This window comes from Amycolatopsis sp. MtRt-6, from assembly GCF_017308975.1.
In the GTDB taxonomy this organism is placed as follows: Bacteria; Actinomycetota; Actinomycetes; order Mycobacteriales; family Pseudonocardiaceae; genus Amycolatopsis.
On the sequence record NZ_JADWPD010000001.1, the window covers coordinates 511,857 to 623,216 of the forward strand.

General features: G+C 69.9%; 106 protein-coding genes and 1 tRNA gene (2 of these 107 running past the window's edge). 63 read left to right on the forward strand and 44 right to left on the reverse strand.

Features of this window, described 5'->3' with window-relative positions:
- Positions 1-780 carry the 5' portion of an ATP-binding protein gene (locus tag I4Q55_RS02560; RefSeq protein ID WP_003058004.1) on the reverse strand. 411 nt of this gene lie to the left of the window's left edge, so 780 of the gene's 1,191 nt are visible here — the first part of the coding sequence; the start codon lies at positions 778-780; its stop codon lies beyond the left edge, outside the window.
- 288 nt (positions 781-1,068) lie between these two features.
- The gene (locus I4Q55_RS02565) at positions 1,069-1,806 is read right to left on the reverse strand and encodes a MerR family transcriptional regulator (RefSeq protein ID WP_206784350.1); all 738 of its coding nucleotides are present in this window, start codon (positions 1,804-1,806) and stop codon (positions 1,069-1,071) included.
- Between the two features lie 171 nt (positions 1,807-1,977).
- Here I4Q55_RS02565 and I4Q55_RS02570 point away from each other — a divergent pair, with 171 nt between their 5' ends.
- Positions 1,978-2,523, forward strand: coding sequence for a DoxX family protein (locus tag I4Q55_RS02570; RefSeq protein ID WP_206784351.1), 546 nt, complete (start codon positions 1,978-1,980; stop codon positions 2,521-2,523).
- Positions 2,524-2,575: 52 nt separating this feature from the next.
- Here I4Q55_RS02570 and I4Q55_RS02575 read toward each other — a convergent pair whose 3' ends face one another.
- The gene (locus tag I4Q55_RS02575) at positions 2,576-3,865 is read right to left on the reverse strand and encodes an acetyl-CoA C-acetyltransferase (protein ID WP_206784352.1); all 1,290 of its coding nucleotides are present in this window, start codon (positions 3,863-3,865) and stop codon (positions 2,576-2,578) included.
- A gap of 93 nt (positions 3,866-3,958) precedes the next feature.
- Here I4Q55_RS02575 and I4Q55_RS02580 point away from each other — a divergent pair, with 93 nt between their 5' ends.
- Together I4Q55_RS02580 and I4Q55_RS02585 are read left to right on the forward strand one after the other, a co-directional pair.
- Positions 3,959-5,293 carry a 3-oxoacyl-ACP reductase gene (locus I4Q55_RS02580; protein ID WP_206784353.1) on the forward strand — a complete coding sequence of 445 codons (1,335 nt, stop codon included), beginning with the start codon at positions 3,959-3,961 and terminating at the stop codon, positions 5,291-5,293.
- Position 5,294: 1 nt separating this feature from the next.
- The gene (locus tag I4Q55_RS02585) at positions 5,295-6,134 is read left to right on the forward strand and encodes a MaoC/PaaZ C-terminal domain-containing protein (RefSeq protein ID WP_206784354.1); all 840 of its coding nucleotides are present in this window, start codon (positions 5,295-5,297) and stop codon (positions 6,132-6,134) included.
- Here I4Q55_RS02585 and I4Q55_RS02590 read toward each other — a convergent pair.
- The gene (locus I4Q55_RS02590) at positions 6,126-6,782 is read right to left on the reverse strand and encodes a TetR/AcrR family transcriptional regulator (RefSeq protein WP_043787198.1); all 657 of its coding nucleotides are present in this window, start codon (positions 6,780-6,782) and stop codon (positions 6,126-6,128) included. The genes I4Q55_RS02585 and I4Q55_RS02590 overlap by 9 nt on opposite strands.
- A 126-nt stretch (positions 6,783-6,908) precedes the next feature.
- Here I4Q55_RS02590 and I4Q55_RS02595 point away from each other — a divergent pair, with 126 nt between their 5' ends.
- The 3 genes from I4Q55_RS02595 (at position 6,909) to I4Q55_RS50075 (ending at position 9,182) form a co-directional block, all read left to right on the forward strand.
- Positions 6,909-7,571: an SCP2 sterol-binding domain-containing protein gene (locus tag I4Q55_RS02595; RefSeq protein WP_206784355.1), complete on the forward strand. Its 663-nt coding sequence runs from the start codon at positions 6,909-6,911 to the stop codon at positions 7,569-7,571.
- Between the two features lie 67 nt (positions 7,572-7,638).
- On the forward strand, positions 7,639-8,190 hold the full coding sequence (locus I4Q55_RS02600) for an SCP2 sterol-binding domain-containing protein (RefSeq protein ID WP_206784548.1): 552 nt from the start codon (positions 7,639-7,641) through the stop codon (positions 8,188-8,190).
- A 53-nt stretch (positions 8,191-8,243) separates the two neighbouring features.
- Positions 8,244-9,182, forward strand: a complete 939-nt coding sequence (locus I4Q55_RS50075; protein WP_206784356.1) for a YDG/SRA domain-containing protein — start codon at positions 8,244-8,246, stop codon at positions 9,180-9,182.
- Here the strand turns inward: I4Q55_RS50075 and I4Q55_RS02610 are convergent.
- The gene (locus I4Q55_RS02610) at positions 9,179-9,664 is read right to left on the reverse strand and encodes an FxsA family protein (protein WP_206784357.1); all 486 of its coding nucleotides are present in this window, start codon (positions 9,662-9,664) and stop codon (positions 9,179-9,181) included. The two genes, I4Q55_RS50075 and I4Q55_RS02610, sit on opposite strands and share 4 nt — an antisense overlap.
- 68 nt (positions 9,665-9,732) lie before the next feature.
- Here I4Q55_RS02610 and I4Q55_RS02615 point away from each other — a divergent pair, with 68 nt between their 5' ends.
- Positions 9,733-11,022: a pentapeptide repeat-containing protein gene (locus I4Q55_RS02615; protein ID WP_206784358.1), complete on the forward strand. Its 1,290-nt coding sequence runs from the start codon at positions 9,733-9,735 to the stop codon at positions 11,020-11,022.
- Here the strand turns inward: I4Q55_RS02615 and I4Q55_RS02620 are convergent, their stop codons facing one another.
- From I4Q55_RS02620 to I4Q55_RS02630, 3 genes are read right to left on the reverse strand one after another with little or no spacing between them, the layout of a single operon-like run.
- A complete protein-coding gene (locus I4Q55_RS02620) occupies positions 11,023-11,607 on the reverse strand; it encodes a hypothetical protein (RefSeq protein ID WP_206784359.1) in 585 nt (194 codons plus the stop codon).
- 45 nt (positions 11,608-11,652) lie between these two features.
- Positions 11,653-13,599, reverse strand: a complete 1,947-nt coding sequence (locus I4Q55_RS02625) for an ABC transporter ATP-binding protein (RefSeq protein WP_206784549.1) — start codon at positions 13,597-13,599, stop codon at positions 11,653-11,655.
- 20 nt (positions 13,600-13,619) lie between these two features.
- Positions 13,620-14,210 carry a TetR/AcrR family transcriptional regulator gene (locus I4Q55_RS02630; protein WP_206784550.1) on the reverse strand — a complete coding sequence of 197 codons (591 nt, stop codon included), beginning with the start codon at positions 14,208-14,210 and terminating at the stop codon, positions 13,620-13,622.
- A gap of 167 nt (positions 14,211-14,377) precedes the next feature.
- Here I4Q55_RS02630 and I4Q55_RS02635 point away from each other — a divergent pair, with 167 nt between their 5' ends.
- The 5 genes from I4Q55_RS02635 (at position 14,378) to I4Q55_RS02655 (ending at position 16,825) form a co-directional block, all read left to right on the forward strand.
- A complete protein-coding gene (locus I4Q55_RS02635; protein WP_206784360.1) occupies positions 14,378-15,361 on the forward strand; it encodes a LuxR C-terminal-related transcriptional regulator in 984 nt (327 codons plus the stop codon).
- A 107-nt stretch (positions 15,362-15,468) separates the two neighbouring features.
- A complete protein-coding gene (locus tag I4Q55_RS02640) occupies positions 15,469-15,831 on the forward strand; it encodes a hypothetical protein (protein WP_206784361.1) in 363 nt (120 codons plus the stop codon).
- Positions 15,832-15,843: 12 nt separating this feature from the next.
- A complete protein-coding gene (locus tag I4Q55_RS02645) occupies positions 15,844-16,230 on the forward strand; it encodes a hypothetical protein (protein WP_206784362.1) in 387 nt (128 codons plus the stop codon).
- Positions 16,231-16,244: 14 nt separating this feature from the next.
- A complete protein-coding gene (locus I4Q55_RS02650; protein ID WP_206784363.1) occupies positions 16,245-16,445 on the forward strand; it encodes a hypothetical protein in 201 nt (66 codons plus the stop codon).
- Positions 16,442-16,825: a hypothetical protein gene (locus tag I4Q55_RS02655; RefSeq protein WP_206784364.1), complete on the forward strand. Its 384-nt coding sequence runs from the start codon at positions 16,442-16,444 to the stop codon at positions 16,823-16,825. The genes I4Q55_RS02650 and I4Q55_RS02655 overlap by 4 nt, the downstream gene beginning before the upstream one ends.
- A 34-nt stretch (positions 16,826-16,859) precedes the next feature.
- Here I4Q55_RS02655 and I4Q55_RS02660 read toward each other — a convergent pair whose 3' ends face one another.
- From I4Q55_RS02660 to pdhA, 3 genes are read right to left on the reverse strand one after another with little or no spacing between them, the layout of a single operon-like run.
- Positions 16,860-18,164 carry a dihydrolipoamide acetyltransferase family protein gene (locus I4Q55_RS02660; protein WP_206784365.1) on the reverse strand — a complete coding sequence of 435 codons (1,305 nt, stop codon included), beginning with the start codon at positions 18,162-18,164 and terminating at the stop codon, positions 16,860-16,862.
- 16 nt (positions 18,165-18,180) lie between these two features.
- Positions 18,181-19,173: an alpha-ketoacid dehydrogenase subunit beta gene (locus I4Q55_RS02665; protein WP_206784366.1), complete on the reverse strand. Its 993-nt coding sequence runs from the start codon at positions 19,171-19,173 to the stop codon at positions 18,181-18,183.
- On the reverse strand, positions 19,173-20,378 hold the full coding sequence (gene pdhA, locus I4Q55_RS02670) for a pyruvate dehydrogenase (acetyl-transferring) E1 component subunit alpha (protein WP_206784367.1): 1,206 nt from the start codon (positions 20,376-20,378) through the stop codon (positions 19,173-19,175). Before pdhA ends, I4Q55_RS02665 begins: the two co-directional genes overlap by 1 nt.
- A gap of 423 nt (positions 20,379-20,801) precedes the next feature.
- On the opposite strand from pdhA, the gene I4Q55_RS02675 reads away from it, so the two are divergent.
- Complete coding sequence (locus I4Q55_RS02675; RefSeq protein WP_206784368.1) at positions 20,802-22,220, forward strand: M20/M25/M40 family metallo-hydrolase; 1,419 nt, start codon at positions 20,802-20,804, stop codon at positions 22,218-22,220.
- 34 nt (positions 22,221-22,254) lie between these two features.
- On the opposite strand, the gene I4Q55_RS02680 is transcribed toward I4Q55_RS02675, so the two are convergent.
- Genes I4Q55_RS02680 through I4Q55_RS02690 form a run of 3 tightly spaced genes read right to left on the reverse strand, consistent with a single transcriptional unit; the run spans position 22,255 to position 25,711 of the window.
- Positions 22,255-23,097 (reverse strand): transglutaminase family protein, encoded by an 843-nt coding sequence (locus I4Q55_RS02680; protein WP_206784369.1) that lies wholly within the window; start codon positions 23,095-23,097, stop codon positions 22,255-22,257.
- Positions 23,094-24,041: an alpha-E domain-containing protein gene (locus I4Q55_RS02685; RefSeq protein ID WP_206784370.1), complete on the reverse strand. Its 948-nt coding sequence runs from the start codon at positions 24,039-24,041 to the stop codon at positions 23,094-23,096. The genes I4Q55_RS02680 and I4Q55_RS02685 overlap by 4 nt, the downstream gene beginning before the upstream one ends.
- An 11-nt stretch (positions 24,042-24,052) precedes the next feature.
- Complete coding sequence (locus tag I4Q55_RS02690) at positions 24,053-25,711, reverse strand: circularly permuted type 2 ATP-grasp protein (RefSeq protein WP_206784371.1); 1,659 nt, start codon at positions 25,709-25,711, stop codon at positions 24,053-24,055.
- Between the two features lie 138 nt (positions 25,712-25,849).
- On the opposite strand from I4Q55_RS02690, the gene I4Q55_RS02695 reads away from it, so the two are divergent.
- The 5 genes from I4Q55_RS02695 (at position 25,850) to I4Q55_RS02715 (ending at position 31,679) form a co-directional block, all read left to right on the forward strand.
- The gene (locus tag I4Q55_RS02695; RefSeq protein WP_206784372.1) at positions 25,850-26,779 is read left to right on the forward strand and encodes an ABC transporter substrate-binding protein; all 930 of its coding nucleotides are present in this window, start codon (positions 25,850-25,852) and stop codon (positions 26,777-26,779) included.
- A gap of 15 nt (positions 26,780-26,794) precedes the next feature.
- Positions 26,795-27,727, forward strand: coding sequence for an amino acid ABC transporter permease (locus I4Q55_RS02700; RefSeq protein ID WP_206784373.1), 933 nt, complete (start codon positions 26,795-26,797; stop codon positions 27,725-27,727).
- Complete coding sequence (locus I4Q55_RS02705; RefSeq protein ID WP_242545120.1) at positions 27,724-28,521, forward strand: amino acid ABC transporter ATP-binding protein; 798 nt, start codon at positions 27,724-27,726, stop codon at positions 28,519-28,521. Before I4Q55_RS02700 ends, I4Q55_RS02705 begins: the two co-directional genes overlap by 4 nt.
- Before the next feature lie 79 nt (positions 28,522-28,600).
- A complete protein-coding gene (locus I4Q55_RS02710) occupies positions 28,601-30,904 on the forward strand; it encodes an oxidoreductase (protein ID WP_206784374.1) in 2,304 nt (767 codons plus the stop codon).
- 304 nt (positions 30,905-31,208) lie between these two features.
- Positions 31,209-31,679, forward strand: a complete 471-nt coding sequence (locus I4Q55_RS02715) for an SRPBCC family protein (RefSeq protein ID WP_242545121.1) — start codon at positions 31,209-31,211, stop codon at positions 31,677-31,679.
- Here the strand turns inward: I4Q55_RS02715 and I4Q55_RS02720 are convergent.
- Positions 31,669-32,244: a hypothetical protein gene (locus tag I4Q55_RS02720; RefSeq protein ID WP_206784376.1), complete on the reverse strand. Its 576-nt coding sequence runs from the start codon at positions 32,242-32,244 to the stop codon at positions 31,669-31,671. The two genes, I4Q55_RS02715 and I4Q55_RS02720, sit on opposite strands and share 11 nt — an antisense overlap.
- Before the next feature lie 153 nt (positions 32,245-32,397).
- On the opposite strand from I4Q55_RS02720, the gene I4Q55_RS02725 reads away from it, so the two are divergent.
- The 3 genes from I4Q55_RS02725 to I4Q55_RS02735 all read left to right on the forward strand — a co-directional run bounded on the left by I4Q55_RS02725 (position 32,398) and on the right by I4Q55_RS02735 (position 36,902).
- Positions 32,398-34,218, forward strand: a complete 1,821-nt coding sequence (locus I4Q55_RS02725; RefSeq protein WP_206784552.1) for an NHL domain-containing thioredoxin family protein — start codon at positions 32,398-32,400, stop codon at positions 34,216-34,218.
- A 1-nt stretch (position 34,219) separates the two neighbouring features.
- Positions 34,220-34,552 (forward strand): co-chaperone GroES, encoded by a 333-nt coding sequence (locus I4Q55_RS02730; protein ID WP_013230909.1) that lies wholly within the window; start codon positions 34,220-34,222, stop codon positions 34,550-34,552.
- Between the two features lie 325 nt (positions 34,553-34,877).
- Entirely contained in the window at positions 34,878-36,902 is a 2,025-nt protein-coding gene (locus tag I4Q55_RS02735) for a VanW family protein (protein ID WP_206784377.1), read from the forward strand.
- Between the two features lie 4 nt (positions 36,903-36,906).
- Here I4Q55_RS02735 and I4Q55_RS02740 read toward each other — a convergent pair whose 3' ends face one another.
- Both I4Q55_RS02740 and I4Q55_RS02745 read right to left on the reverse strand, forming a co-directional pair.
- Positions 36,907-37,614, reverse strand: coding sequence for a leucine-rich repeat domain-containing protein (locus I4Q55_RS02740; RefSeq protein WP_206784378.1), 708 nt, complete (start codon positions 37,612-37,614; stop codon positions 36,907-36,909).
- Positions 37,611-38,450 (reverse strand): helix-turn-helix transcriptional regulator, encoded by an 840-nt coding sequence (locus I4Q55_RS02745; RefSeq protein WP_206784379.1) that lies wholly within the window; start codon positions 38,448-38,450, stop codon positions 37,611-37,613. Before I4Q55_RS02745 ends, I4Q55_RS02740 begins: the two co-directional genes overlap by 4 nt.
- A 168-nt stretch (positions 38,451-38,618) precedes the next feature.
- Between I4Q55_RS02745 and I4Q55_RS02750 the strand changes: the two genes are divergently transcribed.
- On the forward strand, positions 38,619-40,028 hold the full coding sequence (locus I4Q55_RS02750) for an MFS transporter (protein WP_206784380.1): 1,410 nt from the start codon (positions 38,619-38,621) through the stop codon (positions 40,026-40,028).
- A 63-nt stretch (positions 40,029-40,091) separates the two neighbouring features.
- Here the strand turns inward: I4Q55_RS02750 and I4Q55_RS02755 are convergent, their stop codons facing one another.
- From I4Q55_RS02755 to mug, 4 genes are all read right to left on the reverse strand, one after another.
- On the reverse strand, positions 40,092-40,367 hold the full coding sequence (locus I4Q55_RS02755; protein WP_206784381.1) for a GlsB/YeaQ/YmgE family stress response membrane protein: 276 nt from the start codon (positions 40,365-40,367) through the stop codon (positions 40,092-40,094).
- 139 nt (positions 40,368-40,506) lie between these two features.
- Complete coding sequence (locus I4Q55_RS02760) at positions 40,507-42,342, reverse strand: acyl-CoA dehydrogenase (protein WP_206784382.1); 1,836 nt, start codon at positions 42,340-42,342, stop codon at positions 40,507-40,509.
- A gap of 159 nt (positions 42,343-42,501) precedes the next feature.
- Positions 42,502-43,287: a response regulator transcription factor gene (locus I4Q55_RS02765; protein WP_206784383.1), complete on the reverse strand. Its 786-nt coding sequence runs from the start codon at positions 43,285-43,287 to the stop codon at positions 42,502-42,504.
- A gap of 265 nt (positions 43,288-43,552) precedes the next feature.
- Positions 43,553-44,113 (reverse strand): G/U mismatch-specific DNA glycosylase, encoded by a 561-nt coding sequence (gene mug, locus I4Q55_RS02770; protein WP_206784384.1) that lies wholly within the window; start codon positions 44,111-44,113, stop codon positions 43,553-43,555.
- Between the two features lie 27 nt (positions 44,114-44,140).
- On the opposite strand from mug, the gene I4Q55_RS02775 reads away from it, so the two are divergent.
- Both I4Q55_RS02775 and I4Q55_RS02780 read left to right on the forward strand, forming a co-directional pair.
- The gene (locus I4Q55_RS02775; RefSeq protein ID WP_206784385.1) at positions 44,141-44,644 is read left to right on the forward strand and encodes a bifunctional 2-polyprenyl-6-hydroxyphenol methylase/3-demethylubiquinol 3-O-methyltransferase UbiG; all 504 of its coding nucleotides are present in this window, start codon (positions 44,141-44,143) and stop codon (positions 44,642-44,644) included.
- A 146-nt stretch (positions 44,645-44,790) separates the two neighbouring features.
- Positions 44,791-44,967, forward strand: coding sequence for a hypothetical protein (locus I4Q55_RS02780; protein WP_003058066.1), 177 nt, complete (start codon positions 44,791-44,793; stop codon positions 44,965-44,967).
- Here I4Q55_RS02780 and I4Q55_RS02785 read toward each other — a convergent pair.
- Complete coding sequence (locus I4Q55_RS02785) at positions 44,908-45,534, reverse strand: VanZ family protein (protein ID WP_206784386.1); 627 nt, start codon at positions 45,532-45,534, stop codon at positions 44,908-44,910. The two genes, I4Q55_RS02780 and I4Q55_RS02785, sit on opposite strands and share 60 nt — an antisense overlap.
- 208 nt (positions 45,535-45,742) lie before the next feature.
- Between I4Q55_RS02785 and I4Q55_RS02790 the strand changes: the two genes are divergently transcribed.
- The 3 genes from I4Q55_RS02790 (at position 45,743) to I4Q55_RS02800 (ending at position 49,449) form a co-directional block, all read left to right on the forward strand.
- The gene (locus I4Q55_RS02790) at positions 45,743-46,822 is read left to right on the forward strand and encodes a Gfo/Idh/MocA family protein (protein ID WP_206784387.1); all 1,080 of its coding nucleotides are present in this window, start codon (positions 45,743-45,745) and stop codon (positions 46,820-46,822) included.
- A gap of 38 nt (positions 46,823-46,860) precedes the next feature.
- A complete protein-coding gene (locus tag I4Q55_RS02795) occupies positions 46,861-47,640 on the forward strand; it encodes an alpha/beta fold hydrolase (protein ID WP_206784388.1) in 780 nt (259 codons plus the stop codon).
- A gap of 117 nt (positions 47,641-47,757) precedes the next feature.
- Positions 47,758-49,449 (forward strand): bifunctional UDP-sugar hydrolase/5'-nucleotidase, encoded by a 1,692-nt coding sequence (locus I4Q55_RS02800; protein ID WP_206784389.1) that lies wholly within the window; start codon positions 47,758-47,760, stop codon positions 49,447-49,449.
- 72 nt (positions 49,450-49,521) lie between these two features.
- On the opposite strand, the gene I4Q55_RS02805 is transcribed toward I4Q55_RS02800, so the two are convergent.
- Both I4Q55_RS02805 and I4Q55_RS02810 read right to left on the reverse strand, forming a co-directional pair.
- Positions 49,522-50,049, reverse strand: coding sequence for a GNAT family N-acetyltransferase (locus I4Q55_RS02805; protein WP_206784390.1), 528 nt, complete (start codon positions 50,047-50,049; stop codon positions 49,522-49,524).
- Between the two features lie 3 nt (positions 50,050-50,052).
- Positions 50,053-50,430, reverse strand: coding sequence for a nitroreductase family deazaflavin-dependent oxidoreductase (locus tag I4Q55_RS02810; RefSeq protein ID WP_206784391.1), 378 nt, complete (start codon positions 50,428-50,430; stop codon positions 50,053-50,055).
- Positions 50,431-50,536: 106 nt separating this feature from the next.
- Between I4Q55_RS02810 and I4Q55_RS02815 the strand changes: the two genes are divergently transcribed.
- Positions 50,537-51,187 (forward strand): hypothetical protein, encoded by a 651-nt coding sequence (locus tag I4Q55_RS02815; protein ID WP_206784392.1) that lies wholly within the window; start codon positions 50,537-50,539, stop codon positions 51,185-51,187.
- Here the strand turns inward: I4Q55_RS02815 and I4Q55_RS02820 are convergent.
- Positions 51,184-52,383: a cytochrome P450 gene (locus I4Q55_RS02820; RefSeq protein WP_242545122.1), complete on the reverse strand. Its 1,200-nt coding sequence runs from the start codon at positions 52,381-52,383 to the stop codon at positions 51,184-51,186. The genes I4Q55_RS02815 and I4Q55_RS02820 overlap by 4 nt on opposite strands.
- 117 nt (positions 52,384-52,500) lie before the next feature.
- Here I4Q55_RS02820 and I4Q55_RS02825 point away from each other — a divergent pair, with 117 nt between their 5' ends.
- Together I4Q55_RS02825 and I4Q55_RS02830 are read left to right on the forward strand one after the other, a co-directional pair.
- Positions 52,501-52,851, forward strand: coding sequence for a YciI family protein (locus I4Q55_RS02825; protein WP_043787244.1), 351 nt, complete (start codon positions 52,501-52,503; stop codon positions 52,849-52,851).
- Positions 52,848-54,074, forward strand: a complete 1,227-nt coding sequence (locus I4Q55_RS02830; RefSeq protein WP_206784393.1) for an RNA polymerase sigma factor — start codon at positions 52,848-52,850, stop codon at positions 54,072-54,074. Before I4Q55_RS02825 ends, I4Q55_RS02830 begins: the two co-directional genes overlap by 4 nt.
- A gap of 277 nt (positions 54,075-54,351) precedes the next feature.
- On the opposite strand, the gene I4Q55_RS02835 is transcribed toward I4Q55_RS02830, so the two are convergent.
- A complete protein-coding gene (locus I4Q55_RS02835) occupies positions 54,352-54,579 on the reverse strand; it encodes a hypothetical protein (protein ID WP_176173992.1) in 228 nt (75 codons plus the stop codon).
- A 333-nt stretch (positions 54,580-54,912) separates the two neighbouring features.
- Here I4Q55_RS02835 and I4Q55_RS02840 point away from each other — a divergent pair, with 333 nt between their 5' ends.
- Positions 54,913-55,971: a DNA adenine methylase gene (locus I4Q55_RS02840; RefSeq protein WP_206784394.1), complete on the forward strand. Its 1,059-nt coding sequence runs from the start codon at positions 54,913-54,915 to the stop codon at positions 55,969-55,971.
- Between the two features lie 75 nt (positions 55,972-56,046).
- Positions 56,047-56,814 carry a DpnII family type II restriction endonuclease gene (locus I4Q55_RS02845; protein WP_206784395.1) on the forward strand — a complete coding sequence of 256 codons (768 nt, stop codon included), beginning with the start codon at positions 56,047-56,049 and terminating at the stop codon, positions 56,812-56,814.
- Positions 56,815-56,889: 75 nt separating this feature from the next.
- On the opposite strand, the gene I4Q55_RS48945 is transcribed toward I4Q55_RS02845, so the two are convergent.
- Together I4Q55_RS48945 and I4Q55_RS02855 are read right to left on the reverse strand one after the other, a co-directional pair.
- Complete coding sequence (locus I4Q55_RS48945; protein ID WP_307793100.1) at positions 56,890-57,144, reverse strand: HAD-IA family hydrolase; 255 nt, start codon at positions 57,142-57,144, stop codon at positions 56,890-56,892.
- A 412-nt stretch (positions 57,145-57,556) separates the two neighbouring features.
- Positions 57,557-57,955: a hypothetical protein gene (locus I4Q55_RS02855; RefSeq protein ID WP_242545124.1), complete on the reverse strand. Its 399-nt coding sequence runs from the start codon at positions 57,953-57,955 to the stop codon at positions 57,557-57,559.
- 149 nt (positions 57,956-58,104) lie between these two features.
- On the opposite strand from I4Q55_RS02855, the gene I4Q55_RS02860 reads away from it, so the two are divergent.
- Positions 58,105-58,728: a site-specific integrase gene (locus I4Q55_RS02860; protein WP_242545125.1), complete on the forward strand. Its 624-nt coding sequence runs from the start codon at positions 58,105-58,107 to the stop codon at positions 58,726-58,728.
- 694 nt (positions 58,729-59,422) lie between these two features.
- On the opposite strand, the gene I4Q55_RS02865 is transcribed toward I4Q55_RS02860, so the two are convergent.
- A tRNA-Gly gene (locus I4Q55_RS02865) sits at positions 59,423-59,493 on the reverse strand.
- A 109-nt stretch (positions 59,494-59,602) separates the two neighbouring features.
- Here I4Q55_RS02865 and I4Q55_RS02870 point away from each other — a divergent pair.
- Positions 59,603-60,793, forward strand: a complete 1,191-nt coding sequence (locus tag I4Q55_RS02870; protein ID WP_206784396.1) for an oxygenase MpaB family protein — start codon at positions 59,603-59,605, stop codon at positions 60,791-60,793.
- Positions 60,794-60,815: 22 nt separating this feature from the next.
- Positions 60,816-61,397, forward strand: a complete 582-nt coding sequence (gene dcd / locus I4Q55_RS02875) for a dCTP deaminase (RefSeq protein WP_003058109.1) — start codon at positions 60,816-60,818, stop codon at positions 61,395-61,397.
- Here dcd and I4Q55_RS02880 read toward each other — a convergent pair.
- Positions 61,394-62,587 (reverse strand): NAD(P)/FAD-dependent oxidoreductase, encoded by a 1,194-nt coding sequence (locus I4Q55_RS02880; protein WP_206784397.1) that lies wholly within the window; start codon positions 62,585-62,587, stop codon positions 61,394-61,396. The two genes, dcd and I4Q55_RS02880, sit on opposite strands and share 4 nt — an antisense overlap.
- Positions 62,588-62,660: 73 nt before the next feature.
- On the opposite strand from I4Q55_RS02880, the gene I4Q55_RS02885 reads away from it, so the two are divergent.
- The 3 genes from I4Q55_RS02885 to I4Q55_RS02895 all read left to right on the forward strand — a co-directional run bounded on the left by I4Q55_RS02885 (position 62,661) and on the right by I4Q55_RS02895 (position 68,842).
- Complete coding sequence (locus I4Q55_RS02885) at positions 62,661-63,143, forward strand: MarR family transcriptional regulator (protein WP_206784398.1); 483 nt, start codon at positions 62,661-62,663, stop codon at positions 63,141-63,143.
- A gap of 106 nt (positions 63,144-63,249) precedes the next feature.
- Entirely contained in the window at positions 63,250-67,992 is a 4,743-nt protein-coding gene (locus I4Q55_RS02890) for a hypothetical protein (RefSeq protein WP_374194440.1), read from the forward strand.
- A gap of 145 nt (positions 67,993-68,137) precedes the next feature.
- A complete protein-coding gene (locus tag I4Q55_RS02895; protein WP_206784400.1) occupies positions 68,138-68,842 on the forward strand; it encodes a CAP domain-containing protein in 705 nt (234 codons plus the stop codon).
- 16 nt (positions 68,843-68,858) lie between these two features.
- Here I4Q55_RS02895 and I4Q55_RS02900 read toward each other — a convergent pair whose 3' ends face one another.
- From I4Q55_RS02900 to I4Q55_RS02910, 3 genes are all read right to left on the reverse strand, one after another.
- Positions 68,859-69,857, reverse strand: coding sequence for a cation diffusion facilitator family transporter (locus tag I4Q55_RS02900; RefSeq protein ID WP_206784401.1), 999 nt, complete (start codon positions 69,855-69,857; stop codon positions 68,859-68,861).
- Between the two features lie 17 nt (positions 69,858-69,874).
- On the reverse strand, positions 69,875-70,306 hold the full coding sequence (locus I4Q55_RS02905; RefSeq protein WP_206784402.1) for a DUF742 domain-containing protein: 432 nt from the start codon (positions 70,304-70,306) through the stop codon (positions 69,875-69,877).
- Between the two features lie 330 nt (positions 70,307-70,636).
- The gene (locus I4Q55_RS02910) at positions 70,637-72,850 is read right to left on the reverse strand and encodes a (Fe-S)-binding protein (protein WP_206784403.1); all 2,214 of its coding nucleotides are present in this window, start codon (positions 72,848-72,850) and stop codon (positions 70,637-70,639) included.
- A gap of 157 nt (positions 72,851-73,007) precedes the next feature.
- Here I4Q55_RS02910 and I4Q55_RS02915 point away from each other — a divergent pair, with 157 nt between their 5' ends.
- Together I4Q55_RS02915 and I4Q55_RS02920 are read left to right on the forward strand one after the other, a co-directional pair.
- On the forward strand, positions 73,008-73,568 hold the full coding sequence (locus tag I4Q55_RS02915) for a TetR/AcrR family transcriptional regulator (protein ID WP_206784554.1): 561 nt from the start codon (positions 73,008-73,010) through the stop codon (positions 73,566-73,568).
- A 21-nt stretch (positions 73,569-73,589) separates the two neighbouring features.
- Positions 73,590-74,027, forward strand: coding sequence for a GNAT family N-acetyltransferase (locus I4Q55_RS02920; protein WP_206784404.1), 438 nt, complete (start codon positions 73,590-73,592; stop codon positions 74,025-74,027).
- 27 nt (positions 74,028-74,054) lie between these two features.
- Here I4Q55_RS02920 and I4Q55_RS02925 read toward each other — a convergent pair whose 3' ends face one another.
- Positions 74,055-74,588 carry a YbhB/YbcL family Raf kinase inhibitor-like protein gene (locus tag I4Q55_RS02925; RefSeq protein ID WP_206784405.1) on the reverse strand — a complete coding sequence of 178 codons (534 nt, stop codon included), beginning with the start codon at positions 74,586-74,588 and terminating at the stop codon, positions 74,055-74,057.
- Between the two features lie 174 nt (positions 74,589-74,762).
- Between I4Q55_RS02925 and I4Q55_RS02930 the strand changes: the two genes are divergently transcribed.
- The 7 genes from I4Q55_RS02930 (at position 74,763) to I4Q55_RS02960 (ending at position 82,158) form a co-directional block, all read left to right on the forward strand.
- Entirely contained in the window at positions 74,763-75,533 is a 771-nt protein-coding gene (locus tag I4Q55_RS02930; RefSeq protein ID WP_206784406.1) for a DUF4097 family beta strand repeat-containing protein, read from the forward strand.
- 27 nt (positions 75,534-75,560) lie between these two features.
- Positions 75,561-75,794, forward strand: coding sequence for a hypothetical protein (locus tag I4Q55_RS02935; protein WP_206784407.1), 234 nt, complete (start codon positions 75,561-75,563; stop codon positions 75,792-75,794).
- Between the two features lie 67 nt (positions 75,795-75,861).
- Positions 75,862-77,307, forward strand: a complete 1,446-nt coding sequence (locus I4Q55_RS02940) for an alpha/beta hydrolase (RefSeq protein ID WP_206784408.1) — start codon at positions 75,862-75,864, stop codon at positions 77,305-77,307.
- Positions 77,308-77,946: 639 nt separating this feature from the next.
- The gene (gene dnaK / locus I4Q55_RS02945) at positions 77,947-79,824 is read left to right on the forward strand and encodes a molecular chaperone DnaK (protein ID WP_206784409.1); all 1,878 of its coding nucleotides are present in this window, start codon (positions 77,947-77,949) and stop codon (positions 79,822-79,824) included.
- On the forward strand, positions 79,821-80,528 hold the full coding sequence (gene grpE / locus I4Q55_RS02950) for a nucleotide exchange factor GrpE (RefSeq protein ID WP_091304891.1): 708 nt from the start codon (positions 79,821-79,823) through the stop codon (positions 80,526-80,528). The genes dnaK and grpE overlap by 4 nt, the downstream gene beginning before the upstream one ends.
- 29 nt (positions 80,529-80,557) lie before the next feature.
- Positions 80,558-81,727 carry a molecular chaperone DnaJ gene (gene dnaJ / locus I4Q55_RS02955; RefSeq protein ID WP_206784410.1) on the forward strand — a complete coding sequence of 390 codons (1,170 nt, stop codon included), beginning with the start codon at positions 80,558-80,560 and terminating at the stop codon, positions 81,725-81,727.
- A 5-nt stretch (positions 81,728-81,732) separates the two neighbouring features.
- The gene (locus tag I4Q55_RS02960; protein WP_206784555.1) at positions 81,733-82,158 is read left to right on the forward strand and encodes a heat shock protein transcriptional repressor HspR; all 426 of its coding nucleotides are present in this window, start codon (positions 81,733-81,735) and stop codon (positions 82,156-82,158) included.
- A 152-nt stretch (positions 82,159-82,310) separates the two neighbouring features.
- Here the strand turns inward: I4Q55_RS02960 and I4Q55_RS02965 are convergent, their stop codons facing one another.
- The 4 genes from I4Q55_RS02965 to I4Q55_RS02980 form a co-directional block, all read right to left on the reverse strand.
- Complete coding sequence (locus I4Q55_RS02965; RefSeq protein ID WP_206784411.1) at positions 82,311-82,838, reverse strand: DUF305 domain-containing protein; 528 nt, start codon at positions 82,836-82,838, stop codon at positions 82,311-82,313.
- A complete protein-coding gene (locus I4Q55_RS02970; RefSeq protein WP_206784412.1) occupies positions 82,838-83,584 on the reverse strand; it encodes a lytic polysaccharide monooxygenase in 747 nt (248 codons plus the stop codon). Before I4Q55_RS02970 ends, I4Q55_RS02965 begins: the two co-directional genes overlap by 1 nt.
- A 205-nt stretch (positions 83,585-83,789) precedes the next feature.
- A complete protein-coding gene (locus I4Q55_RS02975) occupies positions 83,790-84,893 on the reverse strand; it encodes a globin domain-containing protein (protein ID WP_206784413.1) in 1,104 nt (367 codons plus the stop codon).
- Between the two features lie 362 nt (positions 84,894-85,255).
- Positions 85,256-86,431 (reverse strand): globin domain-containing protein, encoded by a 1,176-nt coding sequence (locus I4Q55_RS02980; protein ID WP_206784414.1) that lies wholly within the window; start codon positions 86,429-86,431, stop codon positions 85,256-85,258.
- A 254-nt stretch (positions 86,432-86,685) separates the two neighbouring features.
- Between I4Q55_RS02980 and I4Q55_RS02985 the strand changes: the two genes are divergently transcribed.
- From I4Q55_RS02985 to I4Q55_RS03000, 4 genes are all read left to right on the forward strand, one after another.
- Positions 86,686-87,168 carry a MarR family winged helix-turn-helix transcriptional regulator gene (locus I4Q55_RS02985; RefSeq protein ID WP_206784415.1) on the forward strand — a complete coding sequence of 161 codons (483 nt, stop codon included), beginning with the start codon at positions 86,686-86,688 and terminating at the stop codon, positions 87,166-87,168.
- A 99-nt stretch (positions 87,169-87,267) separates the two neighbouring features.
- A complete protein-coding gene (locus tag I4Q55_RS02990; protein ID WP_206784416.1) occupies positions 87,268-88,455 on the forward strand; it encodes an MFS transporter in 1,188 nt (395 codons plus the stop codon).
- Positions 88,456-88,552: 97 nt separating this feature from the next.
- Positions 88,553-91,150, forward strand: a complete 2,598-nt coding sequence (clpB, locus tag I4Q55_RS02995) for an ATP-dependent chaperone ClpB (protein ID WP_206784417.1) — start codon at positions 88,553-88,555, stop codon at positions 91,148-91,150.
- Between the two features lie 162 nt (positions 91,151-91,312).
- Entirely contained in the window at positions 91,313-92,080 is a 768-nt protein-coding gene (locus tag I4Q55_RS03000; protein WP_206784418.1) for a hypothetical protein, read from the forward strand.
- Here I4Q55_RS03000 and I4Q55_RS03005 read toward each other — a convergent pair.
- On the reverse strand, positions 92,077-93,006 hold the full coding sequence (locus tag I4Q55_RS03005) for a hypothetical protein (protein ID WP_206784419.1): 930 nt from the start codon (positions 93,004-93,006) through the stop codon (positions 92,077-92,079). The genes I4Q55_RS03000 and I4Q55_RS03005 overlap by 4 nt on opposite strands.
- Positions 93,007-93,145: 139 nt before the next feature.
- Here I4Q55_RS03005 and I4Q55_RS03010 point away from each other — a divergent pair, with 139 nt between their 5' ends.
- The 6 genes from I4Q55_RS03010 to I4Q55_RS03035 all read left to right on the forward strand — a co-directional run bounded on the left by I4Q55_RS03010 (position 93,146) and on the right by I4Q55_RS03035 (position 99,229).
- Positions 93,146-93,910 carry an SDR family oxidoreductase gene (locus tag I4Q55_RS03010; protein ID WP_206784420.1) on the forward strand — a complete coding sequence of 255 codons (765 nt, stop codon included), beginning with the start codon at positions 93,146-93,148 and terminating at the stop codon, positions 93,908-93,910.
- 76 nt (positions 93,911-93,986) lie between these two features.
- Entirely contained in the window at positions 93,987-94,721 is a 735-nt protein-coding gene (locus I4Q55_RS03015; RefSeq protein ID WP_206784421.1) for an ABC transporter ATP-binding protein, read from the forward strand.
- Entirely contained in the window at positions 94,721-97,168 is a 2,448-nt protein-coding gene (locus I4Q55_RS03020; protein WP_206784422.1) for an ABC transporter permease, read from the forward strand. Before I4Q55_RS03015 ends, I4Q55_RS03020 begins: the two co-directional genes overlap by 1 nt.
- Positions 97,169-97,195: 27 nt before the next feature.
- Entirely contained in the window at positions 97,196-97,759 is a 564-nt protein-coding gene (pyrE, locus tag I4Q55_RS03025; protein WP_206784423.1) for an orotate phosphoribosyltransferase, read from the forward strand.
- Between the two features lie 409 nt (positions 97,760-98,168).
- Positions 98,169-98,564, forward strand: a complete 396-nt coding sequence (locus I4Q55_RS03030) for a DUF2784 domain-containing protein (protein WP_206784424.1) — start codon at positions 98,169-98,171, stop codon at positions 98,562-98,564.
- A gap of 14 nt (positions 98,565-98,578) precedes the next feature.
- Positions 98,579-99,229 (forward strand): RNA methyltransferase, encoded by a 651-nt coding sequence (locus tag I4Q55_RS03035; RefSeq protein WP_206784425.1) that lies wholly within the window; start codon positions 98,579-98,581, stop codon positions 99,227-99,229.
- A 1-nt stretch (position 99,230) separates the two neighbouring features.
- Here I4Q55_RS03035 and I4Q55_RS03040 read toward each other — a convergent pair whose 3' ends face one another.
- Together I4Q55_RS03040 and I4Q55_RS03045 are read right to left on the reverse strand one after the other, a co-directional pair.
- Positions 99,231-100,217, reverse strand: a complete 987-nt coding sequence (locus I4Q55_RS03040) for a cellulase family glycosylhydrolase (RefSeq protein ID WP_206784426.1) — start codon at positions 100,215-100,217, stop codon at positions 99,231-99,233.
- 96 nt (positions 100,218-100,313) lie between these two features.
- Positions 100,314-102,458 carry a molybdopterin-dependent oxidoreductase gene (locus tag I4Q55_RS03045; protein ID WP_206784427.1) on the reverse strand — a complete coding sequence of 715 codons (2,145 nt, stop codon included), beginning with the start codon at positions 102,456-102,458 and terminating at the stop codon, positions 100,314-100,316.
- Between the two features lie 51 nt (positions 102,459-102,509).
- Here I4Q55_RS03045 and I4Q55_RS03050 point away from each other — a divergent pair, with 51 nt between their 5' ends.
- Positions 102,510-103,496 (forward strand): glycoside hydrolase family 76 protein, encoded by a 987-nt coding sequence (locus tag I4Q55_RS03050; RefSeq protein WP_206784428.1) that lies wholly within the window; start codon positions 102,510-102,512, stop codon positions 103,494-103,496.
- A gap of 3 nt (positions 103,497-103,499) precedes the next feature.
- Here the strand turns inward: I4Q55_RS03050 and I4Q55_RS03055 are convergent, their stop codons facing one another.
- The 3 genes from I4Q55_RS03055 to I4Q55_RS03065 all read right to left on the reverse strand — a co-directional run bounded on the left by I4Q55_RS03055 (position 103,500) and on the right by I4Q55_RS03065 (position 107,083).
- Entirely contained in the window at positions 103,500-104,999 is a 1,500-nt protein-coding gene (locus I4Q55_RS03055; RefSeq protein ID WP_206784429.1) for a hypothetical protein, read from the reverse strand.
- Between the two features lie 110 nt (positions 105,000-105,109).
- Entirely contained in the window at positions 105,110-105,976 is an 867-nt protein-coding gene (locus I4Q55_RS03060) for a LacI family DNA-binding transcriptional regulator (RefSeq protein ID WP_206784430.1), read from the reverse strand.
- Positions 105,977-106,045: 69 nt separating this feature from the next.
- Positions 106,046-107,083, reverse strand: coding sequence for a LacI family DNA-binding transcriptional regulator (locus I4Q55_RS03065; protein ID WP_206784431.1), 1,038 nt, complete (start codon positions 107,081-107,083; stop codon positions 106,046-106,048).
- Positions 107,084-107,190: 107 nt separating this feature from the next.
- Between I4Q55_RS03065 and I4Q55_RS03070 the strand changes: the two genes are divergently transcribed.
- The 5 genes in view from I4Q55_RS03070 to I4Q55_RS03090 are tightly spaced (at most 2 nt apart) and all read left to right on the forward strand, a layout consistent with a single transcriptional unit that may run on beyond the window.
- Entirely contained in the window at positions 107,191-108,207 is a 1,017-nt protein-coding gene (locus tag I4Q55_RS03070; RefSeq protein WP_206784432.1) for a substrate-binding domain-containing protein, read from the forward strand.
- Positions 108,204-109,199, forward strand: a complete 996-nt coding sequence (locus tag I4Q55_RS03075; protein WP_206784433.1) for an ABC transporter permease — start codon at positions 108,204-108,206, stop codon at positions 109,197-109,199. Before I4Q55_RS03070 ends, I4Q55_RS03075 begins: the two co-directional genes overlap by 4 nt.
- Positions 109,196-110,005 (forward strand): ATP-binding cassette domain-containing protein, encoded by an 810-nt coding sequence (locus I4Q55_RS03080; protein WP_206784434.1) that lies wholly within the window; start codon positions 109,196-109,198, stop codon positions 110,003-110,005. Before I4Q55_RS03075 ends, I4Q55_RS03080 begins: the two co-directional genes overlap by 4 nt.
- A gap of 2 nt (positions 110,006-110,007) precedes the next feature.
- Positions 110,008-110,835, forward strand: a complete 828-nt coding sequence (locus I4Q55_RS03085; RefSeq protein WP_206784556.1) for a PfkB family carbohydrate kinase — start codon at positions 110,008-110,010, stop codon at positions 110,833-110,835.
- Positions 110,832-111,360, forward strand: partial view of a nucleoside/nucleotide kinase family protein gene (locus I4Q55_RS03090; RefSeq protein ID WP_206784435.1) — the 5' portion only. 107 nt of this gene lie beyond the right edge of the window; 529 of the gene's 636 nt are visible here — the first part of the coding sequence; it begins with the start codon at positions 110,832-110,834; the stop codon falls past the right edge of the window. Before I4Q55_RS03085 ends, I4Q55_RS03090 begins: the two co-directional genes overlap by 4 nt.

The following is a 111,360-nucleotide window of genomic DNA, read 5'->3' on the forward strand; positions in this document are numbered from 1 at the left end:
CTCGATGCCGGCGTCCTCCCGCTCGATCGGCGCCATCACGGCGAAGTCGGCGTCCTCGCGGCTGAGCCGGTCGATGCGTGCGTACCGGAACAGCCGCTCCGAGTAGGACTTCGACGCGGAAAGAACGGCGGGCACGTGCGGCAGCCCGGCCCCCACCACGACGAGCGGCGCCCCGGACTGCGAGAGTTCGTGACAGGCGGCGCACAACGCCGAGACGTCGTCCGGCTGCAGGTCCTGGATCTCGTCGATGAGCAGCGCCACGCCGGTCCCGACGTCCGCGGCCAGCTCGGCGACGTCGGTGAACAGCTCGACGAGGTCGATCTCGATGTCCCCGGAGTCGGCCCGCCCCTGCGCGGCGGGCACGTCGATGCCGGGCTGCCACCGGTCCCGCAGCTTGGCGTCCGGCTTGTTGGCCCGCAGCGCAAAGGCCTTCAGGACCCCGAGCACCTCTTCGACCCGATCCGGCGCCCGATGCCGCACGGCGAGGTCCCGGATGGCCCGGTGCAGCGCGGCGGAGAGCGGCCGCCGCAACTCGGCATCCGGCCGCGCTTCGATCTTCCCGGCCCCCCACTTGTGCCGCACGGCCATCGCCCGCAGTTCCCCGAGCAGCACGGTCTTCCCGACACCCCGCAACCCGGTGAGGACGAGACTGCGTTCGGGTCTCCCCCGCGCAACACGTTCGAGAACGACTTCGAAGGCCTTGAGCTCACGTTCCCGCCCAGCCAGCTCAGGCGGCCGTTGCCCCGCGCCCGGCGCGAAGGGGTTGCGGATGGGGTCCACTCTGCCAAGCTATCGGCGTTTCTAGGGTGAACCCGATATTCCGCCATAGACGCCTAGCGCGTGTCGCCGAGGTTCGACCGGTCGGCCCAACGATCACCGGCGGGATTCGAGGTGGGTGCCGTGGTGACCGGCACGGTCTCGCTTCGTCGACGCTCTGCGTCTGCCGCGGGAGGCGGAGGCATGGCGCCCATCGGCACGATCCGGCGCACCCTGCTCCGCCCGGATACATAGAGCCGAACAGGTCTGCAGCCCTGGTCGGCTCTACCCCCAGTGCGCCGATACGACGCATCACTGGTCGTTCAGGTTCCGTTCCGCGTAGATCTTCATCGCGTCCCGGACGAATTCCGCCGTCGCGCCCTCGAAGCCGTACCGCGAGTCGTCCACATACAACTGCCCGAGGCCCGCGAAGTACCCCGCCGACACCGACGAGACCGCCGGCCGCAGCCACGCGTGCAGCCGCCCCGTGATCGCCTGGACCTCGGCCGAACCCGGCGCCGCACCCGAAGTGAGCGCCGCGCCGAACGCCGCCGCGATGTCCCGCTGCTCCTGCTGGTGGGCCTTCCGCTCAGCGGCCGACAACGAGCTCCACCACTGGTCTCCGCGCTTGTACGCGTCAGCGCCCCAGCGGCGCGTGACCTCCTCCTCGTAGCGAGTGTGGTCGAAGCCGTCGAACACTTCTTCTGCCATCAGTCGTTCACCTCCCTTCAGTTTCCGGAGGGTCGTGCGGACCGACTCGATCTGCCGTCCGATCCGCCGCTGCTCGCCTTCGAGCAGCTCCAGGTGAGTTTCGAGCGCCGCGGCGCTGTCGCGCTGCCCGTCGAGGACCTCGGCGATCGCCGGCAGCCCGAGGCCGAGCTCGCGCAGCAGCAGGATCCGCTGCAGTCGGACGAGCGCCTGCTCGTCGTAGTAGCGGTAGCCGTTGCTGCCGATCCGGCTGGGCTCGAGCAGGCCGACCGCGCCGTAGTGGCGCAGCGTCCGGCTCGTGGTCCCCGCCGAGCGGGCGATGTCCTGGATCGACCACTCCATGCCGACGACGATAGAAGTTGACGCAGCGTCAAGGTCAACCGCTAAAGCCTTCTAACCTTCTCTAGCAAAAGTGCTATAAAGAGCCAGAAAGCCCGATGAGGATTCGAGCACGGGCCGAGCGGGCATCCACGGAGTAGGTTCGACCAGGCAGCGGCCCGTACGAGGAAGGCTATGACCGTGATACTCCGTCGAGTGGCACGTCCCCTGCTCGCCACGATCTTCGTGACGGGCGGGATCAATGCGCTGAGGCAGGCCGAGGGCCACGCCAAAGCGGCGGAACCGTTCCTCAACAACGCGTTCGACAAGTTCGGTGACGTCGTCCCCGAGCAGGTTCCGCGCGACCCGGTGACGCTCGTCCGGATCGACGCCGCGGTGAAGATCGGCGCCGGTCTCGCGCTCGCGTCCGGCAAGGCGCCGCGGCTCGCGGCGGGGCTGCTCCTCGGCAGCCTGGTGCCCACGACGCTGTCGGCGCACAGCTTCTGGGCCATCAAGGACCCGGGCGAGCGCCAGCAGCAGCAGATCCAGTTCTTCAAGAACGCGAGCCTGGCCGGCGGCCTGCTGCTCGCGGTGGCCGACACGCACGGGAAGCCGTCGGCGGCTTGGCGCGCGAAGCACGCCGCGAAGGACGTCGGCGCCGCGGCCGGCAAGCTGAGCCGCAAGGCCGAGAAGCGCGCGAACAAGCTCGCGAAGCGGGCCCAGAAGGCGCTCCCCAACTGAGCCTACGCGTAAGTGCCACCACCGGGTGGCACTTACGCGTAGGACCTACAAACTACTTCTCCAGGATCGCGGTGACGCCCTGGCCGCCGGCCGCGCAGATCGAGATCAGGCCGCGGCCGGACCCCTTCTCGTGCAGCAGCTTCGCCAGCGTCGCGACGATCCGGCCGCCGGTCGCGGCGAACGGGTGCCCGGCCGCCAGCGACGAGCCGTTGACGTTCAGCTTCGCCCGGTCGATCGCGCCGAGCGGCTCGTCCAGGTCCAGCTTCTCCTTGGCGAACGCCGGGTCCTCCCACGCCTTGAGCGTGGCCAGCACCTGCGACGCGAACGCCTCGTGGATCTCGTAGAAGTCGAAGTCCTGCAGGGAAAGCCCGGCGCGCGCGAGCATCCGCGGCACGGCGTAGGCGGGTGCCATCAGCAGGCCCTCGTCGCCGTGGACGTAGTCGACGGCCGCGGTCTGCGAGAACGTCAGGTACGCCAGGACCGGCAGCTTGTGCGCCTTGGCCCACTCGTCGGTGGCGAGCAGGACCGTCGACGCGCCGTCGGTCAGCGGCGTCGAGTTGCCCGCGGTCATCGTGCCGTTCGGGCCGCCGAAGGCCGGCTTGAGCTTGGCGAGCTTCTCCGCCGTCGAGTCCGGCCGCAGGTTCTGGTCGCGCGTGAGCTTGAGGAACGGCGTGACGAGGTCGTCGAAGAAACCGCGTTCGTAGGCGGCGGCGAGCTTCTGGTGGCTGCTCGCGGCCAGCTCGTCCTGCGCCTCGCGGGTGATCTCCCAGACCTTCGCGGTCAGCGCGGCGTGCTCGCCCATCGACAGGCCGGTGCGCGGCTCCTCGTTGCGCGGGATCGCCGGGACGATGTGCCCGGGCCGGATCTTCGCGACGAGCTTGAGGCGGTCGCCGAGCGTCTTGGCGGCGTTGAGCTGGATGAGGATCTGGCGCAGGTCCTCGTTGACGGCGAGCGGCGCGTCGCTGGTGGTGTCGACGCCGCCGGCGATCGCCGAGTCGAGCTGGCCGAGCGCGATCTTGTTGGCGACGTTGACGATCGCCTGCAGGCCGGTGCCACACGCCATCTGGACGTCGGACGCGGGTGTCGCGGGCGAGAGCCTGCTGCCCAGCACGCTCTCGCGGGCCAGGTTGAAGTCCTTCGAGTGCTTGAGCACCGCGCCGGCGGCGACCTCGCCGATCACCTCGCCCTGCAGCGAGAAGCGGCTGACCAGGCCGTCGAGCGCGGCGGTGAACATGTCCTGGTTCGACGCCTTCGCGTAGGGGCCGTTCGACCGCGCGAAGGGGATCCGGTTGCCCCCGATGATGGCGACCTTGCGGACAGCTGGTGTCTTCTTCGGCGGCATGAACTTCACCTCTCTGGTCGGCTCTTGCACACTGTAACCTACTCAGGAGTAGGTTAGACTGCGGCGTGACGCAGACGGCACGGGAGGCAACCGATGGCTGACAGGTACCAGCAGTTCACGAAAACCCCGCTGGGGAAGTTCGTGGTGCCGAAGCTCGGCCTGCCGAACCCCGCGACGCTGCGCCGGTACAAGCCCGGGCAACCCGCCCTCGAGGGTCCCGCACTCCTCGGCGCCGCGCCCGGCGGACGGCTGGAGAAAACCCTCCGCGACCAGCTGGCCGACGCCGGCATCGAGGTCATCACCACGGCCGCCGACCGGCACGCGGCGCTGGTCTTCGACGCCACCGGCGTCACCGACCCCGCGCGCCTGCGCGAGGTCTACGACTTCTTCCACCCGGTGATTCGCAGCGTCGGCCCGTCCGGCCGGGTCGTCGTCCTGGGCACCCCACCGGAGCAGGTCGAGGGCCGGGAGCGGATCGCCCAGCGTGCGCTCGAAGGGTTCATCCGTTCGGTGGGCAAGGAGCTGAAGCGCGGCGCGACCGCCCAGCTCGTGTACGTCGCCGACGGCGCGGAAGAGGCCACGGACTCGACGCTGCGCTTCCTGCTCTCGGCGAAGTCGGCCTTCGTCGACGCGCAGGTGATCCGGATCGGCACCGAGAGCAAGACGGCCACCGCGCCGGCCGACTGGGAGAAGCCCTTGGCCGGCAAGGTCGCGCTGGTCACCGGCGCGTCCCGCGGCATCGGCGCGGCGATCGCCGAGGTGCTGGCCCGCGACGGCGCGCACGTCGTCGCGCTCGACATCCCCGCCCAGGGCGGCGACCTTTCGAAGGTGGCCAACAAGGTCGGCGGGTCGTCGCTGCAGCTCGACATCACTTCGCCGAGCGCGCCCGCGAAGCTCGCGGAGTACCTGAAGGAGCGGCACGGCGGCGTCGACGTCGTCGTGCACAACGCGGGCATCACGCGCGACAAGACGCTGGGCAACATGAGCGAGAGCGCGTGGGACTCGGTGATCGCGGTGAACCTGGCCGCGCAGCTCGCGGTGAACGACAAGCTGCTCGGCGACAAGGTGCTGAACGAGAACGGCCGCATCATCGGCGTCTCGTCGATCGCGGGCATCGCCGGCAACGTCGGCCAGACGAACTACGCGACGTCGAAGGCGGGCGTGATCGGCATGGTGAACGTCGGCGCGCCGCAGCTGGCGGCGTACGGCGGCACGATCAACGCCGTCGCGCCCGGGTTCATCGAGACCAAGATGACGGCCGCGGTGCCGCTGTTCATCCGCGAAGCCGGGCGGCGGCTGTCCAGCCTCGGCCAGGGCGGGCTACCGGTCGACGTCGCCGAGACGATCGCCTGGTACGCGAACCCGGCGTCGGCCGCGGTGAACGGCAACGTGGTCCGCGTCTGCGGCCAGGCCCTGCTGGGGGCGTGACGTGGCGATCCGCGAACTCGACAGCACGCCGAGCCTGGCAACGCTGTACCCGAAGGCGCTGCTCGGCGGCGTGCTGCGCAAGCCGTCCGGTGCCGAGCTGCCCGACACCGAGCTGGTGCGCACCGGCGTCGTCGTCGACCCGGCGCACCTGGCCGCGTACAACACGGTGTGCGGCTTCCGGCTGAGCGACGAGCTGCCGGCGACGTACCCGCACATGCTGGCGTTCCCGCTGCAGATGGCGCTGATGACGGAGCCGGGATTCCCGTTCCCGCTGCTCGGCATGGTGCACGTGGCGAACCGGATCACCCAGCACCGCCCGTTGCGGGTGGGCGAGCCGCTGACGGTGCGCGTCCGGGCGGAGAACCTGCGTCCGCACGAGAAGGGCCGTCAGTTCGACGTCATCAGCGAGGCCTGGGTCGGTGATCACCTCGCTTGGTCCGACGTCAGCACGTACCTGCGGCGCGGCTCGGGCTCGGGCTCTTCGCGTCGCGAGCAGCTGGCCCCGCCGACGCCGGACGCGATCTGGCGCGTCCCGGGCGACATCGGCCGGCGCTACGCGGAGGTGTCGGGCGACCGCAACCCGATCCACCTGCACCCGCTGACGGCCCGCCTCTTCGGCTTCCCCCGCGCGATCGCGCACGGCATGTGGACGAAGGCCCACGCGCTGGCGGCGTTCGAAGGCCGGCTGCCGGAGGCGTTCACGGTGGACGTCCGGTTCAAGCAGCCGGTGCTGCTGCCGGCCAAGGCCGCGTTCACGTCCTGGGCTGTTTCGGAGGGCTGGGCCTTCGAGCTGTGGAGCGGGTCGAAGCCGAACCTGGAGGGGACGATCAGGTCACTCTGACGGCTTCCAGACCGCGCCTTCGATGAGGTCGTTGAAGCCCAGCCAGACGAGGTTCATCAGCCAGGAAGCCAGCACGCCGTCCGAGATGTCGGGGTGGTCGAGGGCCCAGTCGGCCAGCGACTCGGCCCCTCCGACGAGGGACGCGGCCAGGCCTTCGCCGGAGAATTCGGCCTGCTCCCCGACGCCCTTGCGGGTGCCGGCCGAGACGACGAGCGCGGCGACCAGTTGGATCGCGCGTGCCCGCATGTCGGTGATCTCGGCGGCGAAGGCCCCGCCGACGGTGAGGGCCTGGCGGTGCAGGACCGTCCAGGACTCGCGGTACTCGGCGACGAAGCGGTAGAAGGACCGCAGGCCGTGCCAGAGCTGCATGTCCGGTGGCAGGTCGGGCTGCACGCCGGCCTGGATGGCCTCGAGCAGGCGCGTCGCCTCGCGGCGGATGCACGCGCCGAAGAGGTCCTCTTTGGAGCCGAGGTAGGTGTAGATCATCGGCTTCGAGACGCCGGCGACGTCGGAGATCTCGTCCATCGACGCGGCGTGGTAGCCGTGGCGCGAGAAGACCTGGACGGCCGCGTCCAGGATCTGCCGCTCACGCACCGCACGCGGCAGCCGCCTGGCCCGTTCGGGCGGACGCTGATCTTCCTCTGACACGCTGGACCTCCTTGTTGCTGCCCGGAGACGGTACCGGCAGCGGACCCGTCAGGGTGATTTCGGCACGCTTGCCCGCCTACCTACTGGCAAGTAGTATTACTCTTGGGTAACTGGAGAGGGGTGACCATGGCCGAAAACGCCGGGATGACCAGCGCCGATCGGATCGCGGACCTCCGTGGAGCGGCGCTGCTCGACGCACTGGAGCGGCTCGACCCGCTGGGCCCGGAGGCCCACGCCCTCGACGTCAACGTGCTCGCCGAAGCGGTCGACCCGGCCGAGCTCCGCAAGGACGACTTCAGGCGGTTCTTGAAGGCACTGCTCACGCTGGCTTCGCGTGCTCCGGCGTTCGACCTGAGCAAGGTGGAGCCGGCCCGTTTCGCGTCCCTGGTGGCCTCGGCGTCGCGCGCACAGCTGGAGAGCGTCGTCGCGGACAGGTCGTTGAGGGAGCGCGTGCTGGACGAGATCTTCGCCCGCATGGGCGCCCACATCAGACCGGACCGAGCCCGCGACCTGCAGGCAGTGGTCCACTGGCGCCTGTCGGGAGGGACGGGAGAAGGAGGCTTCGACCGCTACGAGACGGCAATCGCCCACGGCTCGTGCACGGTCAGCCGCGAGATGCACTCCCCAGCGCGAGTGACCATCACCATCGCCCCGGCCGACTTCTTCCGGCTCATAACGCACCAGGCAACACCGGCGGTGTTGTTCGTCACGGGAAGAATCAAGGTCAAAGGTGATTTGGCCTTCGCGGCCGGCCTGATCGGTTTCTTCGACCTACCGAAGCCCGTATAGTCCGCCCGTGCCCCGAAACGCGAAATGGCGTCTCCACCGCCCCCACCGTGCCCGTGGCGGCCACGTGGTGAACGCGTTCGCGGAGAAGCTGGCCATCGATCGCCTGACGCCTCCGCAGTTCGTCCAGGTGCTGGAAACCCTGCACATGCTGGGCTCCGCGGGCGCCGGCATCGAGCTGAGCTCCCTGTCGACGGACGTCCTGGTCGACGTGGTCCGCAGGGCATCCCGCGAACAGCTGAAGGCAATTGCTTCTCATTCAGAGTTGCGCGCGGTGTTCCTGGACGAGATTTTCCGCCGAATGTCGGAGCATTTCTCGCCGGTTCGCGCACGGCACGTCGATTTCGTGGTTTCCTGGCGCTTTTCGGAAGGCTCGGGCGAGGACGGTTTCGACCGCTTCCAGACGGTGATCGAAGACGGGGTGTGCGTGTCGTCGACAGACCTGTCCCGCACCCCGGACACGACGATCACGCTGTCGGTGGACGACTTCATCCGGATGGCCACGGGCAACGCCGCGGTGGCAGCGATGTTCGTGACGGGCCGGGTGAAGGTGAAGGGCGAGTACGCGCCGGCGGTGCGCTTCTCGAGTTACTTCGACATCCCCAAGCCATCCGTGGACTAGCTGTCGCAGCCCGGTGACACCAAACTGTCGGTGCCCACCTTTAGGGTGGCTTCATGAGTAGCCCTGGTGAAGCCGAGAAGTTTCCGTTGGGGGAGATCCCCGGAGTGACCGTGGGGATGATCTTCGTGGACCGCGGTGCGCTGGCAGCTGCTGGTGTCCACCGGGAACGACAGGCCGGCATCACGGGAACGGCTGCTCGCGGCGCTGAGTCGATCGTCTTGTCCGGCGGTTATGCCGACATCGACGAGGGCGAAACCATCGTTTATACCGGGCACGGTGGTCAGAACGCTGGGAAGCAGGTGGAGAACCAGAATTTTCTGGACCGTGGTAACGCGGCGCTCAAGACCAGCATGATCAAGATGACGCCGGTCCGAGTGATTCGCGGCCGCGGCAAGACCAAGGCGCGCAACGCTCACATTCACAACCCGCCGCCGAGTGGCTACCGCTACGACGGATTGTACTTCGTTGACGACTGCTACTACGAGGAGGTGAAGGGTCTCCGACTCTGTCGTTTCAGGCTTTCCAAGGCTTCGCAGGTTGATGTGATCGCGACTCCTCTGAACACTCTCCTGGAGTCGGAGGAATGGCACAGCGACTTGCCGGCTGGGAACAAGAATCCTGGTAAACGGGCGTTCGAGGGTTCACGTGTTGTTCGTTCGGTCCAGTTGGCCAACGAGGTGAAGGCACTGCACGACCACACTTGCCAAGCGTGTGGCAACCGGCTCGAGGTGAGTGGTCGCGGGTATGCAGAGGGCGCTCATATCCGGGCGCTCAGCGGTGGGCACGACGGTCCCGACGAGCCCGACAACATGCTATGCCTGTGCCCCAATTGCCATGTCTTGTTCGACTATGGTGCGTTGATCGTGGAGAAAGACTATTCGGTCTTTCGGAACGGCCAGCTAATCGGCAAACTGCGTACGAATCCGAAGCACCCGATCCGAGACGAGCACCTGGAGTACCACCGCCAAAGGTATGCCGACCAGGTGAGCTAGCCCTCGATGACGCGCCCCTCGATCACGGTCGGCTGGTGGTCGTCGCGGCGACGCTGCTCCGACGACGACGACGGCGGCACCACCTCGCTGTCCACCACCATCACCGGCCCCCGGCGCTGATTGGCGAACCGCACCGCTCGCTTCTCCATCCGCCGCAACCACAGCCGGCGCGCCACCGCGCGTGACGGCGGCAGGATCAACAGCAACCCCAGGACGTCCGAAACGAACCCGGGCACCAGGATCAGCACCCCGCCCAGCCCGACCAGCATCCCGTCGGTGAGTTCCTTCTCCGCCGGGCGCCCCGAGCGGGCTGCGGCTGTGAACGCCCTCATGGCCTTGGCGCCCTCGCGGCGGGCCAGCCACGAGCCGATGAACGCGCCCGCCAGGAGGAGGCCCAGCGTGCCGAACACACCTACAGCCGAGCCCACCGCCCAGATTGCGGCGATCTCGGCGAAGACGTAAAGCAGGAACGCGACAGCCATACCCGGACAACGAACGACCTGTCCGTTTTGCTCCCGGGCCCCCGCGACGGCGACTAGGGTCACCCCACGTGTCCGACTGGCTCCGCTGGCTCCTGATCGCGTTTTGCCTGCTCCTCGCCTTGATCGTCGTGGGGCAGGGCCGCCGCCGGCACAAGGTCGTGCGGCGAGTTCGAAGAAAACGAGCCCGGTCCCAGCAGAAGATGGCCGTCTCCGTGCTCGGCTGGCTCGTCGTCGCCCTCGTCGTTGCCGGCGCCACCGGTGGCAGCCTGCTGTGGTTCCTCGGCTGGCCGCGCCTGCCGAGCGCCCAGGCCTTCGACGTCGGCCAGCTGCTCGACCTGCTCAAGATCGCCCTCTCCGTCGTCGCCGGGTTCGGTGGTGTGGTGCTGCTCGCCGTCAACTTCCGGAAGCAGCGGGTGGCCGAGGACGAACATGCCCTCGCCGTTCAGCGGGCCGATCGTGAAGTCGTGCAAAAGTTCAACGAACGCTTCGGCAGCGCCGCCGAGCAGCTCGCCAACGAGAGTCCCGCCGTCCGGCTCGCCGGCGTCTACGCGATGGCCGGCCTCGCCGACGACTGGGCCGACAAGCGCCAGGTCTGCGTCGACGTCCTGTGCGGCTACCTCCGCATCACGCGCGAAGGCGACGGCGAGACGGAGGTGCGCGAAGCGATCCTGCGCATGGTGCGCGACCACACCAGGGCGTCGGCGAAGATCTCGTGGTCCGCCCTCGACTTCGACTTCACCGGCGTCACCCTGGAGAACGCCGACTTCGCGCGGCTGGAGTTCCGCGGCGAGGTGCTGTTCGACGGGGCGGAGTTCGTGGGCGGGCTCGCGTCCTTCGCGGGCGCTGAATTCGGGAAGCTGCTCAGCTTCCACGGCACCCGCTTCGCCGCGGCCGAGACGACCTTCGCCGGGGCCACCTTCGCCAGGGGGAAGGCCGAATTCGTCGGCGCGGAGTTCGCCGGCGACAAGACGAACTTCGCCGACGCGCTCTTCCAGTCCTCGTCGGTGGCCTTCTTCCGCTGCCGGTTCACCGCGCCCGTGGCCGACTTCTCGCAGCTCGACTTCCTCTTCGGCCGGGTGGTGTTCGACCGCTGCGGCTTCGCGGACCTGGAGCTCGACTTCTCGAGCAGGTTCGGCTACGGAACCGAGGGCATGCTCCTGACCGCCGAGAACTGCCGGTTCGAGCGGTGCCGCCTGGAGCTGAGCCGGGTTGCCGGGCGGATCCGGTTCCTCGACTGCGTCCTCGACACCGTGACCGTCGTCGATCGGGACGACGAACAAGTCGTACTCCCGTGGCGCCGGGTGGAGCTGCGCGGCGGCACCCTGGTGCCGCCCCACCTCAGCGCGGCGAAGTCCTGATCACCGATCGCAGAACTCCGGCAGGGCGCTGTCCACCAGCTCGATGTCCTTCAGCGAGCCCACCTCGACCTCCTGCCGCACCGTGCCGGAGCGGACCGTCAGGAACAGCCGCCACGGGATGCGTGTCGCCGGCTTCGCGGGTGGGCAGCTCACGTGGAACCGGACCACGAACTTGATCTTGTGGCCGGCCGGGGCGGTGACCGGCAGCGGGATCAGCTTGGGCGGCGTGAACCAGTAGCCCTCGGTGAACCACCCGAGCGGCAGCTGCCCGGACTCCTTGACGCTCAGCCCGGCCGGCACCTCCGCCCGCACCGACTCGATCACCACGTCGGTGTCCTCGTCGTTGTCCAGGACCTGCGCGAACTGCAGGCCCGCGGCCCCGGTGCTCGAGTGGTTCTCGGTCTCCCCGGTCAGCGGCTGCCAGCCCGGTTCGCCCGGGCCCGGCTCCCACGCCAGCACGACGACCGTCGCCGCGAGGGCCACGACCACGAGTGCGGCGACCAGCAGCCGCCGCCGCGTCCAGAACCTCGGACGCAGCGGCGGCAGCACTACCGGTGGCGCAGGTTCGAACTCGAACTCCCCCATAGCCGGACCCTAGCCGCGTCGGCCCGGCCGCGGAGGCGGAATGCGCTAGCTCGGCACCTCGTCCAGGTACGCCCGTGCCTGCAGCGTGAACAGCTCGGCGTACCCCGCCTTCGCCGCCATCAGCTCCTCGTGCGTGCCGTACTCCGCGACCTTCCCGTGGTCCAGCAGCAGGATCCGCTCCGCCTGCCGCACCGTCGAGAACCGGTGCGAGATGTACAACGTGGTCCGCCCCTCGGACAACGACCGCAGCCGCGAGAACAGGTCGTGCTCGGCCTGCGCGTCCAGCGCCGACGTCGGCTCGTCGAGGATCAACAGCGGTGCCTCGCGCTGGAACGCCCTGGCCAGCGCGATCTTCTGCCACTCACCGCCGGACAGTGAGACGCCTTGGTCGAACCAGCGCCCCAACGGGCTGTCGTAACCGGACGGCAGCCGCTCGATGCGCTCGTCCGCTCCTGCCCTGCGGGCCGATTCCTCGATGTGCGGCCGGTCCTCCAGCCGCGCGAGGTCGCCGAGGCCGATGTTCTCCGCCGCCGTTCCCTGGTACGTCACGTAGTCCTGGAACATCGCGCTGATCCGCGTGCGCAGCTCGACCGGGTCGTACTCGCGGATGTCCACGCCGTCGAGCAGGATGCGGCCCGCTGTCGGGTCGTAGAGCCGGCAAAGCAGCTTGAACAGCGTCGACTTGCCCGCGCCGTTGCGGCCCACCACCGCCACCGTCTCGCCGGGCCGGATCTCGAAGCTGACGTTCTCCAGCGCCGGCTCGTCCGAACCTGGGTACGCGAACGTCACCGAGTCGAACTCGATGTGCCCGGCCACGACCGAAGGAAACGGCCGGGGCGCGGCGGGCGCGGTGATCTCCGGCTTCGTGTCCAGGAACCGGTACAGCGTGTCGAGGTACAGGTTGTTCTCGTACATCCCCGAAAACGCCGTGAACAGCCCGGACACCGACGTCTGCACGGACGTCGCCGCGGCGGTGTACAGCGCCAGGTCGCCGAGCGTGAGCCGGCCGCCGACCGCCTCCAGGGCGATGTACAGCGCGATCGCCGAGCCCGCGAGCGTGCTCAGCAACCCCCAGGCCGTCGAGCTGATGTTGCGGTTGATCGTCAGCTTCCGCTGCCGCTCGTACGAGACGACGCCCAGCCGGCGGAAGCGGTCGACGAAGTACGGGCCGAGCCCGAACAGCTTCGTCTCCTTGGCGTAGGTGTCCGTGGTGACCAGCGACGACAGGTAGTCCATCCGCCGCTTGATCGGCGACATCAGGAACGTCAGCCAGAAGGCGCGTGAGCCGTACTTGGACTGCGAGATGAACGCCGGGATCGGCGCCACCAGCGCGACCAGGGCCAGCAGCGGGCTGATCGCGACGAGCAGCGCGATCATGCTGCCGAAGGTGATCAACGTCCGCACGAGCCCCAGCGCGGAGTTCATCATCGACAGCGGCCGCGTCGGCGCCTCCTGCGCGGCTTGGCGCAGCATGTCGTAGGACGCGGACCCCTCGAAGTACGCCAGGTGCAGCTCGCTCGCGTGCGCCATGACCTGGTGGCGGATGGTCAGCGTCATGCGTTCCTGCAGCAGCGACTGCGCGATCGACGTCAGCGCGCTGCTGATCGCGGTCGCGGCGAGCACGCCGAACTGGAACAGCGCGACGTTGACGATGTCGCCGGTGGTGCCCTTGCCCTGGATCGCCGCGACGACGGCGTCGAGCAGCAGCTTCGCGACGTACGCGGTCACGGTCGGCAGGAGCCCCGAGAGCAGCGTGATCAGCGCCAGGAGGATCGTCAGGACCGGGCTGGCCTGCCATGTCAGCTTCACGACCTTCGGCAGGCCGCGGACCGTGCCCGCGATGGACGTCTTCGCGCGCTTCAGCCGGGAGCGCAGGTCCTTCGGCTGGTCGTCCTGCTTCGGTTCGGGAATGTCGACGGGCCCGGTGAGCCCGCTCTCCGGCACCGACACGGCGTGCCGGCGCCGGCCGCGCCGGGCCAGCATGAACTCCATGCCGCCCCCACCGCCCGGGATCACGGGGCCTCCACGGCGCCGTGCAGGAAGACGTCGACCACCTGGCGCGTGGTGGGCGCGTCGCTGTCCGCCGCCATCGGGCGGCCGCCGAAGAGCAGGGACAGGAACAGCGAGGCGAGCTGCTCGGGCGGCAGCCGCAGCCGGTCCTGCTCGGGCGTGAACAGCTCGGCGATCGCCCCGCGCATGGCGGCCATCGACTCGCGCCGGCTGCCCTTCCAGCTGGCGCGCCGGTCCTTGAGGCGCTGCTCGGGGTCGCGCAGCTTGTGGCGCCCGGACGCGTGCAGGGCGCCCATCAGCGCACCCATCCGCTCGAGGTGGGCGCCGAGTGCTTCGGCGGCCTCGACGAGCCGGTCTTCCAGCGGCTGGTCGAGCGGGATGTCGGCGATCGCGTCGAGGGCGTGGTCGGGCTTCAGCGCCTCGGCGGTGCAGGTGTCGAAGAGCTCTTCCTTGTCCTTGAACGCGCGGAAGATGGTGCCCTCGCCGATGCCGGCGGCACGGGCGATCTGGCTGGTCGTGACGTTGGTGCCGTGCTCCATCATGAGCGGCAGCACCGCGTGCACGATCATGGCGCGCCGGGCTTCGACGCTCATGCCCGGTGCTCGTCGCCGGGTTTCGGGTGCTGGTGTCATGCGACCAGTGTGCGGAGTGAGCACTCACTCCGTCAACCGCCCAAGCTCGGTCACGGTCCGTGAGAGGTCGTAACGGACCTGGTCATCCCCTCGACTTCAGAGCAGGCAACCGACAGAGGAGAGTGTCCGTGACACGCGGGTACCCGTTCGACGAACGCCTGGTCCGGCTCTTGCGGGACGGGCAGCGGTCGCTCTCCGCACTCGCCGTCCGCGGGCACCACGCCCTCTACGACCACCTCCGCGAGGTGGTGGCCTCGGCGATGAAGGTCGACGCCTTCTACGTGGCGCTGTTCCGCGACCCCGGGCACGTCCTCTACGCCTACCAGTACGACGGCTCGGTCTACGCCCTGCCGGGCCTGCGCGAGCTGAACCCGGACGGGCCGACGGGCTGGGTGTTCCGCAACCGCCGGTCCTACCGCTACCGCGACGACGGCGGCGCGGTGCTCGACCGCGGCATCCCGTGGGGCGACCGGGGCCGCCGGTCGGCGGACGCGCTCGTCGTGCCGATGCGCCGGACGGGGACCGACGAGGTCATCGGCGTCGTCTCCGCGCAGACCTACACCTCCGACAGCTACGGGGACGCCGAGCTGGCCGCGCTCGAATGGCTGGCCGAGGTACTGGCCCGGATGCTGTCCACCGAGGAGGAGAACCGCCGGTTCCTGGAGACGCTCGACGACGGCGAGCGGCCGGCGGTGACGCGGGTGCTCTCGCGGTCGATGGCCGACCTCGTGGTCGAGCGGGTCTCCGTCGTGCGGGCGGCGGCCGCCGAGCTGCGGGACGCGCTCGAGGCGGCCGGCCACCCCCTGCTGGAGCCCGCGCGCGAGCTGGTGCGGGAGTGCGAACGGCTCCAGGTCGACACCGCCGAAATGGAGTTCGACTCCTACCGGCAGGCCGCCGAGCGGTTCGAGTCCTTGAGCGCCCGCGAGCGCGAGGTCGCGGGCCTGCTCGCCGAGGGCCGCACGAACGACGAGATCCGGGAACGGCTGCACATCGAGCTGCCCACGGTCAAGACGCACGTCGGCAAGATCCTGCGCAAGTACGGCGTGCGGCAGCGTTCGGCCGCCGCCGCGGAAATCTCCGCCTATCTCGGCAGCGTCCGCCCGCCGGGGTGACTGATACCAAGTATGACGGCCCGGCCGGTTCTTTTTCAGACCATTTTGGACGGACTTCTTCCGTGGGCCCGGTTAAGCTTGTTCCGGGAGCGCGAGAGGGGTGCACTGTGTGGTCTTTCCTGGGTGCGTGCCTGCTGGCGTTCATGTGGCTGCTGTTTTCTTTCGGTATCGCCAAATTCGTGCTGTTGCCGCTGGTGAAGTGGCTTCTGCTGTCGGCTTTTTCCGCGTTGGAGGGTGCATCCGGTTATCAGAAAACAATTCGGCAGGGGCTCGGGTTTCCGGTCGCCGCCCTGCTGAGCCGGCAGCGGAAGGCCCGGCGTGGCGACCCGGACAGCAAATTCGACATCTTCGTCGTGGAAGTGCTCCTGAGCATCGTGGTCAGTTCGCTGGTGCAGGGACTCGGAACGACGATCTTGACGGTGTTCGCCGTCGGCGTCCTGGCGGCGATCGGGTTGTGGTGGATCGACTGAACAGGTGAGTGCGTGGTGGGTTTCGAGGTCGAACAAAGTGGCCGGCGATTGCCGTTCGAAGTGCGCGACACCAGCGGCGCCCTGGCCGCGAACGCCGGCGCCGACCTGGGTGACGTGGTCGTCGGCGCCCTGGTCCAAGCGCTCGGGCAGCCCGCGATCGCGTTGGCGCGCGCGGTGGTCCTGACGGTCAACCGGGGCTATTCCGAGATCCGGATCGAAATGCAGGGGGCCCGGCAGGACACCCGCATCAAGCTCTTCACCGTGACCGCCCAGCGGTTCAACCAGCACCTCCTGCAGCTCGACGCCGACCCGCACTGGGACCCGGAGGTGAAGCAGCTGCTGGACCAGGCGCTGCGGGACGAGCTGCGCAAGGAAATCGCCAAGCTGCGCCGGAACTGACCGGGACGGAGACCATGTCCGAACTCATCCGAAGGACCGGGAGCTCCCCGGCCGGCACCGGCAAGAGCCTCGCGTCGAAGGCGGCCGAGCTCGTCGCCGGTGCCGAGCGCAAGGCGGCCACCGCGAAACAGGAGGCGCGGGTCGCCCTGGCCATCGCCGAGCTGCGTGCCGAAGCCGAGATCGCGCAGGACCGCCGGGACCGGGGGCGCCGGTGACCGAGCACCCGCACGACCTCGAAGCGCTGGTGCGGACGCACATCGAGGAGCCGGCCGCGCGGCGGCTCCTCGAGATGCAGGCCGCGGGGCTGATCACCGAGGCGGACGGCGACGTCTTCCGCGCTTCGGCCCAGCGGTACAAGGAAGCGGCGTTCGCGCAGTACGCCGGGTTCGATCCCGACGTGCGTTCGCAGCTGGTCCAGGCCCTGCTCGCCGACTACGAGCGCGAAGTGGCCCGGCTGCTGCGGGAGATCGCCGCCCGGCAGCCCGCGGCGCCGCCGATCACGGCGACGACCGCGCCCGGCCCCGAACCGGCGCCGGGGCCGTGGCGGTTCCTGCGCGACGCCGTCCAGGGCCTGCGGCGGATCCGAAAGCAGTGAGGGCCGCCCGAAGGCGGCCCTCACCAGGGGAAACTCAGTACGTCATGGCCATCGCCGGGTCGGCCAGCAACGCGCCGACGTCGGCCAGGAACTCCGAGCCCTGCTGGCCGTCGACCACGCGGTGGTCGAAGCTCAGCGACAGCTGCAGCACCTTGCGGACCTTGATCTCGCCGTCCACCACCCACGGCTGGTCCTTGATCGCGCCGAGGCACAGGATCGCGGACTCGCCCGGGTTGATGATCGGCGTGCCGGTGTCGACGCCGAACACGCCCACGTTGGTGATCGTGATCGTGCCGTTCGCCATGTCCGCCGGGGACGTCTTGCCCTCGCGGGCCGTGTCGGTGAGCTGGGTCAGCGCGTTCGCCAGCTCCTTCAGCGACATCGAGTCGGCGTCACGGACCTTCGGCACGATCAGGCCCCGCGGGGTGGCCGCGGCGATCCCGAGGTGCACGTAGTCCTTGTAGACGATCTCCTGCGCCTGCTCGTCCCAGACCGCGTTGACGTCCGGCGTCCGCTTCGCCGCCAGGCACACGGCCTTCGCGGCGAACGTCAGCGGCGTGACCTTGACCCCGGCGAACTCCCGCGACTTCTTCAGCTTCTCGCGGAACTCCATCATCGGCGTGACGTCGATGGTCAGGAACTCCGTGACGTGCGGAGCGGTGTACGCGCTCTGCACCATCGCGGCCGCGGTCATCTTCCGGACGCCCTTGATCGGCACGCGCCGCTCGCGCGCGTTGCTGTCCACAGTGGACGTGACAACGGGAGTGCCGTTGGCGGCGCGCTCGACGTCTTCACGAGTGATGACGCCGCCGTCCGCGCTTCCGGTCAGCGCGTGCAGGTCGACGCCGAGGTCCTTGGCGAGCTTCCGCACCGGCGGCTTCGCCAGCGGGACGTACCCGCCGCGAGGAGCAGCAGGAGCGGGCGCCGGAGGAGCGGCGACCGCGGCAACCGGAGCGGGCTCCGCACCCTTGCGGGCGCGCCGCTGCGTGACCACCGTCTTGGAGCCGTAGCCGACCAGCGGCTTCATCTCCTCTTCCTCGGCCGGGGCCGAGGCGGCGGGAGCAGCGGCGGGAGCGGGAGCGGCCGCACCACCGGGGTCGACGTCGATGGTGAGGATCGGCGTGCCGACCTCCACCGTCTGCCCCGGCTCGACGTGCAGCTCCGTGACGACCCCGGCCCACGGGATCGGCAGCTCGACGGCGGCCTTCGCGGTCTCGATCTCGACCACGATCTGGTTCACCGTCACCGTGTCGCCCGGCTTCACGTGCCAGGACAGGATGTCGGCTTCGGTCAGCCCCTCCGCCGTGTCGGCCAAGGGGAATTGCTTGTACGTGGGCATTGCGCGGAAATCCCCCTTACCAGGCGAGTGAGCGGTCGACGGCGTGCAGCACCCGGTCCAGGTCGGGGAGGTAGTGCTCCTCGAGCTTGGCCGGCGGGTACGGCGTGTCGAACCCGGTCACCCGGAGGACGGGCGCTTCCAGCGAGTAGAAGCACTCCTGCTGGACGCGCGCGGCGATCTCCGACGTCAGCGACGACTCCGACGGCGCCTCCGACAGCGCGATCAGCCGTCCGGTCTTGCGCACCGACTCGAACACCGGGCCGAGGTCCAGCGGCGAGAGCGTGCGCAGGTCGATGACCTCGAGGGACTTGCCTTCGTCCTCGGCCGCGGCGGCCGCGTCGAGGGCGACCTTCACCGAAGGGCCGTACGCGACGACCGTCGCCGTCGTGCCTTCCCGGACGACCTGCGACGAGAAGCACGAAGCCGGCGTACCGGCGACGTCGATCTCCGCGCGCAGCGCACCCGAGTGGTACAGCCGCTTCGGCTCGAAGAAAAGGACCGGGTCGTCCGACTTGATCGCCTGCTGGATGCCCCAGTAGGCGTCGACGGCGTTCGAAATGGACACGACCTTGAGGCCCGGGATGTGCGCGAACAGCGACTCCGGCGACTCCGAGTGGTGCTCGACCGCGCCGATCCCGCCGCCGAACGGCACCCGGATCACGACCGGCATCTTGATCTTGCCCTGCGTCCGGTAGTGCAGCTTGGCCAGCTGCGAGGAGATCTGGTCGAAGCCGGGGAAGATGAAGCCCTCGAACTGGATCTCGCACACCGGCCGGAAGCCGCGCACGGCCAGGCCGACCGCGGTGCCGATGATGCCCGACTCCGCGAGCGGCGTGTCCAGCACGCGCTGCTCGCCGAAGTCCTTCTGCAGGCCGTCGGTGATCCGGAAGACGCCGCCGAGCTTGCCGACGTCCTCACCCATGATCAGGACCTTCGGGTCTTCTTCCATCGCGCGGCGCAGGCCGAGGTTGAGGGCCTTGCCGATGGTGAGTTTCTGGAGGTCGGTCATCAGTGCTCACCCGCCGATACGAAGCCGTCGAGGTAGGACAGGAACTCTTCGCGCTGCGCCTCCAGTAGGGGGTTGCCCTCGGCGTAGACGTTGCTGAAGATCCGGTCCGGCGGTGGCTCCGGCATGTTGAACGTGTACTCGCGCAGGTCGGCGGCGAAGGCGTCGGCGTCGGCCTGGACGCTGTCGAAGAACGCCTGGTCGGCGTAGCCGCCGCGGGCCAGGTACGCGCGGACGCGCTCGATCGGGTCCTTGAGCTTCCACTCCTCCAGCTCGTCGGAGAGCCGGTAGCGGGTGGGGTCGTCGGTCGTCGTGTGCGCGTCCATCCGGTAGGTGAACGCCTCGATCAGCACCGGGCCGTTGCCGTGGCGGCACTCGTCGAGCGCCCAGCGCGACACCGCCAGGCAGGCGAGGACGTCGTTGCCGTCGACGCGGATGCCGGGGAAGCCGTAACCGCGGGCGCGCTGGTACAGCGGCAGGCGCGACTGGCGCTCGGTCGGCTCGGAGATCGCCCACTGGTTGTTCTGGCAGAAGAACACCAGCGGCGCGTCGTAGACGGCGGCCCAGACGAATCCTTCGTGGACGTCACCCTGCGAAGTGGCGCCGTCGCCGAAATAGCAGATCGTGGCTTCGCCGTCGTCGTCGCCGACCTTGCCCTCGAACTTCTGGCCCATCGCGTAGCCGGCGGCGTTGAGCACCTGGTTGCCGATCACGATGGTGTACGGGTGGAAGCCGTGGCCCTGGTAGTCCCAGCCACTGTGGTCGGTGCACCGGAAGATGCCCAGCAGGTCCTTCATGTCGACCCCGCGCGCGTACGCGACGCCGTGCTCGCGGTAGCTGGGGAACGCCATGTCGTTGGCCTTCAGGGCGCGGCCGGAGCCGATCTGCGCGGCCTCCTGGCCGAGCAGCGGGACCCAGATGCCCAGCTGGCCCTGGCGCTGCATGGCGTTCGCTTCGCGGTCGGCCCGGCGGACCAGCACCATGTCGCGGTACAGGCCGCGGAGTGCTTCGGCGTCGATGTCGTCGACGTACTTGTCGAACTGGGGCGACGGAACCCGTTCGCCTTCGGGGGTGAGCAGCTGAGTCAGCTCAGCGCCACCTTCGCTCGTCGCTCGCAACCCGGCGATCACCTGCTCGGGGGACGGTTGGGCCGCTACCGCGGCCGGCCCGTCGCCGGGCTCCGGGTGCGTCCACTGTTCGGACGGCATGCGCAGTACTCCTCGGTGTCGGTGCCTCTGGCGGCCGCTTGTGGCGACCACAGCGACTGCACCGGCGGGGACCAGCGCGTCGGGTCCGAAGCGCTCAGTCACCGTCGGCGTTGACGGTTCACGCGGACATCCTGGCATGAAGGTCACTGCTTTGGTGAGTCACGGATACTGATTTGTTGCTGAGAAAGGGGCCCTGAACAGGGAAAACGTTAGGAAGCCCGAGCATCGGAACTACGAGGGTTGGGGATCAGCGGGGACGCTCACCAGGCGTGGTGCTCCGCGGGTGATCACTCGATCACGCCAGGCGGCGACGAGGTTGTGATGTGCCGCACTGTCGGACTCGCAGCTTTTTGGAGGTCCGGGTGGCGGAGCCCCCGGCTCGGGGCGAAGCCCCGGTTGTCACAGCGTGGCACGATGGGCCGCGTGGAGCAGAAATCCGTGCGTGAATCCGTCGTGACGTCGTGGACCAGCGACGTCATCCCGAGCCTGTCCGGGCTGGTGGCCATCCCCGCCCTGTCCCCGGCCTTCGACGCCGAGTGGGCGAAGAGCGGCCACCTCGCCGCCGCCGTCGAACACGTCCGCGCGTGGATCGCCGGGCGTGACCTGCCCGGCGCGACGCTGGAGGTCGTGCAGCTCGAAGACCGGACCCCGCTGCTGCTCGTCGACGTCCCGGCGACCCCGGGCGCGGCGGACAAGGGCACCGTCCTGATGTACGGCCACCTCGACAAGCAGCCCCCGGTCGGCGGCTGGTCCGAAGGCCTCGGCCCGTGGACCCCGGTGATCCGCGACGGCCGGCTGTACGGCCGCGGCTCGGTCGACGACGGCTACTCCGGCTACGCGGCGACAACGGCGATCGAGGCCGTGCACGCGGCCGGCGGCGAGCACGCCCGCATCGTGCTGCTGCTGGAGACCGGCGAGGAGTCCGGCAGCCCCGACCTGCCCGCCTACGTCGAGCACCTGGCCGACCGCATCGGCGACGTCTCGCTGGTGGTCTGCCTCGACGCCGGCGGCAGCGACTACGAGCGGTTGTGGCTGGTCACGAGCCTGCGCGGGATGCTGCACCTCGACGTCACCGTGCAGCTGCTGGGCTCGGCGCAGCACTCCGGCGTGGCCAGCGGCGTCGTCGCGAGCTCGTTCCGGATCCTGCGCCACCTGATCGAACGCCTCGAGGACAGCGCGACCGGCGAGCTGCTGCTCGACGAGCTCAAGGTCGACGTCCCGGCCGACCGGCTGGCGGAGCTCAAGGCCGTCTCCCAGGACTTCCCAGAGGCGCTGTCGAAGGCGTTCCCGCTGGTCGAGGGCGGCCGCGTGATCACGGAAGACGCGCTGGAGCTGATGCTCAACAACGCGTGGCGCCCAACACTGTCGGTGATCGGCGCCGACGGCTTCCCGAAGCCCGCCGACGCGGGCAACGTCCTGCGCGAGAGCACGACGTTGACGCTGAGCTTCCGCCTCCCCCCGACGGCCGACGCCGAGAATGCGCTCGAAGCCGTGAAGCGCACCCTGACCACCGACGTCCCGTACGGCGCGAAGGTCACGCTCGACTCGCCGCAGGCGGAGAACGGCTGGAACGCACCGACCGAATCGCCGTGGCTGACGACGGCCCTGCGCACGGTCAGCGACGAGGTGTTCGGCCGCCCCCACCGCGCGACCGGCATGGGCGGCTCGATCCCGTTCATGGGCCTGCTCTCGCGCAAGTACCCGCAGGCGCAGTTCCTGGTCACCGGCGCGTGCGGCGCCGACTCGAACATCCACGTGCCGGACGAGTGGCTGCACCTGGACTACGCGCAGCAGGTCACCGAGGCCGTCGCGCACATCCTGGACGCCCACGCCCGCGGCTGATCCCCTGAGCGGCGCTTTCCCGGGAAAGCGCCGCTCAGGCCAGCCGGGTCAGGTGGACCGAGACGTCCAAAGTGGACTGCCCACCCCCGGTGAAGATCCCCTTCAACGGCGCCACGTCCGCGTAGTCCCGCCCCATCGCCACCCACACGTGCCGCGGCCCGACCGGGATCGCGTTCGTCGGGTCGTACGCCCACCACCCGCCGGTCCAGACGTCGACCCACGCGTGGGACTCGCCGTCGACCACCTCGCCGAGCTTCGCGTCCGGTTTCGTGTGCAGGTACCCCGACACGTACCGCGCCGGCACGCCGATCGCGCGCAGCATCACCAGCGTCACGTGCGCGAAGTCCTGGCACACGCCTTCGCGCGCCTGCCAGGCGTCCGTCGCCGTCGAGTGGACGCCTGTGGTGCCCGGCTGGTACTTCAGCTGCTTGTTCACCCACTCGCACACCGCCAGCACCGCCTCCGCCGGGTCCAGCCCGCGGCGCAACGCACGAGCCTCGCGTGCCAGCTCGGCATCGCGGGGCGTGTAGTTGGTCGGCGTGAGGTACTCGGTGCGGTGGTCGATGACCGTTTCGGACCGCAGGTCCTTCCACGACGCCGTGCGGATCGGCTCGGCCTCGTCCGCCGTCTCGACCACCGAGGTCGCCAGCACCGTGAACTCCGTGTGCGGCGCGTGGAGGTCGAACGACGTCACGACCGTGCCCCAGTAGTCCGTGTACCGGTAGGCGCGGGTCGCCGGCGTCGTCTCGATGCGCGTCGCCACCGTCGTCTGGCGGCGGTCCGAGCGCGGGGTCAGCCGGGCCTCGTTGTACGACTGCGTCGCCGGTGTCGCGTACCGGTACCCGGTCCGGTGCGCCACCCGCAGCTGCCACGTCACAGTGAAACCTCCGCGCCGCTCCACGCCACCCACGGTGACGTGCTGAAGTACTGCAACGACACCGCTTCCCCGATGTCCTTGATCGTCGTCTGCAACCCGCCGAGCCGCCGCGGCAGGTCGGTGAGCAGGTCCGACGGCCGGAGGAACTCCAGCTCACTGCGGGCCCGGCCGAGCTGGCGCAGCGCCTCCGACTTCTCGTTGCTGCGCGAGCCGCCGCCCGGGTCGAGCCGCTGCAGGCACTCCTCGGCCTGCCGCAGCGCGTGGAACACCGAGCGCGGGAACAGCGTGTCCCGCAACAGGAACTGCACGACGCGGCCGGCGTCCAGCGCGCCCCGGTACGTCCGCAGGTAGGTGTCCTGCGCGCCGGCCGAGCGCAGCACGGTGATCCAGCCCGGCGACGACGCGCGGTCCGCGACCCGCGAGAGCAGCAGCCGCACCACCATGTCGGCGCGTTCGATCGAGCGGCCCAGCACCATGAACAGCCAGCCGTCGTCCCGCGACATCGTCGAGTCGGCGAGCCCGGCGAACATCGCGGCGCGCTCCTCCACGAACGACAGGAACGCGTGCGGCCCGGCGCGCCGGGCGTAGCGCTGCCGGTCGGGCACCGCGTTCCACGTCGCGTTCAGGCACTCCCACAGCTCGGTCGAGACGACTTCGCGGGCGCCGCGGGTGTTCTCGCGCGCCGAGTTGATCGAGCCGACGATCGACGCGGGGTTGTCCTTCGCGTACGCCACCAGCTCGGTCAGCTTCCAGACGTCGAGCGGCTCGCCGTCCGGGGTGTCGATGCCCAGGACGGCCAGGAGCTGGCGGCTCGCGTGGTCCGGGTCGACGGTGGCGTCTTCGAGCAGCTGGTGGACCGAGACGTTGAGGATCCGGGAGGTGTCGTCGGCGCGTTCGACGTACCGGCCGATCCAGTACAGCGACTCCGCGTTGCGGGCGAGCATGCGAAACCTCCCTAGCTCTGCTGTTGCTGTTGCTGCTGCTGGGACGTCGTGAGCTCGGGCCCCTGCTCGGCGGCCAGCCCGTCCACAGTGGACATCACGCCGAGCGCGGGCTGCTCCAGCTCGCGCTCGGCCGTCGACGCCCGGGACGCCAGCACCCAGGTGTCCTTCGAGCCACCGCCCTGCGACGAGTTGACGACCAGGCTGCCCTCCGGCAGCGCCACCCGCGTCAGCCCGCCGGGGAGCACGAAGATCTCCTTGCCGTCGTTGACGGCGAAGGGCCGCAGGTCGACGTGCCGCGGCGCGAGCCGGTCGTCCACCTTGGCCGGCACGGTCGACAGCTGGACCACCGGCTGCGCGATCCAGCCGCGCCGGTTCGCGCGCACCTTGCGCCGCAGCGTGTCCAGGTCCTTCTTCGACGCGTCCGGGCCGAACACGATCCCGTACCCGCCCGAGCCTTCGACCGGCTTCACGACCAGCTCGTCGAGGTGGGCCATGACGTGGTCGAACTCGTCCGGCAGCCAGCAGCGGAAGGTGTCCACATTGGGCAGCAGCGGCTTTTCGTTCAGGTAGTACTTCACCATCTCCGGCACGTAGGTGTAGACGAGCTTGTCGTCACCGACGCCGTTGCCGATCGCGTTCGCGACGACGACGTTGCCCGCGCGGGCCGCGTTCTGGATGCCGGCGACGCCGAGCACCGAGTCGGGCCGGTAGTGCACCGGATCGAGGAACTCGTCGTCGATCCGCCGGTAGATGACGTCGACCTGGCGCTCGCCCTCGGTGGTCCGCAGGTAGACGACGTTGTCACGGCAGAACATGTCGCGGCCTTCGACCAGCTCGACGCCCATCAGCCGGGCCAGCAGCGAGTGCTCGAAGTACGCCGAGTTGTGCACGCCGGGGGTGAGCACGACGACCGTCGCGTCGGCGACGTTCGCCGCGGCTGCCGCGCGCAACGCCCGGAGCAGGTGCGACGCGTAGTCGCCGACCGGTCGCACGCGGTGCTGGGCGAACAGGTCCGGGAAGACCCGGGCCATCGTGCGCCGGTTCTCCATCACGTACGACACCCCGGACGGGTTGCGGAGATTGTCCTCCAGCACCCGGAACGTCCCTTCCTCGTCGCGCACCAGGTCCACTCCGGACACGTGGATGCGCACGCCGTTCGGCGGGGTGATGCCGAACGCCTCCCGGCGGAAGTGCTCGCACGAGGTGATCAGCCGCCGCGGCAGCACGCCGTCGCGCAGGATCTGCCGGTCGCCGTAGACGTCGGCGAGGAACGCCTCGAGCGCCCGGACGCGCTGGGCGACGCCGCGCTCGAGCTTCGTCCACTCGGCGGCCTGGATCACCCGCGGCACCAGGTCCAGCGGGAACGGCCGCTCCTGCCCGGACAGCGAGAACGTGATGCCCTGGTCGACCATCGCCCGGTCGAGGGCCTGGGAGCGGGACTGCAGGTCGTGCGCGTCGAGGGCCGCGATCGACTCGTACAGCGCCCGGTACGGGCCGCGGACCGTGCCGTCGGCGGCGAACATCTCGTCGTAGGCGCCGGCGTGTGGCCGCTCCGGCGAGAGATAGCCCTCGAACCGGGCACCCGGACGGGTGATCCGGGGAGTCGCCGCCTTCCTCGCGCGTCGACCGGACGGGGGTAGCCGGGGCGGCGTGGCGTTCATGGTCGACATCCTCGCTCACCGCGTGGCCCGGACGCGACACTCGCGCGTCGCTCTAAACATCGCCGTAACTTCGCGGTGCTGTGCTTTGGTATGGATGAGTGGCAATATGCGTGCTCTCAGAACCTGAGAACTACGAGGAGTGACGACGTGGCCCGAGGAACCCAGCTCAAGGCGATCGCCCTGCTGCCTGCGTTCGCCCTGGTCGGCTTGACCGTGGCGTGCGGAGCGGGAGGGAGCGGCGCGGGCAACGTCGGCACCAGCACCTCCGCTTCGGTGGGCGCCGGATCGGGTGACGCGGTGGCCAAGGACGACGCGCTGGCCGCCATGGTGCCCGCCGACGTGAAGGCCGACGGCAAGATCGTGGTCGGCCAGGACCAGAGCTACCCGCCGAACGAGTTCGTCGACAACGGCAAGCCGGCCGGCTTCGACGTCGACCTCGGCACCGCCATCGGCCAGGTGCTCGGCGTCCAGATGGACTTCCAGAACGCCGCCTTCGACGGCATCATCCCGGGCATCGGCGCCAAGAAGTACGAGCTGGCGATGTCGTCGTTCAGCATCACCGCGGAGCGGCTGCAGACCGTCGACATGATCTCCTACTACAGCGCGGGCACCTCGCTGGCGGTGCTGAAGGGCAACCCGGACGGCCTCAAGATCGACGACCTCTGCGGCAAGAAGATCGCCGTCCAGAAGGGCACCACCCAGGTCGAGGACCTCGACAAGAAGAACGCGGCCTGCACCGGCGCCGGCAAGCCCGCCATCGACATCACGCAGCTGCAGGCCCAGACCGACGTCAACCTGGCCCTCACCGCCAAGCGCGTCCAGGGCGAGCTGGCCGACTCCCCGGTCATCGACTACGCGGTCAAGCAGACCAACGGCCAGCTCGAGTCGGTCGGCGCGCCGTACGACACGGCGCCGTACGGCATCGTGCTGCCGAAGAACAGCGGTGACTACGGCAAGGCCGTCCAGGGCGCGATCCAGAAGCTGATCGACAGCGGCGAGTACAAGAAGATCCTGGACAAGTGGGGTCTCAACGCCGCCGGCGCGGTCACCAAGTCGGAGATCAACCCGGCCTCCTGAGATAGGACGTAGTTCGTGAGCTCCAACGAAGCGCCTCCCGGCGAGGCGCCGATCGAGGCCGAGCCCATCAAGGCCGTCCCGGTGCGCCACTACGGGCGCTGGGTGGCCGGGGTGATCATCCTCTTCCTCGCGTTCATCGTGGTCCGCAGCGTGATCACGAACGACGCTCTGCAGTGGCCGGTCGTCGGGGAGTACCTCTTCGACGACCGGGTGCTGCGTGGCCTGCAGAACACCCTGATCCTGACCGTGATTTCGATGCTGATCGGGATCGTCGGCGGGATCCTGCTGGCCGTGATGCGGCTGTCGCCCAACCCGCTGACCTCGGGAGCGGCCGGCATCTACATCTGGCTGTTCCGCGGCACGCCGCTGATCACGCAGCTGGTGATCTGGAACTTCCTCGCGCTGGCCTACCCGCGCCTCGGCCTGGGTGTCCCGTTCGGGCCGGAGTTCGTCAGCTGGGACACCAACCAGCTGATCACGCAGTTCACGGCGTCGCTGCTCGGCCTCGGGCTCAACGAAGCCGCGTACATGGCGGAGATCGTGCGCGGCGGCATCCAGTCGGTCGATTCGGGCCAGCTGGAAGCGGCGAGCGCGCTGGGCATGAGCCGGACGAAGACGCTGCGGCGGATCATCCTGCCGCAGGCGATGCGGGTGATCATCCCGCCGACCGGCAACGAGACGATCTCGATGCTGAAGACGACGTCGCTGGTCGTGGCCATCGGGTACTTCGAGCTGATGGTCGCGGTGCAGACCATCTACTCGCAGAACTACAAGACGGTCCCGCTGCTCATCACGGCGGCCATCTGGTACCTGTTCATGACGTCCGTGCTGACGCTGGTCCAGATCCAGATCGAGAAGCGCTTCGCGCGGGGCACCTCGCGAGACGTGGTCCAGCGGCAGGGCTGGGCGGCGAGGATGTTCAGCCGGGGTGGAGGAAACGTCACATGACCACCGAGGTTTCCGAGCCGAAGCTGCCCGTGGTGTCCGCGCAGCGGATCTACAAGAGCTTCGGCAGCGTCGACGTCCTCAAGGGCATCAACCTCGAGGTGCACGAACGCGAGGTGCTCTGCCTGATCGGGCCGTCCGGCTCGGGCAAGTCGACGCTGCTGCGCTGCATCAACCACCTCGAGAAGATCGACGCCGGCCGGCTCTACGTCGACGGCGTGCTGGTCGGCTACAAGCAGCGCGGCGACAAGCTGCACGAGCTGCGCGAGAAAGAGGTCGCGTTCCAGCGCAAGGACATCGGCATGGTGTTCCAGCGCTTCAACCTCTTCCCGCACATGACGGCGATCGAGAACGTCATGGAGGCGCCGATCCAGGTCCGGCGCGAGCCGAAGGCCCAGGTCAGGCAGCGTGCACACGAGCTGCTGGAGCGCGTCGGCCTCGCGGACAAGGCGAAGAACTACCCGGCGCAGCTGTCCGGCGGGCAGCAGCAGCGGGTCGCGATCGCCCGGGCGCTGGCGATGCAGCCGAAGCTGATGCTGTTCGACGAGCCGACGTCGGCGCTGGACCCGGAGCTCGTCGGCGACGTCCTCGGCGTGATGAAGCAGCTCGCCAAGGACGGCATGACCATGGTCGTCGTCACGCACGAGATGCAGTTCGCGCGCGAGGTGGCGGACAAGGTCCTGTTCATGGATGGCGGCGTCGTCGTCGAGGAGGGGCCGCCCGAGCGGGTGATCGGGAGCCCGCGCGAGGAGCGGACCAAGGCGTTCCTGGCCCGGGTGCTGAACCCCAACGCCTGAGGCGTCTTGCGGCGGAAACGGTGTTCCGGCACCGTTTCCGCCGTTTTTTCGCTACCTTGATGGCGGGCGAGGGAGGGTCATGTCGACGGAAAGCGCGTTGCCGCCGCTGGACCCCTTCGCGGGCATCCCGGACCGCCGGTACGAGGTCAAGGCCTCTGAGCTGCTGAAACCCGGCAACGCGGGCCTGCTGCGCTGGCGGCGTCAGGCCACGAACGCCCCGATCGTCTACGTCGAGGACGCCTACATCACCGGGACGCTGGACCTGCGGGCCGCGGACCTGAAGTACCTGTTCCGGTTCGAGCGCTGCCGGTTCGAGCAGCCGCCGGACGTGCGTGAGGCGAACCTGCTCGGGCTCGTGTTCCGGAAGTGCTGGCTGCCCGGGCTCAAGGCCCGCAACATGCGCAGCCGCAACGACGTCCGGCTGATCCGCAGCGTGGTGCAGGTCGACGGCGACCGGCGGGAGATCGAAGAGACCACCGTCCAGCGCGGCGACGACCGCGAACGCGGCATGCCGAACGCCGCCGTCAACTTCACCGACGCGGTGATCGAGGGGTCGATGGTGCTGACCCGCACGGTCATCTCGCACCCCCACGGAAAGGCGATCCACGCCGACCGGCTGGTGCTGACCGGCGCGCTGCTGGCCTACCGGATGGTCGCGAACGGCGAAGTCCGGCTCCCCGGCCTGCGGACCGGCGGTAACGTCAACTTTTCGGGCGCGACGCTGAACAACCCGGACGGCTTCGCGCTCAACGGCAACGGCCTGCACATCGGCGGCAGCCTGCTGTGCGAGGTCGACAACTACGGGCCGGCCAGCCAGCGCAAGCGGTTCTCCGCGACCGGGATCATGTACCTGCCGAGTGCCACGGTGAACAGCGACATCTCGCTGCGCGAGGCCAAGCTGACGGTGTCCCAGCACGGCCCGATCGCCGTCGACGCGTGGAAGTCCAACGACCCGTACATCGACCCGCGGCCGGCGCTGGTCGCCGACCGGATGCGCGTCGACGGCAACGTCGAACTGTCCGACGGCCTGCAGGCGCTGGGCACGTTGCGCATGGTCAACGCCCGCATCGGCGGCTCGCTGCGGCTGGCGGGCGCCGAGATCCGCGTCGAGCGCGGCAACACGGTCCCGTACTACGACCGCGCGCTGCACCTGGACGGCACCGAGATCGGCGGTGACATCGAGGCGACGAGCCTGCGTGTGCCGACGGGCCAGCTGCGCCTGGCCGACGTCACCGTCGGTGGCAACTTCCTGGCGTGGAACTCGATGTTCCGCCACCCCGGCCGTGACGTGTTCTCGGCCCGCCGGTCGAAGATCGCGGGCAACTTCCAGCTCACCGACGCGACGATCCACGGCACGCTGCGCCTGCAGGGCGTGGACGTCGGCGGCTCGATCAACCTGGCAGGCACCAGGCTGACGGACCCGGGCCGCCGCGCGACCAGCAGTTATTCCCTCGACGTCCGCACCGGCCGCGTCGGCCGCGACCTGACGCTCCGCGACAACAACGGCCGCCCGTTCGTGGCCGAGGGCGGCGTGAACCTCGACGGCGCCCAGGTCGCCCGCCGAGTGGACCTGCGTGGTTCCCAGCTCGGTTCGCTGCCCCCGTTCGGCGTGGCCCTGGACGCGGGCGACGTCGCCTCGGACGAGTTCATCTTCACCCCGAGCAGTCCTCCGGCGGGCCGGATCGTGCTCAGGCGAGCCCACTGCGGAACCCTGAGCGATAACAAGCAGTTCTGGGCGGCGTCCGAGGGCATCGAGCTGGAGGACTTCCGCTACGACGCGTTGAAGAAGGGAATCCCCCTCGACGACGACAAGGCCTTGAACGAGCGCATCGAGCTGCTGCGCAGCGCAATGCGCGGCTACCGCCCAGGGCCGTACGACCAGCTGGCGCACATGCTGCGCGCGGCGGGAAACGAAGAGCACGCGTCGACGGTGGCGTTGCGCAAGCAGCAGTTCCGCTACGAGGCGCTGGCCAGGGGCTTCAAGTTCTTCGGCCCGGGCGTGCGGTTGTGGAGCTGGCTCCAGCGTTCGATGGTGGGGTACGGCTACCGCCCGGTCCGCGCGCTCGGCTGGCTGCTGACGTTGCTGGTCCTGGGCAGCCTGTGGTTCGGCCTGGGCCGCGACGACTGTGTCTACGACAAGTCCGGCAGGTACGTGGCGAGCGGCCCGCGGTGCGTGGTGAACCAGCAGGACACCGGACTGCAGTGGAACCCGGTGATCTACACGGCGGACCTGCTGGTCCCGATCGTGGACTTCGGCAACAAGAACCGCTGGTACATGCACGGCCCGGACAACTGGGTGGCGGCCGGCTTCACGGCGTCCGGCTGGATCTTGGCGACCACGGTCGCGGCGGGCGTGAGCCGCATGCTGCGCCGGGACAACTGAGCCGGGCCCGCCGAGGGAAGAACGCCCTGGAGCCGGCCGGCCATGCCCCTTCGTGACCGACCGCGCGGCCGACGTGAGCTACCCGCTGCCGGGACCATTGCTCCCCGGGCCCAGAGACCCCAGACCAGCCCCCACCCTCCCGGGGGGCGTCCCAAGTCCAGTCTATCGGCCCCCACCGACGAACCCGGCCGATGCGGCCTTTTCGGTCCCAGCTGTCCACATCACCCTTCCGGCATCCACAGGCCCGTTCCCTAACGCCGGTCTCTGACATACCCTCGGTATGCCCCTCAGTGTGGAGGTCCTCTTGAACGCACCGAACGCCACCGGCCGGATCGAGATCGATGCGGCTCCCGAAACCGTGTACGCACTGGTCAGTGACCCCGGCGCGCTCGCAGACGTCGCCGAAGAGTACGCCGGGCATCGGTGGGTTGGCGGTGCTTCGCAGCCCGCCGTCGGCGCGAAGTTCCGCGGCCGCAACCAGCGTGGCTTCCGGCGGTGGAGCACCCTGTCCACCATCACCGACGCCGAGCCCGGGTGCCGGTTCGGCTTCGAAGTCACCTCCTTCGCCGGGCTGCCCGTTTCCCGCTGGCAGTACGATTTCGAGCCCGTCGGCGATGGCTGCGTCGTCGTCGAAAGCATGTGGGAGCGGCGGCCGGCGTGGTTCAAGGTCGCGACGTCGACCGTCACCGGCGTTTGGGATCGCGAAGTGGCCAACACCGCCAACATCGCCGCCACCCTGGCCCGGTTGAAGCGGGCTGCCGAAGCTAGTCGATGAAGCGGGACCAGAACGGTATGTATCTGGGGCCGTCCGGTGGGGCCGTGCTGATTCCGCCCGTCGCGAACTCGCGGCGCAGGTAATCGCGCAGGTCACTGCCGTACACGATGATGTCCGTCTGGTACACCGACAGCACCGGGTAGCCCACCGTGCCCGGCAGGCCGGGCAGGTAGCGGTGCCCGCACACCGGCACCAGCTGCGGCACGTCGGCCAGGCGCCGCCGGGCCTCGCGCACCGCGTCCTCCGGGCCGACCGGGCGTGTGCCCCAGTCCGGCAGCCAGAAGCCGTTGTGCTCGACGTCGTACAGCACGCCGTCGACCGGCCATGCCAAACGTTTGCGCAGCTGCTCGGCGTTGCCGCAGCGCCAGTCGGGCCAGCGGTCGCCGATCGGGACGCCGGCGGACAGGAACGTCCGGTGGTCCGCGGCGAAGCGGAAGCCGAACCGGCGCTCGACGTCGTCGAGCTCGGTTTCGCTCAGCCCGGGACGCACGGGTTCCCGGAGGTTCTCCTGCAGGTGCCGCGCCTCCTCCGGAGTGAGGGCGCCGGCCGGTTGGACGGGGGTCATGACCCGAGCCTAAGCGGCGGCTCACCCGCACGCCCGTCCTTTTTCGACCACCCACAAGGGGTGAGTTTGTTCTCTCATCCGGCGGACCGCGGAACAGAGCGTGAGCGCGTGTAGTTCACTCATGCCGTGACTTCTCCACGACCGCAGAGCCGCGTGCGTGCCCCCGAGCTGCGCGGCGACGTCTGGCTGAACACCGGCGGCCGCCCGCTCACCCTCGCCGAGCTGCGCGGACGCATCGTCCTGCTGGACTTCTGGACCAGCGGCTGCATCAACTGCCTGCACGTGCTCGACGAGCTGCGTCCGCTCGAAGCCGAGTTCGCCGACGTGCTCGTCACCATCGGCGTCCACTCGCCGAAGTTCCTGCACGAGGGCGAGCGCGCCTCGATCGAAGCCGCGGTCCGCCGCTACGACGTGCACCACCCCGTGGTCAACGACCCGAAGATGGAGCTGTGGTCGCAGTACGCGGTCCGCGCGTGGCCGACGCTGGCCGTCGTCGACCCCGAGGGGTACGTCGTGCACGTCGCCGCGGGCGAAGGGCACGAAGAGGCGCTTCGCCGCGTCATCGCCGACCTCGTGACGAAGCACGAAGCCAAGGGGACGCTGCGCCGTGGCGGCAGCCCGTACGTGCCGGTCGAGGAGCAGCCCGCCGAGCTGCGGTTCCCGAGCAAGGCCGTCGCCACCGCCGAAGGGCGCGTCCTGGTCGCCGACACCGGGCACCACGCGATCGTCGAGTTCGCTTCGGACGGCGAGACCGTCATCCGCCGCTTCGGCAGCGGGGCCCGCGGCGGCCAGGACGGGCCGTTCGACATCGCGACCTTCGCCGAGCCGTCGGGTATCGCGCTCCTGCCGTACGACATCGCCGAGCGCGTCGGCTACCACGCCGTCGTCGCCGACACGGCCGGGCACCGGCTGCGCGGCCTGGACCTGATCACCGGCGAGGTGACGACGGTCGCCGGCACCGGCGCGCAGTGGCGCAGCGGCCCGGACTCCGGCAAGGGCACCGACGTCGACCTCACCAGCCCGTGGGACGTCGCCTGGTGGGGGCCGGCCGGCGGGATCGTCGTCGCCATGGCGGGCAACCACACGCTGAGCGTGTTCGACCCGGTCGGCGGCACGATCCGCCGCTTCGCCGGGACGACCGTCGAAGGCCTTCGCGACGGCGACGTCGGCGAAGCGTTCTTCGCGCAGACGTCCGGCCTGGCCGTCGACGGCGACAAGCTGTGGCTCGTCGACGCGGAGACGTCGGCGCTGCGCTGGATCGAGCCCGACGGCGAGTCGTTCACCGTGCACACCGCGATCGGCGTCGACCTGTTTTCCTTCGGCCACACCGACGGCCCGGCCGACAAGGCGCTGCTCCAGCACCCGCTGGGCCTCGCCGTCCTGCCCGGCGACAAGATCGCGATCGCCGACACCTACAACGGCGCGGTCCGCAGCTACGACGTCTTCACCCGCGAGGTGACCACGATCGCCACCGGGCTCGCCGAGCCGCAGGGGCTGCTGCTGCACGACGGCGAGCTGCTGGTCGTCGAGTCGGCGGGCAACCGGATCGCCCCGGCCGACTCGTCGTCCGGGCCGACGGTCGTCACCGGCGACGCGCACGCCGTGCGCCGCCCGCCGACGGTGCTCGCGCCGGGCGAGATCGACTTTTCGGTGGTGTTCACGGCACCGCCCGGCGAGAAGCTCGACGACCGCTTCGGCCCGTCGACACGGCTCGAGATCAGCGCGTCACCGCCGTCGCTGCTGGCCGACGGCGGCGGGACCGGCACGGACCTGAGCCGCAAGATCCGCCTCGCCCCGGGCGTCACCGAGGGCGTGCTGCAGATCGTCGCGCAGGCCGCGAGCTGCGACGACGGCGGCGAGCACCCGGCGTGCCGGATCACCCGGCAGGACTGGGGCGTCCCGGTGCGGATCGAGGACAGTGGAACGAGCGAATTGAGCCTGGTCATGGCCGGTGAGCCGCGGACCGGCGGGTAACATGCAGGCCGTGTCTGACGGGCCGAAACTCGAAATCCAGATGCTGCACGACCGGGTACTCGTGCGGCTGTCGCCGGAAGAGGGCGAGCGCCGCAGCAGCGGCGGCATCGTGATCCCCGCAACGGCGCAGGTCGCGCGGCGCCTCGCGTGGGGTGATGTACTGGGCGTAGGCAACAGTGTGCGAAACGTCAAGACCGGGGACCGCGTGCTCTTCAACCCGGAGGACCAGCTCGAGGTCGAGATCCAGGGCGAGGGGCACCTGGTGATGCGCGAACGCGACATCCACGCGGTGGCGACCGAGCGGACCGAGCACGGGACGGGGCTTTACCTGTAGGTCGGGGCCCGCGAAAGGCAGGCGCGTGGCAGACGAAGAGGGACGCGAGGCCGCGAAACCAGGCGAGCTCGCGCAAGAGGGGGCAATCGAGCCGACCGCCGCGGCTGCCGAGGTGCCGGCCGAGTGGGACGGCCCGGAGCAGCCCGAGGCGCCGGCCGCTGCCGCCGAAGCGCCGGCGCCCTCTGAACCAGGGCCTGCCGAGCCGGTGAGTGCTGAACCGGCGCCGGTCGAGCCAGCGCCCGCCGAGCCGGGGCCGACCGAGCCAGTGAGTGCTGAACCGGCGCCAGTCGAATCAGCGCCCGCTGAACCAGGGCCTGCCGAGCCGATGAATGCTGGGTCGGCGCCCGCCGAGTCAGCGCCTGTCGTGCCGGAGTTGCCGGTGGTGGCCGAGCCGCTCGCGGAGCCTGTCGACGTTGTGGCGCTCGGGTGGCCCACCGCCGTCGAGGCGTCGGCCGCTGCTGCCGAAGCGCCGGCCCTGGTCGGGGTGGCTGCCGAGCCTGCGACCGAAGTCGTGCCCGCGTGGCCGCCCCTTTCTTCGCCCGCTTCCGACGACGCCGCCACCGATCTCTTCGCCGATGATCTGCTCGGCGAACTCCTCGAAACCCCCGCGCCGCCGCCTGCTGCCGAGACTCCCGCTCGGAAGCTGCGCAAAGGTGTTGCGCGGGCCATGATGGCCGTCGGGCTTGCTCTTGGCCTCTTCGTCATCCTCTATGCCGTCGATCTCGTTGTCAGCGCCGGTGATGTGCCGCGGGGGGTGACCGTTGCCGGCGTCGATGTCGGGGGGCTCAGTCATGCCGAGGCGGAAGCGAAGCTGCGGAAAGAACTCGAACCGCGGCTGATCCGGCCCGTTGCCGTGCACGGCGGCGATGTTCAGGCCGAACTCGTTCCCTCGCAGTCCGGGCTCGGGCTCGACTGGCCGAACACCCTCGGGCTCGCCGGGCACCAGCCGCTCAGTCCGATCACGCGGATCATGTCCTTCTTCAGCAGCCGGGAGGTCGGGGTGGCTACGCGCACCGACCAGAACCGGCTCGGCGAGGCCGTGCGCGAGCTCGCCGAGGGCAAGCTGAACCACCCCGCCACGGAAGGCTCGGTCGGGTTCACGCCCCTGCCGGGCAGCGACGGCGGTGTCACCGCCTTCCCGATCCTGCCGCGGCAGGGCCAGCAGCTGCTCGACGTGGCCGGCGCCGTCCGCACCCTCACCGACCACTGGCTCGACCCCGGCGGGGTCAAGCTGGCCATGGCGATCACGCCCGTGCGGGCGACCGCCGCCGGGGTGCAGGCCGCCTACCGGCAGATCGTCGTGCCCGCCGTGGCGAAGCCGGTCGTCGTGCGCGGTGAAGGCAAGGACGTTCCGCTGAAGCCCGCCGCGATCGCGGCGTCCTTCCAGTTCGCCGTCGTCGAGGGCGGGGCCGTCGAGGTCCGCGTCGACCAGGGCAAGCTGCAGGCCGCCCTCAAGGACGAGCTCGCGAGCACCGAGACCGACGGCAAGGACGCGCAGATCGTCTTCACCGGCGACCAGCCGACGGTCGAGCCGTCCGAAGACGCCCGCAAGGTGGACTGGGAGAAGACCTTCCTCCCCCTGATCGACGTGCTCAAGAAGACCGACGGGCGGGAGCTCCCCGTCGTCTACAGCTCGTCGACACCCAGCGTGACCACCGACGCCGCCAGCGCGCTCGGCATCAAGGAGGTCATCGGCGAGTTCACCACCGGTGGCCTCACCGGCCCGGCCGCGACGAACAACCAGACGCTCGCCGCCCGCGTGTCCGGCACGATCGTCAAGCCCGGCGAGACGTTCAGCCTCGGCGCCCGCTCCGGCCCGCGCACCGCGGACAACGGCTACGTGCCCGCCCCGGTCGACGAGGACGGCACCGGTCCGGTCGTGGTCGGTGGCGGCGTCTCCCAGCTGGCGTCCACTCTGTACAACGCCGCTTACCTCGCCGGCCTGGCCGACGCCGGTCACCTGGAGCACGACCACTACCTCGACCGCTACCCCGCCGGCCGCGACGCCAAGGCCGTCAACGCCGACGGCAGTCCCGTCGAGCTCAAGCTGACCAACGACGCGGCGACCGGCATCGCCATCCAGGCCACGGTCTCCGGCGATTCCGTGACGGTCCGGATCTGGGGCACCCGGCACTTCCGCGTCGAGGGCCAGACCGGCGCGCAGACCCCCGGCGACCCGCCGCCCATCCAGTTCGGCTCCGGTGGGGCGGGCGCGTGCCAGCCGTCGATCGGCTCGTCCGGCTTCAGCGTCACCGACACGCGCGTGCTCTACGACCTCGCGAGCGGCACCGAGCTCCGGCGGACCTCGCACACGGCGACCTACGGTCCGCGTCCGACCGTTCTTTGTTGAGTTGTCAGCGAAGGACCATGCACCCCGCCTCCTCGAAGTCGCGCAGCCACGCCGGCTCCCGGAGCTGCTTGTTCCACCGCAGATCCAGCTTGTCCAGTTTGGACAGTCCGGCGAGCGACGCCGGCAATGTCGTCAACGAGTTCTCCCGCAGGTCCAGCTGACGCAGCTCGCTCAGCAACCCGATCGACGACGGCAGCGAAGTGAGCCGGTTGCCGCGCAAGTGCAGCTCTCGCAACGCACTCAGCGCGCCGATCGACTCGGGTAGCGCGGTCAGCTCGTTGCGGTACAGCCGCAGTTCACGCAGCAAGGCGAACCCCGAAAGGTCCGAAGGCAGCGAAGCGAGCCCGTTGTCCGTGCACCCCAGGTACCGCAGCTTTCCCAGCCGGCACCAGGCAGCCGGGAACTCGGTCAGCCGGTTGTCGCTGACGTACAGGTACTCGGTGAGCCCGGCCAGCTCGCCCAGCTCGCCCGGCAGCGACTCGAACCGGTTGTGCGCCAGGTCGAGCGTGTGCAGCGACGTCAGCGCCGAGATCCCCGGCGGCAGCGAAGAAATCCGGTTCGCCGCCAGGTTCAGCACGCGCAGCCCGGTCAGCGACCACAGCGACCCGGGAACCTCCGAGATCGAGTTCTTGTACAGGTCGAGCTGCGTGACGTTGGGTGGCAGCGAAGGCACCGACGTCAGCCCCTGGCCGCTCAGGTCCAGTGCCGTCATGACGACCGCCTGGTCAAGGGCAGCAACGCCCACGTCGACGCGTCGTCCGGAGTGGACACCTGGATCCGCAGCCCCGGTGCCTCGGAGACCGCCAGCTCGGTCAGCCGGAGGCGCATCCGGCCCGCTCGCGGGTGCTGGAACTCCCGCAACCGCGGCCGCGGTTCCGCCACCTCGTGCCGCGCCCACAACCCGGCGAATTCGGGGCTCAGCGCGGACAGCCGCCGGATGTCCTCCTCCCACGAAGGATCGCCGATGTGCCTGCCGTATTCGGCGCGCATCCGCGCGACCATGTGCGGCACCTCCTCGTCGTAGTTCAGCAGCATCCGCCGCGCGTTCGGCTCGGTCACGCAGCACCAGAGCAGGTTCTTGTGCAGGCAGGGCAGGCTGTGCCATTCCCAGAACAGCTCCGCCTGCGCCGCGTTCGACTCCAGGATGTCGAACCGGCCGTTGATCACGGTGGCGGGCAGCGGATCGAGCGCGCGCAGCACCTCGCGCACGGCGTCCGGCACCACCTCGACCGGCGACGGCAGCCGCGACGGCGTCAGCTCCGCCAGCCGGTACAGGTGCTCCCGCTCCGGGTGGTCCATCCGCAGCGTGCGCGCCACGGCGTCGAGCACCTGCGCGCTCGCGTTGATCGGCCGCCCCTGCTCCAGCCACGTGTACCAGGTGACGCCGACGCCGGCGAGCAGCGCGACCTCCTCCCGCCGCAACCCGCTCGTGCGACGGCGAACGCCGGGCGGCAGCCCGACCTCCTCCGGGCCGATCCGCGCGCGGCACGCCTTGAGGAACTGGCCGAGTTCCTCCCGGCGGCTGGTGTGGACCTGCGTTGACGTCATGCCGGACATGGTGCCCGAGGGGTACGACAATTTCCGGCCGTGTTGTCCGGGGCTGCGCCCCGAGCCGGGGGCTCCGCCACCCGGACCCCCGCAGAGTGGCAGGTGCTCGCAGTACCAGCATCGACAGGCTCTCTCCGCGCGGAACCCAAGAACCTCAAGGTCAGGACCATGACTCTGACCACCGATGCCCCGGCCACCCCGGACCGGGCTGCGCGGCCGGACAGGCGGCCGTGGTTCATGCTGGCCGTCCTGTTGCTCGGCCAGTTCATGGCGCTGCTCGACGTCACCGTCGTGAACGTCGCCATGACCGACATCCGCACCGACCTGCACGCGTCCGGCGCCGCGCTGCAGCTCGTGGTTTCCGGCTACACCGTTGGCTACGCGATGCTGCTGATCACCGGCGCCCGCCTCGGCGAGCTGTTCGGGCGGCGACGGCTGTTCGTCACCGGCGTCCTCGCCTTCACCGGCTGCTCGCTGCTGTGCGGGTTCGCGCCGGACCCCACGACGCTGATCGTCGCGCGGATCGCCCAGGGTGCCGGCTCGGCGCTGATGATGCCGCAGGTCATCAGCGTCATCCAGGCGCAGTTCAGCGGCCCCGCGCGGGCCAGGGCGCTCAGCGCGTACACCGCGGTCATCTCGGTCGCGTTCGTGTCCGGCCAGGTCTTCGGCGGCGTGCTCGTCGGCGCGGACCTCTTCGGTGCCGGCTGGCGGCCGATCTTCCTGGTCAACGTGCCGATCGGCGTGCTCGTGGCCGTGCTCGCCCTGCGTCTGGTGCCCGGCAGCGTGGCGCGAGCGGGCCGCCGCCTCGACCTCGCCGGTCTCGCGATCGCCGTGCCCGCGGTGGTGCTCGTCGTGCTGCCGCTGGTCCTCGGTCACGAAACCGGCTGGCCGGTGTGGACGTTCGTTTCACTCGCGGCGGGCGTGCTGCTGGCGGTGCTGTTCGTGGTCGTGGAACGCCGGGTCGGCGACCCGCTGGTCGACCTCCGCGTCCTCGGGATCCGCGGTGTCGCACCGGGACTGGCCGCGCTGGCCACCGGCGTGGCCGCCTACGGCGGGTTCCTGTTCTGTGTGGCGCTGCACCTGCAGGCGGGCCTCGGGGAGACGGCACTGGCGGCCGGGCTCACCATGGCGCCCGGCGGCATCGTCTTCGGCGTGTGCGGGTTCTTCTGGCACAAGCTGCCCGGACGCGTCCACGCGGCACTGACGCCGTGCGGCTACGCGGGGTCCGCGATCGCCTACGCGTTGCTCGGGTTCAGCCTGAAGGACGGCGGAAACGGCGGCGCGCTCTTCTTCGCCGCGCTCGTGCTCTTCGGCCTCTCCATGGGCCTCGCGTTCGGGTCCCTGATGGCGCACGCCCTGACGCACGTCCCGCTCGAACGCGCGGCGGACGCCAGCGGCCTGCTCACGACGACGATGCAGCTCGGCCAGGTCGTCGGCGTGGCGACGTTCGGGAGCCTGTTCCTGACGCTCGCCGGCACCTCCTCCGCCGGCGCGATCGCCACGACGCTGACCTGGGCCGCGGTCCTGCTGCTGGTGGGCACCGGGTTCGCCGTCGTGCTCGCGAGGGCCTCGCGGTAGGCACGGAAAAGCCCGGCCGGTTCACCCGAAGGTGGACCGGCCGGGCCGGGGAATCCGTGAGAGTTACCGGGTTACACCACGGCGGCCGTAGGCGCCCGCGGCGATGCTGACTCCGATCGCGGCCAGGACGACCTGGGTGAGGACTTCCAGCCAGTCGATGCCCGCCGTGTCCGCGTAGCCGAGACCACGCGCGATGGCCGTACCGATGAAGGCGGCGATGATACCGATCACGATGGTCAGCCAGATCGGGATGCCCTGCTTGCCGGGAGCGACCAGCCGGCCCAGAACGCCGATGATCAGCCCGACGATGATGGCGCTGATGATGCCGGCGACAGTCATCACTTTCTCCTCTCCATGATCGCGGGTCCGGCCACTCGGTCCCGCGAACTCGCAGACGGAATTCCCCCGCGATCCGGGCCCGAAACGCCGAAGGACCCCTTCCCGGTCAGGAAAGGGGCCCTTCGGCGGAACGCGTTGATCAGAACGCGGCTTCGTCGACCTCCATGAGGGCGTTGTCGGCGGCCTCCACGATGGCGCGGCGGGCGGTCAGCTCCGGCAGCACCTGCTTCGCGAAGAACGAGGCCACGGCGACCTTGCCCTCGTAGAACGGGACGTCCTTGGCGGACGCGCCCGCGTCGAGCTTGCCGATGGCGACCTCGGCGTGCTTGAGCAGCTGCCAGCCGATGAGCAGGTCGCCGACCGACATCAGCAGCCGGACCGTGTGCTGGCCGACCTTGTTGATGCTCTGCGGGTCCTCCTGGGACGCGGTCAGGTAGCCGATCAGCGAGCCGAGCATGCCCTGGGTGTCCTCGAGGGCCTGCTTGAGCAGCGCGCGCTCGTTCTTGAGCCGGCCGTTGCCCGCCTCGGACTCGATGAACTTGGTGATCTCCCCGGCGACGTAGGCCAGCGAAGCGCCCTTGTCGCGGACGATCTTCCGGAAGAAGAAGTCCAGCGACTGGATCGCCGTGGTGCCCTCGTACAGCGAGTCGATCTTGGCGTCGCGGATGTACTGCTCGATCGGGTAGTCCTGCAGGAAGCCGGAGCCGCCCAGGGTCTGCAGCGACTGCACGAGCTGCTCGGTGGCGCGCTCGGAGCCGACGCCCTTGACGATCGGCAGCAGCAGGTCGTTGACGCCGTGCGCGAGCTTCTGGTCGCCCTCGCCGGTCCACAGCTGGTCCTGGAAGGACGCCGTGTAGAGGTACACCGCGCGGAGGCCCTCGGCGTACGCCTTCTGGAGCATCAGCGAGCGGCGGACGTCCGGGTGGTGCGTGATGGTGACGCGCGGCGCGGTCTTGTTCAGCATGTTCGGCAGGTCGGCGCCCTGGACGCGCTCCTTGGCGTACTCGAGCGCGTTGAGGTAGCCGGTCGACAGCGTCGCGATGGCCTTCGTGCCGACCATCATCCGGGCGTACTCGATGACCTGGAACATCTGCGCGATGCCGTCGTGCACCTCGCCGAGCAGCCAGCCCTTGGCCGGGGTGCCGTGCTGGCCGAAGGTCAGCTCGCACGTCGTCGAGGCCTTGATGCCCATCTTGTGCTCGACACCGGTGACGAAGGCGCCGTTGCGCTCACCCAGCTCACCGGTCTTGGTGTCGAAGTGGAACTTCGGCACGAGGAACAGCGACAGGCCCTTGGTGCCCGGCTTGGTCTCGATACCGGGGCCCTCGGGGCGAGCGAGCACCAGGTGCATGATGTTTTCGCTCATGTCGTGCTCACCCGACGTGATGAACCGCTTCACGCCGTCGATGTGCCAGGAGCCGTCCTCCTGCTGGGTGGCCTTCGTGCGGCCCGCGCCGACGTCGGAGCCGGCGTCCGGCTCGGTCAGCACCATGGTGGCGCCCCACTGCCGGTCGATCATGATCTGGGCCCAGTGCTTCTGCTCTTCGGTGCCGTTCTTGTCCACGATCATGGCGAAGTTCGGGCCCGCCATGTACATGAACAGCGGGGCGTTCGCGCCGAGGATGAGCTCGGACGCCGCCCACTGCACGGTCGGGGGCAGGCCGAAGCCGCCGAGGTCGTTGGTCAGCCCGAGGCGCCACCACTCGCCGTCGAGGAGCTGCTTGTAGCTCTTCTTGAAGGACTCCGGGATCTTGACGCTGAACGTCTTCGGGTCGTAGACGGGCGGGTTGCGGTCGGCGTCGGCGAAGGACTCGGCGAGCGGACCGGTGGCGAGCTTGTTCAGCTCGGACAGCACACCCCGGGCGGTCTCTTCGTCGGACTCGGCGAGCACACCCTTGCCCAGGCGCTCCTGCACGCCGAGTACCTCGAAGAGGTTGAACTCCAGGTCTCGGACGTTGCTCTTGTAGTGGCCCATGTCGTCACTCCAATGTGTTCGGCTCCCCGGCCGGGCACATGTTCGCCTTACTCGCCGGTAACTTCAGGATATTACCTGTGGGTAACCAGGGCAAGCAGATCCGCACTTCCGAGTATCGGAAATCCACACGATTGTGGCCCTCTTCCTGGGCAACCAGCGTCAGCGGTGGCCCGGGATCGCCGTTGTGTCGGCCGTCACCGGAACGTATCCGTCTTCGGGCCGGGCGATGAGGATCCCGCCGCGGAAGGCGATGGTCACCGCGTGTGTCCGGTCGCGGGCGGAAAGCTTGCGCAGGATGCTCTTCACGTGCGTCCGGACGGTCTCGACGGACAGGAACAGCAGCTTCGCGATCGCGGAGTTTTCGAGCCCTTCGGCGACCAGCTGGAGCACCTGGTACTCGCGCCTGGACAGCGGCATCGCGCCGCGCGGCGACGGTGGGCTCTCGTGGGTGAGGTCGCCCTTCGGCGCGCTCGCCCGCTTCGGCCGCGCGGTGAGGGCGGCCAGCGCCGGGTCGATGTACCGGCGTTCGCTGTGCGCCCGCCGGATCGCTTCGGCGAGCCGTCGTGAATCGATCGACCGCGGGACGATGGCATGTGCGCCGGCGGCGATCGCGGCCGCGAGGTACTGCTGCGTGCGATTCGCGTCACGGATGAGGGTGACCAGGATGAGCGCCGGGTCGCCGGCGTTCAGGAGCTTGGTCAGGTGGCAGTTCGGGTCGAGGGCCGAGTCGAGCACGACGACGTCCGGCTTGACCTGCTCGCACAGCTGCAGGGCCGCGTGGTGGCTGGCGGCCTGCCCCGCCCAGTGCAGCCCCTGGCTGCGGTGGACGAGGGCGGCGAGGCCGTCGCGGAAGATCGGCACGGGGTCGACGACCGCCACGCCGAGGCTGCGCCCCCCGGGTCCGGCCGGCCCGGCGGGCCTGCGGGTGGGCTCGATGCCGTGCATCGCGGGCCTCCGTCTCTGCGCCGTCGCTCCCGGGTGCCGGACGTCTCCGGCACCGCCCGGTCCCCCTGCTTGGACCGGCCGGGAGCAACTCCTCCTGTTGGTACGAGTCGCGATTGCGCAGCTCATGACGCCAAATCCCCCTCATGGCCCAATCCGCCGGTCACAGCAAACTTTCCGTAGAAGTCGATCTTCGAGCGGTGGCTCGGCTGGTTGCGAAGGGGCCGGATGGGCTAGCCGGCGCTACTGAGGGTGGCCCGCAGTCCGTTCAACGATTTCGACAGTCGGCGGATGCGGCTCGAAGCAGGGCGAATTCCGCCGCCAGCCCGGCCGGCGTCCAGTGCGCGTTGAGCCCGCTCGGGTTCGGCAGCACCCACACCCGGGTGTCGCCGATCCGGTGGTCCTGCCGTCCGACGCGCGCCTTCGGGAAGCCGAACGCGGTGCGGTAGGCGGTGATCCCGACGACGGCCAGCCACCGCGGCCGGTGTTCGAGCACCTTCGCGGCGAGGATCTTGCCGCCCTCGCGCAGCTCGTCGCCGGTGAGCTCGTCGGCGCGGGCTGTCGTCCGGGCGACGACGTTCGTGATGCCGAGCTTGAGGTCGAGGAGTTCGTCCTGCTCGCTGGGGTCGAACAGGCGCGGCGTGAAGCCGCCCTTGTGCAGTGCGGGCCAGAACCGGTTGCCGGGGCGGGCGAAGTGCCGGCCGAGCGCGCCGGAGTAGAGGCCGGGGTTGATGCCGCAGAAGAGGACGTCGAGGCCGGGGGCGATGACGTCGGGGATGGTCGTGTTGTGGGCGGCGGCCAGCTGGTCCTTCGTGGGTCGGGTGCTCACCCGTCCAGTTTCCGGCACGCTCGACGCGTGGAGGTCACCGCGGACGGCTCGCCCGTCGATGTCTACCTGCTCCTGCCGCCGAACGCCTCGATCCTCGAGCTCGGCAGCGGCGCCGGCCGCGTCACGCACCCCTTGCTCGACCTGGGGCATGAGGTCGTCGCCGTGGATGATTCGGCGTCGATGCTCGCGCACGTCCGTGCCGAGACCGTCTGCGCCCGCATCGGGAACCTGGACCTCGGCCGCACCTTCGACGCCGTGCTGCTCGGCAGTCCCCCGACCGGAGCTGTCCACAGGTCCCCGCCGATGTGGACAGCTCCGGCTCCAGTTCGGCGATTCGGCGGTTTTGTCGGTGGCCGCCGATACGCTGGAAGCGGGGCCGGCCCCCAGGGAGGGCGGGGGGTGCTCGGGTGGGGTCGGCTGAGCCGGCGGCCCGCAGGCGGGCAGGCGACCGAGAGCCGCCGCCGAACCGATCGCGGCCTTCGCCGGCTACAGACTTCACCTGCCGCCGCCTGGACCTCGGTGAGCTGCTGACCTCGGCCGATCTCGCCTTCGACGGCTGGCTTTCCGCTGACCGGAACTGGTTTGCTGACCGCCGTCGTCGCGTGGGGTAGCGAATTCGGTACAGACCTGCGTAACCTGTGTGATCTCCCGCACAGCGCCGTACCGAGGAGGATTTCGTGCAGCTTCCGATCGTCCTCGGGCTGGTCGCGCTGGTCCTGGCCGTTGCCGCGCTCGTCGTGGTCCTGGAAGACCGGCGGGCCGCCAAGCGAGCCGCCCTGCAACGGAAAGCCCGGCTAGCGCGTCTCGGCGAGGTGGACCCGCTCGCGCCGGGCCGGCTGCACGTCGACCGGTGAACGCAGGAGAGCCAGCAGCAGCGCCCCGAACACCCAGCCGACCACGGCGCCGAAGGTGTTGTTCATGAGGTCGTCGACGTCGAAGATGCGGTAGACGTACGGCGCCGTGCCGAAGTTCGCCGTGAGCTGCGTGACCTCGATGAGCAGTGACGCCGTGAAGCCGATCAGCGCGGTGCCGGTCAGGCCGCGGCGCCAGAGGATCCGCGCGAACACCCCGAGCGGCACGAACAGCAGCACGTTGAGGCACGCCTGCTGGAACGTCTGCGTCATGAACCAGGTGCCGCCGTGCTTGAGCAGCTCCGTGTGGATGTCGGCGATCCACTGGAACGGGTGCAGCTGCACGGTCTGGGCGAGCCGGCGGGTGCCGGGGCCCGGCAGCGGCAGGAAGACGACCGCGAGCGTCATGCAGCCGTAGAGCAGCACCGCCGCCGTCGAGGCAATCCCGCGCAGCCGCAGGCCGCCGTGCCGGGCGAGCTGGGTGATCAGCTGCGGCACCAGCACCACGGACCACAGCGCGAGGAAGGCGATGAAGCCGTACTGCAGGGCGGTGACCTGTGCGTTCGTCATGCCACCGACGTTATGGATCTTGCCCGGGGTACCGCTTCGGTCGATGAGCTCGCCTTCATCGGCCACTCGGCCGACCCGCGCACGGCCGATCGGCGACCCGTGGGTGATCGAAGTCATGCCGTCGTAACCGGATGCGGCTTGCGCCGATACGGGAATGAGCACGACGCTCGGCACGTCGAAGTCTTAGCGGGTAACGAAAGGAACGCTCATGGCACCGGTCCGGGTGGGCATCGTCGGGCTCAGCGCGAACGGCGGCTGGGCCGCGACCGCGCACGTGCCCGCGCTGGCCGCGGTGGACGGCTACGAACTCCGCGCGCTCGCCGGGAGCAGCGCGGAGACGGCACGGGTGGCCGGGGAGAAGTACGGCGTGCCGCTGACCTTCGGCGACGCCGGCGAGCTCGCCCGGCACCCGGAGGTCGACCTCGTGGTGGTCGCCGTGAAGGTGCCGCAGCACCGGGCGCTGATCGAGCCCGCGCTGGCCGCGGGCAAGCAGGTGCTCAGCGAATGGCCGCTGGGCGTGAGCCTTGCCGAAACCGAGGCGCTCGCCGAAGCCGCCCGGGACCGGACGACCGCGGTCGGCCTGCAGGGGCGGTCGGCGCCGGCGTTGCGCTACCTGCGCGACCTCATCAAGGACGGCTACGTCGGCCGCGTGCTGTCGACGTCGCTGATCGCTTCGGGCGCCAACTGGGGGCCGAGCGTGCGGGCCGGCCGCGACTACCAGCTGCACCCCGCGGGCGGGGCCACGATGCTGACCATCCCGTTCGCGCACACCGTCGACGCGCTGGCGATGGTCCTCGGCGGTTTCGCCGAGCTCTCGGCGACGATGGCGACCGTCCGGCCGCGGGTGCGCGACGAGGTCACCGGCGAGTCCGTCGAGATGACCGCGCCGGACCAGATCGCCGTCACCGGCGTGCTGGCCGGGGGCGCGGTCGCGTCGCTGCACGTGCGCGGCGGGACGTCGCCGGCCACGGACTTCCACTGGGAGATCAACGGCACCGAGGGCACGCTGGTCGTCGAGGCCGCGGACCCGCTGTTCTGGATCGCGAAGCTGACGCTCCGCGGCAGCCGCACCGGCACGCTGGAGAAGCTGACCGTGCCCGCGCGGTACGAGCTGCCGCAGCTGGCCGGCCGCAGCGCCGAGCCGTCGTACAACGTCGCGCACGCCTACGCCCGGCACCTCAAGGGCGACCTGCCGGACTTCGCGCACGCCGTGGGAGTGCACCGGGTGCTCGACGCCGTCCAGCGGTCGGCGGACGGCGGCACCCGGATCGAACTGGACGCAAAGTAACTGTTACCGGCGGTCGCAGATTCCGTTACCCTCGGGTCATGGACGACGTTGTCTACGACCGCGCGGGCCGCGGCGAGCCGCTGGTGCTGATCCACGGCATCGGCCACCGCCGTCAGGCGTGGGCGCCGGTGTTTCCGCTGCTCACCGCCCATCGTGACGTCATCGCCGTCGACCTGCCCGGCTTCGGCGAGTCGCCAGAGCCGGCCGGCGGATACGGCATCGAGCCCGCGCTGGTGATGTTCAAGGAGCTCTTCACCGACCTCGGGCTCGACCGGCCGCACGTCGCCGGCAACTCGCTCGGCGGCCTGCTGTCGCTGGCGCTGGGCCAGGCCGGCCTGGTCCGCAGCGTCACGGCGTTGTCGCCGGCCGGGCTGTGGAACCGGACCCAGAAGATCTACGCGATCGCCACGCTCAAGGCCCACCGCGCGCTCGCGCAGCGCACGCCGCCGCACGTCGTGCGCCGCATCGCCGCGAGCTCGTCCGGACGCCGGGCCCTGACCGGGCTGATCGTCGGACGGCCGGAGCTGCTCACGCCGGAAGCCGTCGTCGAGGACGCCCGCGCGCTCGCCACCGCGCCCGGGTTCGAGCCCACCGCCGCCCAGTCCCGGGGCGGGTTCCGCTTCACCGGGCCGGTCACCGGCGTGCCGGTGACCATCGCCTGGGCCGAGCACGACCGGATCCTCGCCCGGCCACGCGTCGCCGACCTGCGGAAAGTCGCACCGGACGGGACCTTCCGGCTGCTGCCGGGCTGCGGGCACGTGCCGATGAACGACGACCCGGACCTGGTGGCGCGGGTGCTGCTCGACGGAAGCTGTTAGGTGACATTCCCTTCACGTCCGTCGTTTGACCCTGGTAGGTGACTGCTTCGCCAGGCAGAATCCTCCGCCGTGCGCCCGTTCGGGGACCTTGGGCGCGAATCGGAGGAAGAAACACTCATGAGGCTTTCGACCCGGCTCGCGGTGTTCGCCGCGGCCGCGCTGGCGACGACGGCGGTGACCACCGCACCCGCGTCCGCGGGCCAGCGCCCGGACCCCACGACCGACGTCCGGATCATCACGTTCAACGACTTCCACGGGAACCTCGAGCCGCCGTCCGGTTCGAGCGGCCGCGTGCGGCAGTCCGACGGGACCACTGTGGACGCCGGGGGTGCCGCGTACCTGGCGACGCACGTGAAGGCGCTCCGCTCGCAGGCGCGCAACTCGCTCGTCTTGTCCGCCGGGGACAACGTCGGCGCGTCGCCGGTGATCTCCGCGCTGTTCCACGACGAGCCGACCATCGACTTCCTCAACCAACTCGGCGTGAGCGCGTCCGTCGTCGGGAACCACGAGTTCGACGAGGGGTACCGGGAACTGCAGCGCATGCAGTCCGGCGGCTGCCACCCGACCGACGGCTGCCAGTTCGGCAAGACGTTCGAGGGTGCGGACTTCCCGTTCCTCGGGTCCAATGTGTACTTCACCAACGGCCTGCCCGCGCTGTTGCCGTTCACCGTGAAGTTCTCCGGCGGCGTGCCGGTCGGCGTCATCGGCGCCACGCTGAAGGACCTGCCGACCGTCGTCACGCCGGAAGCCATCAAGGGCCTGAAGTTCGGCGACGAGGTCGAGGCGATCAACCGCACCGCGAACCTGCTCGACTTCTTCGGCGTCAAGTCCCAGGTCGTGCTGCTGCACCAGGGCGACAACACCGAGGCCGCCGGTCCGAACGACTGCAAGACCCTGCCCGGCCCGGCGACCGCGATCGCCAAGGCGGTGTCCCCGAAGGTCGACGCGATCTTCACCGGCCACAGCCACCAGCAGTACAACTGCGTCATCACCGACCCGGCCGGCCAGCCGCGCACGGTCATCCAGGGCGCGTCGTTCGGCCGACTGCTGTCCGTGGTGGACCTGAAGATCAACCTGAAGACGCGCGACGTCGTGCGGACGCAGACCAAGGCGTTCAACGAGATCGTCACCCGCACGGTCACCCCGGACCCGGCCGTGGCCGCGTTGATCGCCGACGCCAAGACGAAGGCCGCGCCGATCGCGAACCGGCAGGTCGGCACCATCACCGCCGACCTGCCGGCGGCGGGCAACGCGGCCGGCGAGTCGCCGCTCGGCGACGTCATCGCCGACGCGCAGCTCGCGGGCACGCAGTCGAACAACGCGGTCGTCGCGATCACCAACCCGGGCGGCATCCGCGCCGACCTGACGTACAAGTCGTCCGCGAACGGCGAAGGCGACGGCGTCGTGACCTACGGCGAGGCGTTCACCGTCCAGCCGTTCGCGAACATCATGCAGACGATCACGCTGACCGGCGCGAACCTGAAGAACGTGCTGGAGCAGCAGTGGCAGGGCACGGTGACGCGCATCCTGCAGATTTCCAGCTCGCTGCGCTACAGCTACTCGGCGTCCGCGCCGCAGGGTTCGCGGGTCTCGGGCATCACGATCAACGGCACGCCGGTCGACCCGGCGGCGTCGTACCGCGTGTCGGTGAACAACTTCCTCGCCGCCGGCGGGGACGGCTTCACCGAGTTCACCAAGGGCACCGACATCGCCGGCGGCCCGGTGGACCTCGACGCGCTGATCGCCTACCTGGGCGCGCACCCGAACCTGGCCCCGCCCGCGGCGGACCGGATCACCCGCCTGCCGTAGGCCCGGCGGTAAGGCCGCGCCGCCGGAACCCGGCGGGGCCGGCGGACGTAAGGTAGCCCGTGGGGCGCGGCCTTACTTCAGTTCGCCCTTGAGCAGGCTCATCAGGATCATGTCGTGGCGGCGGCCGCCTTCGCCGACGAAGGCCTCGCGGTGCCGGCCGTCTTCGGAGAAGCCGACCTTCCGGTAGACGTGCCGGGCGCGCTCGTTTTCGGCGACCACCCAGAGCGTGATCATGTGCAGGCGCATGGTGTCGAAGCCGTAGCGGCACATCACGCGCATGGCGTCGGTGCCGTAACCGCCGTTGCGGTGTTCGGCGTCGCCGATGTAGATGTCCAGCTCGGCGTTGCCGATCTCGGGTATGGCGTCGCGCAGGTCGACGACGCCGATCAGCTTGCCGTCGGCCTTCGTCTCGATGCCGAGCACGACCAGTTCGTACTTGTTGACCGGGCGTTCCTCGCAGCGCTTGCGGATCTGGGCGCGCGAGCGCGGGTGGTCGTTGACCATCCAGCGGCCGACCTCGGGGTCGTGTACCCAGTCATAGATCAGGTCCGCTTCCTCCGGTTCGATGGCACGCAGCCGGACGAGTTCCCCCTCGAGCATTCGCTACTCCCGTTTCAACAGCAGAAAGTCGTTGACATCCAGCAAGCCGAGGACCTGCCGGATCGGGACCGGCATGGCCCGCCGTGCATCATCGTGCACGAGCTCGGCGCCGCGCACCTGGATATTTTTCCGCCGGGTCACCAGGGTGCAGCCGCCGGCGGCCAGCACGTTCCGCACCCAGTCGGCGCCGGGCCCGTAGGTCAGGGCGACGACGAAGCCGTCCTTCGTGCGGAACACGTTGACCGGCGTGCGGAACTCGCGGCCGGACTTCCGTCCCTTGTGGACGACCATGGCGAAGCCGGGCGCCCAGCCGGCGACGTGCCGGAGCACTTGGTTGGTCGCGACGCGGTTGAAGCGGGCGACCCGTTTGGAGAGCACCATGCGCTCATGATGGGCCCGCGGGGACAAGAAATCAACACTCGATGAATTAATCGATCGGGTGACCCCGGCTCCCCGGCCGCACCGCGCCGATGGTGGGATAAGGCGCATGTCGACCGAATGGCCGCTGCGCCAGGACCCGGAAGGGCCGGTCATCATCGCGCTGGCCCTGGTGAACGACCCCGACGCGCTGGGCTTCGTCGTCTTGGACGACGAGGACGACTGGTTCATCAGCGACGGCACCGAGCTGTCCGACGACGTGCAGGTCAACCGCGAGAGCTTCGGCAAGATGTCGCTGCGCGAAGCCGTCGAGCTGCTGCCGCAGCTGGGCGCGCTGGCGGACCTCCCGACCGGGATGGCCGCCGACTGGGACCCGGAGCGCCGCACGTGGCTGCTCTCGTCGGTGACCGGCTCCGACGACGAGGACGAGGACGTCCGGCTGCTGGCCCAGCGCCGCGCGGCCTGGGAGTACGAGGGCTCGCCGGACGACGAAGCCCAGATCAGCACCGGTCTCACCGAGATCCCGACCGGCCCGCAGCAGCCGGTGCGCGCGGTTCGCCAGGTCGTCCGCGAGCAGGACGGCACCTGGCTGTTCGTCGGCTTCGAGGTCCCGGAGGCGGAGGACTTCGAGGTCGAGGGCCTGGAGCTGGAGCATGTGGCGAACCTGTACCCGGACGTGCGTTCGGTGTTGAAGGCCGCGCCCGGCCAGGTGTACGACCGCGCGACGCCGGACTCCGACTGGGAGCTCGTCGAGGGTTAAACCTCGATCGGCAGGTGGAAGAGCCCGCGCGTGATCGGGCTCGGCCACCAGGTGAGTTCCTCCTCGGGGACCGTGAGCCGGGCTTTCGGCAGGCGGTGGAGCAGGGTTTCGAAAGCGACGTCGGCCTGCAGCCGGGCCAGGGCCGCGCCGATGCACAGGTGCGGCCCGGCGCCGAACGCGATGTGCCGCCGTTCGGTTCCGCGGTGTCCCGGCCGGAAGGCGCCGGCGTCGTCGAACGCCGCGGGATCCCGGTTGGCGGCCAGCACCGAGACGAGGACGGGGTCGCCGGGCCGCATGACCCGGCCGCCGATCTCGACGTCCTCGGTGGGGAATCGCCAGGTCGCGTTCTGCAGCGGCGCGTGCAGCCGGAGCGTCTCCTCGATGACGGCGGCGCGGTGCCGCGGGTCCTGACGTGCCTTCGCTGCTTCGTCCGGGTGCGTCAGCAGGGCGAGCGCGCCGGTCGCGATGAGCCCGACGGTCGTCTCGTGGCCGCCGATCAGGATGAGGAACGCCGTCGACGTCACCTCGTCCGCGGAGAGCGTGCCGGTGGCTTCCTGGGCGACGAGGTCGCTGATCAGGTCGGCGCCCCGCGTCGCGCGCTTGGCGTCGACGACCTCGGTGACCAGCCGTTCCAGCACGTCGGTGGCTTCGCGGACCTTGGCGCCGTCGGTGTCGTCGGCCGAGTCGATGACGAGCGACCATTCGTGCACGTCCTCGCGGTAGGACTCGGGCACACCGAGCAGGTCGCAGATGATCGCGATCGGCAGCGGGTAGGCGAGGTCGGTGACGAGATCGCCGTGGCCGCGTGCTTCGACGGCGTCGACGAGTTCGTCGGTCACCTGCTGGGCGCGCTCGCGCAGGTCCTGCATCCGGCGCGGGCCGAACGCGCCGGCGCAGGCGCGTCGCAGCCGGGTGTGCTCGGGCGGATCGGCGTTGATCATGTGCGACGCGAGCGACGGCCGGTGGTCGAGCGGCAGGCCCATGCCCGAGCGCTGCCACTCTTCGTTGCCGGCGGCGGGGCTCTTGACCAGGGCGGGGTGGTTGAGCGCTGTCACGGCGTCGGCGTACCGCGTGATCAGCCAGGCCCAGGTGCCGGTGGGAAAGGTGAGCCGGTGCGGCGGTCGTTCGCGCAGCCAGGCGTAGGCGGGTGAAGGGTCGCGGTCGAAGTCCGGACCGAACAGCGCGGGCTCTCCCATGCGTTCACCCTGCCCGCCGGACTTTCTCCGCGACAAGTGTCCCGGCGCGGCTTCGCCCGTTCGTCCTTACAGTGAGAGCCGGCGACCGGCGCCGGTCAGGACAGCGAGGAGCACCTCATGCCCAAGTACGCCGCGATCATCTACGCCACGGACATCGACCCGACCACGCCCGAGGCCACGGACATGATGAAGGACTACGACGAGTTCGGGGCGGGAGCGGCCGCGGTGATCAGAGGCGGCGCGGCCCTGTACCCGACGGCGACCGCGACGACGGTCCGCGTCACCGGCGGCAAGGGCGGCGACATCGTCACCAGCGACGGCCCGTACGCGGAGACGAAGGAAGCCTTGACCGGCTTCTACCTGCTTGAATGCGCCGACCTCGACGAGGCGGTCAAGGTCGCGGCGCGCATCCCGGGCGCCTGGGACGGCGCGATCGAGGTCCGGCCGGTCGTCGACTTCGGCAAGTGACCGGCGCCGGGGACGCGGTCGCGCGGCTGGTCCGGGACGAGGGCACCGGGGTGCTGGCCACGCTGGTCCGCGTCACCGGCAGCGTCGACCTGGCCGAGGACGCGGTCCAGGACGCCGTCGTGCGCGCACTGGAGACGTGGCCGCGCGACGGCGTCCCCGCCAACCCCCGCGGCTGGCTGCTGGTCGCGGCCCGCCACCGCGCGGTGGACGTGGTCCGCCGCGAAGCCAAGCGGCAGGGCAAGGAGGCGGTGGCGATGCCGGCGGTCGACCCGCACCCGGACCCGGTTTCGGTCCGCGACGACCTGCTGCGGCTGGTCTTCACGTGCTGCCATCCGGCGTTGTCGCTGGAAGCCCAGGTGGCGCTGGCGCTCCGGACATTGGGCGGGTTGTCGACGGCGGAGGTCGCCCGGGCCTTGCTGGTCCCGGAAGCGACGATGGCGAAGCGGCTGACGCGCGCGAAGCAGAAGATCGCTCAGGCACGGATCCCGTACCGGGTGCCCGCGGCGGAGGAACTGCCCGCCCGCTTGGCCGGTGTCGCGTCGACGGTGTACCTGATCTTCAACGAGGGCTACACGGGCCGGTCTTCGTTGCTCGCCGAGGCCGTCCGCCTGGCGCGCTTGCTGGTTTCCTTGATGCCGGACGAGCCGACGGCGCTGGGCTTGCTGGCGTTGGTGCTGCTGCAGGACGCCCGCCGCCCGGCCCGTTTCGCGTCGGGCGCACCGGTACTGCTGTCCGCGCAGGACCGTTCGCTGTGGGACGCGGCGCTGATCAAGGAAGGCGTCGAGCTGGTGGGCCGCGGACTGCGCCGGACACCGACGACGCCGAACGCGTACGTGGTCCAGGCGGCTATCGCGGCTTGCCACGACCTGGCGCCGTCTTACGCCGAGACGAACTGGGACGCGGTGATTTCCTGGTACGACGTGCTGTTGTCGGTCCAGGACACACCGGTGGTCAGGTTGAACCGCGCGGCCGCGGTGGCGGAACGCGACGGGCCGGCCGCGGCATTGGCGCTGGTGGACGCGTTGCCTGGCCTTGAGGATTATCCGTGGTGGCACGCGTCGCGGGCGGAGTTGTTGCACCGCCTGGGTTCCGCGTCGGCTTTTCCGGCGTTGGCCCGCGCGGAGGAGACCGGCTTGCCCGCTGCTCACGTGGCGCATTTGCGGGCGAGAATGGAAAACGAAAACCCCGGGCGGAATGCCCGGGGTTTCGATGAGAGCGGATGACGGGAATCGAACCCGCGTATTCAGCTTGGGAACCAGGGTGATCATGCCCGAAAGTGCCTCTGACCTGCGGAGGAAGTTGTCTCGCGGTACCCGCTGTTGACCTTGGTTGACCGGCCTGAATGGCACGCTAATGGCATGACCTGAGCCCCACCCAGACCTCCCCCATCACCCCGATACGAAGCCAGCACGCGGCCGGTGGTGCCGGGTCAAGGCACGCTTTCCCGCCTTGACGCGGTGCTACCGGCCGTTGTCATGATCCGGCTTCGGGGTGGTGGGTCTACCGATCTGGGAGCCTGCGGCTGAGGGTGTACATGGCGTCGGTCAGGTCGGCTGCACCCTTGAGCGTGATCGAGTGGTCGTCCATGTCCTTGAGCTGGTGAAAGATCGCCAAGAGTGCCTCGGCGGTCGCCAGGCTGATCGGATCGGCCTGGCTCTTGCCCTGCTCGATGGCCTGGCGTGCTGCTGCGGCGTGAGCGTCTGCGGCAGAGCGGTCAGAGGTCGACATGCCTTCGACCCTGCCAGCGAGCGTGTCGGCGGTAACTAGGCCGATGAGCTGATCGCTGCCAGCGGCGGCGCGCTATGCGATCGATCGATGCGGCGGGCCCACCCGGCGGCCGAAGCGGAGCGGCAGGCCGTCCGTGCCGCGAGCGGGTGGGCCGCGGTACGGCAGGTGACGTGCGCGCCGCCGCTGGCGGCGTGCCTTGATCCCATAGAGCCAAGTTCGGCAGCTCAGCGGGTAAGTGCAGGGTGAGACACAAGTCGGCGATAAATGTGACCTGGATCACGAGTACGGCGTGGTGTCGAGGTTGAGGCCGCAGGGGTGGTCCAAGATGACTCGGTGACTGCCGTGACTCTTGAGCAACCAGCCGTGCCGGATTCGGTCTTGTCGCGCTTGGGGGACTTCCCGCGGCTACGCTACATGGGGTCGAAGTATCGGCTGGTGCCCCATTTGGCCGAGGTGTTTCGTGAGGTTGGCGGTCGTACGGCGCTGGACGCGTTCTCCGGCAGTGGTGTCGTGTCGTATCTCCTGAAGGCGATGGGCTTCGAGGTTACGTCGAACGATTTTCTGAACTTTCCGTCGATCATCGCGCGCGCGACGGTGGTCAACCACACCGTCAAGCTGACGCGGGCCGAAGTGGACACCATCTGCGGGCCGCCAGCGGATGGCCGGCGGTTTATCCAGGAGACGTTCGACGGCTTGTACTTCACCGCGGAGGACCGTCTCTTTCTGGACTCCGCGTGGTCGCACATCGACAGTCTGCCGGGTCACAAGCGGGCGATCGCGATCTCAGCTCTGGTGCTAGCCGCCGCGCGCAAGCAGCCACGCGGGGTGTTCACCTTCACGGACTTACGTTATGACGACGGCCGCCGTGACTTGCGTCTGTCCCTAAAAGAGCATTTCCGGGAGCGAGTCGCCGAGTACAACAAGGTCGTATTCAACAGTAAGATGCCATGTCGGTCTCTGTGTGGAGATGTTGCTGACATTGATCCGGCGGGCTTTGACTTGGTGTATCTTGATCCACCGTACGCGCCGCCGCGTGATGATAACGACTACATCAAGCGTTACCATTTCCTTGAGGGCCTGTCGGTGTACTGGCGCGGCCAGAAGATCATGCACGATACGCGGACGAAGAAGCTGGAGAAGCGGTATACCCCCTTTGCCTACAAGCATTCGATCACTGAGGCACTTCGGAACACATTCAAGAAATTTGCCGATTCAACGATTGTGCTTTCGTACTCATCGAACGCTGTTCCAGACGCTGAGACGATTCTTGGCTTGCTTGGCGAAGTGAAGAGTGACGTGGAGGTTCGCCCAATTAATCACAAATACTCGTTCGGTACGCACGCGGCCGCACAGCGTCGGGATGTTTCGGAGTATTTGTTCATAGGGCGGTGACCTATGTCAGACATAATTAGCTTCGAGGACTATATCGCCTCCTTGCGGCCGCTTAGCGAGCACGCCGATCCCACCGTGGTGACCAAAGACGGCGAGAAGATCAAGGAGGCGGCAGAAAGTCTTGAGGGGTTGAATGAACTGACTGTCAGCTCGCTAGTACAATGGGTTTCTGAGCATCCGGATTGGGTGCCAGCGTTGGGGTTGGCTGTTGGCTTAACGCAGGAGCGCTTGAAGAACAATCTTGTCAACAAGTTTGGCACTGCGGGCTGGCAAACTTTGGCGCGTACACAGTCGGAGGACTTGATTAAGTACTTCGACTCGAAGTTCAATCTGATTAACCTATTGCATGACCAGTTATATGAGACTTACAGTTTCGGTGACGTGCTGGTGGCACGTGGTGGCACCCGACTGATCGCAAAACGCGCAGGGGTCTCGGGGCGTAAACTTGAGGACGAGATCGAAGCGATCGCCCGAGAGCTCGGATTGGCCTGTGAGACCCGAACTCGTTTTAAAGGACGCAATAACCGTACTGCTCCATGTGACTTGGTCATTCCGAATGCTCAGAACGCTGAGATTGCGATCGCTGCGAAAGTGTTCGATTCAACAGGCTCCAAGCTCACTGATGCGGTGCGCGAGGTGGAGGACATGGGTAATGTCCGCAGGCCACATCAATTTATCATTGCGATCATCGACGGAATCGGCTGGAAGAGCCGACGAGCCGATCTTCAGCGCATACACCAACTGTGGGTTGATAGGCAGATTGACGGAATGTATAGCTTGGCGTCGTTCGACGCGTTCCGCGAGCATCTAAGAAAGGCAGCGCGGCTGCGTGGCCTTATCTAATATCGGACGTTAAGAGCTTAACTGAACCTTCCGGGCAACTACGAGAAGGCTAAGGACGAAGTGGGCGCCAGAGGGTCAGATGAAACTCTTCAAGTCTGCAAGCGCCTCAGTAATGGCGCTAGCCCCAACTGAGGCGAGTTGCGTGTGCTTGCCCGGCTTGTTGGCGTAGCCGACTGACTGGACGCCTGCTGCTTGGGCGGCCTCCATGTCGGAGAGTGAATCGCCGATAAATACGCACTCGCCTGGCGAAATTTCGAGCGCAGCCGTGGCCTGACATAGAAGATGAGGGCTCGGTTTCGGGAGGGAACGTCCGGTCCAGTCCGCGCGGATATGTAGTTGATCGACGAGCGGAGGCTATAAAAATCGAGGTAGGTGCTGATCGCGGGGACTCCGTTGTTGCTAACGACTGCAAGTGGCCGGCCGGACTCGTGCCATGCCTCGATCAGCTCATGCGCTCCATCTGTGGGAGCTGCACTGGAGATGGCCTCGACGTCATGGGCGGCGAAGGCGGCTTCGACGTAACGAGCTTCTTCCTCGCCTAGCGTGGCGGCGTAGCGGAAGACGTCGAACGGGTCGGCGCTCGTTGCGACGGCTTCCGGGAGGTCGGTGTGCCCGCCGTCGGCGAGTACGTCTCGAAGTTGGTTGGCGACCGTAGATGCGGGAATGCCTGCGAAGACGGAGCAGATCGGGCCGTCGAAGTCGAGCATCAGTGCGCGGGCGTGGACGAGTATTTCCTCGGCCGTCATCGCTGGTAGTCCTTGGCGACGCTGTTCCACAGGCTGTCGAACCAGGTCTTTGCCTGGTTGACGTACTGCGAGCCGGTCGAGGTGTCGTCGTCGTTGATCGAGTGGTGGAAGAGGATCGCGTCTTTGCCTATGAGGTCGTAGATCGCCTGGGTCTCGCCGCCGAAGTTGATGACGTGCTCGCGGATCGGGTAGAAGCCGAAGAACGTCTCTTCGTTGTTGATCAGGTAGAGCTTGAACATCGGCGGTGCGGGGTGCACGCGGATCTGCGCGGTGGCCTTGTTGACTAGGCCAAGTTCGCCGAGTTCGGTCACCGAGTCGACTATGGCCAGGGTGTGACGCCGCATGATCTCTTCGGCGCGCTTTCGGAACAGCGGGCTGTCGGCGTGCTCGTCCACGGTGACCGGAAGGGACCACGGTTGGGTTGGGTCCGGGACCAGCAGGCGGACAGTGATCGACTCTGGCCGGAGCCGGCCGATGCGGATCTTGTCGAGTGGCTCGGCGATGACTCCGTGCAGCGTTTCGCCGGAGAAACTTGGCCAGTCGGATGCCGGAGCGGTTCCGGGCGCTGGTTCTGCTCGCCGCGTTCGGGTCGCTGCGGTGGGGTGAAGTGACGGCGCTGCGTCGGTGTGACGTGGCCGAGGACGCGTCGTGGGTGCGGGTGTCGCGGGCGATGGTCGAGGTTCCCGGTCGTGGGCTCGTCGTCGGTCCGCCGAAGTCGCGGGCTGGCGTCCGGACGTTGATCATTCCGACGGCGGTTCGCCGTGACCTGCTGCGGCACCTGGACACCTGGGTCAAGCCGGAGCAGGACGCGCTGCTCTTCACTGGTGAGCGAGCTGGGCACGCGGTCCGCCGGCCGAATTTCAGTCAGCGGACCAGGTGGACCGAGGTCGCGGAGAAGATGGGGCTCAAGGGCCTGCACTTCCATGATCTCCGGCACGCCGGAAACATCTGGGCGTCGAAGGCGGGCACGTCGACCAAGGACCTGATGGCGCGGATGGGACACGACGACATGCGGGCGGCGCTGATCTACCAGCGGGCGACCAGTGACGCGGACAGGCAGATCGCCGACCGGCTGTCCGACCTCGTCGACCGGCACCGCAGGGGCACCCCGCCCGACTCTGTAGAGGTAGGCGATATTGAACGGCGGTCCGACGACAAGGACGCATAACGATCGTTGTAGCTGGTAGTCTGCGCGCCATGGGGTCACGACAGTCACGTGAGAAGCGGCGTCGCCGCCTACGTGCTGTGACCCTCGCGGTGCTGAGCGGTATGGCTGCGGGAGCCAGTGTGGCTGGCGGCTTCGCAGCGGCGCCAACTGCGTTCCAAGTCGAGGCGCTCCTCGCCGCCGCACTGATCACGGCACTCAACGCTGGTCTTTCAGCATTACCACCGCCGGGTGATGCCCATAAAAAGGTCAGCGCCTAGCCTAGAGGGCTGCCCAAAAACCATGACCTCCTTGTTGTAGCTTGATGATTAGGCAACCTTCTCCGTAGGCGTGAAACTGTCGACGGCTGGCGTGTACCCTGGTCTGACCTGGGCTTATGCGGCGTGGCGAGGGTGTGAGGCGTTATTCTTGACATGTGTCATGTGAATTAAAATTTGCCAGCAGTATTTAAGTAGAGACAATTTATTTTAAGTTCTATCCCGGTGTTTATCGATGCTTCACGCGGACGCGAGCCCGGGTGCAGCTGATGTCCAGGCGAGTCACTGCTGTCGGCGGGCGTGGAGACGCGCCAGGGGTCCTTGCTGGGGGTGCTTGGACATCAATGGCACGCTAATGGCACGTGAAGCAACCTGGCTGGTATTAGCGGAAGGCCCCAGGTCCACAGTAGACACCGTGTGACCTGGGGCTTCTCTCTGAGAGCGGATGACGGGAATCGAACCCGCGTATTCAGCTTGGGAAGCTGATGTTCTACCATTGAACTACATCCGCAGTGTGTCGTCAGCATACACGGCATCGTGATCCCCTTGTCCAGCGCCCTCCTCCTTGACTTGCGCGCGTCAAGTGACAACACTTGTTGTCTACTCCGGAGGTGAGCGTCATGGACGAGCCCGAGCTGTTCCGGCAAGGGGGGTTCCGGCTGGCCCAGCGGCTGTTCGTCGACGGTGACATCCGGGGTGACGAACGCCAGGTCGCCCGCATCAGGGAGTTCGCCCAGGTGCAGGACCGGCTCGCGGACGACGTCGTCGCCTGGATGGCGCAGCAGCCGAAGGGGCGCGGGCGGGAACTCTTCGAGGAGGCGCTCAACGGCGGCGAAGCGACCGGGCCGCTCAAGGACTTCTTCGACCAGGTCGACGCCAAGCCCTGCTGGGTCGACGACGAGCGGCTCGAGCGTGGCGCGAAAGCCATCACCCGGGCCGGGTTGCTGGGGCTCTTCCCGCTCGGTGACATGTCGCTGATGGGTGGCTACCTCGCCTCGCGTGCCACGAAATCCCTGGTCGGGACCGGTGAAATCGAGCACAAGGCCACGCGGCGGCTCGTCGAAACCGCCGCCTGGTGGATCGACGTCACCACGCCCGGGGCCCTCAAGCACGGAGGGAAGGGGTACGCCGCCGCGCTGCGGATCCGGCTCGTGCACGCCCACGTGCGCGCCGCCATGAACCGGCGGGACGACTGGGACTACGCCGCCTGGGACCGGCCCGTCAACCAGGTGCAGACCGCCGGGACTCTTCTCCTCTTCTCGCTCGTCTACGTCTTCGGGACGCAGCTGCTCGGCCTGCGCTACTCCGCGCGCGAACGCGGCGACATCCTGCACCTCTGGCGCTACATCGGCTGGCTCATGGGCGTCGACGACGAGCTGCTGCCCACCTCCGAAGCGGACGCCTGGCGGCTGCTGTGGCTGCTCGCCGCCACCGAGTTCATCCCGGACGACGACTCGAAACGCCTCGCCAAGGCGCTGATCCAGGCCAACGCCGCCGTCGGTGAAGGGCGCGGGGCCGTCGGGAAGGTGCTTTCGCACGTCTCCGTCGCCGTGCACTCGTCGATCAGCCGGCTCGTGCTCGGGAAGACCAACGCCGACTTCCTCGGGCTGCCGAACGACCCCGTCGCGCAGGCCGCGATCGTCGCCGTCGCGGGCGTCAACTTCGCCGCCGAGACCGTGCGGCGGTTCATCCCCGGGGCCACCGCGCTGCAGGAGCGGATCGGCGAGGCCGGGCGCCGCGGGTACGTGAAGCGGCTCGAGAAGATCTTCGCGCCCGACACCACCTACGCGCAGCACATGCGGGCCGCCTGAATCCACCGGATAGGCTTCGGCCGTGCTGCTCAGTGACCGTGACCTCCGCAAAGAGCTCGACGCCGGCCGGCTCGGCATCGACCCCTTCGATGCCGGCATGGTCCAGCCGTCCAGCATCGACGTCCGGCTCGACCGGTTCTTCCGCGTCTTCGACAACAGCAAGTACACCCACATCGACCCGCAGCTGCAGCAGGACGAGCTGACCTCGCTGGTCGAGAAGGAGGGTGACGAGCCCTTCGTGCTGCACCCCGGCGAGTTCGTCCTCGGCTCGACGTTCGAGCTCGTCACCCTGGCCGACGACCTGGCCGGCCGCCTCGAGGGCAAGTCGTCGCTCGGGCGCCTCGGGCTGCTCACGCACTCGACCGCCGGGTTCATCGACCCCGGCTTCTCCGGGCACATCACCCTCGAGCTGTCGAACGTCGCCAACCTGCCGATCACGCTCTGGCCCGGCATGAAGATCGGCCAGCTGTGCATCTTCCGGCTCTCGAGCTCGGCCGAGCACCCGTACGGCTCCAGCGAAGCCGGGTCCCGCTACCAGGGGCAGCGTGGCCCGACCCCGAGCCGGGCGTACAAGAACTTCCACCGCGTCGACACCTGGCGCTAAACCGCGACCTTCTCGTCCCAGTCGATGTGGTGGTTCCACATGAAGGCGTTCGGGTCCTCTTTGAACGGCTTCGCGAACGCCCGCTTGATGAAGAAGTCGCGGACGACCCGGCCGACCGGGCCGATCACCTTGTCGTCGCCGTTGCGCTTGCCCGCCGCGACCACGGCTTCGACCCGCTCGCGTCGCAACCCTTCGTAGGCGGCCAGCGCGTGGGGGACGTCAGGCACGTCGCGCAGGCATTTGCCCAGCGTGACGGCGTCTTCGATGGCCATCGAAGCGCCCTGGCCCGCCGCCGGTGACGTCGCGTGCGCCGCGTCGCCGATGATCACCATCCGGCCGCGGTGCCACACCGGGACCGTCGGGAAGTCGTACGTCGGCCAGGGCGGGTAGATCCGGCGGGTCGCGCGGATGATCTCGGTGGCCGGCGTCCGGTCGCGGGCCACCAGGTCCAGCAGGTCCTTCCGGAAGTTTTCCCCGGTGAGCGCGCTGAGCTCGGCCGCGGTCGGCTCGGTCTTGCGGGCCGGGTTCGCGAACCACCAGACGCGGCCGTCCGGGCTGACGACGTGGCAGAAGAACACGCGCCTGCCGAACACCATGTTCAGCACGCCCGGCTCGTCGGGCAGGTCCAGTCCTTCGGCGAACCCGCCGGTGTTCAGCAGCTGGACGTACCGCGGCGACGGCGCGTGCGGGTCGATGATCGTGCGGACCCGGGAGCGGAGGCCGTCGGCGCCGATCAGGAGGTCGCCCTCCGTGTGGGAACCGTCCGAGAACTTCGCGCTGACGTGCGTGTTCGCCTGGCTCGCGTCGGTCAGGCGCTTGCCGTACTCGACGCGGATGCCGCGCCGCGCGGCCTCGTCGCGCAACGCGACGTAGAGGTCGGAGCGCAGGACCGTCTGGCTCACCGTGCCGTCCGGCAGCGCGCCGCCCAGGGGGAATTCGGCGAGCCGCGTGCCGTTGCCGAGCCCGATGGACATCCGCGGCGAGTCGAAGCCGACGCCGCGGACGACGTCCTTCAGGCCCAGCGGGAGCAGTGCGTCCAGGCCGTTGACGGCCAGCGTCAGGAACGCGCCGACGCCCTCGGAGTCACGGTCGTAAGCCTCGAAGACCACTGGCTCGTGCCCGGCTTCGTGCAGGGCGATGGCCGTGATCGTGCCCGCGACGCCGCCCCCGATGATCAGTGCCCGTGTCATGTCGTTCGATCCCTCGAATGTCTTAGAAAATAATTCGTTCTGTCGAACTAAAGAGTGGGCTAGGCTGGTCGTCGTGTCAAGCGAGCGAACGGAACTCGTCGAAGAAGTCCTGCTCAGGTCGCGGGAGCTGTCGACGGAGACGGTCATGTTCCACACCGCGATCTCCGAGACCCGGGGGCTGTCGGCGGTGGAGAGCAAGGTCCTGGACTACCTCGCGCGCATCGGCCCGCAGACGCCGAAGGACCTCGCGCGGCTGTCGGGGCTCGCGCCGGCGTCGGTGACGGCGATGATCGACCGGCTCGAGCGCAAGGGCATCGTCAACCGCGAGCCGCACCCGGACGACCGGCGCAAGATCCTCATCGCGCTGGACCTGCAGTCCATTGCGAGTGGCGTGCACCTGTGGGACCACCTCGTCAGGGGCATGTACGAGCTCTGCGACCGCTACACCGACGACGAGCTCCGCACGGTCATCGGGTTCGTCCGGGCCGCCACCGCCCTCACCCACGAGTCGACGGCGAAGCTGACGGGTTCTGGTCCCGCCCCCACGAACGAGTGAGTTTGAAGGCGTAAGACCCGCTCTCGTGCCACGCTCCCAAGGGTCGTCTCGACCCCGGAGGTGGCGAGGAGTGCCGTTGCCCGAAAGACCGCTTCGCCCGATTTTCGTGCTGGCACTGGTCTTCCTGGCCTCGGCGTTGGTGCCGGCGGCGGGCGCGGCCGCCGGCCCGCCGTTCGCGGTGGGCTACGACGCCGTGGTCTACGGCGACTTCGTCTACGCGGGCAACGGCGTCCTGCGCTGCCCGGTCGCCGCCGACGGCGCGCCGGCCGGCGGGACGGTCGCGACCCCGGCAGCGTGCGCGAACACCGCCGACCGCAAGGACACGCTGGACAACGACGACTTCTTCATGCAGTGGGCCGACGTCGACGCCGACCCGGGCACGTTCGACTCGGCGAGCGCGTCGGTCGGCGTCCCGCCCGGCGCTCAGGTCGTTTTCGCGCGGCTGAACTGGGCGGGCAGCCTGACCTGCGGTGACCGCGCGGTGCCCCCGCCGGGGACGCCGGCGAAGCAGAACGTCCGGCTTTCCGTCGGCAGCGCGGAACCGGTGGACATCGCGCCGTCCGGGTACGCCGAAGAGGGGAGTCACTACTCGGCGCTCGCCGACGTGACCAGCCGGTTCGCGAGCGTGCCGCCGGCGTTCGACGTGACGGTCGGCAATGTCTGGACGCCCAAGGGTTTCGACTGCGCGGGTGGCTGGTCGCTCGCGCTCGTCTACGCCTACCCCGAGCGCAACGCGGACTACGCGCCGAACAAGCGCAAGGTGGTCGTCTACGACGGGCACCTCCGGCAGACGGCCGGCGCCCCGGCGGCCGAAACGACGATCACCGGCTTCCGGGCGGCGGCCGCCGACGCGCACCTCGGTGTCACCGCGTACGACGGCGACTGGGGCGCGTCCGGCGACCAGTTCCTGGTCGACGGCGCCCCGGCGGCCGAGCCCGCGACCGGCGGCACGTCGAACTTCTTCATCTCCAACGCCGAAAACGCGGCGGCGCCGGGCGCGAAGAACAACTTCAGCGTCGACGCGAAGGCGTTCAACGTCGACAGCATCCCCGCCGGCGCGACGAGCGCGAAGCTCGGCGTCGTGACCAGCGGGGATACGGTGCTGGCGCAGAACCTCGCGTTTTCGGTGCCGGTGCCCGAACTCCAGATCGCGGTGCGCCCGAACCAGCCGAAGGTGCACGCGGGCGAGCCGGTCACGTTCGCCGTTGTCGTGACGAACCCGGGCGACGTCCCGGCGGCCGGGGTCGAGGTCGCCGACCCGGCCGTCCCGGAGTGTGCCAAGCCGCTCGGCACGCTCGCGCCGCGTCAGACGGTCAGCTACACGTGCACCGGAACCGCGCCGCCCGACGACTTCACGAACACCGCGAAGGCGACCGGCACGAGCGCGCTCGGCGACGCACTCGACGGCGTCGCGAGTGCGCGCGTCGACGTCCTGCACCCGGCGCTGGGCATGACGAAGACGGCCGACCGGCCCGCGTATCGCGCCGGTGAGGTCGCGACCTTCACGATCAAGGTCACGAACACCGGCGACACGGGGCTGTCCGGCCTCCAGGTCGCCGACCCGAAGACACCGTCGTGCGCGCTCACCGGAGCGTTGGCGCCGGGCGAAACCCGCACGACGACGTGCACCGCGAAGGCGCCGATCGCCGACGGCGTCAACACGGCGACCGCGGTGGCCACCGACGAGCTCGGCAAGCAGGTGACGGCCAGGGCCGACGCGCCCGCGCCGACGATCGCGCCCGCGGTCGAGGTCACCAAGACCGCGGACCCGCCGGTGATCCACGCGGGCGACGCCGTCACCTGGACGGTGGTCGTGCGCAACACCGGCGACAGCCCGCTCGCCCCGGTGAAGGTCACCGACGACACGACGTCGGCCTGCTCGCGCACCTTCGCCGGCCTGGCCGCGGGTGCGACGCAGACGTACACGTGCACGGCGAACCCGTCCCGGACCACGACGACCCAGGTGACGGCGACCGGCACCGACCTGGCCGGCCGGCCCGTCGCGGCGACCGCGTCGGCCACGGTCACGGTGATCACCCCGGCGCTGGCCTTGACGGCGGCGGCCGCGTCCGCCATCGCGCGCGCCGGCGACCCGATCACGTTCACGATGACGGTCGCCAACGCCGGCGACGCACCGCTGACCGAGGTAGCCGTGACCGACGGCCTCCCGGCGTGCGCCAAGGCAATCGGCGCGCTCGCCCCGGGCGGGACGGTCACCTACACGTGTACCGCACCGGCCCCGCCGGACGACCTCGCCACGACGGCCACGGCCACCGGCAAGGACCAGCTCGGCCGCACGGTGAAGGTCACCGACGACGCGACGGTGGACGTGATCCACCCGGCGGTCAGCCTGGCGGTGCGCGCGACACCGGCCCAGGTCCGCGAAGGCGACACGGTGACGTGGACGATCACCGCGGCCAACACCGGCGACGTGCCGCTCACGGAGGTGGCGGTCGCGGACGACCAGGTCCCGGCGTGCGCGAAGCGGCTGGGCGCGCTCCAGCCCGGGGCGCAGCAGGAGTACACGTGCACGACGACCGCGGGCGCAACGGGCATCACGAACAAGCCGACGGCGACGGCCACGGACCCGACGGCCCGCCCGGTGACATCGGCGGCCGAGGCCGCGTTCACGGTGCAGCACCCGGCGGTCGCGGTGACGGCGGAAGCGACGGGAGGTCCGTTCCGCGAGGGCGACAAGGTGCCGTTCCGCATCACGCTGCGCAACACGGGTGACGTGCCGCTGACCGGCCTCCGGGTGTCGGACACGCAGGCCACGGCGGCGCGGGCGCTCGGTGGGCCGGCCGCCGGCCCGGCTGGCGCCGGCGGGCAGCCCGCCAGCGGGCAGCTTGCCGGCCAGCCTGGCACGGGCGGGCAGACCACCGGCGGGCAGGCCGCGGCTCTGCAGGCACCGGGCCAGCAGGCTCCGAGCATGCGGGCCACCGGTGGGCCGACCGGCCAGCCTGGCACGGGCGGGCAAGCCGTGGCTCCGCCGGGCGCCGGCTCGCAGGCCGTGGCCCCGTCGGGAGCCGACGGCCAGCAGGCCGCCGCGGTCCACCCGGGCGCCGCCGGTCAGGAGGCCGCGGTCCGCCCTGGCGCTGGCGGGCAGGCCGCCGATGGGCGAGCCATCGGCGGACGAACCGGTCAGCAGACCGCGCCCACCTCGCCCACCGGCTGCAGCCAAACCCTCGACGGCACCCTTGCTCCCGGCGCCTCCCGCGACTTCACCTGCACCACGACCGCCCCGGCCGACGACGTCACGTGGGCCTTCCGGATCGTTGCCACCCCGCCCGTGGGCCCGGACGTCACCGCCGATGCCGACGTCGGCGTCGATGTCATCCATCCCGCTCTTGCGATCAGCCGGGTCGTCGAGCCTGCCGTCGTGCACGCCGACGACACCGTGACCTCGACCATCACCGTCACCAACACCGGTGACAGCGCCCTCCACGACGTCACCGTTGTCGACGAGCGAGCGCGGGACTGCGCCAAATCCCTGGGCCGCCTTGAACCGCAGGCGAAACACACCTACAGCTGCACCCAGATCGCCGGGGAAACCGACTTCGTCGCCGCCGCCCACGCCACCGGTACCGACGCCACCGATCGTCCGGTGACCGCCTCCGCCGGCGCCGGCGTCGACGTCATCCATCCCGCCATCTCCGTCACCAACGACGCCTCACCCACGCGTGTTCGCCAAGGCGACACCGTCACGTTCACCCTCGTCGTCACCAACACCGGCGATGTCCCGTTGACCGATGTGTCCCTTGTGGACAGCCGCACTCCGGCGTGCGCTCAGTCCATCGGCACCCTCCTTCCCGGCGCCCGGCAGCGCCACTCCTGCAAAGTAGACGCCGGCACCGACAGTTTCGTGAGCTCTGCCACCGCAACTGGCACCGATCCGGTGAAACGCCAGGTCAGCGCGACCGACGACGCCCAATACACCGTCCTGCACCCCGCCCTCCAGCTCGCCCAGGACATCCACGGCGGCCCCTTCCGCCAAGGCGACACCGTCACCGCCACCCTCACCGTCACCAACACCGGCGACGTCCCGCTGACCGCCGTCAACGTCCGAAGCGAGTCCTGTGAAAAGACCTTCGACCAGCTCGAAGCCGGTGCCAAGCAGCAGTTCGACTGCACGACGACCGCCCCGGCCGACGACGCGGTGCGCACCGTCAAGGCGACGGCGGATGCCCCGGCCGGCCCGCCGCTCACGACGACCGACAGCGACAAGATCGACGTCATCCACCCCGCCGTGCAGCTCACCATCGACGCGACGCCCAAGACAGTCCGCGCCGGCGACGACGTCACTTTCACCGTCACCGCGCGCAACACCGGCGACGTCCCGCTGACCGCAGTGTCCGTTGTGGACGCACAAACCGCCTGTGCGAAGAAGTTCGACATCGTCGAAACCGGAGCGGTGCTGACCTACACCTGCACCCGCAAAGCACCCGGTGACGACTTCGCGCAAGCCGTCGAGATCACCGGAATTGATCCGACCGGTCGCACGGTGCAATCAACCGGTGACGCGAAAGCCGACGTCATCCACCCCGGGATCGCCGTGATGAAAGACGCGGCACCCTACGAAGTCCGGGAAGGCGACACCGTCACGTTTTCGATCCTGGTCAAGAACACCGGCGACGTCCCGCTCGCCGACGTGAGCGTCGTCGACGACCACACGCCGTCGTGTGCGCGCACCGTGCCCGAACTGGCCGTGGACGCCGAAATTTCTTACACCTGCACAACGGTCGCCGGAAAAGTTGGCTTCACCGGCAAAGCAACCGCCACCGGTCAAGACCCGACCCGGCGTCCGGTGAGTGCTTCCGGCGAGTCGGCGTTCGTCGTCCGAATAGGCTGAACGGAGCAACGCGGGAGCGTCCGATTGCCGCGAAATCCATGCCTGTCGCCGACGGGAAATGTGACCAGTGCGTTCGTAGGGTTCTCGTTGTAATTGTTCCGTGATACGTTCCTGCGCCGTGTCCCCCATTGGTGAACGTGCGCACGTGGTGATGGTGTCACTCAGTGTGCTGCTCGGCGTTTTTTCCGCCGCCGCAGGCACCTGGATGGCTACCGCCGAAGGAAACACCGCCGAGCTCGGCGCCGCGGCGCTCGTCCTGCCGAACGCGCCCGCCGGCGCCGGCAGCGGCAGCGGAACCGACCTCGCCGGCGGCCAGGTCCAGACCACTACCCCCGGTCAGCCCGGCGCGCCCACGACCTCGGCCCCCGCCCCGGTGACGACGTCCAGCGCGGCACCCACGCCGACCGAGACTTCCGCCGCGCCGCAACAGTCGCCGTCCGAAGCTCCGGCGCCCAGCACCAAGGCCGCGGCCCGCGTCGCCCCTTCGGCCGCCGCCCAGGTCATCACGCTGGTCAACGACGAGCGGGCGAAGGCCGGCTGTGCCCCGCTGGTGGAGGAATCGCACGTCACGAAGGCCGCGCAGGACTACAGCGAACAGATGTCGGCCGAGAACTTCTTCTCCCACACCAGTCCCGACGGCACGACGTTCGATCAGCGCATCAAGAACGCCGGCTACCCGAAGCCGGGCGCGGAGAACATCGCGCGCGGGCAGACGTCCGCGGCGCAGGTCATGGAGTCCTGGATGAACTCCGAAGGCCACCGCGCCAACATCCTGAACTGCTCGCTCAAGAAGATCGGTGTCGGCGTCACCACCGCGGGCTGGTACTGGGTCCAGAACTTCGGATACTGAGAGGTACTGAGGGAAGCTACTTGCTCCACCGTTCGGCGATGTCGCCGTAGCGCGCCAGCACCGTCGCCCGCAGCTCCGGATCAGACCGCGGCACCGGCTCGATGAACACCTCGGTGACGTCGTGGAACGTCTCCGTCAGCTCGGCCGCGAGCCGGACGCACGCGCGTTCGACGTCCGCGGCGCCGAGCGAGTCGTCGAAGTCCACGCGGGTGCAGACCAGCACCTGGTCGGTGCCCATCAGCATGGTCTGCAGGTCGACGACGGCCTCGATCTCCGGCGCGCTGTCCAGGTGGTCGCGGACGCCGCGGACCAGCAGCGGGTCGGCCTGGCGCCCGACGAGCAGGCCGCGGTTGGTGCGGCCGAGCAGGTAGGCGACGCAGGCGAGCAGCAGGCCGATGGCGATCGACGCGATGCCGTCCCAGACCTCGGAGCCGGTGAGCTGGTGCAGCCCGATGCCGCCGAACGCGAGCAGCAGGCCGATCAGCGCGGCCGAGTCCTCGAACAGGACCGTCTTCGGCGTCGGGTCGTCGATGAGCCGCAGGTAGGTCCACAGCGAGCGGTTCTCCGCGCGGGACTCCCGCACGACCTGGCGCACTGCCTGCAGCCACGACGTGCTCTCGAGCACGAACGCCACGGCGAGGACGATGTAGCTGAGCAGCGACGTGCTCTGCGCCTCGCCGTGCCCGAACAGCGTCGAGACACCCTCGTAGAGCGCGAACATCGCACCCGAGGCGAAGATCGAGACCGCCGCGAGCAGCGACCAGAAGTACCGCTCCTTGCCGTAGCCGAAGGGGTGCACGCGGTCGGCCGGGCGCTCCGAGCGCTTCAACGCCGTCAGCAGCAGGACCTCGGTGATCGTGTCGGCCACCGAGTGCGCGGCTTCGGACAACATCGCGCCCGAGCCGGTCAGGACGCCCGCGATCAGCTTCATGATGGCGATCGCCAGGTTCACCCCGCCGGCGAGCAGGACGGTCAGGGTGCTTTCGCCGCCGGAGTTCCCGGGTTCCTCGCTCACGCTGGTGAGCGTAGTGCTCAGAGGCGCTGCAGGCCGCTCAGAACGCGTTCCATGAGCGCCATCGCGGGCCGGCCGTCGGCGCCCGGACGGCTGTCGTGGATGGTGACCAGGCCCTGCTCGGCCATGTCGTCCAGCAGGACGCGCACGACGCCGAGCGGCACGCTCAGCGTGGCCGCGACCTCGGCGACCGACCGCGGGTGCAGGCACAGCGAGTGCACCGAACGGAACTCACCGGTCACCCGGGCGCCGTCCCAGTGCGCGCCGGCCCGTGTCGAGACCATCGCTTCGATCGCGAGGTGGCGCCGCGACTGCGTCCGGCCACGGGTGAGGACGTACGGGCGCACGAGCGTGCGCTGCGTGGGCACGTAGTCCTGGGCGAGCCGGATGTCGTCCGGGATGGGGTGCAGGGCGTGTCGGCCGGTCGTGGTGGTCCGCCGGTCCTCGGCCATTCGTGCCGCCCCCTGTTTCCGTGATCGTCAAAGGTGCCCTCGCTGGCAACGGCGGCGGCGAGGAAAGGCCAGGATACGCCGCTTGTCCAGGGTTCTGACCGTCGTTTGTCCTTGACTCGATGGGCCAATTCAGTGATTATCATGAACATTTTTCAGGAAAACGATTACCGCGAAGAAGTCCCAGCTAGCGGACCCGAAGTCAAGGGTGCGACCGGTGACAACGGGTAGCGGAATGGCTACGAGGTCACCAATTCCCTGAAACTTTCGGACCATGAAAAACGGCCCCGGCCAGGAAGTCCTGACCGGGGCCGCGCGTTCTCGACAACCGTGTCACTCCTCCGCGAGTGACGGCGCTCCGAGCGCGATCGGCTTCGGTTCCGGCTTGCGCTTGACCGACTCCAGCAGCATCTGCGCGACGTCGACGATCTCGACCTTCTCGCTCGCCGTGCCGTCGCTCTGGCGCGCGGTCAGGCCGTCGTTCAGCATCACCTTGCAGAACGGGCAGCCGGTGGCGATCTTCGACGGCGCGGTGCCGAGCGCCTCGTCGACGCGCTCGACGTTGATTCGCTTGCCGATCTTCTCTTCCATCCACATCCGCGCGCCGCCGGCTCCGCAGCACATCGACTTGTCGCCGTGCCGCGGCATCTCGCGCAGCTGCGCGCCGGTCGCGCCGACGAGCTCGCGCGGCGCCTCGTACACCTTGTTGTGGCGGCCGAGGTAGCACGGGTCGTGGTAGGTGACGTCCTCGGCGACCGGCGCCACCGGCACCAGCTGCTTCTCCCGCACCAGGCGGTTCAGCAGCTGCGTGTGGTGCACGACGTCGAACTGGCCGCCCAGCTCCGGGTACTCGTTGGCGAGCGTGTTGAAGCAGTGCGCGCAGGTCACGACGACCTTGCGGGCCTTGCGCTCGCGGCCCTCGAACACCGAGTTCAGCACCTCGACGTTCTGCTGGGCGAGCATCTGGAACAGGAACTCGTTGCCGGCGCGGCGGGCCGGGTCACCGGTGCAGGACTCCTCCGAGCCGAGCACGGTGTACTTGACGCCGGCCATGTGCAGCAGCTCCGCGACCGCGCGCGTCGTCTTCTTGGCGCGGTCCTCGAACGCGCCGGCGCAGCCGACCCAGAACAGGTACTCCGCGTCGCCGAGGTCGCCGTCGAACACCGGGACCTCGAAGTCGAGGTCCTCGGTCCAGGCCAGCCGGTCCTTGGCGTTCTGGCCCCACGGGTTGCCCTTGTTCTCCAGGTTCTTGAACATGCCGTTCAGCTCGCTGGGGAACGCCGACTCGATCATCACCTGGTAGCGGCGCATGTCGACGATGTGGTCGACGTGCTCGATGTCGACCGGGCACTGCTCGACGCAGGCGCCGCAGCTGGTGCAGGACCAGAGGACGTCCGGGTCGATGACGCCGCCGTCGTCGCCGATCAGGGCCTTCTGCGACTCGGCGATGGCGAGGACGTCGATCCCGGCGTACATGTTGTCGCCGGACAGCCCGATCTCGTCGCCCGCCATGTCGCGCTTGCCGCCGGCCAGCAGGTACGGCGCCTTCGCGTAGGCGTGGTCACGCAGCTGCGTGATGACCAGCTTCGGCGACAGCGGCTTGCCGGTGTTCCACGCCGGGCACTGCTCCTGGCAGCGGCCGCACTCGGTGCACGTCGAGAAGTCCAGCCAGCCCTTCCAGCTGAAGTCCTCGATCTTGCCGACGCCGAAGGTGTCCTCGTCGGGGTCGGCTTCCTCGAGGTCGAGGACCTTGCCGCCGCTCATCATCGGCTTGAGCGCGCCGAGGGCGACGCCGCCGTCGGCCTCGCGCTTGAAGTAGATGTTGAAGAAGGCACTGAAGCGGTGCCACGCGATGCCCATGGTCATCGTGCGCGCGACGACGATCAGCCAGACCGTGGCGCTCATCAGCTTGACGAACGCGAAGATCGTCACCAGGTTCGGGCTCGCCGGCAGGAGCTCGCCGATCGGGTTCGAGACGAAGGCGGCCCAGGTCGGCGTCTCGTGCGCGCCCAGCGCGGCCTTCGCGGCGCGGACGCCGATGATGCCGATGCCCTCGACGAGCACGACGGCCTCGATGAAGTACGCCCATTTGAAGTTCGAGCCCTGGAAGCGGCTCTGGCGGTCGGCGCGGCGCGGGTGGTTGCGCTGCCGGATCGCCATCAGCACCAGGATGCCGACGATCGTGCCGAGCCCGAGCAGCTCCATGAGCAGCTGGAACGGCGGGAAGTCGTCGAGGATCGGCCAGCCCCACGTCGGCACGAAGACCTCGCCGTAGGCCTCGAACAGGGCGAGCGAGCCGAGCAGGAAGCCCCACATGACCAGCCAGTGGGCGGGGCCGACGCTGCGCTTGCGGTTCATCCGCGTGTGCGCGGCGAACTCCTTGATCAGCGTTTTCATGCGCGCCGTGAACGGCCCGTTGCGCGTCGAGTCGGGCTGGCCGAGGCGGATCACCCGCACGAAACGGGCGATCGTCGCGGCGAACATGCCCCACGCGACGACGCCGAGGACGACGGCGATGCCGCCCAGCGTCAGTTGGAGAGCGCCCATCGTTCGGGTGCCTTTCGTCCGGATCAAAACTGTGGTGGTGCCGGGAGACTAACCTTCCTTACTGATGAGTAACCCGTTGAGTGGCCTTAAGTCCCACCGATGTGGTGTACGTCGCTCTTTGTTTTGGGACGATCGTTCAGGTAGTTTTCACCCTATGGTGAAGCTGCAAGTGGACGGCCGGAAGGCGCGCGGCGAGAAGCGGCGCGCCGAGCTCATCGAGGCCACGCTGCGGATCATCGAGCGTGACGGCGTCGCGGGCGTCACCCACCGGACGGTCGCGGCCGAGGCCGGCGTGCCCACGACGTCGACGACCTACCACTTCTCGTCGCTGGACGACCTGCTGGTCGCGACCCTCATCTCGTGCGCCCGCGACATGGCGACCGAGGTCTACTGGATGATCGACCGGGCCCGGTCCCGCGGCTCCCGCGGCGCCGAGGAGGTCGCGGCCCTGCTCGCCGAGGCGCTCGGCCCGCGGCGGGGGCGCACGATGGCGGAGTACGAGCTCTACCTGCTCGCCGCGCGGAAGCCCGAGCTGCGCCCGGCCGCCCGGCGCTGGCTGGACGTCCTGACGTCGATGGTCCGCCACGACGACGAGGTGGCGTTCCGGGTCTTCCTCGCCGGCATCGACGGCCTGCTCATCCAGGGCCTGATCGACGACGAGCCGCCGTCGGCCGAGGAGCTGCGGCCGGTGGTGGACTACCTGCTGAAACCGCGTTGACGGCTGTCTTAGTTTCGGATCATGCGGATCTTCGGTGACTTCGAGCTCGACGACGACCGGACGCGGCTGGACCTCGACGTGGTGTGGAAGTTCCTCTCGACCGAGGCCTACTGGGGCCGCTGGCGCACGCGTGAGCAGGTCGAAGCCGCGATCGACGGCTCGTGGCGGGTCGTCGGCGCCTACCGCGGCGGCTCGATGGCCGGGTTCGCCCGCGCGTTCTCCGACGGCGTCTCGTCCGCCTACCTCGCCGATGTCTTCGTCGTCGGCTCCGCCCGCGGCAGCGGCCTCGGAAAGGAGATCGTGCGGGAGATGATCGACAACGGTCCCGGCGCGCAGTTCCGCTGGATGCTCCACACCGCCGACGCGCACGGGCTGTACCGGCAGTTCGGCTTCGCCGAGCACACCAAGGGCCACTACCTGGAGCGCGAGGGGCCCAACGCGGGGAACTTCGTGAAGTGACGCCGCGCCGGGCCCGCCCCGGGTGACTCAGCCCTTGTTCTCGTACACCGGCGTGATCACCGCGCGGGCCAGCGTGTGCCCGAACATGTTGAAGCCGAGGAACGCCGGCGTCGCGTCCTCCGGCACCTCCAGCTTGTCGAGGTCGAGCGCGTGCACGGCGAAGTAGTAGCGGTGCGGGCCGTGCCCGGGCGGCGGCGCCGCGCCGAGGAACCGCTTGACCCCGCCGTCGCCCTTCAGCGTCACCGCGCCTTCGGGCAGGCCGGAGCCGTCGCCCGCGCCGGACGCCAGCTCCGTCACCGAAGCCGGGATGTTGAACACCGCCCAGTGCCAGAAGCCGCTGCCGGTCGGCGCGTCCGGGTCGTAGCAGGTGATCGCGAAGCTCTTCGTCTCCGCCGGGAAGCCCTCCCACGCCAGGTGTGGCGAACGGTCCTCGCCGCCGGCGCCGAAGATGCCGGACAACTGGGGCGTGGCCAGGGTTTCGCCGTCGGCGACGTCGTTGCTGCGCAGGGTGAACGACGGCACTTCGGGCAGGGATTCGTACGGGCCGGGTGCTTGCGGCATGGATCCTCCTGATCACGGAACTGGAGACTTGCGCCAGGTTAGGCCCCGAGCGCCGGCCCTGCGTCTCAGGGAGGGATCTCAGGGTCTTTCGGGGGGTTACCCCCATATACGGGCCGCTCACCCCGTCCTAACGTTCTTCACGCAGAGGAAACAACACCGAGGGGACCAACGAGCATGGCGCGCCCGCTTTTGGCTGTGGGAGGCATCGTCCTGATCGGCGTCGGCCTGGCGACCGCGCTCGGCTGGGGCTGGGGCTCCGATTTCGCACACACCGACACCGTTTCGCAGACGATCCGCAGCGTGAAGCTGGAGGGTGACTCGGGATCGGTGAAGATCCGCACCGGCTCGGGGCCGTCGACGGTGCGCGAAGAGGTCAACTACCGCTGGCGGAACAAACCGGACGGGCCGTTCTACCGTGTCGAAGGTGACCAGCTGGTGCTCGGCGCGTGCGGCCGGAACTGCGAGGTCGACTTCGAAGTCGTCGTGCCGCAGGGGGTGCCCGTCACCGGGAACCTCGACTCCGGTGGGCTGGACATCGCCGGGGTGTCGAGTGTGGACGTTCACGCCGACTCCGGGCACGCCCGCGTCGAAGACGTTTCCGGCGCGGTGAAGCTGCGGCTGGACAGCGGTGCGATCACCTTGCGGAACGTCGGCGCGGTGCAGCTGCAGAGCGAATCCGGCAGCGTCACCGGCGACGACGTGCGCGGCCCGGTCGACGTGACGTCCTCCAGTGGCAGCGTCGAATTCCGGCTGACCCAGTCGAACGACGTGAAGGTGCATGCCGACAGCGGCAGCGTCGAGCTGACCGTGCCGGGCGGGCCGTACCGCGTCGAGGGCAACAGCGACAGCGGCCGCCGCGACATCGGCGTGCAGACCGACGGGACGGCCCCGCACGTGCTGAACCTGACCACCGACAGCGGCAGCGTCACGGTCCGCGCGGCCTGACTTTCTCTTACTACGGGGGCATTTCCGATGGGCAGGATCGAACGGCGCGTGCTGGTGGCCGCGTTGCTGGGGGCGCTCGCGACGTTCGGGGCCGTGGGTTTCGCGCGGAGCGAGCCGGCGGAAACTCCCGCGCAGGGCGTGCCGGTGACCGCGGATTACCACTATCGAGTGACTTCCTGGGTGGGGACTCCGGCTGAAGTCGTTGTACAGCAAGGAAACCCCGATTTCTTCTTCTCCTCTTGGCCGGCCCGCCACTCCTGAATTGTCGGTGGCCGCTGTTAGGAAGGAAGCACGCCGAAGGTCGGCGGGCAGGGGGAGGAAGCACATCATGGACATGCGCCGGGTCGTCGCGGTCGTCGCGGCGGTCGTGGTCACGGTGGCGGTGCCCGCCGTCGCTTCGGCGTCTTCGCCACTGGCGTGGCGCTCGTGTGCCACGCAGCGGGAGCCGTCGGCGGAGTGCGCGACGGTCGAGGTGCCGATCGACCGTGCGCGGCCGGAGCTGGGGTCGGCACAGCTGGCGCTGGCCCGGCTGCCCGCGCTCGATCCGGGCAGGCGGATCGGCTCGCTGCTGGTCAACCCGGGTGGGCCGGGAGGCTCCGGCGTCGGGTTCGCGCAGTTCGGCGGGCTGGCCTCGCCGGAGCTCGCGTTGCTGCGGCAGCGGTTCGACGTCGTGGGGTTCGACCCGCGCGGCGACTGGTACAGCAAGCCACGCATCACGTGTGACGCGGCGACCTTGTTCGACCCGGCGCTGGACCGGTTCCCGTCGACGCGGCCGGGGTTCGACGCGCTGGTCGCGCACAACCGGAAGGCGGCCGCGGACTGCCTGGCCCGGACCGGGCCGCTGCTGGCCCACGCGGACACGCAGAGCGCGGCCGAGGACATCGAGACGATCCGCGTCGCGCTGGGCGAGCCGAAGATCTCGTGGCTGGGGCTGTCCTACGGCACCGAGCTGGGCGCGATCTACGCGGCGAAGTACCCGGGCCGGGTGCGGGCGATGGTGCTCGACGGCGCGATCGACCACGCGCGGCCGATGCCCCAGGCGATCCTGGAGGAGGCCGCGGCCACCGAGGACGCGCTGGTCCGGTTCGCGGACTGGTGCCGCGGCTCGGCCGGCTGCGCCCTGCACGGCCAGGACGTCCTCCGCTTCTACGACGACGTCGTGGCCCGGGCGGCCAGCGGCGGGATCTGGTCGAGCGAGCTGGGGCGGCCGGCGACGGCCGACGAGGTCTCGGCGGGCGTCTACGGCCATCTCTACCTGAGGGACGACTGGCCGGCGCTGGGCAAGGACCTGGCCGCGGCCGGCGGGGAGTTCCCGGACGCCCGGGGGCTGACCGAGCGGAACCAGTTCCGGTCCCCGATCTACGGGGCCTACCGGGCGATCGGCTGCCACGACTTCCCGTCACCGTTCACCGGGCCGTCGGACATGGGCTTCCTGGCGGGATTGCTTCGCACAGCGGCGCCGCACAGCTGGCGGTACTCGGAGTACTGGGACTTCGCCAGCGGGTGCACGGGCTGGCCGATACCGGCGAAGAACCCACCGCGGCCCCAGCCGGTCCGCGGCACCCCGCCGATCCTGGTCGTGGGCGGCGCCCACGACCCGGCAACACCGCTGGCCTGGGCCCGCGGGCTGGCGGCGAGCATCGAGGGAGCGGCCCTGCTCACCCGCACCGACGACGGCCACACGGGACTGTTCAACTCCGCGTGCGCCCGGGCGGCCGAGGTGGCTTACCTGGTGAGCGGGGTGGTGCCCGGTCGCGGGGCGGTTTGCCGGTGAGGCCGACGCGTGCGCACGCGGGTGTGGCGCCGGAGGGCTTGGGAGCAGGCGGAGCGGTGCGGGAGCGGCAGCCGGTGGCCCGGGATGGCGGACACGGCGGCCGCAGCCGGAGCGGTGCGGGAACGGCAGCCGGTCGGCCGGTGAGCGGCAGTCTGTCGGCCGGGAGCGGCAGCCGGTGGCCCGGGATGGTGGGGCGCAGCGGCGGCAGCCGGTCGACGCGGGGCCCACTCCGCGGCGGGCTGCGGGGCCGATCCGCTCCACGGCGGGCAGTCCGCGGTGGATCGCGCCGCCCGGCGCCCGCGGGGTGCCTGCGTCCCAGGGGCGCCAGGCCCACGGGTCCCCTGGGACGCGGGCCGTCGGTGCCCCGTCCCGGCCGAACCGCCCGGTCGAGCCCGGATCGCCGGTGAGCCATCCGCAGGTGAGCGGCGTCACAGCCGATCGGGGCGCACTCGCCCGGCGGACCCGGGAACAAGAAGCCGAACCGCCTCGTTAGGCTGGGTACAGAGGTTGAGCGCAGTCGACTCAAGTCCGGCTTGACGGAGTGCGCGAAGGCCGGATAAAACTTGCCAGGGCCTCGCTCAAGGCGGGAATGAACCTGCAGGTCACGAACATAGCAGCCGTACACAGGAGGAAAGCACCATGGCGCGAGCGGTCGGCATCGACCTCGGCACGACCAACTCGGTCGTCGCCGTCCTTGAGGGCGGCGAGCCGACGGTCATCGCCAACTCGGAAGGCTCCCGGACCACCCCCTCGATCGTCGCCTTCGCCAAGAACGGTGAAGTGCTGACCGGTCAGCCGGCGAAGAACCAGGCCGTGACGAACGTCGACCGGACCATCCGGTCCGTGAAGCGGCACATCGGTACCGACTGGAAGACCGAGATCGACGGGAAGAACTACACCTCCCAGGAAATCAGCGCGCGCGTGCTGATGAAGCTCAAGCGCGACGCCGAGGCGTACCTGGGCGAGACGATCACCGACGCCGTCATCACCGTCCCCGCCTACTTCGAGGACGCCCAGCGGCAGGCCACCAAGGAGGCCGGGCAGATCGCCGGCCTGAACGTGCTCCGCATCGTCAACGAGCCGACCGCCGCCGCGCTGGCGTACGGCCTGGACAAGGGTGAAAAAGAGCAGACCATCCTGGTCTTCGACCTCGGTGGTGGCACCTTCGACGTCTCGCTGCTGGAGATCGGCGAGGGCGTCGTCGAGGTCCGCGCCACCTCCGGTGACAACCACCTCGGTGGTGACGACTGGGACGAGCGCATCGTCAAGTGGCTGGTCGACAAGTTCAAGGCCACCAACGGCATCGACCTGACCAAGGACAAGATGGCGCTGCAGCGCATCCGCGAGGCAGCTGAAAAGGCGAAGATCGAGCTGTCCAGCTCGAACTCGGCCAGCATCAACCTGCCGTACATCACCGTCGACGCGGACAAGAACCCGCTGTTCCTCGACGAGACGCTCTCGCGCGCCGAGTTCCAGAAGATCACCGCGGACCTGCTCGAGCGCACCCGCAACCCGTTCAACAACGTCATCCGGGACGCGGGCATCGCCGTCGGCGACATCGACCACGTCGTGCTCGTCGGTGGTTCCACCCGCATGCCGGCCGTCTCGGACCTGGTCAAGGAGCTGACCGGCGGCCGCGAGCCGAACAAGGGTGTCAACCCGGACGAGGTCGTCGCGGTCGGCGCGGCGCTGCAGGCCGGTGTGCTGAAGGGCGAGGTCAAGGACGTCCTGCTGCTGGACGTCACGCCGCTTTCGCTCGGCATCGAGACCAAGGGTGGCGTCTTCACCAAGCTCATCGAGCGCAACACCACGATCCCGACCAAGCGCTCGGAGATCTTCTCCACCGCGGACGACAACCAGCCGTCGGTGCAGATCCAGGTGTTCCAGGGTGAGCGCGAGATCGCCGCGCACAACAAGAAGCTCGGCATGTTCGAGCTGACCGGTCTCCCGCCGGCCCCGCGTGGCGTGCCGCAGATCGAGGTCACCTTCGACATCGACGCCAACGGCATCGTGCACGTGACCGCGAAGGACCTGGGCACGAACAAGGAGCAGTCGATGACGATCACCGGTGGCTCCGCGCTGCCGAAGGACGACATCGAGCGCATGGTCAAGGACGCCGAGGCCCACGCCGAGGAAGACAAGAAGCGCCGCGAGGAAGCGGAGACCCGCAACCAGGCGGAGACGCTGGTCTACCAGACCGAGAAGTTCGTCAAGGACAACGAAGACAAGCTGCCCGACGACCTCAAGGGCAAGGTCAAGTCCGCGATCGACGAGGCCAACGAGTCGCTGAAGGGCACGGACTCGACCAAGATCCGCGAGGCGATCGAGAAGTTGAACGCCGCTTCGCAGGAGCTGGGCACCGCCCTGTACGCCAACGCGAACGCCGACGCGGCGGCCGGTGCGGCCGGTGGCGCGGGTGCGGGTGCGGCCGGGGACGCCGCCGGTGCGGCCGGCGGCCAGGCCAAGGCCGATGACGTGGTGGACGCCGAGATCGTCGAAGAGGACCCGAAGAAGTGACCCACAGCTACGACGAATCCGAGAACCAGGGCCGAGGCCCCGAGGAGCCGGTGGTCGTGCGGGACCGTCGTCGGGTGGACCCCCAGACCGGGCAGGTCCGCCCGCCCGGTCCGGCCCACGCCGCGCCGGACCCCGACGAGGCGCCCGTGGAGCACGCGGGCCCCTCGCTGGGTGAGTCCATTGTGGACGACTCGGTGTCGGTCGTCTCCGACGTGGAGAAGGAGCTGGCCGAGCGCACCGCCGACCTCCAGCGCCTGCAGGCCGAGTACGCCAACTACCGCAAGCGGGTCGAGCGCGACCGCGAGGCGGTCGTGATCGGCGCGAAGGCGACCGTGGTGAACGACCTCCTGCCGCTGCTCGACGACCTCGAGCGGGCCGAGCAGCACGGTGACCTCACCGGGGCGTTCAAGGCCGTCGGCGACAAGCTGATCAGCGGCCTGCAGCGCGCGGGCCTCGAGTCGTTCGGCGCCGAGGGCGAGCCCTTCGACCCGAGCGTGCACGAGGCCGTGCAGCACAACACCTCGCCGGACGTGGCGGGCCCGACGGTCACCGTGGTCATGCGCCGCGGGTACCGCTTCGGGGACCGCGTACTGCGGGCGGCGCTGGTCGGCGTGACCGACCACGAGCCCGGTGCGGCCCCGGGGGACCCGTCCGTCGGTGGCGAGCTGCCACTCGGCGGCGGAGTCGATGAGCAGCAGCAGTAGGAGAACCAAGTGGGAGGAGGAGACGCCCGATGAGCGCACGGGAATGGATCGGTAAGGACTTCTACCGTGAGCTGGGCGTCTCCTCCGACGCCACCGCGGACGAAATCAAGAAGGCCTACCGGAAGCTGGCCAAGGAGAACCACCCGGACGCGAACGCCGGCAACGCGCAGGCGGAGCAGAAGTTCAAGGCGGTCTCCGAGGCCTACGGCGTGCTCTCCGACGCGAGCAAGCGCAAGGAGTACGACGAGGCGCGGCGGCTGTTCGGCGGCGGGGGTGGCTTCAACTTCCCCGGTGGCGGCGGTGGCGGCAGCTTCGACATGGGCGACATCTTCGGCCAGGCCGGCGCCGGTCAGCAGGGCGGTTTCGGCGGGCTCGGCGACATCCTCGGCGGGATCTTCGGCCGTGGCCGGTCGTCGGCGGGCGCGACGGCGAACCGGCCGCAGCGCGGTGCCGACGTCGAGACGGACGTCCGGATCGACTTCACCGAGGCGGTCAAGGGCGCGACCCTGCCGCTGCGGCTGTCGAGCCCGGCGACCTGCGCGACCTGCAGCGGCAACGGTGCCCGGCCGGGCACGTCGCCGCGGACCTGCCCGACCTGTTCCGGTTCGGGGCTGGTGAGCCGCAGCCAGGGCGCGTTCGCGTTCTCGGAGCCGTGCCGCGACTGCCGGGGCCGCGGAACGATCATCGACGACCCGTGCCCGGAGTGCGGCGGCGAAGGCATCAGCACGCGGACGCGCACGCTGACCGTCCGGATCCCGCCGGGCGTCGACGACGACCAGCGCATCCGGCTGGCCGGCCAGGGTGAGCCGGGCCGGGGTGGCGCGCAGGCGGGCGACCTCTACGTCCGGGTGCACGTGGCTCCGCACGCGCTGTTCGGGCGCAAGGGGCTCGACCTGACGATCACCGTGCCGGTGGACTTCACCGAACTGGCGCTCGGCACCACGGTCACGGTGCCGACGCTGGAATCGAAGGTCTCGCTCAAGGTGCCGCCGGGTACCGCGAGCGGGCGGGTGCTGCGCGTGCGCGGCAAGGGCATCGCCAAGCGCGACGGTTCGCAAGGTGACCTGCTCGTCACCCTCCAGGCGGCGATTCCCGCCAAACTGGACGACAAGGCGCGCGAGGCACTGCAGGCGTACGCCGAGGCGATGGCCGGGCACGACCCCCGGCCCGAGATCACCGAGCTGCTGCAAGGTAGGTGAGCGTGATGTTCGGCGGGACACCGCAGGAAGGCGACGAGGAGACCCCGGTGTTCGTCATCTCGGTGGCGGCCCAGCTCGCCGGGATGCACGCGCAGACGTTGCGCGCCTACGACCGGCAAGGTCTGGTGTCACCGGGCCGCACCCCCGGCGGCGGGCGGCGCTACTCGATGCGGGACATCGCGCTGCTGCGCGAGGTCCAGCGCCTGTCGCAGGAAGACGGCGTCAACCTGGCCGGCATCAAGCGCATCATCGAGCTGGAGAACCAGGTCGACGCGCTCCGCGCCCGGATCACCGAGCTGACGGAGGAGCTGGCCGCGGCGTACGTGGCGGCCGAGCAGGCAACGGCGGCGGCGCACGCGTCCTACCGCCGGGACCTGGTACCGCTCAACCAGCAGACGGCGCTGGTGGTGTGGCGCCCGAAGCGCCGCTGACCACCGGAGCACCGAAGGCCTCCCCGGGCGACCGGGGAGGCCTTCGCGCGTGAGGGCCTCGGCGGCCGTCCGTCTCCCGGGGGCGGGAAACTGTCGGTGCCTGCCGGTAGCGTGGAAAACGGGGGCTGCTCAGGCAGGTTTGCGCCGCGGGATCATGTCTTGGTGTTCAGCAACTGCTTGACCTCCGCCGTCCGGGACTCGATGACCCGGCGGGCCAGGTCGCGAGCCTGGGCGTTCACTCCGCCGTTCGGGCCGTTCTCGGTCCGGGCCAGCTCGACCGCTCCCTGCTGCTGTCCCGCCAGGACATCCAGGAACCTGCGGGTGAACTCGCTGTCCGGCACCGTCCGAAGTGCTCCCACCACGTCCGGCGCTGTCATCTTCATGCCGCCGTGGCCGGCGTGGGCCTGCGGGGACACCGTCTCCGGCTGGTTCCAGTCGCGGAGCCAGCGCCGCATGTCGTCGATCTCCGTCTGCTGCGTCACCTCGATCGCCGCCGCCAGCTCCTTCAACTCCGCCGGGACCGGGCGGGCCGCGGCCAGGCGGACGATCTCGATCCCTTGCCGGTTCAGGGGAATCAGCATCTGCAGGAACATCACGTCGGCCGCGTTGTACTCCCGCGTGGCCGTCGTCGCGCCGCATCCGGTCAGCAGCAGCGCGACGACGGCCAAGACCACTCTCATCACTGGCGCTGCCAGAGCGCCGGTGTGTTCGGCGGCTCCCAGCCCGCGATCGCCGTGTGCGGCTGGACGCAGCGGTAGCTCGCGCCGCCGTACGTCACGACGTCGCCCGCCTTGTACGCCGTGCCCGCGGCCCACGTGCCACTCGTGGGCGGGGTGGTCGTCGTGGTGGGCGGCCGGGTCGTCGTGGTCGGAGGTGGCGTGGTGGTCGTCGGCGGCGGGGTGCCGCCACCCACCTGGAGGTCGACGCAGCTGTAGAACGCGTTGGCCGTGTCCGCGATGTTCCAGATCGCCAGCACCTTGATCCGGCCCGAATAGCCGGCCAGGTTCACCGTGTGCGACAACGTCGGCGGCGGCTGCTGGTTGTTGCCGCTGAACACCGCGACGCGGGTGCCGCCGACGTAGTACTCGTAGTTCGACGTCGAGTGCCGGGCGGTGAACACCCAGTTGAACGTCACCGTGCTGCCGACGGACTTGGCGGGCCACGGCTTCGACTCGTCGGTCAGCTCGGCGAACTGCGCCAACCCGCCGTTGCAGCTGCGCAGGCCTTTCGGGCCTTCGACGCTCTGCGGTTCGTAGACGATGTTCCCGCAGCCGGACACCTTCCCGGCCGCGCAGTTGGCCTGCCGGCTGGGCGGATCGGACACGTAACCGTGGGCACTCGCCGAGACAGCGGGGAGGACGACGACCAGCGCCGGCGCCAGCAGGACGCCGGCCGCGGCCGCGAAGAGCTTGGTTTTCCAGGTCATTTCGGCTCCTCGAAGGGGAACAGCGTTGTTCCGAAGGGGAGGACGAACGAACACATCCGGGGAAGATGTGGTCTAGACCATAAGGCGAATCCGGCACAACGGTCAACGAACTACCGCCGTTCGACGATTTCGCTGCTCCGGTCGGCTCAGTGCGAAGGTCGGGCCGGCTGCTGCGGGTGTCCGCCGACGCAGGACGTCGAGCAGCTCAATCCAGGGTGAAGGGGTCGTAGGATATTCGTTCCAGATCGATCCCCCTGGCCAGCAGCTTGGCGACGGTCGCCTGGATCATCGGCGGCGAGCCGGACACGAGGACGTCGTGGTTCTGCCACGTGCCGCGCTGGGTCACGGCGTGGGCGAGCGTTCCGCGGTCGCCGCCCGACAGGGCGCCCTCCTCGGTGACCGGGGTGACCGTCAGCCACTTCGACGTCGTGGCCAGCCGGCGCAGCTGCTCCAGCGCGTACAGGTCTTCCGGTCGCCGTCCGCCGAAGAACAGGTGCACGGGCGGGTTCCGCTTCCAGCGCGAAAGATCGTCGAGGATCGCCAGCAACGGCGTGATCCCGGTGCCGCCGCCGATCATGAGCAACCGTCGTTTCCCCGACGTCGGACGCACGTTCAGCACGCCCATCGACGGCCCGAGGCGCCAGACGTCACCCGGCCTGGTGTGGTTGACGATGCTGCCGCTGACCCAGCCGCCGGGCACCGCGCGCACGTGGAAGGTGAGCTGGCCGTCGCCGCGGGGGGCGTTCGCCGGCGAAAGGTACCGCCAGAACCGGGGCCGCTGCGGCACTTCCACGCTGACGTACCCGCCGGCGCGGTACGGCAGCAGCCCCTCGGTGCGCACCTTCACCAGCGCGACGTCGCGGCTGAGCTTCCGGTGCTCCAGGACGGTCGCCGCCCACGCCGCCGGACCCGTCTCCGCCTGGGCGGCTTCGCGCATCGTCTTGGCGATGAGCCCGTACGCCGAGGTCCACGCCGATTCGACCTCGGTGGTCCACTTCTCCTTGAGAAACCGTTTCAGCGCGGCGATCAGCGCGACGCCGACGGCGTCGTAGTGCCGCGAGACGACGGCGAACTTCCGGTGGTCGCGGCCCAGTTGCCCCAGGAAGGTGACCAGCTCGTCGGGCCGGTCGACCATCTGCACCACGTACACCAGCGCGCGCAGCAGCCTGCTCCGCTGCGTCGTCATGGTCACCGGGAACAGATCCCGGCAATCGGGGGCGACCACGAACAACGCGCCGTAGAAGTACTGCGCCAGTTCATCGGCTTTCGGTTCGACCTCCGCAAAACTTTCACGAATCAACCGGGCCATCTCTCGACCATCCACAGCCGAAACGGGAAGCGTCTCGGGCAGTGCGGAGATCTTCACGGATTCAGCGTTCATCGGGAACGGTAATCTCCAGTCGTGCAAAGGCTTTAACGCCGTGCATGCATGCGGCGTCGCTGTGGCGGTGCCGCCCCCGAGGGTTCCCGACTGTAGGCGAATTCCCGTGCAGATGCGCGTGATTCCGCGCGTTCCCGCTCGAACGGAGCAATTCAGGTACGCCCGGTCAACGTCGCCTGTCGCAGCGTAAAAATGATCACATCGCCGGATTCATCCGTTACTGGTTGCCGATTTCCGAAGCGTAACGAAATCATTGACCGGACGGCGGATTGCCGCTGGGCCGATGGTGGCTAGTCGATCGTGAACGGGTCGTACTGGATCTGGTCCAGCGCGCTGCCCGCGACCAGCATGCGCGACACCGTCGCGCGGATCATCGCGGGCGAGCCGGACACGAGGATGTCGTGGCCGGGCCACGACCCGTACCGCGTGACGGCCTCGGCCAGCGTGCCCTGCTCGAACCCCGGGACGTCGCCGCCGCGCTCGACGACCGGTGTCACGGTCAGCCAGGGGTTCGTCGCCGCCAGGGCACGCAGTTCTTCGAGGTCGTAGAGGTCTTCGCGGGCGGGGCCGCCGTAGAACAGGTGGGTCTTCGGGTTCTCGCCCCACAGCGCGAGGTGGTCGAGGATTGCCCGCAGCGGGGCGATGCCGGTCCCGCCGGCGACCATCAGCACCGCACGCGCCGCCTCCCGGACGACCGTCATCCGGCCCAGTGGCGGGCCGAGCCGCCAGACGTCCCCGGGCTGGGTGTGGCTGACGATGGCGCGGGAGACCCAGCCGCCGTCGATCGCACGGACGTGGAACTCGATGCCGCCGTCCTCGCGCGGCGCGTTCGCCGGCGAAAGGTACCGCCACAGCCGCGGCCGCTGCGGCACTTCGACGCTCACGTACTGGCCGGGGTGGTACGGCACGGGCTGGTCGGGCACCAGCCGCACCAGGGCGAGGTCCCAGGTCAGCCGCCGGTGCTCGACGACGGTGGCCGACCACGACGGCGGGTTCGTGTCGGCCGCGGCGGCGTCCTGCATGGCCCGCGCGGCGATGGTGAACGCCTCGGCCCACGCCCGCTCGACCTCGGGTGTCCACGCCGGGCCGAGGTGGTTCTTGAGCGACGCCAGCAGCGCGGTCCCGACCGCTTCGTAGTGCCGGGGCACCACGCCGAACTTGCGGTGGTCGCGGCCCAGCTGGCGCAGGAACGGCGCGAGGTCGTCGGGCCGGTCGACCATCTGCACGATGTGCACCAGTGCGCGCACCAGCCTGCCGCGCTGGATCTCCATGTTGATCGGGAAGAAGTCGCGCGTGGTCGGGGCGAGGGTGAACAGCATCCCGTAGAAGAACTGCGAGATGTCCGCGATGTAGGGCTCGGACATCGCCCAGCTGTCCCGGATGAGCCGGACCATGGCCGTGACGGCCGCGGGAGCTTCGCGCGGGGCCGAAGACCTGGGGAGCGGGCTGACGGAATCGGCTGTCATGGGTGACTGTTCACGGGTCGGGAACCGCCTCCCGGGTCCTGCGCCACTGCTGTCACCTCGTCACTCAACGTCACTGGAAGGCGCTGCGCGCAGCGCCCGTCCGCAGGGTAACCGCCGGGCGCCCTTTTGCCCGCATTGTTGCTCCGACCGGGTGTATTGCACCCGGTCGGGCGTGGGGGACCTCACCGGTGCGATGGTTGGCCTGAGCAAGTGCCGGGCAATATACTTGTATGGCACAACTAAGGGAGGTGCCCATGGGCCTCGACAACGCCGACGACGTCCGGGTCGAGCTCATGCACGAGCTGAAGACCGCTTCCCAGCTCCAGCACGCCTGGATCATGCAAGCCTGGCAGAGCGAGCCCGGGTTGCACCCGGCGGCCGCGATGCTGCTGTCCGACCTGGCGAAGAACGGTGAGACGCGGCCGTCCGAGCTGGCGAAGCGCCGGCTCGTCGACCTCTCGGTCGTGAGCAGGCAGATCTCCCAGCTGTCGGCGGCCGGGCTGATCGACCGCCGCCCCGCGCCCGAAGACGGCCGGGCGTCCCTGGTGAGCGCCTCCGAGAAGGGCCGGGCCGAGCTCGCCCGCTGGCGGGCCGGCTACATCGAGTTCATGGAGAAGGCACTCGGCGGCTGGGACGACGAGCGCGTCACCGACCTCACCACGCGCCTCGCGGAGATGAACGCCGATCTCCGCCGCGCCCTCGGCAGTGAGGCCCCGCTGGCTGACACGAACAAGTGACACCCGGACGGAAAGGCGCACCGCAAGTGTCTTCTTCCCCTGGCGATAGTGTCCGTTCGGTCCTGACTTGACGGCATTCCCCAGGGTTAACGTCGGCGGGTGACGCGTGACCGGGTCGCGCTGCTGTGCGCGCTGGGGATCGACAACTTCGGATCCGGGCTGTTCCTCCCGTTGGCACTGGTCTACGTGACGCAGGTGGTCGGCGTGCCGCTGGCCGTGGCAGGCGCCGCCGTCACGCTCGGTGCCGTCGGCGCGCTCGCCGTGCCGCCGCTCGCCGGCGGGCTCGTCGACCGCGTCGGGCCACGCGCCGTGGTGATCGGCGCCCAGCTCCTCCAGGCCGCCGGGGCGGGGGCGTACCTGGTCGCCGACGGCGCCGGCGCGGTGGTGGCCGCCGCCGTCCTGCTGTCCGCCGGGCAGCAGCTGTTCTACAGTTCCCTGTTCGTGCTCATCGCCGACGTCGCGGGGGACGGCCCGAAGGACCGGCCGTTCGCCGAGGTGGGGATGGTGCGGGCCGCCTGCTTCGGCCTCGGCGGTCTCGCGGCGGGCGCGCTGCTGACGTGGCTCGGCGGCTCCGCCTACCGCGTCGCGCTGGTCGTGGACGTCTTGACGTTCTTCGTGGCCGCGACGCTCCTCGTCTGCTTCGTCCGGCTCGCGCGGCCGTACCGGCAGGTCCGCGAGCGGTCGGTGCGGGTGCTGCGCGACCGGCCGTACCTCGCCTTGATCGTCTTCAGCGGGCTCTTCGGGCTCTCGCTGGACTTCTTCCTGATCGGCATGCCGGTGTTCGTCCTCGACCGGCTCCACGGCCCGGCCTGGCTGCCGGGTGCGCTCCTCGCGCTGCTGACCCTGCTGACCAGCGTCGGCGGCACGCTCGCGCTGCGGCTCACCGCCCGGCTGACGCGGATCGCGGCGATGCGCCTCGGCTCGGCGTTGTTCGCCGCGTGGTGCCTGGCCAGCCTGGGCGTGCTGGTCGTGCCCGAGGGCTGGCAGGTGGTGTACCTGCTGGTGTCGACGCTGGTGTTCGCCGCGGGCGACCTGGTCTTCGGGCCGCGATCGGGGGCGCTCGCCGAGGCCGCGGCACCTCCGGTGGCCCGCGGCCGTTATCTCGCTGCGTACCAGTACGCGTTCACCGTGGCGCAGGTGATCGCGCCCGCCGTGGTGGCCTTGTTCTCGGTCGCCGACTGGTTACCCTGGGTGCTGGTCGGGGCGTGCGCCGGTGTCGCCGTGGCCGGGCTCGGCAAGCTCGGCTCGCGGTTGCCGGCGAGCGCGGTCGCTCCGGGACGAAGTTGAGCGGAACAGACTCAAGTTTCCGTGCGTTAGAGACAGTGACAGGGCACGGTCAGGCCTGTCACCAGGACTTCTCGCAGTACCGAGCATGAGGTGAGGGATGGACGCTTTCAACCCGACCACGAAGACCCAGCAGGCGATCTCGTCCGCGGCGCAGGCGGCCACCATGGCCGGCAACCCGCACGTGTCGGCCGCCCACCTGCTGGGCGCCCTGCTGGCGCAGGGTGAGGGGCTGACCGCACCGCTGCTGACCGCGGTCGGGGCCGACCCGGAGGTGGTGCACAAGGAGCTCGAACCGCTCATCGCCGCGCTGCCGTCCGCGACCGGCGCGACCGTGTCGAGCCCGCAGTTCGACACCTTCGCCGTCAAGTCGCTGACGAGCGCGCAGAAGCTCGCCACCCAGCTGGGCGACGAGTACGTCTCGACCGAGCACCTGCTCGTCGGGCTCGCGACCGAGGGCGGCCAGGTCGCCGACCTGCTCAAGCGCCACGGGGCGACGCCGGACGCGCTGCAGGAGGCGTTCGTCAAGGTCCGCGGCTCCGCCCGGATCACCAGCGAAGACCCGGAGAGCACGTTCAAGGCGCTGGAGAAGTACGGCGTCGACCTCACCGAGCGCGCCCGCGCCGGCGAGCTCGACCCGGTCATCGGCCGCGACACCGAGATCCGCCGCGTCGTGCAGGTGCTGTCGCGGCGCACCAAGAACAACCCGGTCCTGATCGGCGAGCCGGGCGTCGGCAAGACGGCCATCGTCGAAGGGCTGGCCCAGCGCATCGTCGCCGGGGACGTGCCCGAGTCGCTGCGCGGCAAGCGCGTCGTCGCCCTCGACCTCGGGTCGATGGTGGCCGGCGCGAAGTTCCGCGGTGAGTTCGAGGAGCGGCTGAAGGCCGTGCTCAAGGAGATCACCGACTCCGCGGGCGAGGTCGTCACCTTCATCGACGAGCTGCACACCATCGTCGGCGCCGGTGCCACCGGCGAGGGCGGCGCGATGGACGCGGGCAACATGATCAAGCCGATGCTCGCCCGCGGCGAGCTGCGGATGGTCGGCGCGACCACGCTCGACGAGTACCGCCGGCACATCGAGAAGGACGCCGCCCTGGAGCGGCGCTTCCAGCAGGTGCTCGTCGGCGAGCCGTCGCCGGAGGACACCATCGCGATCCTGCGCGGGCTGAAGGAGCGCTACGAGGTCCACCACGGTGTCCGGATCACCGACGCCGCGCTGGTCGCCGCCGCGACGCTGTCCGACCGCTACATCACCGCGCGCTTCCTGCCGGACAAGGCGATCGACCTGGTCGACGAGGCCGCGTCGAAGCTCCGCATGGAGATCGACTCCCGGCCGGTGGAGATCGACGAGGTCGAGCGCGCCGTGCGCCGGCTGGAGATCGAGGAGATGGCGCTCGCGAAGGAGAGCGACGCCGCTTCGAAGGAACGTCTCAACGCGCTGCGCGCCGAGCTGGCCGAGAAGCGCGAGACGCTGACCGCGCTGACCGCTCGCTGGCAGAACGAGAAGGGCTCCATCGAACGCGTCCGCGAGCTCAAGGAGCAGCTCGAGCAGCTGCGCGGCGAGTCCGAGCGCGCCGAGCGCGACGGCGACCTCGGCAAGGCCGCCGAGCTGCGCTACGGCCGGATCCCGGCGCTGGAGAAGGAGTTCGAAGCGGCCACCGCGGCGAACGAGGCCAGCCAGCAGAACGTCATGCTCAAGGAGGAGGTCGGCGCGGACGACGTCGCGGACGTGGTCAGCGCGTGGACCGGCATCCCGGCGGGACGGCTGCTGGAGGGCGAGACCGGCAAGCTGCTCCGGATGGAGGAGGAGCTGACCCGGCGCGTCATCGGGCAGGCCGAGGCCGTGCAGGTCGTCGCGGACGCCGTCCGCCGCAGCCGGGCCGGCGTCGCCGACCCCGACCGGCCGACCGGCTCGTTCCTGTTCCTCGGCCCGACCGGCGTCGGCAAGACCGAGCTGGCCAAGGCGCTGGCCGAGTTCCTGTTCGACGACGAGCGCGCGATGCAGCGCATCGACATGAGCGAGTACGCCGAGAAGCACTCGGTGGCGCGCCTGGTCGGTGCCCCGCCCGGGTACGTCGGCTACGACCAGGGCGGCCAGCTCACCGAGGCCGTGCGGCGCCGCCCGTACTCGGTGGTGCTGCTCGACGAGGTGGAGAAGGCCCACCCCGACGTCTTCGACGTGCTGCTGCAGGTCCTCGACGACGGGCGGCTGACCGACGGCCAGGGCCGGACGGTGGACTTCCGCAACACCATCCTGATCCTGACCTCGAACCTCGGCTCGCAGGCCATCGCCGACCCGTCGCTCGACGAGCGGCAGCGGCGGGACGCCGTGCTCGAGGTGGTCCAGCGGCAGTTCAAGCCGGAGTTCCTCAACCGGCTCGACGACATCGTCGTGTTCCACTCGCTCGGCACCGAGCAGCTGACGTCCATTGTGGACATCCAGGTGGCCCGGCTCGCCAAGCGGCTGGCCCAGCGGCGGCTGAACCTGGAGGTCACCGACGGCGCCCGCGAGTGGCTCGCGCTCAACGGCTTCGACCCGATCTACGGCGCCCGCCCGCTGCGGCGGCTGGTCCAGTCGGCGATCGGCGACAAGCTGGCGAAGGAGCTGCTGTCGGGCGAGATCCGGGACGGCGACACCGTGCGCGTCGACGCTCCGGAGCTGGAAGCCGGGAACGCGCTGACCGTCACCCGGGTCTGACGGTTCGTGAAGGCCACCTCGCCCGAGGTGGCCTTCACGGCTGTCCACAGTGGTTCGTGCCGATTTGTCGACCCCGGAAACCGCAAAATGCTCCGAACGGGCCCGGCGACACGGGCACCGGCGATCATCCCTCCGGCGTAAGGAGGCGATACCCTGGCGGTCGTGGGTATTCCGGCGTGGATCTGGTTCGTCATCGCGGCCGTCGCCCTGGTGGCGGGGCTGGGGCTGCTCGCGGCCGACCGGGCGAAGGAGGGCTCGCGCAACCGCGAGCGAATGCGCTGGGCACAGTTGCGCGGCTGGCAGTTCGTCGAGGAGGACGAGCGCCTGCCGCAGCAGTGGTCCGGCGGCGCGATCGGCTACTTCGGCGCGGACGCCGCGGTGAACGTCGTCGCGGGGTCCACCTTCACCTCCGACGGCCGCCGCCCGGTGTTCATCTTCGACATCGAGTCCGAGGGCCAGATCCCGGCGGTCGTGGTCGCTGTGCGCTGCAACAAGAAGCATCGCATCCCGATCGAGATGTGGCTGTCCAGCGTCCCGTTCCAGCGCGCGGACATGCCGGAGATGCTCGGCCCGATCGGCGCCCGGTACGCCTTCGCGGACGACGCCGACGGCGCCCGCGTGGTGATCACCCAGGAGCTCGTCGACGCGGCGGACCAGCTCGGCGGCGACGTCGGCGTGGCCTGGCTGGAGAACGAGTGGGTCCTGGCCAGCGTGGTCCCGACGGCGGGCCCGTCCCGGCTCGAGCGCCTGCTGCGCGACCTCGGCGAGATCGCGGACATCGTCGACCCGTTCGACGAGGACTACGACGCGGGCCGCCACCAGGCGAGTGCCCCGGTGCCGTCGGAGGCCAAGGCCCCGGGCACCCCGGCGGCCGGCACGCCGGTGCCGCAGCCGCCCGCGGAAGCCCAGCAGAAGCCGAGCGAGAACTAGCGGCCGATCACCGGCTGGTCGAGCGCGCTGAGCGACGCCGACGGGTCGAGCTTGCCGCGCACCGACGTCATGCCGCCTTCGGCGTGGACCACGTGGTCCACGCCCAGGTCGCCGCGGATCGAGCCCGCCGGGCCTGCCGAGCCCAGTCCCTGGCTCGTCTTCGCCATGCCCCAGGCCGGACCCAGCTGACCGCCCGCTTCGTGGGTCTGGCCGACGTCCAGGACGCCGGTGATCTGGCCGGTCGCGTGCTGCTCGGACGCTGTGCCGACCGCGCCGAGGCGGCCGAGGTCGACCGCCTGGCCGGAGGAGCGGCGGGCCGACAGCGCGCCCTGGAGGTCGCCGGTGAAGGTGCCGTGCAGGCCGGTGTCCACCTGCTCCGCGTTCTGGCTCAGCACGTCGACCCCGTCGGCGAGCCAGACGCCGTGGCTCGTGCCTTCGCCGAGGCCGATCCGGCGTTCGGCGCCGCCGCCGAGGGGGGAGAGCGACAGGTTGCGGGACGCGCCTTGGCCGAGCCGCTGGTTGTTCGCGGTGACCGCGTGGACGTCGCCCAGCCACACCGTGTGCCGTCCGGCGCGGGCGAGCGCCTCGAACTCCTGCGACGCGGCCGAGGTCTCCGTCTGCCGCTCGTCGCGGCGGGTGGTCACGGACTCGGTGAGGTCGTTGGTGAGGACGGCGCCGGCGACGTCCTTCGCGAGGAAGTCGTGGCGGGTCGCGGTCACGGTCTCGCGCACCACCGACGAGCCGTCGGCACCCGAGGTCGAGACGTCGCGCCGGAACGTGCTGTCGTCGTGGTAATCGAGCGGCAGGGTCACCTCGGCCGGGCTCGCCAGCGCGGCGGCGGGAGCCGCGAAGAGCAGCGCGACGGGCGCCGCGCCGGCGGCGACCTTGGGCAGATAGCCGCTTTTGCGCCTGCTGTGCTTACCCATGCGCCGGACGATACTTCCCGCCGAATCGCCGCGCACTTCCGGGCCTGACCAGCGGGTATGGTTCACTCACATGACCACCACACGTTTCTTTTCGGGGGGTCCGGGTGGCGGAGCCCCCGGCCCGGGGCGGGAGCCCCGGATGAACACCGCTCTCATCACCGGAGCCACCGCGGGCATCGGCGCGCAGTTCGCGCGCACGCTCGCCGCCGAGAAGTACGACCTCGTCCTGGTCGCCCGCGACACCGCCCGGCTGGAGGCGTACGCCGTCGAGCTGCGGGAAAAGCACGGTGTCGGCGTCGAAGTGCTGCCCGCCGATCTGTCCGAAGTGGACGGCCGGACGGCGGTCGAGGAGCGGCTCGCGGCCGCGCCGGTCGACCTGCTGGTCAACAACGCCGGCTTCGGGCTGAACGGCGACTTCTGGACCATCCCGCCGGACGCGCTGCAGCGCCAGCTCGACGTCAACGTCACCGCCGTCCTGCGGCTCACCCGGGCCGTGCTGCCCGGCATGATCGAGCGCGGACACGGCGAGATCATCCAGGTCAGCAGCGTCGCGGGCTTCTTCAGCGGCCGCGGCTCGACGTACACGGCCAGCAAGAACTGGGTCACGTCGTTCACCGAAGGCATTGCCGCGTCGCTGCCGAAGGGCGTCCGGATGATGGCGCTCTGCCCCGGGTTCACGGCGACCGAGTTCCACGAACGGGCCGGCATCGGCAAACCCGGCCCGAAAATCGCCTGGCTGGGTGTCGAACAGGTGGTCAACGAGGCGCTCGCCGACCTACGCCGCGGCAAGGTGATCTCGGTGCCGAGCCTGCAGTACAAGGCCGTCGTCGCGATCGGCGGCCTGCTGCCGCGCGCGGTCCTGCGCCGGATCAGCGGCGGCTTCGGCGGCAAGGGCCGCACCTGAGGGTGAGGTTTACCCCACCAGAAGACTGCGGCTCTCTTCAATGTGCTGAACGTCGTGCCGCCCTAGCGTTTTGAGCATGACGACTGAGGCGGTTCGGCTCGAGGCCGTGCGCAAGGAGTACGGCGGCGTGGTCGCGCTGGACGGGGTCTCGATCTCCTTCCCGCGCGGCGGGTTCACCGCGGTGATGGGCCCGTCCGGCTCGGGCAAGAGCACGTTCCTGCACTGCGCGGCCGGCCTCGACCGGCCCACGTCGGGCCGGGTCGTGCTCGACGGCCAGGACCTCGACGGCAAGAACGAGACCTACCTGACGAAGCTGCGGCGCGACCGCGTCGGCTTCGTCTTCCAGGCGTTCAACCTGCTCCCGGCGCTGACGGTCGAGCAGAACGTCGTGCTGCCGCTGCAGCTGGCGGGCCGGCGCCCGGACAAGCGGCTCGTGGCGCGGATCCTCGCGCACGTCGGGCTCGACGGGCGCCGCAAGCACCTGCCCGGGCAGCTGTCCGGCGGCCAGCAGCAGCGCGTCGCGATCGCGCGCGCCCTGGTCACCGACCCCGCCGTGCTGTTCGCCGACGAGCCGACCGGCGCCCTCGACACCCGCACCGCGGCCGAGGTGCTCGGCCTGCTGCGCGACTCCGTCCGGTCGTCGGGCCAGACGATCGTCATGGTGACGCACGACCCGGTCGCCGCGTCCTATGCCGACCAGGTCGTCTTCCTCGCCGACGGCCGGATCGCCGGCCGGCTGGCCCGGCCGACCGCGGAAGCCGTCGCCGAGCGGATGACCCACCTCGGCGCCTGGGGCCGGGTGGCGGCCTGATGTTCAAGCTGGCACTGCGGACCCTCCGCCTGCGCAAGGGCGGCTTCCTGGCGACGTTCGTCGCCGTGTTCTTCGGCGCGCTGGTCGTCTCGGCGTGCGGTGGCCTGATGGAGACCGGCATCCGGTCCGAGACGCCGGTGCAGCGGCTGGCGGCGGCGCCGATCGTCGTCGGCGGGCAGCAGGCGCTCAAGCTGCCGAAGGAGGATCCGGCGGCCCTCGAGCCCGGCGACAAGCGCAAGTTCGAGAACGCGACCCTGCCCGAGCGCGTCCGGCTCGACGCCGCGCTGGCCGATCGCCTGCGCGCGGTTCCGGGCGTCACGAAGGTGGTCGGCGAGGTCAGCTTCCCGGCGCAGATCGGGGCCGCGAGCGCGCTGGGCCACGCGTGGGATTCCGCCGTCCTGACGCCGTATGCGCTGCAGGGCGCCGCCCCGAAGCCGGGCGAAGTGGTCGTCGACGCCGGGCTCGGGCTCGCCGTCGGGGACACGCTGCCGGTTGCCGCGCACGGCGGCGTCGGCCAGTACCGGATCTCCGGGATCGCCGAAGCACCCCGGGCCATGCGGGACGCGGCCGTGTTCTTCGCGGCTTCGGACGCCGAACGGCTGTCCGGGCACCCGGGCCGCTTCGACACCATCGGCGTCTTCGGCGGCGACGTCGCCGCCGTGACCGCGGCCGTCGGGGACGCCGGAGTCGTGGCGACCGGCGCCGAGCGCGGGGCGTTCGAGTTCCCGGAGACGGCCAAGAGCGGCGAGAACCTGATCGTGCTGGCCGCCGTGTCGGGCGGGCTCTCGGCGATGGTCATGGTGTTCGTCGTGGCGGGCACGCTGACGCTGTCGACGCAGCAGCGCCAGCGTGAGCTCGCGCTGCTGCGCGCGGTCGGCACGACCCCGCGCCAGCTGCGGCGGATGGTGCTCGGCGAGGCGCTCGTCGTCGGGCTGCTCGCCGTCGGTGCCGCGGTGGCGCTCGGCCCGGTGCTCGGGGAGTGGCTGTTCGACCAGCTCGCGGACCACCAGGTCGTCCCCGACGTGCTGCGCTTCGAGCAGGGCTGGCTCCCCGCGGTGGTCGCCGCGGGCGCGTCGCTGCTGGCCGTCGTGGGTGCCTCCTTCGTGGCCGGACGGCGTGCGGCACGGATCCGCCCGACCGAGGCACTCGCCGAAGCCGCCGTGGAGCGGCGCTGGCTGACGCCGATCCGGCTGGTCACCGCGATCCTGTGCTTCGGCGGCGGCACGGCGCTGGCCATCGTCACGGTCGCCGTGATGACCGGCCCGGTCGCGGCCAGCACGGCCGGCCCGGCGGTGATGCTGTGGGCGTTCGGGCTCGCGGCGATCAGCCCCGGCGTGACGAAGCTGGTGGCCACGCTGCTGACCTGGCCGGTGCACGCGCTCACCGGCGTCAACGGCCGGGTCGCGCTGCGCAACACCCGCGTCGGCGCGGTGCGGGCGGCCGGCGCTGTCACCCCGATCATGCTCGCGGTCGGCATCGCCACCGCCAACATCTACCTGCAGACCACCCAGGAAGCCGTCTCGAACCAGGCCTACACCGAGGACCTGCGCGCGGACGCCGTCGTCGGCTCGCCGAGCGGGCTCGACCCGGCCGTCCTGGGCCGCGTCCGGGCGCTGCCGGAGGTCGCGGGTGCTTCCGAGTACGTCACGAGCACGGTGTTCGTCGAGCAGCCGTTCGACTCGGGCGGAGACGACGACGGCCGGCCCGCGCTGGGCGTCAGCGAGCTGACCGGGAACGCCGTCGAGGTCCCGTCGACGCTCGGCCACCGCGTCGGCGACACGCTGGCGCTGCGGCTCGGCGACGGCACGCCGGTGGCCGTGCGGGTCACCGCGGTCGTCGACCAGCGCCCGGGGTTCGAAAAGCTGGTCCTGCCCGCCGAGCTGCTGGCCCCGCACACGACGCTCGGGCTGGCGCCGCAGCTGCTGGTCCGCGCCGCTCCCGGCGTCGACAGCGCGACGCTGACCGCCCGCCTGCGCGAGGCGACCGCCGGGCTGCCGGTGTTCGTCGGCGACCGCGGCACGCTGATCGCGGCGCACGCGAAGGGCAACGAGGTCGGCGCCTGGGTCAACTACCTGCTCGTCGGGATGATCATCGCGTACACGGTGATCTCCGTGGTGAACACGCTGGTGACGGCGACCGTGCGGCGGCGCCGCGAGTTCGGGGTGCAGCGGCTGAGCGGCTTCACCCGCGGCCAGGTGCTGCGGATGGCCGGCGTCGAAGGCGGCCTGATCGCGACCATCGCGGTGCTGCTCGGAACGCTCGTCGCGGCGGGCTCGATCGTGCCGTTCTGCCTCGTGGTGACCGGGTCGCCGCTGCCGTCCGGCCCGGTGACGATCTACTTGGCCGTGCTCGCGATCGCCGTGGTGCTCTCGCTCGGGGCGATCCTGGTCCCGGCCTGGGCCGCCACGCGCGGGCGCACACCGATCGCCACATCCATCGGTGAGTGAACCCGGCCGTGTGTAAGACTCACGGCCGTGGCGAACCCCGGGTTGGATCAAGCGGCGAAACTCGAACTGGCCAGGCTGGTCACCGATCTTTCCGTGGTACACGGAAAAGTGACACTGGCGTCCGGCAAGGAAGCCGACTACTACATCGACCTCCGGCGGGCGACCCTGCACCACGCGGCCGCGCCGCTGATCGGCAAGCTCCTGCGTCAGCTGACGGCGGACTGGGACTACGTGGCGGCCGGCGGCCTGACGCTCGGCGCCGACCCGGTCGCGCTGGCGATGCTGCACTCGGCGGCGACCGACGGCGTCGTGCTGGACGCGTTCGTCGTCCGCAAGGCGGTCAAGGAACACGGCATGCAGCGGCGCATCGAGGGCATGGAGGTCCGCGGGCAGCGCGTGCTGGCGGTCGAGGACACGTCCACGACGGGCGGCAGCGTGCTGACGGCGGTCGAGGCCCTGCGCGAGGCGGGCGCGAACGTGGTCGGCGTGGTGACGGTCGTCGACCGCGACACCGGCGCGCGTGAGGCCATCGAGAAGGAAGGCCTGGAGTACCGGTACATCCTCGGCAAGGACGACCTCGGCCTCGACTGATCGGGCACCACCGGGGCGGATCCGTGGATTCGCCCCGGTGACGGCCGTCACCCCCAACCGCTGCCTCAGCGCGATCCGGCCCGGCCAGGGCGAAATCCGGCTGCTCAAGACGCCGTCCGGGCGTACCGTCGGGGTATGGAGGAGCCGCCGGAACCGCAGCCGCAGCGCCCGGCCGACCCGAACCGGAAGAAACCGGACGGCGCGCCGGACCAGTACCCGCACGAGGAGCCGACGCAGTACCCGGCGAAGCGGCCGCCGGAATTCCCACCGGGCGTAACACCTCCGTCACCACGCAGGTGAACAGGTTGCTCCGCTGGGTTAAACATCACACCGATGGGCATCCGTAAGGGCGGACGACCTCGGCCGGCGGAGTAAAGTCGCTGGTAGGGGGATCGGTGGAGGGGGTGCGATGGCGAAGTTCCTGGCCGACGTGACCGTCGTGGTGCACATCCTGGCCCTGCTGCTCATCGGCTTGGGCGGGTTCCTCGCCTGGCGGTGGCCGAAGCTGATCTTCGTCCACATGTTCGCCGCGGCCTGGGGCGTCCTGGTGAACGTCACGCCGGTGCCGTGCCCGCTGACCGCGCTGGAGAACTACTTCCGCCACCAGCAGGGCCTCGGCGACCTGCCCGGCGGGTTCAACGCCTACTACCTCTACGGCACGGTGTTCCCCCAGTCGTGGCTGCCGGCGATCGGGATCGTCGCGATCGTGCTGGTCGTCTACTCCTACGTCGGCGTCTACCACCGCTGGCGTCACCGCCACGACCACGACCAGGAAACCCACGTGCGCCCGGTCCACCTGGGCTGAGCGACAATCGCCGGGTGAACACCATCCCCGGACCCACTGAATGGGTGAGCCGAGAAGAGGTCGGCGTCGGCCCGTGGCCGGGTGCGTGGCCCGCGGACGAGCGGTACGACCCCGAGCTGCTGCGTGACGGCGACCGCCGCAACGTCGTCGACGCCTACCGGTACTGGCGCCGCGAGGCCATCGTGTCCGATGTGGACAGCCGGCGGCACCCGTTCCACGTCGCGATCGAGAACTTCCAGCACGACCACAACATCGGCACCGTGGTCCGCACGGCCAACGCGTTCGCCGCGGCCGAGGTGCACATCGTCGGCCGGCGCCGCTGGAACCGGCGCGGCGCCATGGTGACCGACCGCTACCAGCACCTGCGCCACCACGACGACGTCGACGGCCTGATCGCCTTCGCGGCCGAGCACGGCCTCGCCGTCGTCGCGGTGGACAACACGCCGGGCTCCCAGCCGGTCGAGACGGCCGAGATCCCGCGCGAGTGCGTCCTGCTGTTCGGCCAGGAAGGCCCGGGCCTATCCGAAGAAGCGCAGGAGGCGGCGTCGCTCACCATGTCGATCGCCCAGTTCGGCACGACCCGCTCGATCAACGCCGGGGTCGCGGCGGGGATCGTCATGCACGCCTGGATCCGGCAGCACGCCGACCTCGGCCGCGCCTGGTGAGCTACAGGCCCCAGCCCCAGCGCAGCTGCGCCACGCCCGTCGCGTTGTTGACCTCCAGGCCGCTGCCGCTCTGCCGCGTGATCGAGTACGTGTCGCCCGACCGCAGGCCGGGCCAGTAGACGACGCCCATCTGCCGGGACCTCGCCAAGTCGGTGGTGGCGGCGAAGTACGCGGTGAAGTTGTTGCCGTCCTGGTGCCCCGCGGAGTAGTCGAGACCGGTCGTCATCGGGGCGCCGGCCTCGTCGATGATCGTGCGAGAGGAGTACGACCCGAGCCGGTTGCTGAGGTTCGTGGTCCACGCCGCGCGGGTCGTGTCCGAGGCCCAGAAGCCGTAGAAGTGCAGCGACAGCAGCGTGCCGTCCAACGCGCTCGCCGCGCCGACGCCGGTGACGTTGTCGTTGTAGCCGGTGCCGCTGATCAGCACCCGGCCGCGGGGGATGTTCGAGTGCCGGGACAGCCAGGTCGAGCAGAGCGACACCCAGTCGTTGAGGCTGTAGCCGAACGGCTCGTTCATCGGCTCGAAGTAGACGTTGCCGTTGCCGCCGTAGTCGGCGGTGACCTTGTCCCACATGGTGTTCCAGGCGCCTCCGTCGTCGACGAAGCCGTCCTTGTTCGCTTCCCAGTAGCCGAAGATGACCTTCATGCCGTGGGACAGGGCCGAGTCGGCGGCGCCCTTGTACCGCCCCCACCAGTCCGAGTTGACGCTCTGCGGGTTGATCGGCAGCCGCACGGTGTTCGCGCCCAGCTTCTGCTGGAAGCCGGTGATGATGCCGTCGGCCTTGCTCCGGACGCTGTCGTAGCTGTCCCCGGCGGTGAGGCCGGTCGGGATGACCCAGCCGTCGACGTAGTTGTCGCGGGCGTCCGCCCAGTTGACGCCGCGGAAGCTGTTGGTGGCGGCGGTGGCGGTCTGCGGAACGGCGAACAGGGGGACAGCGAGTACCGCGGCCATCGCGGCGTGGAGCCAGATGCGAGTACCGAAGCGCTTCATGCGAACTCCGATGTCCGGGGGCGCGAGGGGGAAAGATCGATGTTTACGTCAACATCGGAGCCGAGAATGCGGCAGCGCGCGCCCCTGTGTCAAGCGTCAGACGGGGGCGACCTCGACCGGGATTCCGTTCAACACCGACGTTCCGGACGGAACGTCCAGCAGCGTTTCGTCGGCGACCAGGTTCGAATTGACGCCGGGGTTCGCGCGCGCCACCCGCGTCCGCGAGCCGTCGACGTCGTGGCCCCAGCCGTGCGGGATGCTGACGACGCCGGGCCGGACCTCGTCGGTCACCTCCACCGGGACCTGCAGTTTTCCGGCTCGCGATGTCACCGACGCGAGGCTGCCGTCGGTCAGGCCGAGGCGCGTGGCGTCGGCGGGGTGCACCTGCACTGTGCACCGGTTGCCGCCGCGGATCAGCGGCTCCAGGTTGTGCATCCACGAATTGTTCGAACTCAGGTGCCGCCGTCCGATCAGCACGAGACCCGGTTCCGCGTTTTTCGCAAGTTCTTCCCGCAATCGCGGAACGTCGGCGACCACCGGTTCGGGCGCGAGTTCGATGCGGCCGGACGCCGTGCACAGCACCTCGGGGATCCGCGGCCGCAGCGGCCCGAAGTCCAGCCCGTGCGGCGCGGCTTCGAGGTCGGCGAGGGTGACGTCGTAGGGTCCGGCGCGCAGCAGCAGGTCGACCAGGCGCGCGGGCCCGGTGCGCTCGCCGGCGACGGCCACGTCGAGCCCGTTGCGGCGCGCGGTCTCCCCGGCGACGAAGTCGTCGAGCGCGGCGACATCGGCCTCCGGGCCCTGACCGGCGACGATGCCGGTGAGCCGCAGCATGGTCTCCCACTCCTGCGGCAGCGCCGACGGCAGTGTCGCCGGGGTCCAGTTGGCGATGTTGCGGATCGAAAGCTGGTAGAAGGCCAGGTCGAAGTGCGGGCGTTCGAGCGGTGACGGCCCGGGCAGGATGACGTCGGCGTGGCGGGACGTCTCGTTGAGGTAGACGTCGACGGAGATCATGAAGTCGAGGCTTTCGAGGGCCGCGGCGAGCCGGCCGGCGTTCGGCGTGCTCAGGCAGGGGTTGCCGCTGACCGTGATCAGCGCGCGGACCTGGCCCTCGCCCGGGGTTTCGATCTCGTCGGCGAGCGTCGCGACCGGCAGTTCGCCGACGACCTCGGGGTAGCCGCGCACGCGGCTGCGCCAGCGTCCGACGGCGAACGGACGGCGGTTGCCGGTGGGCTGGCATGCGGCCAGCGGGAACATCGCGCCGCCCGGGGCGTCGAGGTGGCCGGTGAGCACGTTGAGGACGTCGACCAGCCAGCTCGCGATGGTGCCGAAGGCCTGCGTCGTGGTGCCGATCCGGCCGTAGACCACGGCGTTCTCCGCGTCGGCCAGCTCCCGGGCCATCCGGCGGATCGCCTCGGCCTCGATGCCGGTGCGCGGGGCGACGGCTTCCGGGGTGAACGGCTCGGCCAGCGCGCGGACGTCGTCGAGCCCGTTGAGGTGCTCGGTGAGCCGGCCGGGGTCGGCGCGGTTCTCCGCGAACAGCACGTTGACCAGGGCGAACAGCAGCAGGGCGTCGGTGCCGGGCCGGATGGCGTGGTGCTCGTCGGCGAACTGCGCGGTGCGCGTGCGGCGCGGGTCGACGACGACGATCTTGCCGCCGCGCTCGCGGATCGCCCGCAGCCGCCCGCGGATGTCCGGCGCGGTCATCAGGCTGCCGTTGGAGACGAGCGGGTTGGCGCCGAGGATCAGCAGGTGCCGCGTCCGGTCGAGGTCGGGCACCGGGATGGCGAGCGGGTCGCCGAACATCGTGCCGGCGGAGTAGTGCTTCGGCATTTGGTCGACGGACGTGGCGCTGTAGAAGTTCTTGGTGCCCAGCGCTTTGTAGAGCACGCGGCCGTAGAGCGTCAGCGCGATGTTGTGGACGCCGGGGTTGCCCGCGTATACGGCGACGGCGTCCCGGCCGTGCTCTGCCAGGATCGGCGGCAGGCGGCGGGCGATCTCGTCGTAGGCCTCCTGCCAGCTGACCTCGACGAACTCGCCGTCGCGCTTGAGCAGCGGGGCGGTCAGCCGGTCGGGGTCGTGGTGCAGGGCGCCGAGCGACGCGCCCTTGGGGCAGATGTAGCCCCGCGAGAAGACGTCCTTGTCGTCACCTTGGACGCGCGTGACCTGCTGGTTCGCGTCGAGCGTCACTTCCAGGCCGCAGGTGGCTTCGCACAGCGGGCAGGTGACGTGGGCTGTCGTCATGACCACTGAACATACTGAGCGGTATGTCGATGGGCAAGGCACGATGGCGACATGGACGTCTCGGCCGCGGAACACGCGGTGACTTCGCGCCACCTGCGCCGGGTGTGGGCGCTGCCCGGCACGGTCCTGGGCCGCAGCCGCTGGCCTGCCGCTGTCGATCAACGGCTGCACTGGCACTGGAACTACTGGTGGCAGGCGCACCTGCTGGACACGCTGGTCGACGCTCAGCTGCGCGCGCCTTCTGCCGGCCGGCTCGCCGTGATCCGGTCCTTCGTGCGTTCGGTGCGGCTGCGCAACTTCGGCAGGTGGACCAACGACTACTACGACGACATCGCGTGGCTCGGCCTTGCGCTGCAACGGGTTTCCGCGCTGGGTGTCGACGTCGGCCCGGCGGTGGCGGCCATCGACGCCCAGCTCCTGTCCGGCTGGACGGCGGCGGCGGGCGGCGGCATCTGGTGGCGGCGCGGCGACGACTTCAAGAACGCGCCGGCGAACGGCCCGGCGGCGATCTTCCACGCCCGGTCCGGGAATCTCACCCGGGCCCGGGAGATGACTTCGTGGCTGACGTCCACTTTGGTCGATCCGGATTCCGGATTGGTCTGGGACGGGATCCGGGCGGACACGGGCGAGCTGGTGAAGCACATTTACACCTACTGCCAAGGGGTCTACCTCGGCGCGTGCCTTGAGCTGTCCTTAGTGGACGACGCGGCGCGGACGGTGCGCGCGGTCGCGGAGCACCTCGCGCCGGGCGGTGTCATCCGCGGCCAAGGCGGCGGCGACGGCGGGTTGTTCGCCGCGATCCTGGCCCGGTACCTGGCGCTGGCGGCTCGTTCCCTGTCCGGGCCGGAGGCGGAAACGGCCCGGTCGCTGGTCCTGACGTCGGCGGAGGCGTGCTGGTCGGGTGCGGCACCCGGCCTGGTGTTCAGCGCGTACTGGGACCGCCCGGCGCCGTGGCCGTTGCCGGCGGACGCGCCGGAGCGGGACATGTCGGTCCAGGTGGGTGGCTGGATGCTCCTGGAGGCCGCGGCGACACTGTGAGCGTCAGTTCTGGACGCCTTCCTTGCGCGGATCGAGGTCGATCTTGCCGCGCTGGCCGTACTCGCCCTCGCCGACTTCGACCCAGTCGGCGATCGTCGCGTCGAACTTGGCTTTCTGCTCGGCGTCGCTCTGCGCGTACTTCTCGGCGGCTTTCTTGATCCGGTCGGCCACGGCGAGGTAGCGCGCGGTCGACTTCTGGAAGAACGACTCGACGTCGTTCCGCAACCCGATCAACGCGGTGTCGGCCGCGGTGGGGACGACGCCCCGGCCCACGAGCTGACCGTCGGCGTAGGAGGCCGCCGCGACCTTGCTCAGCAGCCCGGAATAGATCTCGGCGGCGTCGTAGCAGTGCTGGGCGAGTTCCAGGATCACGACGACGTCCGCGGTGAACCCGCGGGGATCGGGCTTGCCGTCGTGCTTCGGGGGTTGGGAGATGTCGTAGAGCTCCAGCCAGGTGTGGCCGACCCCGGCGATCTGGTGCTCGATGGCCGTGATGGCCTTCTGGTAGTCGGCTTCGGCCTTGTCGAGATCGCCGTGGAGGGTGCGGACGGCGGCGTCGAGGTGGGCGAAGAAGTCGCTCAGCTGCGGGAACCGAAGTCCTTCGTTCGGCTTCGCCTCGCCGACGCTCAGCGCGAAGTCGAGCAGGGTCAGCGCCGTGCCGACACCGCTCGGCAGCTTGCTTCCGACGGCTTCGAGGACCGTGCCGGAAATGCTCCACGCCTGGCTGAAGGCGTCCACCGCCAGCTTCTCCTTCGGGGTGTCCGGCGCCGACGGCGGCGCGGCCTCGAAGAGCTCGCTGGTGGCCTGGGCGATGAGGTGCAGGTTGTTGTTCCGCGCGGCGTGGATCGTCGTCGCCCGCACCGAGTAGCAGTTGGCCAGCCACTTCGCGAGGATGCTCTGGTTCTTCAGGGTCGGGCCGACCGACGCGAGGAAACCGACCTTGAGGTTTTCCGCCGCGATCCCCGTCCAGTGCGCCATCCAGGCCCGGTTGTTGCCCTTGTCCTCGCCGGAGAGCAGGTTGACCACGCCGGGCAGCGCGTTGGCGTCGAGCGATTCGTCCGGGTGCATCGCCTGCTCGACGGCCACGAGATTGTTCCGCGCGTCCTCGAGGGACGACAGTTCCGGGCCGCCGGCGAGATCCGGGATCGCGGCCGCCAGCTGTTCCCGTTTCGCCCACGCCCAGTCCCCGACCTGCGAGAAGACGTCGTGCGCCCGGCACTCGACGTATTTCGCGTCCGGGACGCTCCACCCGTCGCAGGCATCGGCGGCCGGCCGGGTGGCCTGCGTGCCGTCGTTGACGGCCCAGGCGACGATCGGGCAGGTCGTCAGATGGCCCCGTGATTCGGGGGGAACCTGCCACCGGGCGGGCGACGGCGCGCCGTTGATCTGGCTGGTCCCGCCGCGCAGGGTCTGCCCGGCGTCCCTGGTCCAGCGGCGTTCCAGCGTCTGCCAGTAGTTGTTGAGTGCCGCCGAAAGGGAAGCCGAGTAAACGCTTCCGCTCATGTACTGCCCGCTCATGCGCAACTTCCCCCGTTCGCACCCCGGTCAGGAGTCCGGACAGAGTAGCAAGAAAGTTACGTATTGGGGCGGTTTGTCACTTCTTGGGGAATCGCTCAGCACCCGCAGGAGGCGCCGTGCAGGAACTTCGGGGTCAGCCACACCGATTCCGGCGGCCGGTCCGGGTCGGCCATGCGGGACATCAGCAGCTGCACCGCCCGGCGGCCCAGGTCCGCGACCGGCTGGACCAGCGTCGTCACCGCCGGGCTCACGCGGCGGGCCCAGTCCATGTCGCCGTAGCCGACCACCGCCAGCTCGGAGCCGACGCGGATGCCGCGGCGGTGGGCCTCGTACTGGACGCCGACCAGCATCGCCTCGTCCGCCACCACCAGTGCCGTCGGCGAGGGCCAGCCGTCGAGGAGCTTGGCCGTGGCCCGGGTGGCGCCGCCCGCGTTCGAGAACCCGCACTCCACCAGCTCGCGGTTGAAGCGCAGGCCCGCCTGCTCCAGCCCCAGCCGGTAGCCGCGGACGCGCTCGCGGCTGACCTCCAGGCCCTCGTCGCCCGAGATCAGCCCGATCTTGCGGTGCCGCCGCTCGGTGAGGTGGCGGACCAGCGACGCCACCGCGTGCACGTTCTCCGTGCCGACCTGGTCGACGTCGTTGCGCGCGGCCACCCGGTCGACCAGCACCGTCGGCACGCCCATCCGCACCAAGCCGTTGATCACCGCTTCGTCGCCGGGCGAGGGGACCAGCAGCACGCCGTCCACCAGGTCCGCGCGCAGGGCGCGCACCACCGCGGCTTCTTCGCCCACGGTGTCCTCGGTGTCCGCCAGCACGACGTCACACCCCAGCTGCGCCGCGGCCGCCCTGATCGCGCGCAGCAGCTCGCCGGAGTACGGGTGCGTGTCGACACCCATCGCGACGCCGATCCGGTAGGTGACCGGGGGGTCCCACAACCGGAGGTCCGGCGAAAGTGCGGTCATAAGCCCTCGCAGACGCTCAGCCGAAAGGTATCCGCTGAACGGCCGCGCGGAGGTATCAGGAACCCAGATTCACTGAAGTGAGTGAACCGGAGGACAGCCGCACGACTCACGGTGACGCAGAGTGGGTGCCAGCCGCACCGTCTCGGCCTTGCGCCCCGGGTCGTTGATCCGGGCCAGCAGCAGCCGCACCGCCTGCCGGCCGATCTCCTCGATCGGCTGCGCCATCGTCGTCAGCGGCGGATCGACCAGATCGGCCCACTCGACCTCGTCGTAGACCACGACCGGCAGGTCACGCCCGATCCGCAGCCCGCGCCGCCGGGCCTCGTGCAGCACCCCGACCATCATGCCGTCGTTCCCCACGACCAGCGCCGTCGGCGGCTCGGGCAGTGCCAGCAGCGTGCTCAACGCCAGCGCGCCGCCTTCGCGCGAGGAGTTCCCGCAGGCCACGAGCTCGGACGACCACGTCAGCCCGGACCGGCCGAGCCCCAGCCGGTAGCCGAGCACGCGCTCCTCGCTCGTCGAGAGCCCGGGTACGCCGCTGATCATCCCGATCCGCCGGTGCCCGAGCGTGGCCAGGTGCGCGGTCAGCGCCGACGTCGCCTGGATGTTCTCCGAGCCGACCTGGTCGACGTCGGTGCGGGTGGCCAGCCGGTCGATCAGCACGGTCGGCACGTCGAGGGACACCAGCTCGCCGATCACCGGGCCGTCGCCGGGGGCCGGGGTGATGAGCAGGCCGTCGACGCGGCGGGAGCGCAGCGCCCGCACGGTGTCACGTTCCGTGTCCGCCGCGTCGTGCGTGTCGGCCAGCAGGACGGTGTAGCCGTGCGCCGAGGCCTCGCGCTCGATCGCCTGCATCAGCGTCGCGAAGTACGGGTTCGCCACCAGGGAGATCGCCATCCCGATCGACCGCGTGCCGCCGGTGACGAGTGAACGCGCGATGGCGTCGCCGGTGTAGCCGGTCGCTTCGATCGCCCGCAGCACCGCCGCCTTGGTGTCCTCGGCGACCGCGCGCGTCCCGTTCACCACGTGCGAGACGGTCGTGATCGACACGCCCGCGAGCTCGGCGATGTCCCGCTGGGTCGGCCGCGAAGACTTCGATTGGGGCATACCCATCCTTTCCGGCAAGCGTTTGCGCAAACGCTTGCGCGCAGGGAGCAGTCTGTCTACCTTCCCGACCATCGGCAAGCCTCGACACGAACAAAGGCTGGGAATCCATGAGACACCGAAGTCTCACCGCAGTCGTGCTGGCCGCCGTCCTCGCCGCGACGACCGGGTGCACGGTCGAACGCCACTGGGGCGGCAACACCAACACGGGCGGGAGCGGCAAGGCGAAAGTCGGCCTGGTCACCAAGACCGACACCAACCCCTACTTCGTGGAACTGCGCAACGCCGCGAGAGCGGCCGCGCAGGCCAACGGCGCCGACTTCAGCGCGCTCGCCGGCCAGTTCGACGGCGACAACGACGGCCAGGTCCGGGCCATCGAGAACCTCCGCCAGCAGGGCGCGAACACCATCCTGATCACGCCCAGCTCGTCCACCGGCGTGCTCAAGGCGATCAAGGACGCCCGGGACGCCGGCGTCCTGGTCATCGCCCTCGACACCGCCACCGAACCGGCCGACGCCGTCGACGCCACCTTCGCCACCGACAACTTCGCGGCCGGTGAACAGCAGGGGGCCTACGTCAAGGCCGCGCTGAACGGCGCCACGCCGAAGCTGCTCATGGTCGACGGGACCGCGGGCAGCACGGTTGACACCCAGCGCCACGGCGGCTTCCTCAAGGGCATCGGGCTGACCGACGGCTCGCCGGAGATCAAGGGCCACACCGCGGCCAACGGCGACCAGAGCCTCGCCCAGCAGGGCATGGAGAACCTGCTCCAGCGCAGCACCGACATCAACGCCGTCTACTCGATGAACGAGCCGATGGGCCGCGGCGCGTACGCGGCGCTGAAGGCGCGCGGGCTCACCGGCCAGATCGTCATGGGCTCGATCGACGGCGGCTGCGAAGGCGTCCAGAACGTCAAGGACGGCCTGTTCGCCGCCACCGTCATGCAGTTCCCGGCGAAGATGGCCGAGCAGGGCGTGCTCGCCGCCGTCGAATACGCCAAGACCGGCAAGAAGCCGTCGGGCTTCGTCAACACCGGATCCGCCGTGATCACCGACAAGCCCCTGCCCGGCATCGAGAGCCACGACTCGGCCTGGGGTCTGCAGAACTGCTGGGGAGGCCAGAAATGACGACCGCCACCGCAGGGTCCACAAAGGACCGTGAATCACTCGGCGACTTCCTCCTCCGCGCCCCCGCGGTCGGCCCGGCGCTCGCGCTGGTCGTCGCGATCGTGGTGTTCTCGCTGGCCACGGACACGTTCTTCGACCTCGACAACCTGTCCACCGTGGTCCAGCAGTCCCTCGTCGTCGGGACGCTCGCGCTGGGCCAGACGCTCGTCATCCTCATCGCGGGCATCGACCTGTCCAACGCGGCCTCGATGGTCGTCGCGACGCTCATCATGGCCAAGCTCGCCGCGGCCGGCACGAACGGTTTCGTGGCGCTGCTCGCCGGCGTCGTCCTGACGATCATCGTCGGCATCTTCATCGGCGGGCTCGCGACGCGGGTCAAGCTGCCGGCGTTCATCATCACGCTCGGCACGTTCACCATGCTGACCGCGGTGTCGAAGCTGATCGCCGGCGGCCAGGCCGTGCCGGTGACCGACGGGCTGCTGCAGTGGCTCGGCACCAAGCGCTACCTCTTCGGCGGCATCCCGATCACCTACGGCATGACGCTGGCGCTGCTGATGTACCTCGGCGTCTGGTACGCGCTCACGAAAACCGCGTGGGGCAAGCACGTCTACGCGGTCGGCAACGCGCCGGAGTCCGCGCGGCTGTCCGGCATCAAGGTCAACCGCACGGTGCTGTCCGTGTACATCGTGGCCGGGCTGGCGTTCGGCCTCGCGGCCTGGCAGGCGCTGGGCCGGACGCCGAACGCGGACCCGAACCAGTTCCAGCTCGGCAACCTCGACTCGATCACCGCCGTCGTCCTCGGCGGCACGAGCCTCTTCGGCGGCCGCGGTTCGGTGCTCGGGACGCTGATGGGCGCGCTGGTCGTGGCCGTGCTGCGGTCGGGCCTCACGCAGATGAACGTCGACGGCAACTACCAGGACCTCGCCACCGGGGCCCTGCTGATCGCCGCCGTCGTGGTGGACCGGATCGCGAGGAGGCAGCAGCAGTCATGACCGAACCCATCCTTTCCGCGCGGGGCCTCGTCAAGCGCTACGGCCGGGTGACCGCCATCGACGGCGCCGACTTCGACCTGCTGCCCGGCGAGGTGCTCGCCGTGGTCGGCGACAACGGCGCCGGGAAGTCGTCGCTCATCAAGGCCCTGTCCGGCGCGGTGGTCCCCGACGAGGGCGAGATCAAGGTGGACGGGAAGACCGTCCACTTCAAGTCCCCGCTGGACGCCCGGCACTACGGGATCGAGACGGTGTACCAGGACCTCGCCGTCGCGCCCGCGCTCGACATCGCGTCGAACATGTTCCTGGGCCGGGAAAAGCGGCTCAAGGGGCCGCTCGGGCTGTTCCGCAAGCTCGACACCGTGACCATGCGGAAGGAGGCGCAGCGGATCCTCGACGAGCTGGGCATCAACATCAAGTCGATCAGCCAGCCCGTCGAGACGCTCTCCGGCGGGCAGCGCCAGGGTGTCGCCGTGGCCCGCGCGGCCGCGTTCGGCACCAAGGCCGTGATCATGGACGAGCCCACCGCCGCGCTCGGCGTCGCCGAGTCCGGCAAGGTGCTCGACCTGATCGGCCGGATCCGCGACCGCGGCCTGCCGGTGGTGCTGATCAGCCACAACATGCCGCACGTGTTCGACATCGCCGACCGCATCCACGTGCACCGCCTCGGCAAGCGCGTCGCGGTCGTCTCGCCGAAGACGCACACGATGAACCAGGTCGTCGGCCTGCTCACGGGTGCGTTGCGGCTGAACGAGAACGGCGAAGTCGAAGAGGCCGCCGCGGCAACGCATGTGGCCGGCTTGAAGTGAGAGTGCTGCTGGCGGGTCTGTGCACGGTGGACGTCGTCCAGCGGGTCGAAGAGCTGCCGGCGCCGGGCGAGAAGGTGCAGTCGCTGCAGGTGGACGTCGCCGCGGGTGGGCCCGCGACGAACGCCGCGGTGACAGTGGCCGCGCTCGGCGCCGAAGCGACCCTGCTGACCGTCCTCGGCGCACACCCGCTGGCCGCCCTCGCCCGCGCCGACCTCGAAACCCACGGCGTCCGGGTCGTCGACCTCGACCCCGGGCGAACCGAGCCGCCGCCGGTCAGCGCGGCCGCCGTCCGCGACCGCGACGGCGAGCGCACGGTCGTCTCGCGCAACGCGGCCGGCTCCGAGGCCACCTGGACCGGCACGGTCGACGCGGACGTGGTGCTCGTCGACGGCCACCACCCGAACCTCGCGCTGCCGGTCGCCCGCGCGGCCGGGGACGTCCCGGTCGTGCTCGACGCCGGCAGCTGGAAACCCGTGCTCGACGACCTCCTGCCGCTGGTCGACGTGGCCGCGTGTTCCGCGCACTTCACCGCGCCCGGACCCGGCCTGCACGAGCGCGGCGTCCCCACCGTCATCACCACCGCGGGGCCCCGCCCGGTCCGCTGGTCCACTGCGGACGGGGGCTCGGGTGAGGTGCCTGTTCCCGCGGTGGAAGCTCGGGACACACTAGGGGCGGGCGACGTCTGGCACGGCGCGCTCGCCGTGGCCGTGGGGCGCGAACCGAGGGTGACGGACTGGATCCGCTTCGCCAACGAGGTGGCCGCCGAACGGGTGCGGCATGTGGGACCGCGGTCGTGGACGACCGCGATCGCAGGAAGGAACAGGACATGACGGCGTTCGACGACCTGCTGGCCAGGGCCGAGGGGCTGACCGTGCGCGGGCAGCGCAACGTGCTCGGGATCGTGGGCGCGCCCGCGTCCGGCAAGACCACGCTCGCCTGGGCGCTGGCCAACGCGCTCGGCTCGCGCGCGGCCGTGGTCGGCATGGACGGCTTCCACCTCGCGCAGGTCGAGCTGCGCCGGCTGGGCCGCACCGAGCGCAAGGGCGCCCCGGACACGTTCGACGCCGCGGGCTACTACCACCTGATCCGCCGGCTGGCCGAAGGCCGCGAAACGGTGTACGCGCCGGAGTTCCGCCGGGAGATCGAGGAACCGATCGCCGGCGCCGTCGCGGTGCCGCCGGAGGTCCAGCTCGTCATCACCGAGGGCAACTACCTGCTGCTGCCGGACGACCCGTGGAGCGCGATCCGGCCGCTGCTCACCGAAGCCTGGTTCCTCGCGCCGGACGAGCCCGAGCGCATCGAGCGGCTCGTGTCGCGCCACCGCCGTTACGGCCGGTCGCTGGTCGAGGCGAAGC

Excerpts from the sequence above, each read along its gene's own strand:
- I4Q55_RS02565 (WP_206784350.1), bottom strand. The coding sequence starts at position 1,806 with ATGGAGTGGTCGATCCAGGACATCGCCCGCTCGGCGGGGACCACGAGC.
- I4Q55_RS02570 (WP_206784351.1), top strand. The coding sequence starts at position 1,978 with ATGACCGTGATACTCCGTCGAGTGGCACGTCCCCTGCTCGCCACGATC.
- I4Q55_RS02575 (WP_206784352.1), bottom strand. The coding sequence starts at position 3,865 with ATGCCGCCGAAGAAGACACCAGCTGTCCGCAAGGTCGCCATCATCGGG.
- I4Q55_RS02580 (WP_206784353.1), top strand. The coding sequence starts at position 3,959 with ATGGCTGACAGGTACCAGCAGTTCACGAAAACCCCGCTGGGGAAGTTC.
- I4Q55_RS02595 (WP_206784355.1), top strand. The coding sequence starts at position 6,909 with ATGGCCGAAAACGCCGGGATGACCAGCGCCGATCGGATCGCGGACCTC.
- I4Q55_RS50075 (WP_206784356.1), top strand. The coding sequence starts at position 8,244 with ATGAGTAGCCCTGGTGAAGCCGAGAAGTTTCCGTTGGGGGAGATCCCC.
- I4Q55_RS02610 (WP_206784357.1), bottom strand. The coding sequence starts at position 9,664 with ATGGCTGTCGCGTTCCTGCTTTACGTCTTCGCCGAGATCGCCGCAATC.
- I4Q55_RS02620 (WP_206784359.1), bottom strand. The coding sequence starts at position 11,607 with ATGGGGGAGTTCGAGTTCGAACCTGCGCCACCGGTAGTGCTGCCGCCG.
- I4Q55_RS02625 (WP_206784549.1), bottom strand. The coding sequence starts at position 13,599 with ATGGAGTTCATGCTGGCCCGGCGCGGCCGGCGCCGGCACGCCGTGTCG.
- I4Q55_RS02630 (WP_206784550.1), bottom strand. The coding sequence starts at position 14,210 with ATGAGCGTCGAAGCCCGGCGCGCCATGATCGTGCACGCGGTGCTGCCG.
- I4Q55_RS02650 (WP_206784363.1), top strand. The coding sequence starts at position 16,245 with ATGTCCGAACTCATCCGAAGGACCGGGAGCTCCCCGGCCGGCACCGGC.
- I4Q55_RS02660 (WP_206784365.1), bottom strand. The coding sequence starts at position 18,164 with ATGCCCACGTACAAGCAATTCCCCTTGGCCGACACGGCGGAGGGGCTG.
- I4Q55_RS02665 (WP_206784366.1), bottom strand. The coding sequence starts at position 19,173 with ATGACCGACCTCCAGAAACTCACCATCGGCAAGGCCCTCAACCTCGGC.
- pdhA (WP_206784367.1), bottom strand. The coding sequence starts at position 20,378 with ATGCCGTCCGAACAGTGGACGCACCCGGAGCCCGGCGACGGGCCGGCC.
- I4Q55_RS02685 (WP_206784370.1), bottom strand. The coding sequence starts at position 24,041 with ATGCTCGCCCGCAACGCGGAGTCGCTGTACTGGATCGGCCGGTACGTC.
- I4Q55_RS02690 (WP_206784371.1), bottom strand. The coding sequence starts at position 25,711 with ATGTCGACCATGAACGCCACGCCGCCCCGGCTACCCCCGTCCGGTCGA.
- I4Q55_RS02705 (WP_242545120.1), top strand. The coding sequence starts at position 27,724 with ATGACCACCGAGGTTTCCGAGCCGAAGCTGCCCGTGGTGTCCGCGCAG.
- I4Q55_RS02710 (WP_206784374.1), top strand. The coding sequence starts at position 28,601 with ATGTCGACGGAAAGCGCGTTGCCGCCGCTGGACCCCTTCGCGGGCATC.
- I4Q55_RS02720 (WP_206784376.1), bottom strand. The coding sequence starts at position 32,244 with ATGACCCCCGTCCAACCGGCCGGCGCCCTCACTCCGGAGGAGGCGCGG.
- I4Q55_RS02730 (WP_013230909.1), top strand. The coding sequence starts at position 34,220 with ATGCAGGCCGTGTCTGACGGGCCGAAACTCGAAATCCAGATGCTGCAC.
- I4Q55_RS02735 (WP_206784377.1), top strand. The coding sequence starts at position 34,878 with ATGAATGCTGGGTCGGCGCCCGCCGAGTCAGCGCCTGTCGTGCCGGAG.
- I4Q55_RS02740 (WP_206784378.1), bottom strand. The coding sequence starts at position 37,614 with ATGACGGCACTGGACCTGAGCGGCCAGGGGCTGACGTCGGTGCCTTCG.
- I4Q55_RS02745 (WP_206784379.1), bottom strand. The coding sequence starts at position 38,450 with ATGACGTCAACGCAGGTCCACACCAGCCGCCGGGAGGAACTCGGCCAG.
- I4Q55_RS02750 (WP_206784380.1), top strand. The coding sequence starts at position 38,619 with ATGACTCTGACCACCGATGCCCCGGCCACCCCGGACCGGGCTGCGCGG.
- I4Q55_RS02755 (WP_206784381.1), bottom strand. The coding sequence starts at position 40,367 with ATGACTGTCGCCGGCATCATCAGCGCCATCATCGTCGGGCTGATCATC.
- I4Q55_RS02760 (WP_206784382.1), bottom strand. The coding sequence starts at position 42,342 with ATGGGCCACTACAAGAGCAACGTCCGAGACCTGGAGTTCAACCTCTTC.
- I4Q55_RS02765 (WP_206784383.1), bottom strand. The coding sequence starts at position 43,287 with ATGCACGGCATCGAGCCCACCCGCAGGCCCGCCGGGCCGGCCGGACCC.
- I4Q55_RS02785 (WP_206784386.1), bottom strand. The coding sequence starts at position 45,534 with ATGACGAACGCACAGGTCACCGCCCTGCAGTACGGCTTCATCGCCTTC.
- I4Q55_RS02790 (WP_206784387.1), top strand. The coding sequence starts at position 45,743 with ATGGCACCGGTCCGGGTGGGCATCGTCGGGCTCAGCGCGAACGGCGGC.
- I4Q55_RS02795 (WP_206784388.1), top strand. The coding sequence starts at position 46,861 with ATGGACGACGTTGTCTACGACCGCGCGGGCCGCGGCGAGCCGCTGGTG.
- I4Q55_RS02800 (WP_206784389.1), top strand. The coding sequence starts at position 47,758 with ATGAGGCTTTCGACCCGGCTCGCGGTGTTCGCCGCGGCCGCGCTGGCG.
- I4Q55_RS02805 (WP_206784390.1), bottom strand. The coding sequence starts at position 50,049 with ATGCTCGAGGGGGAACTCGTCCGGCTGCGTGCCATCGAACCGGAGGAA.
- I4Q55_RS02810 (WP_206784391.1), bottom strand. The coding sequence starts at position 50,430 with ATGGTGCTCTCCAAACGGGTCGCCCGCTTCAACCGCGTCGCGACCAAC.
- I4Q55_RS02815 (WP_206784392.1), top strand. The coding sequence starts at position 50,537 with ATGTCGACCGAATGGCCGCTGCGCCAGGACCCGGAAGGGCCGGTCATC.
- I4Q55_RS02820 (WP_242545122.1), bottom strand. The coding sequence starts at position 52,383 with ATGGGAGAGCCCGCGCTGTTCGGTCCGGACTTCGACCGCGACCCTTCA.
- I4Q55_RS02825 (WP_043787244.1), top strand. The coding sequence starts at position 52,501 with ATGCCCAAGTACGCCGCGATCATCTACGCCACGGACATCGACCCGACC.
- I4Q55_RS02835 (WP_176173992.1), bottom strand. The coding sequence starts at position 54,579 with ATGTCGACCTCTGACCGCTCTGCCGCAGACGCTCACGCCGCAGCAGCA.
- I4Q55_RS02860 (WP_242545125.1), top strand. The coding sequence starts at position 58,105 with ATGCCGGAGCGGTTCCGGGCGCTGGTTCTGCTCGCCGCGTTCGGGTCG.
- I4Q55_RS02870 (WP_206784396.1), top strand. The coding sequence starts at position 59,603 with ATGGACGAGCCCGAGCTGTTCCGGCAAGGGGGGTTCCGGCTGGCCCAG.
- I4Q55_RS02880 (WP_206784397.1), bottom strand. The coding sequence starts at position 62,587 with ATGACACGGGCACTGATCATCGGGGGCGGCGTCGCGGGCACGATCACG.
- I4Q55_RS02905 (WP_206784402.1), bottom strand. The coding sequence starts at position 70,306 with ATGGCCGAGGACCGGCGGACCACCACGACCGGCCGACACGCCCTGCAC.
- I4Q55_RS02910 (WP_206784403.1), bottom strand. The coding sequence starts at position 72,850 with ATGGGCGCTCTCCAACTGACGCTGGGCGGCATCGCCGTCGTCCTCGGC.
- I4Q55_RS02920 (WP_206784404.1), top strand. The coding sequence starts at position 73,590 with ATGCGGATCTTCGGTGACTTCGAGCTCGACGACGACCGGACGCGGCTG.
- I4Q55_RS02925 (WP_206784405.1), bottom strand. The coding sequence starts at position 74,588 with ATGCCGCAAGCACCCGGCCCGTACGAATCCCTGCCCGAAGTGCCGTCG.
- I4Q55_RS02930 (WP_206784406.1), top strand. The coding sequence starts at position 74,763 with ATGGCGCGCCCGCTTTTGGCTGTGGGAGGCATCGTCCTGATCGGCGTC.
- I4Q55_RS02935 (WP_206784407.1), top strand. The coding sequence starts at position 75,561 with ATGGGCAGGATCGAACGGCGCGTGCTGGTGGCCGCGTTGCTGGGGGCG.
- I4Q55_RS02940 (WP_206784408.1), top strand. The coding sequence starts at position 75,862 with ATGGACATGCGCCGGGTCGTCGCGGTCGTCGCGGCGGTCGTGGTCACG.
- dnaK (WP_206784409.1), top strand. The coding sequence starts at position 77,947 with ATGGCGCGAGCGGTCGGCATCGACCTCGGCACGACCAACTCGGTCGTC.
- dnaJ (WP_206784410.1), top strand. The coding sequence starts at position 80,558 with ATGAGCGCACGGGAATGGATCGGTAAGGACTTCTACCGTGAGCTGGGC.
- I4Q55_RS02960 (WP_206784555.1), top strand. The coding sequence starts at position 81,733 with ATGTTCGGCGGGACACCGCAGGAAGGCGACGAGGAGACCCCGGTGTTC.
- I4Q55_RS02965 (WP_206784411.1), bottom strand. The coding sequence starts at position 82,838 with ATGAGAGTGGTCTTGGCCGTCGTCGCGCTGCTGCTGACCGGATGCGGC.
- I4Q55_RS02970 (WP_206784412.1), bottom strand. The coding sequence starts at position 83,584 with ATGACCTGGAAAACCAAGCTCTTCGCGGCCGCGGCCGGCGTCCTGCTG.
- I4Q55_RS02975 (WP_206784413.1), bottom strand. The coding sequence starts at position 84,893 with ATGGCCCGGTTGATTCGTGAAAGTTTTGCGGAGGTCGAACCGAAAGCC.
- I4Q55_RS02980 (WP_206784414.1), bottom strand. The coding sequence starts at position 86,431 with ATGACAGCCGATTCCGTCAGCCCGCTCCCCAGGTCTTCGGCCCCGCGC.
- I4Q55_RS02985 (WP_206784415.1), top strand. The coding sequence starts at position 86,686 with ATGGGCCTCGACAACGCCGACGACGTCCGGGTCGAGCTCATGCACGAG.
- clpB (WP_206784417.1), top strand. The coding sequence starts at position 88,553 with ATGGACGCTTTCAACCCGACCACGAAGACCCAGCAGGCGATCTCGTCC.
- I4Q55_RS03005 (WP_206784419.1), bottom strand. The coding sequence starts at position 93,006 with ATGGGTAAGCACAGCAGGCGCAAAAGCGGCTATCTGCCCAAGGTCGCC.
- I4Q55_RS03010 (WP_206784420.1), top strand. The coding sequence starts at position 93,146 with ATGAACACCGCTCTCATCACCGGAGCCACCGCGGGCATCGGCGCGCAG.
- I4Q55_RS03015 (WP_206784421.1), top strand. The coding sequence starts at position 93,987 with ATGACGACTGAGGCGGTTCGGCTCGAGGCCGTGCGCAAGGAGTACGGC.
- I4Q55_RS03020 (WP_206784422.1), top strand. The coding sequence starts at position 94,721 with ATGTTCAAGCTGGCACTGCGGACCCTCCGCCTGCGCAAGGGCGGCTTC.
- I4Q55_RS03030 (WP_206784424.1), top strand. The coding sequence starts at position 98,169 with ATGGCGAAGTTCCTGGCCGACGTGACCGTCGTGGTGCACATCCTGGCC.
- I4Q55_RS03040 (WP_206784426.1), bottom strand. The coding sequence starts at position 100,217 with ATGAAGCGCTTCGGTACTCGCATCTGGCTCCACGCCGCGATGGCCGCG.
- I4Q55_RS03045 (WP_206784427.1), bottom strand. The coding sequence starts at position 102,458 with ATGACGACAGCCCACGTCACCTGCCCGCTGTGCGAAGCCACCTGCGGC.
- I4Q55_RS03050 (WP_206784428.1), top strand. The coding sequence starts at position 102,510 with ATGGACGTCTCGGCCGCGGAACACGCGGTGACTTCGCGCCACCTGCGC.
- I4Q55_RS03055 (WP_206784429.1), bottom strand. The coding sequence starts at position 104,999 with ATGAGCGGAAGCGTTTACTCGGCTTCCCTTTCGGCGGCACTCAACAAC.
- I4Q55_RS03060 (WP_206784430.1), bottom strand. The coding sequence starts at position 105,976 with ATGACCGCACTTTCGCCGGACCTCCGGTTGTGGGACCCCCCGGTCACC.
- I4Q55_RS03065 (WP_206784431.1), bottom strand. The coding sequence starts at position 107,083 with ATGCCCCAATCGAAGTCTTCGCGGCCGACCCAGCGGGACATCGCCGAG.
- I4Q55_RS03070 (WP_206784432.1), top strand. The coding sequence starts at position 107,191 with ATGAGACACCGAAGTCTCACCGCAGTCGTGCTGGCCGCCGTCCTCGCC.
- I4Q55_RS03075 (WP_206784433.1), top strand. The coding sequence starts at position 108,204 with ATGACGACCGCCACCGCAGGGTCCACAAAGGACCGTGAATCACTCGGC.
- I4Q55_RS03080 (WP_206784434.1), top strand. The coding sequence starts at position 109,196 with ATGACCGAACCCATCCTTTCCGCGCGGGGCCTCGTCAAGCGCTACGGC.